Source organism: Pseudonocardia xinjiangensis (assembly GCF_050948425.1).
Classification (GTDB): Bacteria; Actinomycetota; Actinomycetes; order Mycobacteriales; family Pseudonocardiaceae; genus Pseudonocardia; species Pseudonocardia xinjiangensis.
The window spans coordinates 2572501-2683653 of sequence record NZ_CP192009.1; the positions used below are offsets into that span (position 1 = coordinate 2572501).

General features: G+C 71.7%; 105 protein-coding genes, 2 rRNA genes, 3 pseudogenes and 1 riboswitch (2 of these 111 cut by a window edge). Of the genes and pseudogenes, 59 read left to right on the top strand and 51 right to left on the bottom strand.

Features of this window, described 5'->3' with window-relative positions; all coding sequences use genetic code 11:
• Positions 1-2619 (top strand): 23S ribosomal RNA (locus ACQPZA_RS12230); it begins 496 nt to the left of the window's first position.
• 107 nt (positions 2620-2726) lie between these two features.
• Positions 2727-2843 (top strand): 5S ribosomal RNA (gene rrf, locus ACQPZA_RS12235).
• A gap of 68 nt (positions 2844-2911) precedes the next feature.
• Here rrf and ACQPZA_RS12240 read toward each other — a convergent pair.
• A complete protein-coding gene (locus tag ACQPZA_RS12240; protein ID WP_433280598.1) occupies positions 2912-3223 on the bottom strand; it encodes a DUF3040 domain-containing protein in 312 nt (103 codons plus the stop codon).
• A 77-nt stretch (positions 3224-3300) separates the two neighbouring features.
• Between ACQPZA_RS12240 and ACQPZA_RS12245 the strand changes: the two genes are divergently transcribed.
• On the top strand, positions 3301-4077 hold the full coding sequence (locus tag ACQPZA_RS12245) for an esterase/lipase family protein (protein WP_433280600.1): 777 nt from the start codon (positions 3301-3303) through the stop codon (positions 4075-4077).
• A 33-nt stretch (positions 4078-4110) separates the two neighbouring features.
• Here ACQPZA_RS12245 and ACQPZA_RS12250 read toward each other — a convergent pair whose 3' ends face one another.
• Positions 4111-5028 carry a substrate-binding domain-containing protein gene (locus tag ACQPZA_RS12250; protein ID WP_169396254.1) on the bottom strand — a complete coding sequence of 306 codons (918 nt, stop codon included), beginning with the start codon at positions 5026-5028 and terminating at the stop codon, positions 4111-4113.
• A 38-nt stretch (positions 5029-5066) separates the two neighbouring features.
• Between ACQPZA_RS12250 and ACQPZA_RS12255 the strand changes: the two genes are divergently transcribed.
• The 8 genes and pseudogenes from ACQPZA_RS12255 (at position 5067) to ACQPZA_RS12290 (ending at position 11921) form a co-directional block, all read left to right on the top strand.
• Positions 5067-5894 carry a substrate-binding domain-containing protein gene (locus ACQPZA_RS12255; protein WP_433280603.1) on the top strand — a complete coding sequence of 276 codons (828 nt, stop codon included), beginning with the start codon at positions 5067-5069 and terminating at the stop codon, positions 5892-5894.
• The gene (locus ACQPZA_RS12260; RefSeq protein WP_433280605.1) at positions 5894-6598 is read left to right on the top strand and encodes an ABC transporter permease; all 705 of its coding nucleotides are present in this window, start codon (positions 5894-5896) and stop codon (positions 6596-6598) included. The genes ACQPZA_RS12255 and ACQPZA_RS12260 overlap by 1 nt, the downstream gene beginning before the upstream one ends.
• A gap of 29 nt (positions 6599-6627) precedes the next feature.
• Positions 6628-7068: pseudogene (locus ACQPZA_RS12265) on the top strand (ATP-binding cassette domain-containing protein); the annotation flags it as partial.
• Between the two features lie 240 nt (positions 7069-7308).
• A complete protein-coding gene (locus ACQPZA_RS12270; RefSeq protein ID WP_433282776.1) occupies positions 7309-7632 on the top strand; it encodes a TOBE domain-containing protein in 324 nt (107 codons plus the stop codon).
• A 136-nt stretch (positions 7633-7768) separates the two neighbouring features.
• Positions 7769-7972 carry a hypothetical protein gene (locus ACQPZA_RS12275; protein WP_169396251.1) on the top strand — a complete coding sequence of 68 codons (204 nt, stop codon included), beginning with the start codon at positions 7769-7771 and terminating at the stop codon, positions 7970-7972.
• Positions 7973-8068: 96 nt separating this feature from the next.
• On the top strand, positions 8069-8836 hold the full coding sequence (locus tag ACQPZA_RS12280; RefSeq protein ID WP_433280608.1) for an SDR family NAD(P)-dependent oxidoreductase: 768 nt from the start codon (positions 8069-8071) through the stop codon (positions 8834-8836).
• Positions 8837-8851: 15 nt separating this feature from the next.
• Positions 8852-9901, top strand: coding sequence for a zinc-dependent alcohol dehydrogenase (locus tag ACQPZA_RS12285; protein WP_433280610.1), 1050 nt, complete (start codon positions 8852-8854; stop codon positions 9899-9901).
• 130 nt (positions 9902-10031) lie between these two features.
• The gene (locus ACQPZA_RS12290) at positions 10032-11921 is read left to right on the top strand and encodes a CocE/NonD family hydrolase (RefSeq protein ID WP_433280613.1); all 1890 of its coding nucleotides are present in this window, start codon (positions 10032-10034) and stop codon (positions 11919-11921) included.
• On the opposite strand, the gene ACQPZA_RS12295 is transcribed toward ACQPZA_RS12290, so the two are convergent.
• Together ACQPZA_RS12295 and ACQPZA_RS12300 are read right to left on the bottom strand one after the other, a co-directional pair.
• Positions 11880-13160 (bottom strand): RNA polymerase sigma factor, encoded by a 1281-nt coding sequence (locus ACQPZA_RS12295; RefSeq protein WP_433280615.1) that lies wholly within the window; start codon positions 13158-13160, stop codon positions 11880-11882. The two genes, ACQPZA_RS12290 and ACQPZA_RS12295, sit on opposite strands and share 42 nt — an antisense overlap.
• A complete protein-coding gene (locus ACQPZA_RS12300) occupies positions 13161-13529 on the bottom strand; it encodes a YciI family protein (RefSeq protein ID WP_433280618.1) in 369 nt (122 codons plus the stop codon). It lies immediately after the preceding gene.
• A gap of 161 nt (positions 13530-13690) precedes the next feature.
• On the opposite strand from ACQPZA_RS12300, the gene ACQPZA_RS12305 reads away from it, so the two are divergent.
• Together ACQPZA_RS12305 and ACQPZA_RS12310 are read left to right on the top strand one after the other, a co-directional pair.
• A complete protein-coding gene (locus ACQPZA_RS12305) occupies positions 13691-14266 on the top strand; it encodes a maleylpyruvate isomerase family mycothiol-dependent enzyme (protein WP_433282778.1) in 576 nt (191 codons plus the stop codon).
• A gap of 59 nt (positions 14267-14325) precedes the next feature.
• Entirely contained in the window at positions 14326-15936 is a 1611-nt protein-coding gene (locus ACQPZA_RS12310) for a phytoene desaturase family protein (RefSeq protein WP_433280620.1), read from the top strand.
• 13 nt (positions 15937-15949) lie between these two features.
• On the opposite strand, the gene ACQPZA_RS12315 is transcribed toward ACQPZA_RS12310, so the two are convergent.
• The gene (locus ACQPZA_RS12315; protein WP_433280622.1) at positions 15950-17608 is read right to left on the bottom strand and encodes a hypothetical protein; all 1659 of its coding nucleotides are present in this window, start codon (positions 17606-17608) and stop codon (positions 15950-15952) included.
• A gap of 484 nt (positions 17609-18092) precedes the next feature.
• On the opposite strand from ACQPZA_RS12315, the gene ACQPZA_RS12320 reads away from it, so the two are divergent.
• Complete coding sequence (locus tag ACQPZA_RS12320; protein ID WP_433280624.1) at positions 18093-18899, top strand: SDR family NAD(P)-dependent oxidoreductase; 807 nt, start codon at positions 18093-18095, stop codon at positions 18897-18899.
• A 41-nt stretch (positions 18900-18940) separates the two neighbouring features.
• On the opposite strand, the gene ACQPZA_RS12325 is transcribed toward ACQPZA_RS12320, so the two are convergent.
• Positions 18941-19924 carry a hypothetical protein gene (locus ACQPZA_RS12325; protein ID WP_433280626.1) on the bottom strand — a complete coding sequence of 328 codons (984 nt, stop codon included), beginning with the start codon at positions 19922-19924 and terminating at the stop codon, positions 18941-18943.
• 919 nt (positions 19925-20843) lie between these two features.
• Between ACQPZA_RS12325 and ACQPZA_RS12330 the strand changes: the two genes are divergently transcribed.
• From ACQPZA_RS12330 to ACQPZA_RS12340, 3 genes are all read left to right on the top strand, one after another.
• Positions 20844-21470: a TetR/AcrR family transcriptional regulator gene (locus tag ACQPZA_RS12330; protein WP_433280628.1), complete on the top strand. Its 627-nt coding sequence runs from the start codon at positions 20844-20846 to the stop codon at positions 21468-21470.
• 184 nt (positions 21471-21654) lie between these two features.
• The gene (locus ACQPZA_RS12335) at positions 21655-21978 is read left to right on the top strand and encodes an MmoB/DmpM family protein (protein ID WP_433280630.1); all 324 of its coding nucleotides are present in this window, start codon (positions 21655-21657) and stop codon (positions 21976-21978) included.
• Positions 21979-22165: 187 nt separating this feature from the next.
• Entirely contained in the window at positions 22166-23158 is a 993-nt protein-coding gene (locus ACQPZA_RS12340; RefSeq protein WP_433280632.1) for an NAD-dependent epimerase/dehydratase family protein, read from the top strand.
• Here the strand turns inward: ACQPZA_RS12340 and ACQPZA_RS12345 are convergent.
• Positions 23088-23519, bottom strand: coding sequence for a PPOX class F420-dependent oxidoreductase (locus ACQPZA_RS12345; protein WP_433280634.1), 432 nt, complete (start codon positions 23517-23519; stop codon positions 23088-23090). The genes ACQPZA_RS12340 and ACQPZA_RS12345 overlap by 71 nt on opposite strands.
• 231 nt (positions 23520-23750) lie before the next feature.
• A riboswitch (SAM riboswitch) is annotated at positions 23751-23844 on the top strand.
• Positions 23845-24158: 314 nt separating this feature from the next.
• Here ACQPZA_RS12345 and ACQPZA_RS12350 point away from each other — a divergent pair.
• The 3 genes from ACQPZA_RS12350 (at position 24159) to ACQPZA_RS12360 (ending at position 26447) form a co-directional block, all read left to right on the top strand.
• Entirely contained in the window at positions 24159-25448 is a 1290-nt protein-coding gene (locus tag ACQPZA_RS12350; protein ID WP_433280635.1) for an FAD-dependent oxidoreductase, read from the top strand.
• The gene (locus ACQPZA_RS12355) at positions 25445-25978 is read left to right on the top strand and encodes a flavin reductase family protein (protein WP_433280637.1); all 534 of its coding nucleotides are present in this window, start codon (positions 25445-25447) and stop codon (positions 25976-25978) included. The genes ACQPZA_RS12350 and ACQPZA_RS12355 overlap by 4 nt, the downstream gene beginning before the upstream one ends.
• A 109-nt stretch (positions 25979-26087) precedes the next feature.
• Positions 26088-26447, top strand: a complete 360-nt coding sequence (locus tag ACQPZA_RS12360; RefSeq protein ID WP_169396273.1) for a DoxX family protein — start codon at positions 26088-26090, stop codon at positions 26445-26447.
• Positions 26448-26456: 9 nt separating this feature from the next.
• Here the strand turns inward: ACQPZA_RS12360 and ACQPZA_RS12365 are convergent, their stop codons facing one another.
• Positions 26457-27755 carry a M20 family metallo-hydrolase gene (locus tag ACQPZA_RS12365; RefSeq protein WP_433280638.1) on the bottom strand — a complete coding sequence of 433 codons (1299 nt, stop codon included), beginning with the start codon at positions 27753-27755 and terminating at the stop codon, positions 26457-26459.
• 84 nt (positions 27756-27839) lie between these two features.
• Here ACQPZA_RS12365 and ACQPZA_RS12370 point away from each other — a divergent pair, with 84 nt between their 5' ends.
• Positions 27840-28721, top strand: a complete 882-nt coding sequence (locus ACQPZA_RS12370; RefSeq protein ID WP_433280640.1) for an NAD(P)-dependent oxidoreductase — start codon at positions 27840-27842, stop codon at positions 28719-28721.
• Positions 28722-28731: 10 nt separating this feature from the next.
• Here ACQPZA_RS12370 and ACQPZA_RS12375 read toward each other — a convergent pair whose 3' ends face one another.
• Entirely contained in the window at positions 28732-29049 is a 318-nt protein-coding gene (locus ACQPZA_RS12375) for a PspC domain-containing protein (protein WP_433280642.1), read from the bottom strand.
• Positions 29050-29146: 97 nt separating this feature from the next.
• On the bottom strand, positions 29147-30178 hold the full coding sequence (locus ACQPZA_RS12380; RefSeq protein WP_433280644.1) for an acetylxylan esterase: 1032 nt from the start codon (positions 30176-30178) through the stop codon (positions 29147-29149).
• A gap of 219 nt (positions 30179-30397) precedes the next feature.
• Here ACQPZA_RS12380 and ACQPZA_RS12385 point away from each other — a divergent pair, with 219 nt between their 5' ends.
• On the top strand, positions 30398-32461 hold the full coding sequence (locus ACQPZA_RS12385) for an alpha-glucuronidase (protein WP_433280646.1): 2064 nt from the start codon (positions 30398-30400) through the stop codon (positions 32459-32461).
• A 17-nt stretch (positions 32462-32478) separates the two neighbouring features.
• On the opposite strand, the gene ACQPZA_RS12390 is transcribed toward ACQPZA_RS12385, so the two are convergent.
• A complete protein-coding gene (locus tag ACQPZA_RS12390) occupies positions 32479-34278 on the bottom strand; it encodes a penicillin-binding transpeptidase domain-containing protein (protein WP_433280649.1) in 1800 nt (599 codons plus the stop codon).
• A gap of 93 nt (positions 34279-34371) precedes the next feature.
• On the opposite strand from ACQPZA_RS12390, the gene ACQPZA_RS12395 reads away from it, so the two are divergent.
• The gene (locus ACQPZA_RS12395) at positions 34372-35265 is read left to right on the top strand and encodes a LysR family transcriptional regulator (RefSeq protein ID WP_433280651.1); all 894 of its coding nucleotides are present in this window, start codon (positions 34372-34374) and stop codon (positions 35263-35265) included.
• The gene (locus ACQPZA_RS12400; protein ID WP_433280653.1) at positions 35262-36158 is read left to right on the top strand and encodes a serine hydrolase; all 897 of its coding nucleotides are present in this window, start codon (positions 35262-35264) and stop codon (positions 36156-36158) included. Before ACQPZA_RS12395 ends, ACQPZA_RS12400 begins: the two co-directional genes overlap by 4 nt.
• 125 nt (positions 36159-36283) lie before the next feature.
• On the opposite strand, the gene ACQPZA_RS12405 is transcribed toward ACQPZA_RS12400, so the two are convergent.
• The 8 genes from ACQPZA_RS12405 to ACQPZA_RS12440 form a co-directional block, all read right to left on the bottom strand.
• Positions 36284-37684 (bottom strand): S41 family peptidase, encoded by a 1401-nt coding sequence (locus ACQPZA_RS12405; RefSeq protein WP_433280655.1) that lies wholly within the window; start codon positions 37682-37684, stop codon positions 36284-36286.
• A gap of 187 nt (positions 37685-37871) precedes the next feature.
• A complete protein-coding gene (locus ACQPZA_RS12410; protein ID WP_433280657.1) occupies positions 37872-38747 on the bottom strand; it encodes a hypothetical protein in 876 nt (291 codons plus the stop codon).
• On the bottom strand, positions 38744-40837 hold the full coding sequence (locus tag ACQPZA_RS12415; RefSeq protein WP_433280659.1) for an alpha-galactosidase: 2094 nt from the start codon (positions 40835-40837) through the stop codon (positions 38744-38746). Before ACQPZA_RS12415 ends, ACQPZA_RS12410 begins: the two co-directional genes overlap by 4 nt.
• Positions 40834-41691: a carbohydrate ABC transporter permease gene (locus tag ACQPZA_RS12420; protein ID WP_169396285.1), complete on the bottom strand. Its 858-nt coding sequence runs from the start codon at positions 41689-41691 to the stop codon at positions 40834-40836. The genes ACQPZA_RS12415 and ACQPZA_RS12420 overlap by 4 nt, the downstream gene beginning before the upstream one ends.
• Position 41692: 1 nt before the next feature.
• Entirely contained in the window at positions 41693-42637 is a 945-nt protein-coding gene (locus ACQPZA_RS12425) for a carbohydrate ABC transporter permease (protein WP_433280661.1), read from the bottom strand.
• A complete protein-coding gene (locus ACQPZA_RS12430; protein ID WP_169396286.1) occupies positions 42634-43917 on the bottom strand; it encodes an ABC transporter substrate-binding protein in 1284 nt (427 codons plus the stop codon). The genes ACQPZA_RS12425 and ACQPZA_RS12430 overlap by 4 nt, the downstream gene beginning before the upstream one ends.
• A 37-nt stretch (positions 43918-43954) precedes the next feature.
• Complete coding sequence (locus ACQPZA_RS12435) at positions 43955-45271, bottom strand: cellulase-like family protein (RefSeq protein WP_433280662.1); 1317 nt, start codon at positions 45269-45271, stop codon at positions 43955-43957.
• Complete coding sequence (locus ACQPZA_RS12440; RefSeq protein ID WP_433280664.1) at positions 45271-48675, bottom strand: DUF5107 domain-containing protein; 3405 nt, start codon at positions 48673-48675, stop codon at positions 45271-45273. Before ACQPZA_RS12440 ends, ACQPZA_RS12435 begins: the two co-directional genes overlap by 1 nt.
• 91 nt (positions 48676-48766) lie before the next feature.
• Between ACQPZA_RS12440 and ACQPZA_RS12445 the strand changes: the two genes are divergently transcribed.
• Together ACQPZA_RS12445 and ACQPZA_RS12450 are read left to right on the top strand one after the other, a co-directional pair.
• Positions 48767-49639 (top strand): helix-turn-helix domain-containing protein, encoded by an 873-nt coding sequence (locus ACQPZA_RS12445; protein ID WP_433280666.1) that lies wholly within the window; start codon positions 48767-48769, stop codon positions 49637-49639.
• 60 nt (positions 49640-49699) lie between these two features.
• Positions 49700-49978 (top strand): YggT family protein, encoded by a 279-nt coding sequence (locus ACQPZA_RS12450; RefSeq protein ID WP_169400544.1) that lies wholly within the window; start codon positions 49700-49702, stop codon positions 49976-49978.
• 47 nt (positions 49979-50025) lie between these two features.
• Here the strand turns inward: ACQPZA_RS12450 and ACQPZA_RS12455 are convergent.
• The 4 genes and pseudogenes from ACQPZA_RS12455 to ACQPZA_RS12470 all read right to left on the bottom strand — a co-directional run.
• Positions 50026-50504: pseudogene (locus ACQPZA_RS12455) on the bottom strand (transposase); the annotation flags it as partial.
• Positions 50492-50650: a hypothetical protein gene (locus ACQPZA_RS12460; protein WP_433280668.1), complete on the bottom strand. Its 159-nt coding sequence runs from the start codon at positions 50648-50650 to the stop codon at positions 50492-50494. The gene ACQPZA_RS12460 and the pseudogene ACQPZA_RS12455, both read right to left, overlap by 13 nt.
• A 105-nt stretch (positions 50651-50755) precedes the next feature.
• The gene (locus tag ACQPZA_RS12465; protein WP_433280670.1) at positions 50756-51646 is read right to left on the bottom strand and encodes an NmrA/HSCARG family protein; all 891 of its coding nucleotides are present in this window, start codon (positions 51644-51646) and stop codon (positions 50756-50758) included.
• Positions 51647-51765: 119 nt separating this feature from the next.
• Positions 51766-52191 carry a MarR family winged helix-turn-helix transcriptional regulator gene (locus tag ACQPZA_RS12470; RefSeq protein WP_433280672.1) on the bottom strand — a complete coding sequence of 142 codons (426 nt, stop codon included), beginning with the start codon at positions 52189-52191 and terminating at the stop codon, positions 51766-51768.
• A 512-nt stretch (positions 52192-52703) separates the two neighbouring features.
• Here ACQPZA_RS12470 and ACQPZA_RS12475 point away from each other — a divergent pair.
• Positions 52704-54062, top strand: a complete 1359-nt coding sequence (locus ACQPZA_RS12475) for an MFS transporter (RefSeq protein WP_433280674.1) — start codon at positions 52704-52706, stop codon at positions 54060-54062.
• Between the two features lie 20 nt (positions 54063-54082).
• On the opposite strand, the gene ACQPZA_RS12480 is transcribed toward ACQPZA_RS12475, so the two are convergent.
• The gene (locus tag ACQPZA_RS12480; RefSeq protein ID WP_433280676.1) at positions 54083-56086 is read right to left on the bottom strand and encodes an amino acid transporter; all 2004 of its coding nucleotides are present in this window, start codon (positions 56084-56086) and stop codon (positions 54083-54085) included.
• 182 nt (positions 56087-56268) lie between these two features.
• Positions 56269-56679: a hypothetical protein gene (locus tag ACQPZA_RS12485; protein WP_433280678.1), complete on the bottom strand. Its 411-nt coding sequence runs from the start codon at positions 56677-56679 to the stop codon at positions 56269-56271.
• A gap of 729 nt (positions 56680-57408) precedes the next feature.
• On the opposite strand from ACQPZA_RS12485, the gene ACQPZA_RS12490 reads away from it, so the two are divergent.
• A complete protein-coding gene (locus tag ACQPZA_RS12490) occupies positions 57409-57765 on the top strand; it encodes a hypothetical protein (RefSeq protein WP_433280680.1) in 357 nt (118 codons plus the stop codon).
• Positions 57766-57840: 75 nt separating this feature from the next.
• Here ACQPZA_RS12490 and ACQPZA_RS12495 read toward each other — a convergent pair whose 3' ends face one another.
• Entirely contained in the window at positions 57841-58425 is a 585-nt protein-coding gene (locus tag ACQPZA_RS12495; protein WP_433280682.1) for an Lrp/AsnC family transcriptional regulator, read from the bottom strand.
• A 160-nt stretch (positions 58426-58585) separates the two neighbouring features.
• Here ACQPZA_RS12495 and ACQPZA_RS12500 point away from each other — a divergent pair, with 160 nt between their 5' ends.
• From ACQPZA_RS12500 to ACQPZA_RS12530, 7 genes are all read left to right on the top strand, one after another.
• Positions 58586-60187: an ABC transporter substrate-binding protein gene (locus ACQPZA_RS12500; RefSeq protein ID WP_433280684.1), complete on the top strand. Its 1602-nt coding sequence runs from the start codon at positions 58586-58588 to the stop codon at positions 60185-60187.
• Positions 60168-61253: an ABC transporter permease gene (locus ACQPZA_RS12505; RefSeq protein ID WP_433280686.1), complete on the top strand. Its 1086-nt coding sequence runs from the start codon at positions 60168-60170 to the stop codon at positions 61251-61253. Before ACQPZA_RS12500 ends, ACQPZA_RS12505 begins: the two co-directional genes overlap by 20 nt.
• Positions 61250-62152 (top strand): ABC transporter permease, encoded by a 903-nt coding sequence (locus tag ACQPZA_RS12510; protein WP_433280688.1) that lies wholly within the window; start codon positions 61250-61252, stop codon positions 62150-62152. The genes ACQPZA_RS12505 and ACQPZA_RS12510 overlap by 4 nt, the downstream gene beginning before the upstream one ends.
• Positions 62149-62964 carry an ABC transporter ATP-binding protein gene (locus tag ACQPZA_RS12515; RefSeq protein WP_433280691.1) on the top strand — a complete coding sequence of 272 codons (816 nt, stop codon included), beginning with the start codon at positions 62149-62151 and terminating at the stop codon, positions 62962-62964. The genes ACQPZA_RS12510 and ACQPZA_RS12515 overlap by 4 nt, the downstream gene beginning before the upstream one ends.
• Positions 62961-63785 carry an ABC transporter ATP-binding protein gene (locus tag ACQPZA_RS12520; protein WP_433280693.1) on the top strand — a complete coding sequence of 275 codons (825 nt, stop codon included), beginning with the start codon at positions 62961-62963 and terminating at the stop codon, positions 63783-63785. The genes ACQPZA_RS12515 and ACQPZA_RS12520 overlap by 4 nt, the downstream gene beginning before the upstream one ends.
• A 111-nt stretch (positions 63786-63896) precedes the next feature.
• The gene (locus ACQPZA_RS12525; RefSeq protein WP_433280695.1) at positions 63897-64391 is read left to right on the top strand and encodes a MarR family winged helix-turn-helix transcriptional regulator; all 495 of its coding nucleotides are present in this window, start codon (positions 63897-63899) and stop codon (positions 64389-64391) included.
• Between the two features lie 213 nt (positions 64392-64604).
• Positions 64605-65828 carry an FAD-dependent oxidoreductase gene (locus tag ACQPZA_RS12530; RefSeq protein WP_433280697.1) on the top strand — a complete coding sequence of 408 codons (1224 nt, stop codon included), beginning with the start codon at positions 64605-64607 and terminating at the stop codon, positions 65826-65828.
• A gap of 133 nt (positions 65829-65961) precedes the next feature.
• Here ACQPZA_RS12530 and ACQPZA_RS12535 read toward each other — a convergent pair whose 3' ends face one another.
• Genes ACQPZA_RS12535 through ACQPZA_RS12550 form a run of 4 tightly spaced genes read right to left on the bottom strand, consistent with a single transcriptional unit; the run spans position 65962 to position 69924 of the window.
• On the bottom strand, positions 65962-66762 hold the full coding sequence (locus tag ACQPZA_RS12535; protein ID WP_433280699.1) for an ABC transporter permease: 801 nt from the start codon (positions 66760-66762) through the stop codon (positions 65962-65964).
• A 24-nt stretch (positions 66763-66786) separates the two neighbouring features.
• Complete coding sequence (locus ACQPZA_RS12540) at positions 66787-67617, bottom strand: ABC transporter permease (RefSeq protein ID WP_433280701.1); 831 nt, start codon at positions 67615-67617, stop codon at positions 66787-66789.
• A gap of 43 nt (positions 67618-67660) precedes the next feature.
• Positions 67661-68755 (bottom strand): polyamine ABC transporter substrate-binding protein, encoded by a 1095-nt coding sequence (locus ACQPZA_RS12545; protein ID WP_433280703.1) that lies wholly within the window; start codon positions 68753-68755, stop codon positions 67661-67663.
• A complete protein-coding gene (locus ACQPZA_RS12550; RefSeq protein WP_433280705.1) occupies positions 68752-69924 on the bottom strand; it encodes an ABC transporter ATP-binding protein in 1173 nt (390 codons plus the stop codon). Before ACQPZA_RS12550 ends, ACQPZA_RS12545 begins: the two co-directional genes overlap by 4 nt.
• A 260-nt stretch (positions 69925-70184) precedes the next feature.
• Between ACQPZA_RS12550 and ACQPZA_RS12555 the strand changes: the two genes are divergently transcribed.
• The 5 genes and pseudogenes from ACQPZA_RS12555 to ACQPZA_RS12575 all read left to right on the top strand — a co-directional run bounded on the left by ACQPZA_RS12555 (position 70185) and on the right by ACQPZA_RS12575 (position 74999).
• The gene (locus ACQPZA_RS12555; protein ID WP_433282781.1) at positions 70185-71642 is read left to right on the top strand and encodes a carboxylesterase/lipase family protein; all 1458 of its coding nucleotides are present in this window, start codon (positions 70185-70187) and stop codon (positions 71640-71642) included.
• A gap of 109 nt (positions 71643-71751) precedes the next feature.
• Positions 71752-72966, top strand: a complete 1215-nt coding sequence (locus ACQPZA_RS12560; RefSeq protein ID WP_433280707.1) for an acyl-CoA dehydrogenase family protein — start codon at positions 71752-71754, stop codon at positions 72964-72966.
• Positions 72967-73068: 102 nt separating this feature from the next.
• On the top strand, positions 73069-74064 hold the full coding sequence (locus ACQPZA_RS12565; RefSeq protein WP_433280709.1) for a helix-turn-helix domain-containing protein: 996 nt from the start codon (positions 73069-73071) through the stop codon (positions 74062-74064).
• Between the two features lie 160 nt (positions 74065-74224).
• Positions 74225-74521 (top strand): annotated as a pseudogene (locus ACQPZA_RS12570) (purine-nucleoside phosphorylase); the annotation flags it as partial.
• 145 nt (positions 74522-74666) lie between these two features.
• A complete protein-coding gene (locus tag ACQPZA_RS12575; protein WP_433280711.1) occupies positions 74667-74999 on the top strand; it encodes a hypothetical protein in 333 nt (110 codons plus the stop codon).
• Here ACQPZA_RS12575 and ACQPZA_RS12580 read toward each other — a convergent pair.
• Positions 74988-75869, bottom strand: coding sequence for a polysaccharide deacetylase family protein (locus tag ACQPZA_RS12580; RefSeq protein ID WP_433280713.1), 882 nt, complete (start codon positions 75867-75869; stop codon positions 74988-74990). The two genes, ACQPZA_RS12575 and ACQPZA_RS12580, sit on opposite strands and share 12 nt — an antisense overlap.
• Before the next feature lie 54 nt (positions 75870-75923).
• Between ACQPZA_RS12580 and ACQPZA_RS12585 the strand changes: the two genes are divergently transcribed.
• Both ACQPZA_RS12585 and ACQPZA_RS12590 read left to right on the top strand, forming a co-directional pair.
• Positions 75924-76304, top strand: a complete 381-nt coding sequence (locus ACQPZA_RS12585; RefSeq protein WP_433282782.1) for a MerR family transcriptional regulator — start codon at positions 75924-75926, stop codon at positions 76302-76304.
• A 140-nt stretch (positions 76305-76444) separates the two neighbouring features.
• Complete coding sequence (locus ACQPZA_RS12590; RefSeq protein ID WP_433280715.1) at positions 76445-77836, top strand: peroxidase family protein; 1392 nt, start codon at positions 76445-76447, stop codon at positions 77834-77836.
• Between the two features lie 44 nt (positions 77837-77880).
• On the opposite strand, the gene ACQPZA_RS12595 is transcribed toward ACQPZA_RS12590, so the two are convergent.
• The 8 genes from ACQPZA_RS12595 to ACQPZA_RS12630 all read right to left on the bottom strand — a co-directional run bounded on the left by ACQPZA_RS12595 (position 77881) and on the right by ACQPZA_RS12630 (position 84796).
• Entirely contained in the window at positions 77881-78354 is a 474-nt protein-coding gene (locus ACQPZA_RS12595) for a Fur family transcriptional regulator (protein WP_433280717.1), read from the bottom strand.
• Positions 78351-79226, bottom strand: a complete 876-nt coding sequence (locus ACQPZA_RS12600) for a metal ABC transporter permease (RefSeq protein ID WP_433282784.1) — start codon at positions 79224-79226, stop codon at positions 78351-78353. The genes ACQPZA_RS12595 and ACQPZA_RS12600 overlap by 4 nt, the downstream gene beginning before the upstream one ends.
• 5 nt (positions 79227-79231) lie before the next feature.
• A complete protein-coding gene (locus ACQPZA_RS12605) occupies positions 79232-80104 on the bottom strand; it encodes a metal ABC transporter permease (RefSeq protein WP_433280720.1) in 873 nt (290 codons plus the stop codon).
• Positions 80101-80979 (bottom strand): metal ABC transporter ATP-binding protein, encoded by an 879-nt coding sequence (locus tag ACQPZA_RS12610; protein ID WP_433280722.1) that lies wholly within the window; start codon positions 80977-80979, stop codon positions 80101-80103. The genes ACQPZA_RS12605 and ACQPZA_RS12610 overlap by 4 nt, the downstream gene beginning before the upstream one ends.
• Complete coding sequence (locus ACQPZA_RS12615) at positions 80976-81923, bottom strand: metal ABC transporter solute-binding protein, Zn/Mn family (protein WP_433280725.1); 948 nt, start codon at positions 81921-81923, stop codon at positions 80976-80978. The genes ACQPZA_RS12610 and ACQPZA_RS12615 overlap by 4 nt, the downstream gene beginning before the upstream one ends.
• A gap of 278 nt (positions 81924-82201) precedes the next feature.
• Positions 82202-82861 carry a TetR/AcrR family transcriptional regulator gene (locus tag ACQPZA_RS12620; RefSeq protein WP_433280726.1) on the bottom strand — a complete coding sequence of 220 codons (660 nt, stop codon included), beginning with the start codon at positions 82859-82861 and terminating at the stop codon, positions 82202-82204.
• A 100-nt stretch (positions 82862-82961) separates the two neighbouring features.
• Complete coding sequence (locus ACQPZA_RS12625) at positions 82962-84602, bottom strand: AMP-binding protein (protein WP_433280728.1); 1641 nt, start codon at positions 84600-84602, stop codon at positions 82962-82964.
• 14 nt (positions 84603-84616) lie between these two features.
• A complete protein-coding gene (locus ACQPZA_RS12630; protein WP_433280730.1) occupies positions 84617-84796 on the bottom strand; it encodes a hypothetical protein in 180 nt (59 codons plus the stop codon).
• Positions 84797-84890: 94 nt separating this feature from the next.
• Between ACQPZA_RS12630 and ACQPZA_RS12635 the strand changes: the two genes are divergently transcribed.
• The 5 genes from ACQPZA_RS12635 to ACQPZA_RS12655 all read left to right on the top strand — a co-directional run bounded on the left by ACQPZA_RS12635 (position 84891) and on the right by ACQPZA_RS12655 (position 88713).
• Entirely contained in the window at positions 84891-85832 is a 942-nt protein-coding gene (locus ACQPZA_RS12635; RefSeq protein WP_433280732.1) for an NADP-dependent oxidoreductase, read from the top strand.
• 62 nt (positions 85833-85894) lie between these two features.
• Positions 85895-86323, top strand: coding sequence for a cupin domain-containing protein (locus ACQPZA_RS12640; protein WP_433280734.1), 429 nt, complete (start codon positions 85895-85897; stop codon positions 86321-86323).
• Positions 86324-86411: 88 nt separating this feature from the next.
• Positions 86412-87005, top strand: a complete 594-nt coding sequence (locus ACQPZA_RS12645; protein WP_433280736.1) for an HD domain-containing protein — start codon at positions 86412-86414, stop codon at positions 87003-87005.
• A 203-nt stretch (positions 87006-87208) separates the two neighbouring features.
• A complete protein-coding gene (locus ACQPZA_RS12650; RefSeq protein ID WP_433280737.1) occupies positions 87209-88300 on the top strand; it encodes a class I SAM-dependent methyltransferase in 1092 nt (363 codons plus the stop codon).
• On the top strand, positions 88300-88713 hold the full coding sequence (locus tag ACQPZA_RS12655) for a VOC family protein (protein WP_169396911.1): 414 nt from the start codon (positions 88300-88302) through the stop codon (positions 88711-88713). The genes ACQPZA_RS12650 and ACQPZA_RS12655 overlap by 1 nt, the downstream gene beginning before the upstream one ends.
• Positions 88714-88744: 31 nt before the next feature.
• Here ACQPZA_RS12655 and ACQPZA_RS12660 read toward each other — a convergent pair whose 3' ends face one another.
• The gene (locus ACQPZA_RS12660; RefSeq protein WP_169396910.1) at positions 88745-89554 is read right to left on the bottom strand and encodes a class I SAM-dependent methyltransferase; all 810 of its coding nucleotides are present in this window, start codon (positions 89552-89554) and stop codon (positions 88745-88747) included.
• Between the two features lie 61 nt (positions 89555-89615).
• Complete coding sequence (locus ACQPZA_RS12665; RefSeq protein WP_433280740.1) at positions 89616-90275, bottom strand: DUF2165 domain-containing protein; 660 nt, start codon at positions 90273-90275, stop codon at positions 89616-89618.
• 8 nt (positions 90276-90283) lie between these two features.
• On the opposite strand from ACQPZA_RS12665, the gene ACQPZA_RS12670 reads away from it, so the two are divergent.
• Positions 90284-91489 carry an LLM class flavin-dependent oxidoreductase gene (locus ACQPZA_RS12670; protein WP_433280742.1) on the top strand — a complete coding sequence of 402 codons (1206 nt, stop codon included), beginning with the start codon at positions 90284-90286 and terminating at the stop codon, positions 91487-91489.
• A 48-nt stretch (positions 91490-91537) separates the two neighbouring features.
• The gene (locus ACQPZA_RS12675) at positions 91538-91852 is read left to right on the top strand and encodes an NAD(P)-binding protein (RefSeq protein ID WP_433280744.1); all 315 of its coding nucleotides are present in this window, start codon (positions 91538-91540) and stop codon (positions 91850-91852) included.
• Here ACQPZA_RS12675 and ACQPZA_RS12680 read toward each other — a convergent pair.
• Positions 91840-93252, bottom strand: coding sequence for an RNA polymerase sigma factor (locus ACQPZA_RS12680; RefSeq protein WP_169396908.1), 1413 nt, complete (start codon positions 93250-93252; stop codon positions 91840-91842). The genes ACQPZA_RS12675 and ACQPZA_RS12680 overlap by 13 nt on opposite strands.
• Positions 93253-93500: 248 nt before the next feature.
• On the opposite strand from ACQPZA_RS12680, the gene ACQPZA_RS12685 reads away from it, so the two are divergent.
• On the top strand, positions 93501-94397 hold the full coding sequence (locus ACQPZA_RS12685; RefSeq protein ID WP_433280746.1) for an inositol monophosphatase family protein: 897 nt from the start codon (positions 93501-93503) through the stop codon (positions 94395-94397).
• Positions 94398-94407: 10 nt separating this feature from the next.
• Here ACQPZA_RS12685 and cei read toward each other — a convergent pair whose 3' ends face one another.
• Together cei and ACQPZA_RS12695 are read right to left on the bottom strand one after the other, a co-directional pair.
• The gene (cei, locus tag ACQPZA_RS12690; RefSeq protein WP_211174420.1) at positions 94408-95073 is read right to left on the bottom strand and encodes an envelope integrity protein Cei; all 666 of its coding nucleotides are present in this window, start codon (positions 95071-95073) and stop codon (positions 94408-94410) included.
• Positions 95074-95087: 14 nt separating this feature from the next.
• Positions 95088-96206, bottom strand: a complete 1119-nt coding sequence (locus ACQPZA_RS12695; RefSeq protein ID WP_433280748.1) for a phosphotransferase family protein — start codon at positions 96204-96206, stop codon at positions 95088-95090.
• 235 nt (positions 96207-96441) lie between these two features.
• Here ACQPZA_RS12695 and ACQPZA_RS12700 point away from each other — a divergent pair, with 235 nt between their 5' ends.
• Complete coding sequence (locus tag ACQPZA_RS12700) at positions 96442-96744, top strand: DUF4193 domain-containing protein (protein ID WP_169396904.1); 303 nt, start codon at positions 96442-96444, stop codon at positions 96742-96744.
• 193 nt (positions 96745-96937) lie between these two features.
• Here the strand turns inward: ACQPZA_RS12700 and ACQPZA_RS12705 are convergent, their stop codons facing one another.
• Positions 96938-97417: a DUF3093 domain-containing protein gene (locus ACQPZA_RS12705; RefSeq protein ID WP_433280751.1), complete on the bottom strand. Its 480-nt coding sequence runs from the start codon at positions 97415-97417 to the stop codon at positions 96938-96940.
• An 86-nt stretch (positions 97418-97503) separates the two neighbouring features.
• On the opposite strand from ACQPZA_RS12705, the gene dut reads away from it, so the two are divergent.
• Together dut and ACQPZA_RS12715 are read left to right on the top strand one after the other, a co-directional pair.
• Positions 97504-97980: a dUTP diphosphatase gene (gene dut, locus ACQPZA_RS12710; protein ID WP_433282786.1), complete on the top strand. Its 477-nt coding sequence runs from the start codon at positions 97504-97506 to the stop codon at positions 97978-97980.
• Positions 97980-99977 (top strand): DUF3710 domain-containing protein, encoded by a 1998-nt coding sequence (locus tag ACQPZA_RS12715; protein WP_433280753.1) that lies wholly within the window; start codon positions 97980-97982, stop codon positions 99975-99977. Before dut ends, ACQPZA_RS12715 begins: the two co-directional genes overlap by 1 nt.
• 17 nt (positions 99978-99994) lie before the next feature.
• On the opposite strand, the gene ACQPZA_RS12720 is transcribed toward ACQPZA_RS12715, so the two are convergent.
• Positions 99995-100723 (bottom strand): alpha/beta hydrolase, encoded by a 729-nt coding sequence (locus ACQPZA_RS12720; RefSeq protein WP_433282789.1) that lies wholly within the window; start codon positions 100721-100723, stop codon positions 99995-99997.
• A 157-nt stretch (positions 100724-100880) separates the two neighbouring features.
• On the opposite strand from ACQPZA_RS12720, the gene ACQPZA_RS12725 reads away from it, so the two are divergent.
• Positions 100881-101264 carry an OB-fold nucleic acid binding domain-containing protein gene (locus ACQPZA_RS12725; RefSeq protein WP_433280755.1) on the top strand — a complete coding sequence of 128 codons (384 nt, stop codon included), beginning with the start codon at positions 100881-100883 and terminating at the stop codon, positions 101262-101264.
• Between the two features lie 24 nt (positions 101265-101288).
• Positions 101289-101945: a DUF3159 domain-containing protein gene (locus tag ACQPZA_RS12730; RefSeq protein ID WP_312859492.1), complete on the top strand. Its 657-nt coding sequence runs from the start codon at positions 101289-101291 to the stop codon at positions 101943-101945.
• 22 nt (positions 101946-101967) lie between these two features.
• On the opposite strand, the gene ACQPZA_RS12735 is transcribed toward ACQPZA_RS12730, so the two are convergent.
• Positions 101968-102624: a potassium channel family protein gene (locus tag ACQPZA_RS12735; RefSeq protein WP_169399543.1), complete on the bottom strand. Its 657-nt coding sequence runs from the start codon at positions 102622-102624 to the stop codon at positions 101968-101970.
• Positions 102625-102629: 5 nt separating this feature from the next.
• Positions 102630-103292: a potassium channel family protein gene (locus tag ACQPZA_RS12740; RefSeq protein WP_433280758.1), complete on the bottom strand. Its 663-nt coding sequence runs from the start codon at positions 103290-103292 to the stop codon at positions 102630-102632.
• 70 nt (positions 103293-103362) lie between these two features.
• Between ACQPZA_RS12740 and ACQPZA_RS12745 the strand changes: the two genes are divergently transcribed.
• From ACQPZA_RS12745 to ACQPZA_RS12755, 3 genes are all read left to right on the top strand, one after another.
• A complete protein-coding gene (locus tag ACQPZA_RS12745) occupies positions 103363-105435 on the top strand; it encodes an APC family permease (RefSeq protein WP_433280760.1) in 2073 nt (690 codons plus the stop codon).
• Positions 105428-106615, top strand: coding sequence for a class I SAM-dependent RNA methyltransferase (locus tag ACQPZA_RS12750; protein ID WP_433280762.1), 1188 nt, complete (start codon positions 105428-105430; stop codon positions 106613-106615). The genes ACQPZA_RS12745 and ACQPZA_RS12750 overlap by 8 nt, the downstream gene beginning before the upstream one ends.
• Positions 106616-106723: 108 nt before the next feature.
• Positions 106724-107572: an FAS1-like dehydratase domain-containing protein gene (locus ACQPZA_RS12755; RefSeq protein ID WP_169399546.1), complete on the top strand. Its 849-nt coding sequence runs from the start codon at positions 106724-106726 to the stop codon at positions 107570-107572.
• 96 nt (positions 107573-107668) lie between these two features.
• Here the strand turns inward: ACQPZA_RS12755 and ACQPZA_RS12760 are convergent, their stop codons facing one another.
• Entirely contained in the window at positions 107669-108481 is an 813-nt protein-coding gene (locus tag ACQPZA_RS12760) for an alpha/beta fold hydrolase (RefSeq protein ID WP_433280765.1), read from the bottom strand.
• 139 nt (positions 108482-108620) lie between these two features.
• On the opposite strand from ACQPZA_RS12760, the gene ACQPZA_RS12765 reads away from it, so the two are divergent.
• The gene (locus ACQPZA_RS12765) at positions 108621-108995 is read left to right on the top strand and encodes a glyoxalase superfamily protein (protein WP_433280767.1); all 375 of its coding nucleotides are present in this window, start codon (positions 108621-108623) and stop codon (positions 108993-108995) included.
• 10 nt (positions 108996-109005) lie between these two features.
• Here ACQPZA_RS12765 and ACQPZA_RS12770 read toward each other — a convergent pair whose 3' ends face one another.
• Both ACQPZA_RS12770 and ACQPZA_RS12775 read right to left on the bottom strand, forming a co-directional pair.
• The gene (locus tag ACQPZA_RS12770) at positions 109006-110961 is read right to left on the bottom strand and encodes a primary-amine oxidase (RefSeq protein WP_433280769.1); all 1956 of its coding nucleotides are present in this window, start codon (positions 110959-110961) and stop codon (positions 109006-109008) included.
• Positions 110958-111153, bottom strand: the 3' portion of a protein-coding gene (locus ACQPZA_RS12775) for an APC family permease (protein WP_433280771.1). Its footprint extends 1364 nt past the window's final position; 196 of the gene's 1560 nt are visible here — the last part of the coding sequence; its start codon lies beyond the right edge, outside the window; its stop codon occupies positions 110958-110960. Before ACQPZA_RS12775 ends, ACQPZA_RS12770 begins: the two co-directional genes overlap by 4 nt.

A 111153-nucleotide genomic window follows, 5' to 3' on the forward strand; every position in this document is an offset into this window, starting at 1 on the left:
ACCACCCGGTAAGCCTAAATACTCCCTGATGACCGATAGCGGACTAGTACCGTGAGGGAAAGATGAAAAGTACCCCGGGAGGGGAGTGAAATAGTACCTGAAACCGTGTGCCTACAAGCCGTCAGAGCTCTTCGTGGGTGATGGCGTGCCTTTTGAAGAATGAGCCTGCGAGTTATGCTTCGTGGCGAGGTTAACCCGTGTGGGGTAGCCGTAGCGAAAGCGAGTCCGAATAGGGCGTTTGAGTCGCGGGGTATAGACCCGAAGCGGAGTGATCTACCCATGGCCAGGGTGAAGCGACGGTAAGACGTCGTGGAGGCCCGAACCCACCAGGGTTGAAAACCTGGGGGATGAGCTGTGGGTAGGGGTGAAAGGCCAATCAAACTCCGTGATAGCTGGTTCTCCCCGAAATGCATTTAGGTGCAGCGTCGTGTGGTGGATGCCGGAGGTAGAGCACTGGATGGGCTAGGGGGACCAAAATCTTACTGAACTCAACCAAACTCCGAATGCCGGTATTTCTAGCGCGGCAGTGAGACTGCGGGGGATAAGCTTCGTAGTCGAGAGGGAAACAGCCCAGATCACCGGCTAAGGCCCCTAAGCGTGCGCTAAGTGGGAAAGGATGTGGGATCGCCCAGACAACCAGGAGGTTGGCTTAGAAGCAGCCACCCTTTAAAGAGTGCGTAATAGCTCACTGGTCAAGTGGTCCTGCGCCGACAATGTAGCGGGGCTCAAGCGCACCGCCGAAGCCGTGGCAATGCCACATGAGATCCGCCTTGTTCTTCGGGATGGGGTGTAGTCGTGGTGTTGGGTAGGGGAGCGTCGTGCATCCGGTGAAGCGGCCGAGTGATCGAGTCGTGGAGGGTGTGCGAGTGAGAATGCAGGCATGAGTAGCGAATGCAGAGTGAGAACCTCTGCCGCCGAATGACCAAGGGTTCCTGGGCCAGGTTAATCCGCCCAGGGTGAGCCGGGACCTAAGGCGAGGCCGACAGGCGTAGTCGATGGACAACGGGTTGATATTCCCGTGCCCGTGACAGTGCGTCCGTGCTGAGGCCGGTGATGCTAACCATCCGAACCCGCTTACTGGCCTTCGGGTTGGTTTGTTGGGGGAGCGTGGGGCCCGATCCGGTAGTAGGCAAGCGATGGGGTGACGCAGGAGGGTAGTCCCGCCAGTGAATGGTAGTACTGGTGTAAGCCTGTAGCCCGACATCTAGGCAAATCCGGATGTCATTAAGGGTGAGAGGTGACGCGTAGCCGATTGAGGCGAAGTAGGATGATCCCATGCTGCCGAGAAAAGCCTCTAGCGAGTGCTGTTGTGGCCCGTACCCTAAACCGACACAGGTGGTCAGGTAGAGAATACCAAGGCGATCGAGTGAACTGTGGTTAAGGAACTCGGCAAAATACCTCCGTAACTTCGGGAGAAGGAGGGCCGTCTGGTTTGAAGCCCTTCGCGGGCTAGGGCTGGGCGGCCGCAGAGACCAGGCCCAAGCGACTGTTTACTAAAAACACAGGTCCGTGCGAAGTCGCAAGACGATGTATACGGACTGACGCCTGCCCGGTGCTGGAACGTTAAGAGGACCTGTTAGTCCCTTTGGGGGCGAAGCGGAGAATTTAAGCGCCAGTAAACGGCGGTGGTAACTATAACCATCCTAAGGTAGCGAAATTCCTTGTCGGGTAAGTTCCGACCTGCACGAATGGCGTAACGACTTGGGCGCTGTCTCGACCACAGACTCGGCGAAATTGCACTACGAGTAAAGATGCTCGTTACGCGCGGCAGGACGGAAAGACCCCGGGACCTTTACTATAGCTTGGTATTGGTGCTCGGTTCGGCTTGTGTAGGATAGGTGGGAGACTGTGAAGCGGCCACGCCAGTGGTTGTGGAGTCGTTGTTGAAATACCACTCTGGTCGAATTGGGTGTCTCAACCTCGGGCCATGATCTGGTTCAGGGACAGTGCCTGGTGGGTAGTTTAACTGGGGCGGTTGCCTCCCAAAATGTAACGGAGGCGCCCAAAGGTTCCCTCAGCCTGGTTGGCAATCAGGTGTTGAGTGTAAGTGCACAAGGGAGCTTGACTGCGAGACTGACAGGTCGAGCAGGGACGAAAGTCGGGACTAGTGATCCGGCACCACCTGGTGGAAGGGGTGTCGCTCAACGGATAAAAGGTACCCCGGGGATAACAGGCTGATCTTGCCCAAGAGTCCATATCGACGGCATGGTTTGGCACCTCGATGTCGGCTCGTCGCATCCTGGGGCTGGAGTAGGTCCCAAGGGTTGGGCTGTTCGCCCATTAAAGCGGTACGCGAGCTGGGTTTAGAACGTCGTGAGACAGTTCGGTCCCTATCCGCCGCGCGCGCAGGAGACTTGAGGAAGGCTGTCCCTAGTACGAGAGGACCGGGACGGACGAACCTCTGGTGTGCCAGTTGTCCCGCCAGGGGCACGGCTGGTTGGCTATGTTCGGAAGGGATAACCGCTGAAGGCATCTAAGCGGGAAGCTCGTTCCAAGATGAGGTCTCCCACCACCTTGCGTGGTTAAGGCCCCCAGCAGACCACTGGGTTGATAGGCCAGAGATGGAAGCCCTGTGAGGGGTGGAGTTGACTGGTACTAATAGGCCGAGGGCTTGTTCATGACGAGTTGTTTGCATCCACTGTGCGACCCTGAACACACAAACACATTGTGTGGTCGGGGTGCGTGATTGTCGCATCCACTATGGTTGGCCATAATTTGATAGTGTTGTCGGTGGTTTTGGCGGAGGGGAAACGCCCGGTCCCATCCCGAACCCGGAAGCTAAGCCCTCCAGCGCCGATGGTACTGCACTCGTTAGGGTGTGGGAGAGTAGGTCGCCGCCGACATCAAACTGTTTGTGGGCCCCCGCCGTCTGGCGGGGGCCCACTTTTTTGTGCATTTGTGATCCGGCTGTTCATCGGGGCCGGCGGGTGCGGCGCCGCACAGCCCTCACCCCGAGCACGACGATCAGGGTCAACGCCACGGCCGCCAGACCGACCATCCCGGCGACGAGGACGGCCAGCACGACGAGGGCGGCGCCCCCCATCACGACCCGTCGCATCTCCGGCCGACGTGGCTGTTCGCCCGAGGTGTCGGGGCCGGTCGCGCCGTCCCTCAAGGCTTGGGCCAACCGTGGGTCGTCGTCGCTGAGCCGGCGGGCGAGCTCATCGAGCCGCATCCGCTCCATCGCGGTCAGAGGGCGGCCATGAGGCGAATCTGGGAGCATGCCCGGGAGTACCCCCGGAACGGCCGGACTCACGTGTGGGCGCAGTCGGATCAGGGGACGGCGGAAGGGTGAGTGCGATGACCGTCGAGACGTTTCCGGCCCGGCCGTGGCAGCGGCTCGGCCGCACGGCCCGTCTGCTCGGTCGGTCGCTGGGTCCGGCCATGGGCCTCTCCACGCCCGCGCTGCTGCGCCACCCGGTGTGGACCACCTGCACCGCGGACGGCAATGGCACCGGGGTGCTCGTCATCCCGGGATTCGGCGGCGTGGACGCGAGCATGGCGGTGATGCGCCACTGGTTCCGGCGCCGCGGTTACGTACCCGTCCGGGCGGGCCTGGGGATGAACCTCGGCTGCACGGACGTGCTGGTGGCCCGGCTGGAGCGGCGCGCAGAGGAGCTCGCCGGGAGAACCGGCGGACCGGTGGTGCTGGTCGGGCACAGCCGCGGCGGGATGCTCGGCAGGCTCGTGGCGGTGCGGCGGCCGGACATCGTGTCCGGGCTCGCGATGTTCGGCAGCCCGGTGCTCGACCCCCTCGACGCGCGCGGCCTGGCGAGGCAGATCCTGCGGGTGCTGCTGCGGCTGTCCGCGTTCGGGGTGCGTGGCCTGCTCGACCAGGACTGCCTCACCGGCAGCTGCCGCGACGCCACCGCAGGCGGACTCGCCGCACCGCTGCAGGTGCCGGCAGTGGCCATCTACTCGCGGGAGGACGGCGTGGTGGGCTGGCGCTCGTGTCAGGACCCGGAGGCCGAGTGGGTGGAGGTGAGCAGCAGCCACACCGGGATGGGCACCGATCCCGCGCTCTACACCGCGCTCGCCACCCGGCTGCCCCGCTGGGCGGCCGCCCAGCGGCGGTGACCAAGGGCCGGCGTTGATCAGGGGCGGCGGTGGTCAGGGACCGAGCTCGTGCACCGTCCCCGAGTCGGTGGCGTCGTACCCGCCCAGCTCGGTGATCATCGTGCGGACGGCCGTGTCGTGGAGAGCCGCCAGGAGCGGCGCGGCGGCGTCCAGCGCGGCCCCGCCGAGGACGACGTCGTAGTCCTCCGCCACGAGCGGTACGAAATCCAGGTCCAGGTCGCGGGCCACCGAACGGACGCCGAGCCCGGCGTCCACCACGCCGGACGCGACGAAGAGCGCCGTCTCGAGGTGCGACCCGGTTTCCGGACCCGCCACGGCGTCGGGGTTCAGGTCAGCGGAGAGCAGCAGCCGGTCGAACAGCACGCGGGTGCCCGAGCCGTGCCGGCGCTTGGCCACCCGCAGTCCCGCGAGGTCGGCGGCCGTCCGCAGCCCGTGCGGGTTGCCGGGCGGGACGAGGAGGCCCTGTTCCCGGCGCCAGAGGTGAATCAGGTGCGGCCGCCACCCGCGTAGCAGCCCGCGTGCGTACGGGGCGTTGTAGACGCCGGAATGGTGCAGCAGGTGCACCGCGGCGCCGTCGGCCCGGCCCTGGCGAACGGCGCGCAGGCCCCCGAAGCTGCCCTCGGCGCCGACGGGCTGGACCGCCCGCCCGAGACTGCGGGTGACGGCGTCGAGTGCGGGGTCGTCGCTGCCGGCCAGCCGGAAGACCAGCTCGGCGTGGAGGAACCGGCGGGCGGCCACCAGGCCGTCGGGCGCGACCCGGGCCCGCCTGCGGTCCGAGGTGACGATCACCCCGGCGTCGGCCAGTGCGCGCTGCGCCCGGCTCACGGTGGACGCCGTGGTGCTGAACCGAGACGCCAGCTCGCGTATCCCCGGCAGCTCGCTACCCGCGGGGAGCTCCCCGGCGCGGATCCGCCCGGCCAGCTCGCTGCAGATCTCGCGGTATCGGGTCACGAGGATTCACCCTATTCTTCCGGACTGTGCTACCCCAGTTGCGATCAGTTCTGGCCGTACTCGCGTTGCTCCTGCTGGCGGCGTGCGGTGGTCCTGCGGCGGCGCCCTCGGCGGAACGATCGCTGATCCTGGCCACCACCACCAGCACCCAGGACTCCGGCCTCCTCGACGATCTTCTCCCGGCGTTCACGGCCGACACCGGGTGGCAGGTGAAGACGGTCGCGGTCGGCAGCGGCCAGGCGATCGAGCTGGGTCGCCGCGGCGAGGCCGACGTGCTGCTGGTGCACTCGCCTGCTGCCGAGCAGCAGTTCGTCGCCGAGGGAACGGCCGGGCGGCGGCTGCTCGTCATGCACAACGACTTCGTGCTGCTCGGCCCGGCGGCCGACCCGGCGGGCATCAAGGGCGCGACCGCCGCCGACGCCATGAAGCGGATCGCGGAGGCGGGTGCCGTGTTCGTCTCGCGCGGTGACGACTCCGGCACGGCCGCGCGGGAGAAGGCGCTCTGGACGCAGGCCGGGGTGACCCCGGGAGGTGCCTGGTACCAGGAGACCGGCCAGGGCATGGGCGCGACGTTGCGGGTGGCCGCGGAGAAGTCCGGTTACACGCTGTCGGACCGGGCCACGTACCTCAGCCAGCCCGACGGGTTGACGCTGCTCAGCGAGGGCGACCCCGGGTTGTTGAACGTCTACCACGTGATCGAGATGACCACGAAGGCCGGCGACCGGGTCCAGCCCGAGGCCGCGGCCGCGTTCGCCGACTGGATCACCGGTCCGGCTGCGCAGCAGCGCATCGGGGAGTTCGGCCGTGCGCAGTACGGTCAGCAGCTGTTCGTGCCCGACGCGGGCAAGCCCGAACCGGTGCCCTGATGGACGTACTGGTCGACGGGTTCGTACAGGCCGTCCGGCTGCTGCTGGGAGGGGACCCCGCCACCTGGGCGATCACTGCCCTGACCCTGCGGATCTCACTGACCGCCACGCTGCTCGCCGCCCTCGTCGGGGTGCCCGTCGGCGCCGCGGTGGCGCTGACGGCGTTCCGGGGCCGGAGGGTGGTGCTGGCCGCGGCCAACACGGGGATGGGGATGCCGCCCGTCGTCGTCGGACTGTTCGTCACGGTGCTGCTGTGGCGCAGCGGGCCGCTCGGGGCGTTCGGGTTGCTCTACACGCCCACGGCCATGATCATCGCGCAGGCGGCGATCGCCACGCCGATCGTCGTGGCCCTCGTGGCGACGGCGGTGCAGCAGGTGGACCCCGACTTCATGGTGCAGATGCAGGGGCTCGGCGCCGGTCGGCTCCGGGCGTTGGCGGCGCTGCTCGCCGAGGCGCGGCTGCCGCTGCTGGCGGCCGCGATGGCCGCGTTCGGCGCGGTGGTCAGCGAGGTCGGGGCGGCGCAGATGGTGGGTGGCAACCTGGCCGGGCAGACCCGGGTCCTGACCACCGCGGCGGTGCTCGCCACCAGCCGCGGTGAGTTCGCGCTGGCCATCGCGTTCGGGCTGATCCTGCTGGTGATCGCGTTCGCGGTGAACCTGGTGCTCACGCTGGCGGGACAGCACCGCTCGGTTCCTGCCCGATGACGTCCCGGATCGGGTGCCAGGACCTGCGGGTGACGGTTCGCGGTCGCGAACTGCTGCACGTCGACCGGCTCGACGTCGCCCCCGGGGCGGCGCTCGCCGTGCTGGGGCCGAACGGCGCCGGGAAGTCGACGCTGTTGCGGGCGCTCGCCCGGTTGGGCCGCTACCACGTCACCGGCGAGGTGCTGCTCGACGGACGCCCCGCAGACCCCCGGGAGCTGCGCCATGCCGTGGCGGCGGTGCTGCAGCGCCCGATCCTGCGCCGCGGCACGGTGCGGGCCAACGCCGCGGCCGGCCTGCGGCTGCGCGGTGTCGGCCGGGCCGAGTCCGCCCGGCGGTCCGCGCCGTGGCTCGATGCGCTCGGCGTCGGTCACCTGGGCGACCGTGACGCCCGCACGCTGTCCGGCGGAGAGGCCCAGCGCGTGGCGCTGGCCCGCGCGCTGGCCGTCTCACCACGGGTGCTGCTGCTCGACGAGCCCTTCGCCGGGCTGGACGCCACCACCCGCACCGACCTGCTCGCCGACCTGCGGGCCGTGCTCGACGGCCTCGACACCGCCACCGTGCTCGTCACCCACGACCGGCACGAGGCACGGGCGCTGGCCGCCGAGACCGCGCTGCTCGTGGCGGGGCGGATCCGTCAGCTCGGGCCCACCGCGCACGTGCTCGACCACCCTGCCGACGCCGCGTGCGCCCGGCTCGTCGGGTACAGCAACGTGCTCCCGCCCGCGGTCACGGGCCGGCCGGGGCTGCTGGCCGCCCGACCGGAGACGTGCCGGGTGTCGACGGCCCCGCACCTCGTCAGCGGTCTCGCCGTCCGTGGCACGGTGCGCCGGATCGTGCCGCTCGGCGGTGGCACCCGGGTGGACGTCGACACGCCGGCAGGCACGTTGGCCTGTCTCGGGCCGGGCGGGGACGGGCTCGAGCCGGGTCGGGCCGTCGTGGTGACGGTGGCCGAGACGGACGTCCGGGCGCTCGAAACCGACGACCTGGCGCCCGCGACGCGCGGGGATCCGGCCGGTGTGGGCCGCTCAGGGTAAGGTCGGTATGTCAGGTCGGGCGTGTGCCGCACGTGCGCGCCCCGTTGCAGATCGCCGCCTGACGCACGGTCCCGCCGGCCGCACCCGTTCTCGTTCCGGGCCACGCCGGCGTGACGACTGAGGGAGTCACGGACACATGAGCTGGACCGGAAACCCTTCCCACGCCGACGAGAACGGCCGCTTCGCCGCCGCCCAGGCCGCCCAGGCCGTAGTGCACGACCTTGCCAACCGCCGCGCCGCACGGGTGGTCGCCGGCCGGTCCGTCGACGCCGTCGACTGCGCCGAGATGCTGGCCATGCTCGGTCTCGACGCCACCGGGGAGCGCGCCGCCGCGCAGTAGCAGTACCACTGATGTCCGACCGAGCGGTCCTGTCCGCGAGCCGACTCCGCAGACAGGACCGCCTGGTTCCCCTCCGTGCATGGCAGGCTCCGCCCCGTGCATGTACTGGACAGCTTTCGCCTCACCGGGAGAACGGCACTGGTCACAGGCGGCAACCGCGGGCTGGGTAAGGCGTTCACGCACGCCCTCGCTCAGGCGGGCGCCCGGGTGGCCTTCGTCGCCCGCGACGAGGAGCGCAACGCGACCGCGGTGGAGGACCTCGCGGACGAGGACGTCGAAGTCCTTGCGATCACCGGGGACATCACGGTGGCCGCCGACGTCGAGCGCGCGGTGCGGACCACCGTCGAGACGCTGGGCGGCCTCGACATTTTGGTCAACAACGCGGGCGCGTGCTTCCACAATGCGTCGTGGGACGTCTCCGACGATGAATGGGACGCGGTTTTCGATCTGAACGTCCGGGCGCTGTGGAAATGCAGCCGCGCGGCGGGACGACACATGGCGGACCATGGTGGCGGCGCGATCGTCAACGTCGGGTCGATGTCCGGGCTGGTCGTCAACCGCCCGCAGTGGCAGCCCGCGTACAACGCCTCCAAGGCGGCGGTCCACCAGCTCACGAAGTCGCTCGCGGCGGAGTGGGCCCCGTACGGCATCCGCGTCAACGCGGTGGCGCCCGGCTACGTCAAGACCGAGATGTCCCCGGTCGACCGGCCGGAGCTGCGGCGGTACTGGATCGAGGACGCTCCCCAGCAGCGCTGTGCCGGGCCGGAGGAGATCGCGCCCAGCGTGGTGTTCCTGGCGAGTGACGCCGCGTCCTTCATGACCGGATCGGTGCTCGTGGTGGATGGCGGGTACACCGCCTTCTGAGCCACTGGAGGAGCGATGGGCACCATGCGCCAGGTCGTCGTGCACTCGACAGAGGACATCCGGCTGGAGGAGGTGCCGCGACCGGGCCCACCGGGTCCGGGTGAGGTACGGGTGGCCTCGGCCCTGGTCGGGATCTGTGGCAGCGACACGCACGCCGCCGCCGGTCACCATCCCTTCATCGATCGCCCCTACCGCCCGGGGCACGAGGTGGTCGGCGTGGTCGAGGAGGTCGGTGCCGGCGTGTCCGACCTGGCCGCGGGCGACCGTGTCGTGCTCGAGCCGAGCCTCGTGTGCGGGAAGTGCCGCCGGTGCCGCGAGGGCCGCTACAACATCTGCGAGAAGCTGGCGGTGGTGGGGTGCCAGACCGCGGGCGGCATGGCGGACGCGTTCACGGTGCCGCGCGACCGGCTGCACCGGGTGCCGGAGGGCATGTCCGACGAGCTCGCCGCGCTGGTCGAGCCACTCGCCACGCCGGTGCACGCCGTGCGGCTCGCGGGCGTGGGACCGGGCAGCCGGGTGGCCGTGCTCGGTGCCGGGCCGATCGGGCTGCTGGTGCTCGTCGCCGCGCGCCGTGCCGGGGCCGAGGTCGTGCTGGTCACCGACGTCATGGGGGAGAAGCTGGACCGGGCCCGGCGCCTCGGTGCCGACGAGGTGCTCCTCGCGAACGCCCCCGACCTCGTCGAACGCGCCGCCGTCGTGCTGGACGGGGCGGATGTCGTCTTCGACTGCGTGGCCAGGGAGAGCTCCATGGCCCAGGCGGTGGAACTGGTGGCGAAGGGGGGCACGGTCGTGGTGGTCGGCGTGGCGGCAGGCCCCACCGTGGTGCCCCTGCACGTCGTGCAGGACCGGGAGATCAGGGTGCTCGGGAGCCTGATGTACGTGCGGGAGGACGTCGAGCAGGCCATCGAGGTGCTGGCGTCCGGTGCCGTGACGGCGGGTGAGCTCGTCACCGCGATCTTCCCCGTCGAGCAGGCAGCGGAGGCCTTCGGGGCGGCATCGGATCCGCAGCAGGTGAAGGTGCTGGTGTCCCTCGAGAGGGGTTCGCCAGTGGCGACGACGACATAATTGCCGGCAGAGGCGCCGAAACCAACACCGGCCGGTCGAAGAGGATTGTGCCTTCCAGTGCAGTTCGGTTTCGTGATGTCGATGACGCTTGGCGACGTCATCTGCGTGACGGACTCCGTTCTCGGATTCGGTGGCGGTCGTCGTTTCCGGTAACCGCTCGGCACGGGCATGCCGTCGGATAAGCGTTACCGATTCGCCGGCACGCGGTGCCAGGATTGCGGCCATGGTCCTCGCCCCGAACCGTCGGCTGCAGTCTTTGTACGTCCCGGTCGGCGATGGCGTACGACTTGCTGTCGACGTCTGGCTACCGGTCGAGCGGGTCGCCGCCGGCGAGGCAGTCGGTGCAGTTGTCCGGACCACCCGCTACCACCGCGCGGAGGAGCCAACCCGCGTCGGTCCCGAGTTCGATGCCAACTGGGCGGAGGGCGAGCTGTGGAACGCCGCTGGGTTCGCGTTTGTCGTGGCCGACGTCCGCGGCACAGGCGCGTCGTTCGGGGTACGGACCAGCGAGCTCGGTGAACGCGAGATCGCCGACTTCGGGGAGTTGATCGACTGGGTGGCGGCTCGGCCGTGGTCGAACGGCCGGGTCGGTGTCTACGGCACGTCCTACGAAGGCCAGGCCGCCGAGCTGGTCGCACGGCTCCGCAACCCGCACCTGGTTGCTGTCGCAGCATTGTTCAGCCCGAACGACCCGTACCGCCAACTCTTCTATCCGGGCGGAGCCGCCACTGCGGGCCGGTTCGCCCGGTGGATGTGCGAGAGCCAGCTCAAGGACGGCGTGATCGGGGCTCGCGAGCGACTGGGCGAGATGCAGGGGCTGCCCGCGGAGTCGATCGAACTTCCGACGCCGGTCAAACCGGTCGACGGTCCGGACGGCCGGACTCTGTTGGCCGAGGCGGTCGCGGAGCATCAGTCGAACACCGACGTGCACGAGCTGATGGACCAGGTGCCGTTCCATGACGACCGGGTGGAAGGGCTCGACTGGGCGATCACCACACCGGCTGCCGCTTACGAGGCGATCGCCTCGACCGGCGTCCCCCTGTTGGTGCGGGTCGGCTGGGTCGACGGCGCCTTCGTCACCGGTGCTCTGACACGGTTCGCCACCCTGCCCAACCATCAGACGGTCGAGATCGGGCCTTGGGGACACGGCGGTCGCACGTACGCCGACACTCTGCTGCCCGTCGATCCGCTCGACGAAAGCGATCTCACCAGCCCCGAGGGCCAGGATCGCCGCCTGGTGGGGTTCTTCGCGCGATACCTCAGAGCGGACTCGGCGCCGCCGGTGGGACGCGGCACGCTGACGTACAGCACGCTCGGCACGGATCAGTGGCGAACCGTGGACGCCTGGCCGCCCGAGAATCTTGACGTACGCCGGCTGTATCCAGGTACGGCCGGTGAACTGGCGGACGATCCGGGGTCCGAGTCGACCGTGCGGTACGCCATCGATCCCGGCTCGTCGACCGGTCCCACCAATCGATGGCTTGCCGGCGAGATCGGCCAGGGTGCGGCCTACCCGGATCGACGGGGCGCCGACGAGACGCTGCTGACTTTCACCTCCGCACCGCTCTCGGCCGACTTCCACCTTCTCGGCTTCCCAGTGGTGAGGCTCCACCTGGCGACGAGTGGGATCGACGGCGTGGTCTACGTCTACCTGGAGGACGTCGGTCCTGATGGTTCAGTGACCTACCTGACCGAGGGCTGCCTGCGGTTCCTCCAGCGTGCGACGGCCGGGCCGGCCGAGCCCACGGGGCTCGGCGTGCCCCGCAGCTTCGCCCGCGCCGACCGTCTCCCGGTCAAACCTGGAGAGAACCTCGACCTGGTCGTCGAGCTTCTGCCGGTGTCCGCATTGCTCCGTTCCGGTCACCGGATCCGGATCGCGATTGCCGGTAACGACGCCTCTTGTTTCTCCTACTACGGCTCGCCGGGCGAGACCTTCACCCTCACGCTGGGCGAATCCACGTACCTGGACCTTCCCGTCCTACGCCGGCGGGCCGGCGTCGTCCGCGAGCTCGCGGGGTGATCTTTCCCCCAAGCGTGCGCAGGCGTCGTCCAGGAAGCGGCGTTCGGCCTGGTTGCCGGCCAGTTCCCGCGCCCGCCGGTAGGCGACGACGGCCTCGGCGACCCGGTCCTGGCGCCGTAGCAGGTCGCCACGCGCCGCGTGGAAGAGCCGGTAGCGTTCCAGGCCCCGGATCCCGTCGAGCAGCTCCAGGCCGCGCTGCGGGCCCTCGACCATCGCGACGGCCACCGCCCGGTTGAGCGCCACCACCGGCGACGGGTGCCGTGCGCTCAGCTCGTCGTAGAGCGCGACGATCTGGGGCCAGTCGGTCTCGGCCGCCGTCGGGGACGCGGCGTGCACCGCGGCGATGGCCGCCTGCAGCTGGTACGGCCCGGGACGGCCACGGCGCAGCGCCGTCTCGACCAGCGCGAGACCCTCGTCGATCTCGGCGCGGTCCCACCGGCTGCGGTCCTGGTCGTCGAGCAGTACGAGCTCGCCGTCGGGGCCGGTCCGCGACTCCCGCCGCGAGTCCTGCAGCAGCATCAGCGCCACGAGCCCGAGTGCCTCCGGTTCGTCGGGCATCAGTGCGGCCAGCATCTTGCCCAGCCGGATCGCCTCGGCCGCGAGCCCCGGCCGGAGCAGGTCGTCGCCCGTGGAGGCGAGGTAGCCCTCGGTGAAGACGAGGTAGATGACGGCGAGCGCGGCGGCCAGCCGGTCGGGGAGCGCCGCATCGTCCGGCACGGCGAAGCGGATCCCGGCGTCGCGGATCTTGCGCTTGGCCCGCACCAGGCGCTGGGCCATCGTCGCCTCGCCGACGAGGAACGCCCGCGCGATCTGGGCCGCGGTCAGACCCGCGACGGCCTGCAGGGTGAGCGCCACCCGCGCCTCCGGCCCCAGCGCCGGGTGGCAGCAGGTGAACAGCAGGCTCAGCCGGTCGTCGCCCACGCGAGCGAGGCCGTCCGGCAGCTCGTCCACGGCGCTCACCTCGTCCCCGGCCGCCCGCGCGACCTGCTCGTACTTGACGGCACCCACGTCGGCGCGGCGCACGCGGTCCAGCGCGGCCCGGCGCGCCACGGTCACCAGCCACGCCACGGGATCGCGCGGCGCGCCGTCAACGGGCCACCGGCGGAGCGCGGTGAGCGCGGCGTCGGACAGCGCGTCCTCGGCGAGCTCGAAGTCGCCGAGCCCCCGGATCAGCGCGGCGAGCACGCGCGCCCGTTCGGTGCGGAAGACCCGGTCGAGAACGGCCTCGGCCTCTGACACCTACCCGGACACCTGCGGGGTCACGGGCTGCAGCTCCAGGATGGGCCGCACCTCGACCGAGCCCTCCGCCGCCATCGGGCAGCGGGCGGCGTAGCGGAGGGCCTCGTCGAGATCGGCGCAGTCGAGGATGAAGTACCCGCCCAGGTGCTCGGCCGTCTCGGCGAAGGGGCCGTCGGTCAGCAACGTCTCGCCGTCGCGCACCCGCACGGTCGTCGCACTCTCCGTGGTGTGCAGAGGGTCGGCCGCCAGCAGCACGCCGTCCTCCGCGCACCGGCGCGTGAAGGCGCGAACGGCCGCGATCTTGTCGGCATGGGCCTCGGTGCCCCAGTCGGGGCGTTCACAGCCGTAGATCAACAACATGTAGCGCATCGCAACCTCCCGTGAGCGTCGCGGTCCACCGGACGGTAGCCCCAACCCGAGGACGATCGGCGTCCCGGGAAATCGACACGCCACCCGTGTCGATTCCGGTCTCTCCCGTTCGTCCTCGGAGCTGTCGGTTCCCCCCACCCCGAGGAGCAACGGTGAACATCATGGACCGCTACACGCGCGCCCAGGACGGCTTCGACCGGATCGTGGCCGCGCTGGCGCCCGAGCGCTGGGACGATCCGTCGGCCTGCGTCGACTGGAGTGCCCGTGACGTGCTCGGCCACGTCGTCTGGGGTCAGGAGCTCGTCCGGCACCAGGCCACCGGGCAGCAGTTCGCGTCCCGGGCCGGGGCGCCCGGTGCGCCGAACCCGGGGCAGCTGATCGGCGCCGACCCGCTCGGCACCTGGCGTGCGGCGCGGGCCGCCGCCGACGCCGTGCTGACACCGACCGCGCTCGCCCGCGTCGTCTCGACGCGGGCGTTCGGCGAGCTGCCCATCGAGGGCTTCCTGGTGGCGCTGACCACCGACTTCCTGGCCCACACCTGGGACATCGGCCACCCCGCCGGGCTCGAGGTCCGGCTGGACCCCGACCTGGTGCCCGGGTGCTTCGCCTGGTCGCGGCAGTTCGACATGCGGCTGCCCGGCGGGATCGGTCCCGAGCTCACCCCGGCACCCGATGCGGACGAGCAGACGCGGTTCCTCGCCTACCTCGGCCGGGACACGTCGGCCCTCGTCGCCTGAGGGGGCGCACCGGCTCCCCTGAGGTGCCGCCGGGAGCGCGGCGACCGATAGTGGGGTGCATGCCCACCCTCGTCGCCGACGCCGTCGTGATCGGCGGCGGCCATCACGGGCTGGTCGCCGCAGCCGTGCTGGCCGATGCCGGCTGGGACGTGTGCGTGCTGGAGTCCGCCGACGTGGTCGGCGGGGCCATCCGCTCCGCCGAGCTGCACCCGGGCTTCACCGCCGACCTCTTCAGCGCGTTCTACCCGCTCTCGGCGGCGTCGCCGGTGCTGCGGGCGCTGGAGCTGGAGCGGCACGGGCTGCGGTGGGCCCACGCCCCGACCGTGCTGGCCCACCCGCCGCGCCCCGACGGTGCGCCCGCCGCGGTTCTGCACCGGGACCGGGCGCGGACGGCGGCGGGTCTGGCCGAGCACCACCCCGGGGACGGGGAGGCGTGGCTGCGCCTGTGCAGCCAGTGGGACGCGGTCGGTGAGGCGGTCCTGCGGACCCTGTTCACCGCCTTCCCGCCCGTGCGCGGCCCGGTGCAGCTGCTGCGTCGGATCGGTACGGCGGAGGCGCTGCGGCTGGCCCGGTTCCTGGCGTTGCCTGCCGGGCGCATGGGGGAGGAGCTCTTTGCGTCCGAGGCGGCCCGGCTGCTGCTCGCGGGCAACGCCGTGCACGGCGACACACCGCCGGACGCCACGGTGAGCGGCGTGTTCGGCTGGCTGCTCGCGATGCTGGGTCAGCAGTACGGGTTCCCGGTACCCGTCGGCGGTTCGGGTGAGCTGGCCGCGGCGCTCGGCCGCCGGGCCGCGGCGGCCGGTGCCGACGTGCGCACCGGCGAGCACGTCGAGCGCATCGAGGTGCGGGGCGGGCGAGTGGCGGCCGTGCACACCGCGACCGGGCTGACCGTGCGCGTGCGCCGGGCGGTGATCGCCGACGTGGCCGCCCCCGCCCTGTACCGCGACCTGCTGGCCCCCGAGGTGCTGCCGCGGCGGCTGCACACCGACCTCGAGCGGTTCGTCTGGGACACCCCGGTCGTGAAGGTCAACTGGGCGCTCGCCGGGCCGATCCCGTGGCGGTCGCCCGGCGTCGCCGGAGCCGGGACCGTCCACGTCGGAGCGGACGGCCGCGGCCTGGCCCGGTGGTCGGCCGATATCGAGACGGGCACGCTCCCGCGTTCGCCGTTCCTGCTGCTGGGGCAGATGACGACCGCCGACCCGTCCCGCTCGCCGGCGGGCACCGAGAGCGCGTGGGCCTACACCCACCTCCCGCGGGGCGTCACCGACGACGGCTCGGCCGACGACCTCGCCGGCCGGGTGGATGCGGTGCTGGAGGAGTTCGCGCCGGGGTTCGGCGACCGCGTGCTCGGCCGGACCGTGCAGGGGCCGCGCGACCTGCAGGCCGCCGACCCGAACCTCGTGGCCGGGGCGGTCAACGGCGGCACCGCGCAGCTGTTCCAACAGCTGGTGTTCCGTCCGGTGCCGGGACTGGGCCGGTCCGAGACGGTGATCGGTGGTCTCTACCTGGGCAGCGCGTCGGCCCACCCCGGCGGCGGGGTGCACGGCGTCTGCGGCTGGCTGGCGGCCAGGGCCGCACTCGGCGAGCACGGGGCGTTCGGAGGGCTGAGGCGGCGCGTGACCTCCGCGGCGCTGGAGTTGCTCTACCGGGACCCTCCGGGGCGGGCGTAGCGCACAGGCCGTCTCAGCCCCGGCCCAGTACCTCGCCCAGCACAGAACCGACGGAGCCGCGGGAGTCCGAGCCATCGGAATCACGCGACCCGGAATCACGCGACCCGGAGCCGCCGGCGCGGTCGTCGGAGTCGGAGTCCCGGTCGTCGGCGTCTCCGTCGGAGTCGGTGTCCCCGGAGTCGTCGGAGTCGTCGGAGTCGGAGTCTCTGAGTAGGCCGAGTCCCGGGCCGAGGTCGAGGCCGGAGTCGCGGGAGTCGGAGTCGCGGGAGTCGGAGTCGGAGTCGCGGGAGTCGGCGGCGGAGCGTCCGGACTCCTCTGCGGAACCCTGCGAGCGCCCGGCACCGGTCAGCGAGCCGAGCGTCCCGGCCACACCGTCCACGGTCTCCTCGACGACATCGGCCGCCTCGCCCACGACCCCAGTCCCGACCTGGTCGACCGTGCTCACGACGGCCGCCGCGGCGTCCTCCACCGTCCCGACGGGATCGCTCGTGTCGACCGTCACCCGGGGGACGGTCAGCTCGGGCAGCCTCGCGTCCGGCAGGGCGACCGTGGCCCTGCCGAGCTGCACGTCGGGCGTGACCAATGTCGTCTCCGACACCGCGACCTCGGGCACGGCGACGCGCGCGCCCCCGCGGGAGAGCGTGGCACCCCCCTCCGAGAGTGTGACGTCGGGCAGTGCGACCTCGGCAGGGGCGAGCCGCAGCGGCCCCGCCTGCACCTCGGAGACCGTGACGTCGGGGGTGGCCAGCGCGGTGCCGGAGACCGCGATCCCGGCTTCCCCGTTCCCGCCGGCGATCACGAGGTCCGGGGTCCTGACCTGCGCCGGTGACACCTCGACCCGCGGCGTGCGGACCGCGTCGCCGGGCGCGCCCGGCAGGGGGGCACCCGGGACGTCGATCCCGGGTATCCCGACACCGGGCGTACCGAGGCCGGGGCCGGGCACCACCACGCCGGGCCCTCCGCCCGGTGCGCCCTCGGTGCCGCCGCCGACCGGCAGGGTGACGGGCCCGATGCCGATACCCGGGAGGACACCCGCCCCGGCGGGTTCGACCGGCGTCCCCGGACCGGGCCCGGGGGTGGTCGAGCCGGGCCCGGCGGCGTCGGGCCCCGCGGCCAAGGCCGGTAAACCCGCCGCCGGTGGGGCCAGGCTCACCTCGAACGGGTCGGCAGCGGTCGCGCCGCCGGTGCCCCGGCTGCCGAAGACCCCGGAGCCGGCAGCGGGGGACGCGAGGGCCGGGCCGGTGGGCGACCGGAACAGCTCCGCCACGGAGAACGCGAGGTTGCGCGGCGCGTCGCCCCGGTTCGCCTGAGCACCGCCCCCCGCTGGGCCGTCGAGGCCGGGGGCGTCGCCTCCGATGCCCAGTTGCATTCCCTCGCCCGGACTGCGGACCACGTTCTCCACCACGGCGGTCGCGAACATCGCGCCTGCGGCGAAGAGGGCACCGGCGGCGGCGGTCGCCTTGCGGACGTTGCGCCGCGGCGGCAGGGGCGGTTCCTCCGGTGGCCGGGCGTGGCCGCGCGGCCGGAGCGGACGGTCCACCGCGTGCGGGGCCCGCCCTTCGCGGCGCAGGAGGCTCCCCACCGAGATCGCGCCGGGCGCCCCGTAGTCCACCCCAGGGGGAGGTCCGTGCCACTCGCCGCAACGGATGATCAGTTCGTCGACGGAGACCATGTTCGAGGATCCGAGATGGTGTCCTGTCGGACGGGCGGGCGGTTCCACGTAGCGGGCCTCTCCAGGTCGGTCGAGCTGGGGCTTTCATTCGTTCTGGGGTGGGGTTCGCTTTCCTACCCGCGTTCGTCACGTCCCTGCTAGGTGTCGTTCGTCCGCTCGTCGCGTCTCACCTGAACAGCGGAGATGCCCGCTCGTCGCTCCTTTTCGACCGTTCACCGTCGAGGTTGCAGCGTGAGTCCGCCGAGCGTCCGTGCTGAGCAGGCCGGACGGAGTAGAGCGCGGTGCCGGTGCGCCGGATCGGCGCGTGAGGAGCCCCCGCACGCGATGGCCCAGCGTGACGTCCGGTCAGGGCCATCCGTGCGACCTCGAGCGGCGCTGCGCACGTCAGCACGGTGGGGCTCGGCGCCAGAGGACGCGCCGTAGGGCGCCCCGGAAGTGCCCATGTGAGTGATCGGCGGTGATCGCCCTGTCGTATGGTGCGGCCATGCCGACAGCGCTCGTCACCGGTGCGAGTCGTGGACTCGGCGCCGCTTTCGCCCAGCGGCTCGCCCGCGACGGCTTCGATCTCGTCCTCGTCGCGCGTGACAACGTCGGGCTGCAGCGGGTGGCGGGAGAGGCAGCGCGCCTCGGCATCAAGGTCGAGGTGCTCGCGGCCGACCTCGCGGACGCCGCCGAGCGGGCCGCCGTGGAACGCAGGATCGCCGACCGCGCCCGCCCCGTCGATCTCCTGGTCAACAACGCGAGCTACGAGTGCGGCGTCGACTTCCGGATGGCTGATCCGGAACCCCTGCAGACGGAGATCGACGTCAACGTCACCGCGGTGATGATCCTGACCCATGCCGCGCTGCCGGGAATGATCGAGCGCGGCCGCGGCTCGGTGATCAACGTCGCCAGCTTCGCCGGCTACCTGTCGGCCTCGGGCTCGGCCCACTCCGCCACCAAGGCCTGGATGATCGCCTTCACCGACACGGTCGAGGCGTCGCTGGCCGGCACCGGCGTCCGCATGATCGCGCTCGTGCCGGGGCGGCTGCGCACGGGCAAGCACCGTGAGCTGGAGCCGACCGGCACGTCGATCATGTGGCTGGAGCCCGACGCCGTGGTGGATGCCTGCATCGCCGATCTCGCTCGTGGGCGCACGGTCTGCACGCCGGGGCTGCTCTACAACGCGGTGGTCCGGACGCTCGAGACTCCCCGGCGCACCCTGCGCACGCTGGCGCGCCTCACCGGTCATCGCCGCGGACAGATGCGCCAGCCGGTGCCGGGGCCCCGACCGGAGATCACGAGCAGCTGAGGTACCGCCGGCTCGGCGTCTCCCGCCGAGCGCCGTGGCCGTCAGTGTCGGCCGAGCAGTCGGCCCACGGCGGATCCGACCGACCGGGCGGCGTCGCGTGCGCTCTTCTTGTTCTCGTTCCGCTCGCTCGCGCTGCGCTGCGCGGTCGCGTCCGTCTCCGGTGTCCGCTCGGCTACGTCGACGTCCGGCAGGACCGACCGGATCTCGCTGAGCCGCATGTCGGGTGCGGCGGCGGTGGTCCCGACGACGCCACCCCCGGAGATCCGCACGTCGGGGAGCCCGACCCGGGTGGGGGAGAGCCGCACCGCACCGCCGGTCAGGTCCGCCAGGCCGGAGGCCTCGACCTTCGGCGCGACCACCGCGCCGTCGGAGACCGCGACGTCGAGTCCGCCGTCCCGGTTGCGGGCGACGCTGAGACGCGGCGGGGTCACCCGTCCCTCGGACACGGCGACACCCGGCGTCCGGACGGTGCCGCCGCCCGGAAGGTTCAGAACGTGCCGGGGCACCTCGATGGCGGGCACCTGGAACTCGGGCGTGGCGACGGTCAGGACGGACGACCCGGCCGGTGGCTCCGCGGCCGGGGAGGTGGCGATGTCCAGAAGGCCTGGTACGGCGGCGGTGGCCCCGGCGGGCAGTGGCGACCTGTCGAGCGGCGTCTTGTCGAGTTCCGGTACCGCGACGAGGCCGGCTCCCCTGTCGTTCGGTGCGCCGAACGCGTCGCGGCCGATCTGCGTCCCGGATGCCGGCGGCCCGTACTCGATCGCGGCCGTCGTGGCCGGGGTGAAGAGCTGCGCCACCGCGGTGAGGGTGATCTGCTGGCCCGGGCGGCCCGGTTGGGGGCTCCGCGTCCGGTCCAGAGTGCCGCTGCCGGTGCTCGGGCCGGGGTCCGAGGCGAAGTCGACCGCTCCGCGGGGGGTCCGGACGGTGTCCACCACCGTGCCGCTGAAGACCGCGCCCGCGGCGAACAGGGCACCCGCGGCGGCGGCCGCCTTCCGGGCACTGCGTCGTGGCGGGCCGGGAGACACGACTGCGGGGCGGGAGTGCCCGCGGGGGGTGAGCGGACGGTCGGCGGCGTGGGGCCCGCGCCCCTCTCTCCGTAACAGGGCTGCGACCGAGATCATCGTGCTGGGCCCGTAGTCCACGATCGGCCGAGGCGGGTGCGCCGGGTCGAAGCAGCGGACAACCAGCTCGGCGACCGAGACCGTGTTCGGCGACGCATGTCGATGTCCGGACGGCCGGGGACGCAGTTCCACGGAGTCAGGGCCTTTCGCAGGGGTGGATGTTCATGGGGGCGGGATCGTCTTCCTACCCGCGTTCGTCGGGCCCCGGCTAGGGGTTGGCAGGTCGTTCCTCGCGTCTCACCTGAATAGCTGAGGTGACCGCTCATCGTCGAAATGCCACCGTTCAACGGGAAAATCGGCCGATCTGTACGCCATTCGGCGGCTGCACCGGGCCAAACGGCGTAGCGCTCGACGCGTGAGCGATGACTACACGTAGTGATGAGGGCGATGCGGTCCGGATGGGGGATGACCCTGTGTCACTCCTGGTTAGGTCCGTCCGTGCATCCCTGATCGGGGGATGAAGTGGGGCGGCAGGACCCTGCCGGCCGCCTTCCCGCTCACCGACGGAGAGCGCCACGTGCCCGGTGAACCCACTGAACGATACGAAACGTATCGATTAGGGAACCGTGCTCGCCCGGCGTGATGGACGGGGTGATCGCCGTGAGATCCGCATTTCGGCCCAGCGGGGGGCGAAGACGCAGGTCTCGGAATGATCACTGTGGCAGGGAGGCCACGCGGCGCGCGTCGCCGGACCCGCCACGATCGCGGGCGCGCCACGCGCCGGTCCGGGTCGCCGCGGACCTGCGCTCGAGCGGCGGGCGCACCCCGGTGGCTCGACCCTCGATCGAGGGAGGGTCGGTTATAGTCCGCGAAAGCAGATCCGGTGCGCCGCGAGGAGGGCACGATCACGACCGGCAGCGAGCGGGAAGGGCGTGCTGGTCGCCGACGGAGCCAGGAGTCGCACCACGCGATCCTCGCCGCCACACGTGAGCTCCTCGAGGAGGTCGGCTACTTCCGGCTGACGGTGGAGGGCGTGGCGGCCAGGGCCGGCGTGGGCAAGACCACCGTCTACCGGTGGTGGCCGTCGAAGAGTGCGCTCGTCCTCGAGGCCGTCGATGCCGGTGCGGCGGTGCAGCCGCAGCCCACCGGCGACATCCGCGCCGATGCCCGCGCCGCCATGGAGGCGATGCGCCTGGACCTGCGGGCCCCGCTGGCCACCACGCTCCTCGCGCTCGCCGGTGATCTCCTGCAGGACTCCGCGGGCACCGCCGGTCCGGTGGACCTGTTCCAGGCCGGCCGGGAGGCCTTCGAGAAGATGATCGAGGGCGCCGCCGAGCGCGGTGAACTGCCCGCCGACATCGACGCCGGGCTCCTCCAGGACATCTACGCCGGCACGCTTCTCTACCGCGTGCTGTGCCGCCGGTCGACCGAGCACGTCGTCGACCGGCTGCTCGGTCTCCTCCTCGACGGCGAGCTTCCCCGGCGCGTCCCGGAGACCGGATCCGTCTGAACTCGCGCCGGGTCATTTCCTGGCGGGTGGACGACGTTGCACGTGCCGATTCTTCCGCCTATCGTCACGGTTCCGGGCCGAAAATGGGCTCGGCACCCCAGCCCCCGGTGAATTGCCAGATCAGTGATCTCTGGAAGTGGGGGCGATTCCTGTGCCGGTACCTGCCACACGTCCAGGGCTCGTCATGGCGCCCGATCTGGTCGACCTCGTCCTGCGCGCCGCCGGCGGCCTGGTCGACCATGTGCTCTGCGCGATCCGCGACGACAACGCCGACGTCGAGCTGCAGGTCGTCGACCATGGCGATCATGTGCAGATCTCGGCGCCCGGGATGCTGCGGGTGAACGCAGCCACCCTCACATGGCACGCCGGGCGTCCCTTCGGGACCGCGGAACTGCGGTCGATGATCGTGTTCTGCCGGGGCACGCTCGACCTCGGCGATGACCGTATGACGGTGATTTCGGAGAGTCGCCGAACGATGTCGCGCGAACGGTTTTCGCTCCGTTCCTGAGATTGTGGTGTCCTGATGCCGGAGTGCGGTTGCGGAAAGTGAATTTCCCGTCCGCTGCTCGGGTGGCCGAAGCCTGAACGGCTGATTGTCGAGCGCGTCTGCGCCGACACGCCGGCATCCCCGACACGGCACCGGCGTCCGGTGGCTTCTGCCGACCACGCCGCGGCCGGGGGCTTCTGGAGGCCGGATGATGAAGATCGTGGTGACCGGTGGGGCGGGCTTCGTCGGAGCGAACCTCTGCCGCCTGCTGACCAGGCAGGCCGACGTGGAGGTCGTCGTGGTCGACGATCTCAGCTCCGGGCGGCTCGAGCACCTTCACGGGGTGCCCGTCGACGTCCGGGTGGCGTCGATCCTCCACAGGGACGCGTTGCGCCGGGCGTGCGACGGGGCGTCGTCGATCGTCCATCTCGCGGCCGCGGTGCCCGACGCGGACGGTGCCGTGAGGCACTGCCACGACGTCAACGTGACGGGCACGCTCGCGGTCCTCGACGTCGCCAGCGACGTCGACGCCCAGGTGGTTCTCGCGTCCTCCAGCTCGGTGTACGGGTACAACCCCACCCGGCCCAGGTCGGAGGACCTGCTCTGCCTCCCCGCCACTCCGTTCGCGGCCGGGAAGCTGGCGGCGGAGTCGTACGCGTTCGCCTACCGGTCCTGGTACGGGTTGCGGTGCACGGCGTTCCGCTTCTCCACGACCTACGGCCCATGGCAGTACCCGGATCGAGCGCGGCCTGCCGTCGTACCGGCGCTCGTCGCCGCCGCGCTGCGGGGGGACCCGCTGGTCGTCCACGGCGACGGCGAGCAGAGGCGGGAGCTCACCTTCGTCGAGTCCGCCGTGGAGGTCCTCGCGCGCAGTGCGCTGCAGCGCTCCTCGGACGGAGCGGTGAACCTGGCGGTGGGCGCCCCCACCACGATCAACGAGCTCATCACGGTGCTGTCCGATCTGCTCGGCCGGCGCCTCGCCGTCGAGCACCGCGCGGCCCGCGCCGGGGAGGTCCGCCACTGCGAGTCGTCGGCAGCCCGGGTGCAGCGGTTGTTCCCCGGCGTCCGGAGGCTGCCGATCGAGGAGGGACTCGTGCGCACGATCGTCTGGATGGAGAGCCAGGCGGGGGTCAGCGGAGCTTCGCGCCGTACACCTTCTCGACCGTCATCGCCATCAGCACCCTGCGGTCGGAGACCATGACCGACCGGTACTCGTCCCAGTTCGGGTGCTCGCCCGCGGCGTTGCGGTAGTAGTCCACCAGCGCCTGGACCTCGGCGCCGTCCGGGTCGGTGCCCGGACCGGTGAGGGTGACCGTGCCCTCGGCGGTGGCCCACGCCCAGCCGTCCGGGCTGGTGACCTCCAGCGCCGCCCGTGGGTCCCGGCGCAGGTTCGCGGTCTTGGCGCGCCCGTCGGTCATCGACACGTAGAGCACGCCGGCGTCCCGGTCGTAGAACGGTGTGACGGGGGAGAGCTGGGGGCGGCCGTCCGACTTGATCGTCGCGAGGACCCCGAGGCGGGCATCGGCGAGCAGCGTGTGCGGGTCGAATTGTCCGGTGGTCATGCTCGGCAAACCCGCCACCGGACGCGGGCTATTCCTGAACACGGGCAGCGTTGCACGTGATCAGCTGATCGCGGCGAGGTGGGCAGGGAGCGCGGCCACGTCGGCATCGTGACCGGCGTCCCGATCGGACGCAAGACAAGAGGACGTCGATCAACAACGGGGCCGCCTGCGGGGATTTCCGGCGCGTCACATCCTTGACACATCCATCGGGTGGTCGCCTACATTCATGGTCGTCCATCCAGAGCGGCCGAGAGACCTGGCTCGTCGAAGCCGCAGCAACCCGGTGCCTCGCGGTGCCGGGTGCTAACGCCAGGATCGATGGGAGACATCGTGCGTCGATCGCACGCACGGACCGCGGCCCTTCGCCTGTCGAAGTGGTTGCCGTCCATCTGGTCCAAGCGTCGGCACGTGGATCTGTGCCGCACGCAGGCCGCTCTGTGTCGCTGATCCGTCCCGGCCTCTCGGCCACCCCGTTCCCCGTGCGCTGACGCGCGTGGGTGGGCTCTGACGCACGCCTCCGTCGGGCCGCTACCTCCGGCGGTGCCCGCCGCCGGACGAGCCCTGTTTCGTCCACAGTGGACCTCTCCATGGACCCCCGTTGCGGGGATCCCTGCTGTCCAGTGTCGTGAGAGGACAGTCATGCCAGCGATCCCGTACGTCCCCGCGCCCCGCCGCACCCCGAGGTCCGCACGCACCGGAGTCGTCGACGTCGTGGTCGTCGGTGGCGGGGTGGTGGGTGCGGCGGCGGCCTGGCAGCTCGCCGGTCGCGGTCACGAGGTGCTGCTGCTCGAGCAGGCCGGGACCGGACGGGCGCGAGGCGTCACGTACGGATCGGCGGAGATCTACCGGCAGACCTACGCGGCGGAGCCGCACGTACGGCTCGCTGCGGCGGCCCTGCCACTGTGGCGCGAGGTGGAGGCACAGACCGGCGCAGCCCTGCTGCAGATCACCGGGGGCGTCGACCACGGCGACCCGTGGCGGACCAGGACGATCGCCGAGTCGCTCGCCGCGCGGGGTGTCGCCCACGAGTGGCTCGATGCCGGCGAGGCGTCGCGCCGGTGGCCGGGGATGGTGTTCAGCGGACCCGTACTGCACCAGCCGGACCGGGCCGGTCGCGTCCATGCCGGGCACGCCGTCGCCGCTCTGACCGCCGCCGCCGTCGCGCACGGGGCGGTGATCCAGCGTTCCACGCCCGCGACCGCGATCGCGGTGCGCGGGGACGATCTCGTCGAGGTCGGCACCCCGCGAGGCCCCGTCCGCGCCCGCCGCGCCGTGGTGGCGGTCGGGGCTGGCACCGCGGACCTGCTCGCCGGGCTCGTCACGCTGCCGCCGCTGCGCGTGACGCAGGAGCAGGTGGCGAACTTCCCGCTGCTGGGCGGCGCGGGCTCGGTCTCCGCCCGCCCGGCCCCGTGGCCGACGTTCATCCACCACACGGGGCCGGAGGACGGCTGGCCCAGCAGCGTCCGCGGCACGTCGACGGGCGAGGGATCGGTGAAGCTGGGGTTCCACGACGTGGGTCCGGAGCAGGGGCAGCCGCGCAGGCTGCAGGAGTACGTGGCCGCCTTCCTGCCGGGGCTCGACCATCGGCTACCCCAGCCGATCGGCTGTATCCGCACCTCGACGCCGGACGGGAGCTTCCTGCTGGACGCGGCCGGACCCCTCGTCGTCGGCGCGGGGTTCTCGAACCACGGGTTCACGTTCGCTCCGGCGCTGGGCCGGGTGCTCGCCGACCTCGCCACCGGGGTGCCCGACCGCGAACCGATGGCGGCTCTGCGATGGGAGGTACACGCAGGTCCTCGATCGCTGGAGCCTCGCCGCGGAGGCGGTGCCGACCTCCGAGATCAACCCTCCGGGCCTGCCGCGCAGCCCGGCCGGCTGACCCGACCCGGCACATCCGCACGTCCCGATCCGAACAGGGAGAGCGCATGAGCATCACCAGCAGGGCCGAGACGACGGAACCGGTGGTCGACGGGGCCGTCATGCGGGAGGTGCTCGGGCACTTCGCCTCCGGCGTGGTGGTCGTGACCGCCGCCGGGCCGTCGGGCCCGATCGGGTTCACCTGCCAGTCGTTCACGTCACTGTCGCTGGATCCGCCGCTGGTGAGCTTCGCACCGTCGCGCACGTCGTCGACGTGGCCCCGGATCCGGGACGCGGACACGTTCTGCGTGAACATCCTGGCGGCGGACCAGGAGCACCACAGCGCCGGGTTCGCCCGGTCCGGTGTGGACAAGTTCGACGGCGTGCGGTGGCGGGCCGGACGGTGCGGCGCGCCGATCCTGGAGGGGGTCTGCGCGTGGGTGCGCTGCGCGTTGCACGCCGAGCACGACGGCGGGGACCACACCATCGTCGTGGGCCGCGTGCTCGAGCTCGCCGCCGACCACGCCCGGGGTCCGCTGCTGTTCCATCGCGGCGACTACGGGCTCGTTCTGCCCCGGCCCCGTGAGGAGACGCGCCCGTAGATCACGGTCTGATGACGTATCATCAAAATTGCTTCAACATTCATGCTCTCCCGTCTAGGTTCTCGGGTGCCGAGCCCGGCGTCGCCGGGCTGTTCACTCGGGAGTCTTGATGAACGTCGTCGCCTGGATCCTGCAGATCGTGCTCGCCGTCGCCTTCCTGGGCTCGGGCGTGATGAAGGTCGTGCGGCCGAAGCCGGCACTGGTGTCGGCCGGCATGGGCTACGCCGAGGACTTCTCCGACGGCGCGATCAAGGCCATCGGGGCGCTCGAGATCGTCGGGGCGGTCGGCCTGATCCTGCCCTGGGTCCTGGACGTCGCGCCGGTCCTCACGCCGATCGCGGCGGTCGGGCTCGCGCTCGTGATGGCGGGCGCCGTGGTCGTCCACATCCGCCGCAAGGAGCAGTTCGTCCCGGCGCTGGTGCTGGGCGTGCTGTCCCTCGTGCTCGCCGTCCTGCGCTTCGCCTCCTGATCCCGGCGCTCACGTTGGGGCGAGCGCACCGTCGAGCATGCGGGCGAGGGTCTCGGTGAGGATGTCCACACCGGTGCAGAGGTCCTCGTCGCGGGTGAACTCCGCCTCGGCGTGGGAGATGCCCTCGACGCTCGGGATGAACAGCATGACGGTGGGGACGACGTCCTTCATGTTGGTGGAGTCGTGGCCCGCGCGGGTGCGCACGATCATCGACGAGACGCCGAGGTCCTCGGTGACCGTGCGCGCAAGTTCGACCCCCGCCGGCTGGTAGAGGTGGCCCTTCCAGGTGTGGGCGACCCGGCGCTCGATCTCGACGTCGGCCTTCACCTCGATCTCGGCGAACTGGCGCCGCAGCAGGGCGTCCGCCTCCGCGAGCAGGTCGTCCGACGGCGAGCGCAGGTCGAGGTGCATGTGCACCTCGCGGGCGACGACCACGGGGGAGTTGGGCACCACGGTCAGCTGCCCGCACGAGGTGTGCAGGTCCTCGCCGAACCGGTCGGCGAGCTCCCGGACCGCGACCACGGCGAGCGCCGCGCCGTACAGCGCGTCCCGGCGGTCGGCCATGGCGGTGGCGCCGGTGTGGGCCTGCGACCCGATCACCGCGATCTCGTACTTGTTCGCGGCCCACGTCGCGTCGACGAGCCCGAGCGTGGTGCCCGTCTTGTCGAGCTCGCGGCCCTGCTCGATGTGGATCTCCGCGTAGGAGCACACCTGCCGGTCGGTGCCGAAGACGTCCGCCTCGCCCAGGCCGTCGATCGCCCGGAGCGCGTCGCGGACCGTCACGCCCGCGGCGTCGGGGGTGTCGAGTGCGGTCGCCAGTGGCATGGCCCCGGTGAACACCGCGCTGCCCATCATCGAGGGCTTGAAGCGGCTGCCCTCCTCGTTGAACCAGTTCACGACGCCGATGTTGAACCGGGGCGTCTCGCCCGAGTCGCGGTAGTGGACCCGCAGGCGGTCGGCGGCATGTGCCGCGGCCAGCACACCGTAGGCACCGTCGAAGCGGCCGCCCCGCGGCTGGCTGTCGAGGTGCGAGCCCGCGAGCACGTAGGGCGCGCCGGGTACGAACTCGTGGAGGCCGAACATGTTGCCGACCCGGTCGTGCACGACGGTGAACCCGCGCTCGGTCAGCCACGCCGCGAGCCAGGCGCGGCTGCGGCCGTCCTCCGGGGTGGCGGCCTGGCGCTCGACGCCGCCTGCCGCGGTGGCGCCGATGGCCGACAGGTCGACGAAGTCGGCGAGCAGCCGGGCGTCGGCGCCCGGCCGGCGGGGCACGCGGGGGACGCCGGGTGCAGCATCGGTGGTGGTCATGAACGCTCCTCGGTCCGCACGTCGAAGGCCTCCTCCAGGCAACACCATCCAACCCGCTCCGGCATGGCCGATCCTGGACCTGTGATGGGATTTCTGGGTACGGGCCGGATGGGCCTGCCGATGGTTGCCAACCTCGTTCGAGCCGGCCACGAGGTCGTGGCCCACGATCTTCGGCCGGAGCTGGAGGCGACGGTCGTGGCGTGCGGGGCACGGTGGGCGGGCACGGCGGCCGAGGCGGCCGCGGTAGCCGACGTCCTGATCACGATGCTGCCCGGTCCTCCCGAGGTGGTGGAGGCGATGACGGGTGCCGGCGGCGCGCTGCCGGCGCTGCCGGCCGGTGCGACCTGGATCGACATGACCAGCAACGCGGCTGCCTCGGCCGAGCCGATCCGGGTGCAGGCCCTCGCCCGTGGCATCGATGTCCTCGAGGCGCCGGTCGGCGGCGGTGTCCCCGCCGCCGAGGACGGGTCGCTGAAGCTGTTCGTGGGGGGAGAGGCCGAGGTCCTCGAACGGCACCGCTCGGTGCTCGAGGCCGTCGGTGATCCGCAGCGCATCGTCCACGTCGGCGGCCCCGGCGCCGGGTACACGGCGAAGCTGCTGGTCAACCTGTTGTGGTTCGGCCAGGCGGTGGCCACCGCGGAGGCCCTCCTGATCGGCCAGCGCGCCGGGATCGACCTGGGCGTACTGCGCAGCGCGGTGGCCGACAGCGCCGCGGCCACCGACTTCGTCCGGCGCGATCTCGATGCCCTGTTCGCCGGTGACTACCTGACGTCCTTCGGCCTGGACCGGTGTTGCGAGGAGCTCGCGAACGTGACGGCCCAGGCCCGGGAGTACGGGTTGCCGGTCGAGCTGTCGGAGCTCGTCACCCGGATCCATCAGCGCGCGCTCGCCCGTTTCGGACCGGTCGACGGGGAGTTGCTGGCCGTGGCCCTGCTGGAGCACGAGGCCGGGACCGAGCTGCGGTGACGCCGGACGGTCAGGGGGTGTCCGTCTCGGGGGCGAGCATCCACACTGCTGCGTAGATGACCAGGCCCGAACCCGCACCGAGCACCGTCAGGGCGACCAGCCCGATGCGCAGCAGGGTGGCGTCCATGTTCAGGCTCTCGGCCAGCCCCCCGCAGACCCCGCCGATCATGCGGTCGGTGCGGCTGCGGCGCAGACGGAAGCTCGGCCTGGCCGTGGGCGGCACGGTGTCCGACGGCGGCGGAACAGCCTGCTCGGAGAACGGCGATGCGGGCGGCTCGACGCCGGCGGCGGAGGGGACTCGGGTCGTGGTGTCGGTCGTCTGTTCCATGTCCACGACTCTGCCGGGAGGCGGGCCGCGCCACCTCCGGGTGAGCCCTGGGACCGACCCCGGCCGGACCCTGACCGGCATGCCGGGGTGATCACGGTCAGGCGCGCGAACCCAGCGCCGCCAGCGGCGACGGCATGACCTGGCGCATCCACTCGAGCTGGCGCCTGCCGTGCACGGCGTCGCCCCCTTCGTGCCCGTTGAAGGGGTACACCTCGATCGCCGTGTCCGGACGCCGCGCGGCCCTGCTCCCGTAGTGGTTGTAGGCGGCGAAGACGGTGGAGGGCGGGCACACCGCGTCCCTCAGCGCGACGGAGAACTGGGCGGGAGCCGTGGCCCGCCGGGCGAAGTTGACGCCGTCCACATAGGAGAGTGTCTGCAGTGCGGTGTCGACCGCGTCGCGGTGGACGGACAGGTACTCCATCACCTCTCGCCACGGCCCCTGTTCGGTGAGCTCGAGGGCGCGCTCCGCGTGGCAGAGGAAGGGCACGTTCGCCTGGACCGCCGACAGGTCCGGCACGAGGCCGCCGACGGCGATGGCCAGGCCGCCGCCCTGGCTGGTGCCGAGCACCGCCACGCGGCCTGCGTCGACGCCGGGCAGTTCGCGCACCGCGTCGACGGCCCGTACCGCGTCGGTGATGAGACGGCGGTAGTAGTAGGCGGCAGGGTCTCCGATCCCGCGGGTGAGGAACCCCGGCGCGGCGGGCGCGGAACCGACCGGATCCGGGGTGTCGCCTCCCGAGCCGTACTGGCTGCCCTGGCCGCGGCTGTCCATCACCAGGTGCGCGTAGCCCGCCCCCACCCACGCCAGTCGCTCGTGGGGGAGCCCCCGTCCCCGTCCGTAGCCGACGTACTCGACGACGGCGGGGAGCGGCTGGTCGCCGTTCCCGCCGTGGCCCGCCGCCGGCCGGGAGAACCACGCCTCGATCGGCTGGCCGTCGAACCCCGCGAAGGTGACGTCCCAGGTGTCGACGAGCACGAGCCCGGTGTCGACCCGGTCGACGGCGAGAACGGCGGGAGCGTGCCGGGCCTGCTCCAGGGTCGAGGCCCACCACACGTCGAAGTCGGCGGGTTCCCTGACGTCGGGCAGGTAGTGCTCGAGCTGGGCCAACGGGAGGTCGAACTGTGCCATGCGCGTCCTCGTCCTCGGAGTCGCGGTCAGCAGCCAGTAGAGCACACACGCTTGCAGAAGAGTACGGACAGTGACTTCGTGCAGCTCACAGGCACAATGTCGCGGCCACCTTCGTGGCGGACGAGCATCGACTCTGCGGTGATTGTGCAAACGATGCAGGTTGCAGAGGATCATCACCGCCGCGAGGCTCGCCGGAGCCGCGCACAGGACAGGAGAGCCATGAGCGCTGGGCGCGATGCGAGGCCGCTCACCCCCACGATCGACCCGTGCTGGCTCGGACCTGCCGTCACGGCCGTGCTGCGCGGGCGGCACGCGAGCCTGCTGGGGTCCGGACCGGTCACGGACACCCTGCGCCAGGAACTGGAGGCGGCGGTCGGCCCCGCCGGCACGGTCGGCGGCGACCTGACGGGGGAACCGGTGCTCGTACTGGCCCGCCGCGATCTGCTGGCCGACGCCACCACTCTCACCGGTCCCGTGCGACGCGCCGTCGACGCGGCGGCCGGGCTGGGCGGGGAGGGCTTCGCCCTCGTCGGCGACGGCCGCTCCGCCGCGATCGTGGCCACCGGGGAGCGCGGCCTGCTGTACGGCTACTTCCACCTGCTGAGGAGCGCCGCGACCGCGGCCTCGGCCGACACGCTGCCCACGCTGGACGTGGTCCGGGAACCGGGCCTGCCCGTCCGGATGATCAACCAGTGGGACAACGCGAGCGCCGGGGACCACCTGGGCAGCGTCGAACGCGGCTACGCAGGCGACTCGATCTTCTTCCGTGACGGGCGGATGGTGGCCGACCGCCGCCGCATCGCCGACTACGCCCGCCTGCTCGCGTCCGTTGGCATCAACGCGGTGTCGATCAACAACGTCAACGTGCATCCCGCTGCGGTGCGCCTGCTGACCGACGGCCTCCCCGACGTGGCCGACGTCGCCCGCATCTTCCGGGGCTTCGGGATCTCCACCTACCTCAGCGTCAACTTCGCCTCGCCGCTCGTCCTCGGGGACCTGCCGACCGCCGACCCGTGCGACGCCTCGGTGGTGGCGTGGTGGGCGGGTGTGGCCGAGCGCATCCACCGCGAGATCCCCGACTTCGGCGGGTTCGTGGTGAAGGCCAACTCCGAGGGGCAGCCGGGCCCCTTCGACTACGGCCGCGACCACGTCGACGGGGCCAACCTGCTCGCGGGTGCACTGGCGCCCTTCGGCGGCAGGGTGTTCTGGCGCTGCTTCGTCTACGACCACCGCCAGGACTGGCGCGACCGCAGCACCGACCGCGCCCGCGCCGCCCACGACCACTTCGCGGCGCTGGACGGCCGCTTCGCCGACAACGTGGTGCTGCAGGTGAAGTGCGGCCCGATGGACTTCCAGGTGCGCGAGCCCGTCTCCCCGCTGGCCCTGGCCATGACGCGGACCAACACGGTGGTGGAGTTCCAGATCACCCAGGAGTACACCGGCCAGCAGGTCGACCTGTGCTGCCTGCTGCCGCAGTGGCAGGAGTTCCTCGCCTTCGACGTCAGCGGTGAGGGGGGCGACACCCTCGCCTGCGCACTGGCGCGCCGGAGCGCGTCGTCGGGTGTCTGTGCCGTGTCCAACATCGGCGACGACGCGAACTGGACGGGCCACAAGCTCGCCCAGGCGAACCTCTACGGGTTCGGCCGGCTGGCGTGGGACCCGGCACTGTCGCCGCGCGAGATCCTCGACGAGTGGGTCGCGCTCACCTTCCCCGACGCGGCCGACCTGCACGAGACCCTGGTCGAGCTCCAGCTGGGCTCCTGGAGCACCTACGAGATGTACACGGCTCCGCTCGGCGTCGGATGGATGGTCACGCCGCACACGCACTACGGGCCGGCCGTCGACGGCTACGAGTACTCGAAGTGGGGCACCTACCACTTCGCCGACCGCGACGGCCTCGGCGTGGATCGGAGCGTGGCCACCGGCACCGGCTTCGCGGGGCAGTACCCGACGGCGTGGGCGGAGCGCTACGAGCACCTCGAGACCTGCCCCGACGAGCTGCTCCTGTTCTTCCACCACGTGCCGTACCCGCACCGGTTGCACACCGGTGAGACCGTCATCCAGCACATCTACGACACGCACGTCGAGGGTGCCCGGCGCGTGGTGGCGATGCGCGACCTGTGGCGCTCGCTGGAGGGCCGCCTGGACGACGTCTCCTGGACGAACGTCATGGAACGCCTGGAGCGGCAGGTGGGGTCCGCCTGGGAGTGGCGCGACCAGGTCAACACCTACTTCTTCCGCAAGTCCGGCATCCCCGACCGGCACGGCCGCGTCATCCACTGAGCCGGCGGCGGCTCCCGTCAGCGGGCGGCGGTGGCGGTGAGGTAGGCCTTGGCCACCCCGACGGCGGGGCCCGAGCTGCCCGCGCCGGCGGCGAGCACGGCGAAGGCGAGGTCGCCGCGCGTGCCGATGAACCAGCCGTGGGAGTGGACGCCGTCGCCGTACTGGGCGGTGCCGGTCTTGCCTCTCGTGTCGGGCAGGCCGGCGAGCTGGGTGGCGGACCCGGCGGTCACGGTCTCGCGCATCATGGCGGCGAGCTGGGTGCGCAGGTTCTCGGGGAGCGCCTCCGGAGCGGTCGCGGTGGTTCCCGGCCGACCCTGGATCAGGGTGGGGTGGGGAGTGCGGCCCGCGGCGGCGGTGGCCGCGACCAGCGCCATCCCGAAGGGGCTGGCCACGACCCGGCCCTGGCCGATCGACTCCTCGACCTGGTCGGCGGGGGAGACGGGCTCCGGGACGCGGCCGGTCACCGTGGTCATGCCGGGTACGTCCCAGTCGGGTCCGAGGCCGAACAGCGCGGCCGTGGTGCTGAACGCGCTGGGATCGAGGCCGACGCCGAGGCGGGCGAACGTGGTGTTGCAGGAGTGCGCGAAGGCGGTGTGGAGCGGGACGGAGCCGAGGTCGAACTGGTCGTCGTTGGGGATCTGGCGCCCCTGCACGTTCTCGGTCCCGGGGCACGGCAGCACGGTGTCGGGCGTGGCCAGGCCGGCCCGCAGGGCGGCGGTGGCGGTGATGACCTTGAACGTGGAGCCCGGTGGGTAGAGCCCGGTGAGCGCGATCGGGCCCTCGGCGTCGGCGGCCTCGTTCTGGGCCACCGCGAGCAGCTCTCCGGTGGACGGCCGGATCGCCACGAGCGCCGCCGCGCCGTCGAGGCCGTTCACGGCGTTCTGCGCCGCGGACTGAGCGTCCAGATCCAGGGTCAACCGCACATCGGGAGCCGGTCGAGGGTCCTCCCCGGCGAGGCGGGCGCGCAGGGTGCCGTCGGGGGTGACGGTGCCGACCTGCCAGCCGCTTCCGGCGTCGTCCGGCTGCTCCTGCGTCAGCTGGGACAGCGCGGGGGAGCGCACGCCCCGCTCGGTGAGACGCCGCTGCTGGGACGAGAACACGATGCCCGGAATGGCCCGCAACGACTGCTCGACCCGCGCCGCGTCGTCCTCGCGGAGAGTGATCAACGTGGTCGGGCCGGCCGTCCCGGACGCGAGGACCGCGCGCAGCGACGAGCGGGTGACGCCGGGGTCCACGCGGGCGAGTACCGGTGCCACGGCGTCCAGGGTGGCGTCGAGGTCCTGGGTGCGAGCCGGATCGAGCCGGACCAGCGTCACCGGCTGGGTCCTGACGAGCGGGCGGCCGTCCCGGTCGACGACACGAGCGGCTGCCGTGCGCAGCGTCCGGAGCTCCAGGTGCTCTCCCGCGCGGAGCTCGTCGTGCAGGACCGACGGGGCCCACCGGACGTGCCGCTCGCCGCCGTCTGCTTCGAGCGCCCCGTGCGCGAGATAGGACCACGTGCGTCCGGCGCCGAGATCCCAGGACACCTGGTAGGAGAACCGCTCGTCGGCGACCTCCCGCACGTCGGCGGTGAGCCGCGGGTGCCCCAGACCGTCGAGGACGCCGGTGATCGTCTGCGTTGCTGCCGCCGGGTCGTCGGTCGCGGCTGCTGCCGCCGCCACATCTGCGCGTTCGAGCGCGGTGACGAACTGCTCCACCGCCGACTCCGCTGCCGAGGGGCCGGTCAGGAGGGAACACGACGTGGTGAGCGCCAGGATGGTGGCCGAGAGTGCCGCCGCCACGGTCGTCGTCCGGCGGCGTTGCGTCGTTCTGAGCACGCGCAGAGGCAAGCGGAGCAGCGACGATAGTGCAAATAGGATTACTGCGGGGTCACGATATTGATCTGATATCGCGGCCGGTAGGTTCGCGGAGTGGATCTGCTCCGGCACCTGGAATTCTTCGTGGCGATCGCGGAGGAGGAGCACTTCGGCCGGGCTGCGGGCAGGCTCGGGATCGCCCAGCCGCCGCTGTCGCAGGGCCTGCAGCGGCTCGAGCGCAGCCTCGGTGTGGTGTTGGTGGAACGGAGTCCGCGCGGCGTGCGGCTGAACGCGGCGGGCCGGGATCTGCTGCCCCGCGCCCGCGCGCTCCTGCAGGACGCCGAGGACCTGCGGCGGGTCGCGGCCACCCACGGCGCCGCCGCCGCGTCCCTGCGGGTGGGGACGGTTCCCCAGCTCACCGCACGGGCGGCGACCGCGGTGGCCACCGCGTGCCAGTCCGAGGCCGGCGGCCTCGTGGAGATGACCACGGCGTCGACCACGGAACTGGTCGACGCCGTGACCGCCGGGCAGCTCGACCTGGCCGTCGTGATCCATCCCGCGCTGCTGGGGGCGCTGCGCAGTGGACCCGTCGTCCGCTTCGAGACCGCGCTGCTGGTGCCGGCCGCGCATCCCGCAGCGCGCAGCGGTGAGCCGGTGGCGATCCGGTCGCTGCGTGGCCTCCGGATGGCGATCCCGCCGCGCTCCCACGGGACGGCAGCACACGACCTCCTGCTGGACACGCTCGACCAGCGTGGGCTCGTGGCCCCCGCGCTCTCCGCGCCCGACGACCGCGCCGCGCTGGTCCTCGTCGCCACCGGCCGCGCGTTCGCCCTGACCGCGGACCCCGACCTCACTGCACCGGGCGTGCAGCGGCGGGTCGTCGCCGGCGACCCGCTGCCGCTGCGGCTGCGCGTGGTGTGGCGCAAGGAGGCCGCTGACACGGCGGTACCGGATGCCGTGCTGTCGGCGTTGCGCGACGAGGCCGGCGACGGGGCGGTCGCCTCGTGAACGAGCGGGAGCACGAGATCCGGCAGGCCTTCGCCGACGCCGGTGTGCGGGGCTGGCTGCACGCCACAGCGCTCGGTGGGTCACGCACCCGGGAGATCGGGCTGGGGCCGGACGAGCCGGTGGTGATGGCCTCGGTCTACAAGCTCCCCCTGCTCGTCGCGTTCTGCCGGGAGGTCGACGCGGGCACCGTCGACCCCCGGGAGGGCGTCACGATCGTCCCGGCCGAGCGCACGGCGGGCTCGACCGGCCTGTCGGTGCTGCGGGACCCGGTGACCATGTCCTGGCGTGACGTGGTCTGCCTGATGATCGCGGTGTCGGACAACGCCGCAGCCGACGTCGTGCTGGAGCGGATCGGGCTCGACCGGCTCCACGAGACGATGGCCCACCTCGGCCTCACCCGCACGCAGGTGCGCGGGGGCATGGCGGAGGTGCACCGCACGCTCGTGGCCGACACCGCCACCGCCGACACCGCGGCCGCGTTCCAGGCGTTGGCCAGCCACGACGTCGCCCCGGAGATCCGGGCCTACGACCCGGGCTACGGCAGCGTCACCACCCCGCGGGAGATGACCGGCCTGCTCGCCGCGATCTGGTCCGACCGGGCGGCCTCGCCGGAGCAGTGCCGGTTCGCCCGCGAGGTGCTGCACTCCCAGATCTGGCCGCACCGCCTGCGATCCGGGTTCCCGCACGACGGCGTGCGGGTGGCCGGCAAGACCGGCAGCCTCGGGGCCCTGCGCAACGAGGTCGGCGTCGTGCACTTCGAGGGGGAGCACCCCGTGGCGGTCGCGGTGTTCACCCACGCCGCCCGCGCCGACGCCGCCCTGCCCCGTGCCGACGCCGCGATCGGGCAGGCTGCGCGGCTCGCGGTCACCGACCTGCGCTCCGGCCGCCTGTGACCCGTGGAACGGAAGCTCGCGGCGTTCGAGACTCACACTTGCGCCCTCTCGGGGGCGCAAGGGCGGATCTCCCAGCGATCACCGAGCGGGCGCAGGCCCGCGAGGGCAGGCCGATGGGTGCCGGACTACTGCTCCCCGGGCTGGGGCCAGGGCGTGTCCAGCGCCGGGTCGCGGTGTTGTGCGAGGTCGTCCGGGGTGAACACCGGTGTGGGGATGGTGGGCGGGACGCCCACGCCCTCGTAGTTCCGACCGTCGGAGGCGAGGTAGTCCTCGTTGCCCAGGGTGAACGTCCAGCCGTTGGGCAGCTTCCGTTCCATGTCGTCGGCGAACACGCCCTGGGTTGCCGTCCCGACGCGGCTGGGGGCCGGTGTGCGGCCCTGCAGCGCCTCCGTGAAGGTCTCGCCCGCGCTGACGGTCAGGTCGCTGGTGAGCAGCCGCACCGGTCCGGTGTAGCGGGGACCGGCCCCCGGGGTCACGGTCACCACCCGGAGCCGCCCGTGTGCGGTCGGGTCGTCGGGACTGTTGCGCGCCTGCTTGGAGTAGGCGGTGTAGGGCGTGTCGGTCAGCCGCCCGGCGACCTGCAGCCCCAGCTGGTCGTCGCCGCCGCTGTTCCAGCGGACGTCGATGACCAGTCCCTTCCAGGCCTGGACCCGGGCCTGGGTGAACACCGAGTCCAGCGCCGAGGCCAGCACGGCGCTGTTCTCCGGGAAGAGGTCGTCGTCGGTGCCGTAGCCCTCGAACCCGGTGATGCGCAGGTATCCGCGGCCGCCGGGCAGGTCGGCGTAGGCGATCTTGCCGTCGGCGAAGGTCTGGATGTCGGTGACGCCGAGGTCCTGGCGGAGATGAGCGTCCACCGCCCTGGTGGCGTCCCGGCGGGACACGTCGTCGCCGTCGCGGGTGCCCGGCCGTTTCCCTGAGAACGAGCTGTCGCCGGGCCCGTCGATGGAGGCGTGCGCGTCCCCGAGCGGCGTGATCATGTCGACGAGGATGTTGTACAGCTCGTCGGGGGTGGTGGCCGCATTCACCATCGGCCGGTACTTCGCTCGAATCGCGTTCCAGTCGACGTTCTTGCGCTGCGTGGAGTTGTAGTTCTCCGCGAACGTCGCCCAGAAGATGTCGAAGTCGGTGAGCGGGTTGTCAGGCGTTTCCCGGGTACAGGCCGCGGGCAGCGCGGACATCGGAACGAGGTCGATGTCCGCCGCGGTGCCCAGCAGGCGCAAGGCGCCCTGGCCGTTCGCCGTCCGGTGCAGTGTCTCCACGGCCACCTGGTCGTCGTTGCCGTACTGCACGGTGCCGTCCGGGCCGGCCGTGCCGAGCTGGGTCAGGGTCTGATCAGGCAGGCAGCTGACCGATGTGGTGTCGAACGTCTCCGCGTGACCGTCCCTGACCGCGATGATCCAGCTGTAGCCGTCGGTTCGCCACACCCCGTCCACCGGGGTGGTCCGGCTGCCGGTGGCCGGTGCGGCGCAGGCCGACAGCACGACGGCCAGCACGACGAGAACTGTCGCGCGGAGCGACGGAGGCATGGACGTCCTTCTGAAACGGCAGTCGGCGCGTGGGCAGGAAACGCAATGTTTGCCGGTGGACCCACGGACCGCTGCTGAACGTGAGCGGACGAACAGCGAGGGAATAGAACCGCGCACCAGGAATCGTCTGCGTACTCGTGATCCGTATGTGTTCACAAACCGTCAGCTCATGGGCTTGGCGTCGATCTCAGGTACGCCGCCACGCGGTGATCGTGAGCTCCCAGCGCAGCCGCCCGTCCGGCCCGGTGGCCGCAGGCCGCCCGGGGCCAGAGCCGTCGAGGGTGGCGGTCGTTCCGACCATCGGCTCGACGCCGACCGACCGGTACGGGCGCGCCTCGGGCCAGCCGCAGAGGTTGCGCCACAGCAGCAGCGAGCAGGTGGCGGCCGGGTCGCCCGCCGTGACGCGCCAGCGCAGGACGAGGGCGTCCGGACCGTCCACCACCGCGGCGGAACTGCAGCCGGGCAGTACCGCCGCGACGGCCGTGCCGTCGTCGGGGCCGAGCCGGTCCAGGGGCGTCCCGCCCGGACCGGCCGGCCACGGCAGCACGGCCACGGCACCGTCGACGGGGTGGTCGAGCACGTGGGCGGTGCGGATCCCGGGCACGTGCAGCCGCGCCGCGGGGGAGAGGTCGAGCAGGGCGTGCACCGCGTGGACGAACGGGGTGCCGGGCGGCCCCGTCACCGCGTAGTCGACGGTGAGCGACGCGTCGGCACGCATCCTGCGGGCCAGGCCCAGTGCGCCCGCTCGGACCCGGTGCCCGCCCTCGGCGGCGGTCCAGGACCGGGACCAGGCGGCTCCGTGGTCGGGCTCGCCGCGCACGGTGGGGAAGCACTCCTCGACGCCGCCCACATCGACGAACGCCGCCCCTGGTCCGGCCGCGACCCGCGCGGCGGCCACCTCGGGGTCGGGGTTGCTCCACAGCCACTCGCGCTCGGGGCCGCGGTCACCTGCGGCCGACCGGAGCGAGGTCCAGCGCCCGCCGAGGCCGGGGTCGGTCTCGACCGTGAGCGTCCAGGGTTCCCACGCCGGATCGTCCGCAGGCCAGATCCCGGTGGCCGTCACGCCGGCCGGTCCAGGACGATCACGTCGCAGTCCGGCGCCAGCGCGAACGGCACGGGCACCCCGGCGCCGGCGAGGTCGTGGCCGGCCAGCACCCCGCACTCGACCGCACCTCCGCCTGCCCGCACCCGGTAGCGGGCGTCGCCGCCGAGGCCGGCGAGGGGAACCCGCACGGGCGCGCCACCACGGCCCGCGCCCGGCCGGGACCAGGCGAGCACCACGACACGGGAGGTGTCCGTCGCGGTGTACTGCACGGCGTGGACGGGGTCGGACGGGCGCCCGTGGCGGGTGGCCGAGCCGGTGTGTACGACCGGGCGGATGTCGCGGTGGAGGGCCACGAGCTCACGCGCCCTGGCCCGCGTCGGCTCGTCCCAGGCCCCCAGGTCGGCGCCGATGCCGAGCACCCCGGCCATCGCGACGACGAACCGGAACTCGAGGCTCGCGGGCGCCGTGTCGAGGCGGTCGGGCTCGTCGGTGACCCACGAGCTCATCACGTGCGGCGGGTACGCCGACAGGAACCCGTGCTGGACCGCCAGGCGGTCCCGAGGACCGGTCTCGTCGCTCGGCCAGACCACGTCGGACAGGGCGAGCACCGCGTTGTCGACCCGTCCGCCGCCCCCGGCGCAGGCCTCCACCGTCACGTGGGGGAACTCCTCGCGCAGCAGCGTCATCAGCCGGTGGTAGGCGCGGGTGTGCTGCACCGACCATTCGCGCCCCCGCGGGTCACCGGGCCTGCCGCCGTCGCTCACGGACCGGTTCATGTCCCACTTCAGGTAGCTGACCGGATGCTCGGTGAGCAGCCTGCGCAGTGTCGTGGCGGCCCACTCCTCGACCTCGGGCCGGCCCAGGTCGAGGACGTACTGGTTGCGCATGGTCGTGAGCGGCCGGTCGCCCGCGCGGTAGACCCAGCCAGGGTGGGCGCGGAACAGGTCGCTGTCGGGGTTGACGGCCTCCGGCTCGACCCAGAGCCCGAACCGCATCCCGCGGTCCAGCACGCCCTTCGCGAGCGGCCCGAGCCCGTCGGGGAACTTCGCCGGGTCGGGGTACCAGTCGCCGAGCCCAGCGTGGTCGCTGGTGCGCCCGGTGAACCAGCCGTCGTCGACGACGAAGACCTCGACGCCGAGGTCAGCAGCCACGTCGGCCAGGGCCAGCTGGTGCGCGACCCGGACGTCGAACCCGGTGGCGTACCACGAGTTGTAGACGATCGGCCGGTGCTCGGGGCCGGTGCTGCGGGCGAGCCGGTCGCGCTGGTAGCCGTGCCAGGCGCGCGCGAGCCCGTCGAGGCCGTCCGGGCTCCACGCGCCGAGCAGGTGCGGGGTCTCGAACTCCTCTCCGGGTGCGAGCGTGACCACGGTGGTCTCGTCGTCGGCGCCACCGCTGACCCGGACGACGTCGCGGAACGGGACGGCGTCGACGACCATGCGCCACGACCCGCTCCACGCCAGCGCGACGCCGTACGCCTCGTTGCCGCCGGACTCGCGGGCGCGCAGCGCGACGACGGGGGAGTAGAGGTGCGAGGTGATGCCCTGCCGGCTGCCGAGGCTGAGCTGTCCGGCGGGCAGGTCCACATCGGCCGGGGTGAACTCCCGCGACCACGTGCCGACCAGCTGCGTCACCCGCGCTCCCGGGCCGACGGGCACGTTCCAGGCGGCACCGAACGCCCTGGTCAGGTGCAGGTCGCCCGTCGTGCGCGTGGAGCGCACCCGCGCCCACCGCTCGACCACGTCGTGCGTGCGCGAGGTGCTGACGTGCACCTCCACCTCGACGCCCGCGTCCGCGTCGCGCAGCAGGGCCGTCAGCGCGGCGTCCGGCCCGTCGTCGGTCACGGCCGCCGAACCGGGCACCAGCCGCAGCAGCGCCCCGTCCACGCCGCCGGGCCCCTGCACGAGCAGTTCGGCGAACTGGGCGTGCCGGGTGCCTGCCGCGGCGAACTCGAGCGGCACCTTGTCGGCCGGCGCCTCGAACGGGGTGCGGGCCGGGGGAGCGAGCTCACGCCGCTGCCCGGTGGCGCCCCAGTGGCGCAGGACGAGACCGGCGTCCGTCTCGGCCACGACGTACTCCGACCGGGCCGTCGGGAGCGTCCATTCCGTCATTTGTTCGACCCCACCAGAAGACCCGAGACGAACTGCTTCTGGAAGACGAAGAACACGATCGCCGTGGGCACGGCGGCGACGAGCGAGCCGGCCGCGATGACGTTCCACGAGTTGGAGAAGCCGCCCTGCAGGTTGAGCAGGGCCGCGGTGACGGGGAACTGCGCCTCGGTCCGGAGCACCGTCATGGCCCAGATCAGGTCGTTGAAGATCCACGTGGTGGCGAGCGCGGTGAGTGCGGCGAGCGCGGGGCGGCAGAGCGGCAGCACGATGCTCCAGAACGTGCGGGCCGGCCCCGAGCCGTCGAGCAGCGCCGCCTCGAAGATCTCGCCCGGCAGCGACCGCATGAAACCGTGCAGCACGAACGTGTAGAAGCCCAGCCCGAAGCCGACCTGCACGATCACCAGCGCGGTCAACGTGTCGTAGATGCCCAGATCCTGGGTGATCCGCGAGACCGGGATGAGCAGGATCTGCGGGGGCAGCAGGTTCCCCGCCAGCATGACGAGCAGGATCGTGCGGCGCAGCGGGACATGGAAGCGGCTGAGTGCGTAGGCCGCGGCCGACGCGAGCGCGAGCGAGGCGACCACGGTGAACACGGTGACGATCGCGCTGTTGACGAGCGCGCGCCCCACCCGGCCGTCGGCGAGGGCACCGGCGAAGCCGTCGAGCGACAGGCTCGCCGGCAGCGCGCCGAGGCCGCGCGCTGCGATGTCGTCGAAGTTCCGCAGCGCCACGAGGACGACGAAAAGTATCGGCGCGAGCCACAGGATCGTGAACGGGACCATGACGACGTGGAACCACGGCGACCGGGAGGCGTGGTTCCGGCGGGCCGGGGACGTGGAGGTCGCGGTGACCATGTCAGCTCTCCTCCGCACGAGCCTGGCGGGCGAGGTAGGTGATGATGAACGCGATCGCGAGCAGGAAGATCACCACCGCGATCGCGGAGCCGTAACCGAGGTTCACCACCGTGAACGCCTGCTGGAACATGTACGTCGACAGCAGCTGGGTGGTGTTGTACGGACCGCCGCGGGTCATCGCCCAGATGATGTCGAACGTGCGCAGCGAGTCGATCACGGTGACCGCGAAGACCACCGTGTTCACGCCTCGCAGCTGCGGCATCACGATCCGCCAGAACCGTTGCCAGGCGTTCGCGCCGTCGACGGCCGCGGCCTCCTCGAGCGTCGGGTCGGTGCCCTTCAGCCCCGCGAGGTACAGCACCATGATGTAGCCGACCTGCCGCCAGACGGCGGCGATCAGCACGGCGTAGAGCGCGGTGTCGGGGTCGGCGAGCCACTGCCGCTGCAGCCAGTCCAGGCCGAGCGCACCGAGGCCGGCGTCGATCGGCCCGTCCGGCTGGTACATCACGCGCCAGAACAGGCCCGTCACGGCGAGGGAGATGACCATCGGCAGGTAGATCGCGCTGCGGTAGAACCCCACCCCGCGCCCGGGACGGTTGAGCGCGACGGCGAGCGCCAGCCCACCCACGACGGACAGGCCGCCGAACCCGACCACCCAGATCACGTTGTTGCGCAGCGCCGTGTGGAAGATCGGGTCGGCGGCGAGGCGCTGGTAGTTCTCCAGGCCGACAGGCTTCGCCGCGCCGACGCCCTTCCAGCTGGTGAAGGACAGCGAGAAGCTGTTCATCGCGGGCCAGAACACCCAGAACAGCTCGACGGCCAACGGCACCAGCAGGAACATCCACACGAGCAGCGGAACCCGCCGCAGCGGTCCACCGCGGCGCCGGTCCCGGGTGCCGCGCGTCGAGGGCGCGGCACCCGCCGGTGCCCGCTGCATCGTGGTCATGACGAGAAGACCTGCTGGGCGGCCTGCTGCCACTGCCGTTGGGTGCCGCGGATGTCCGAGGGGTTCGCGATGAACTGCGTGAGCGCGGCGTCCGCCGTGGTCTGCAGGGCGTCGCTGGAGTCGCGGTTGAAGAACTGCGTGATCTCGGCGGTCTCGTTGAGGAGCGTGATGCCTTTCTGCACGAGCGGGCTGAACGTCGAGGTGTCGACGTCCGGCGAGGTCGGCAGGTTCGACGACCCGGACTTCTCGATGAAGGACTGCTGCGCGGGCGCCGACGCGAGGTAGGACAGCAACTGCTTGGCCCCCTCGGGGTTCTGGCTGCCCGCCGCGGCGAAGAACCCGTCGGTGGGGGCCTCCTCGGCGCTCGGCACCGAGGGGTCGATCGTCGGCACGGAGAAGAAGTCGAGGTCGTCACGCTGGTCCGCAGGGAAGTACTCCGTGCAGAACGCCCCGACCAGGTACATCGCGGCCTCGTTGTTGACCATGGGCGTGACCGCCTGCTGGGCGTCCCATGAGGTCTGGTTGGGGTGGAAGTAGGGGACGAGCCGCGCGTACTGCTCCAGGACCGCGGTCACCTGCGGGTCCTCGAAGGAGTGCTTACCGGCGAGGAGCTCCCGGTGGTAGCCGGCGCCGTTGATCCGCAGGTTCAGGTAGTCGAACCAGCCCGCCGACATCCAGGCCGTCGACCCGATGCCGTTGGTGAGCGGGTGGATGCCGCGGGCCTTGAGCGTGTCGCAGAGCGCGATGAACTCGTCCCAGGTCTTCGGTGGCTGCACGCCCCACTGCTGGAACGCCGACTTCTTGTAGAAGATCGACCACCAGTAGTAGTTCTGTGGCACGAAGATGGCCTTGCCGTCCGCGCCGGTCGACAGCGCCCGCAGGGCGTCGGAGAAGTTCGCGCACGCGCCGCCGGGGGCCCACAGGTCCGACACGTCGAGCAGCAGCCCCTCATCGGCATAGGAGTTCGCGACCGATCCCGCGTACCAGCCGAGCACGTCGGGTGGTGTCGCGCTGGTCAGGTACGTCGAGAGCTGCGCCCGGAACTGCTCGGTGGCCACCGAGTTCAACGTGACCGGCGGCCCGTCGAAGGCCGCCACGACGCTTTCCAGCGCCGCCTTCGGCCCGGCGTCCTGGATCCACGACTGCAGGGTCAGGGCGGTCGTCCCGCCACCTGCCCCGCCATCGGCGCCGGTGCCGACGCAGCTCGCGAGCAGCGGCACGGTGGTCAGGCTCGCCGCGCCGAGCAGGAACGAGCGGCGGGAGAACGGTGGAGTACTCACGGAAACCTCCAGCGCGCCGTCGTTGGCGCGGTCGGGATCAGGCGGATCGCGGGGCGGGCTCCCGCGCGGGGAACACGGGGGACGTGCGCGGCGCGGACGCCGCGGAGAACAGGGCGTTGCACTCCTGCTGGAGCGCGACGTCGGACCACATGGGGTGCTGCGGCGCCGCGTTGGAGCACACGACCGTGCCCCAGGCGCCGATCCGCCGGGCGTGCGTCACGGCCTGGCGACAGATCTCGGCCCCGACCGGGCCCTCCTCGAACGTGCCGTGCAGCGGGGTGTAGCCGACCCAGCCCTCGCCGAGGACGACCGGGACGTCGTGGGCGGCCGCCCAGTCGGCGGCCACGTCGAACCAGAACCGCAGCTTCTCGGCCATGGCGATGCGGTGCTCGCCGTAGTGGTCGTAGAGCCAGCGGTCGAAAGCCACCGGGTCGGCCCAGTCGTGGACGTACGCCTCGGCGGCCGAGACGATCGTGGCGTCGAGGCGCCAGCGGTGCTCGGCGGGCACCGTCCACCCGGCGGCGGGGGGCGCCCCGGGCCGCAGGATGTGGGCGGCTCTCTCCTGCGGGAACTGCGCCACCGGCCGGCGCAGGCCGAACTCGTCGATGAGCGCGTCGAGCACGCCGTAGATGTAGGGGTGGACGGCGAGCACGTCGACGTTCTCCGGGATGCCACGCATGCTCTCGTGCGGCACGCGCGCGTAGTTGACGGTGCAGCGGCGGCCGGGGTGGCGGCGGTGGAACTCCTCGACCGCCTCCTGCAGGAGTGGCCGCAGCGCCACGACGGGGTCGGCGTCGGTGGGAAGCCCGTCGGCGAGGTGGCCGACCTGCACCTCGTTGTGGATCTCGGTGAACGCCACGCGGTCGTCGAGGCCCTCGGCGACGAGCAGGTCCAGCAGGTCGGCGTGTGCGGCCGCGAGCCGGCCCGGCCGCTCGGCGGGCGGCACCGCGCTCAGGGCGTCCCACCAGGCCGGATCGGCCGCGAACGCCGAACTCTGCTGGTACTCCCACGACGAGACGATCACGAAGCAGCCGTGCCTGCGCGCGGCGCGGAACAGAGCGAGCAGGTGCTCGCGGGCGTCGATCGTCGTCGGTTCCTTCACGTCGTACCAGCGCATCCGCTGGGCGAAGTCGCCCCCCAGCGGGCCGAGGGCCAGCGCCGCCGTGTCGAGCCCGGAGCCGAACAGCAGGAACGGCATCGCGCAGATCCGCACCGTGTTGTAGCCCCGCTCGACGGCCTGCGCGAACGCGGCGTCGAGGTCGGCGAACGGCTCCCCGGGGCCGGTGCGCACGTACCAGGAGAAGTCCCACAGCGTGATGGTGAGGCGCTCGGGGAGCGGATCGTCGGGCGGCATCAGGCCTCCTCGAGGACGGTCGACGGAGTGATCGACGCGAGCAGTTCGAGCGCGTCGACATGGTGTGGATCGTCCGCCAGCAGCTCCGCCAGCCGGTCCCTGGCGTCGCTCTCGTCGCCGTCGAGGACGGCGAGCTGGGCCCGGAGGAACGCGACCCGCCTGCGCTGCACCACGTCCGGATCCTCGGTGAACAGCAGCATCGACGGCAGCGACGTGGCGAAGTAGTCGACGGTGGCGGGAGTCGCCGCGAGCGCGGCGCAGAACCCGCGCAGGGCGTCGGTGAGGTGCCCGGCCTCGTCGTCGCGGCCGAGCCTGCGCAGTGCGAGCACGGACGCCGCGGTCGCCTCGGAGTAGGGCTGGGTGCTCATCACCAGGAAGTCGCCCTGCTGGCCGGCGGCCGACTCCCACGCGGTCACCGCGCCGTTCCCGTCACCCGCCGCTGCCAGCGCGTCGCCACGCAGCAGCTGCAGCTGGGCCGTGCTCGCGAGCGGGTGGCGGGCCTCGCCGAGCGAGCGCGGCGGGTCGAGCGCCGCGTCGAGCAGCGCAACGGCCACCCGCCCGGCATCGACGCCGCCTGCGGCGAGCTCGCGCTGCGCCTGTAGGCGGGCGAGCCGGTCCCACGCCCGCAGCACCTCACCCTCGCCGCCCTCCCACGGCTGGAAGGTGCGGGCGAGCAGCAGCGCCCGGGCCTCGTCGAGGCGGCTCGCGGTGAGCAGCAGGTGCGCCAGCGCGACGGTCGCGTCGTCGCGGGACTCGACGAGCTCCCGGGCCGCGAGCAGCCGCTCCAGCCGCCGTTGCGGGGGCACACCGCGCCGCGCGTCGAGCTGGTCGCTCTCGAACAGCAGCCGCGCGTCCGGGCCCGCGACGGCGAGGGCGCGGTCGTAGGCCTCCCGCGCACTCTCGGCGTCCCCGAGGTGGTTGTGGGCGGCGAGCCCGAGGTTGCGCCAGACCACGGGATCGGTCGGGTCGAGCTCGCCGCTCGCCCGCCACGCCGCCACCGCGTCGCCGCGCCGGTCGTGCGCGTAGAGCCAGTGCCCGAGCAGCGCGCGGGCCCTGGCGTCCTCCGGGTCGGCGGCCACGGCGCGCTCCAGCACGAGCGCGTCGTCGAGCCGTGCGGGGAAGCACCAGGTGGCGTCGCCGGTGCGCGCCCGCTGCCGTGCCTGCCGTGCGTCATCGGCCCGTCCGAGCCGCTGCAGCAGGTCGGCGCGGTGGTAGTCCAGCAGCGGCCCCGTTGCCGTCTGCCCGATCGCGCGGGCGGGCTCCCGCTCGGCGGCGAGATCGAGCATCCGCAGCGCCGCGTCGAGCTCGCCGACCCCGGCGTGCTCGACCGCCACGTCCAGGCACGTCTGTGCGTCGGCGGTGACCGGGAGCCCGAGCACGTCGCGGGTCCACCAGTCGAGCGGGTCGAGGGCGAGCGTGGCGCCGGCGATGTCGTCGGCCCGCTCGTGGCGTCCCGCCCGGCGCAGCACGATCACACTCAGCGCGCGGGCCTGCAGGTGCTCCGGCTCGACGCGCAGCACGTCCTCCAGCCGGGACAGCGCAGCGTCGTCGCGCCCGGCGGCGGCGTCCAGGCGCGCCATCCGGTACCCGGCAGCGGCCCGCCACGGCCGGGTCCATGAGCTGGTGGCGAAGGCGGCGTACGCGTCGTCGGGCCGGCCCTGCCGTTCGAGCACCAGGCCGAGCGCGTAGTGCGCCGTGGTGTCCTGCGGGTTCCCGTTGAGCGTGGTCAGCCGTGCGACGGCGGCCCGCAGCAGCGACTCCGCCCCGGCCAGGTCGCCGCGCCGGTACGCCCTGGCGGCGAGCCCGACGCTGCTCGCGACGTGCCCGGGGTCGCGGCGCAGCGCCTCGCGCCAGTACGCCTCCGGCGACCGGGTCGCGTGCCGGTACTGCTCGAGGTGGGCGCCGATCACGGCGAGCTCCTCGACGGTCGCGACGTCCGCCGGCGCGGCGGGTTCCCGGGCGGGGACGACGTCCTCTGAGCCGTCGGGGACGCGGGAGTCCCAGGCCACGAGCTCGGCACCGCCGTGCAGCACGCGCAGCCGCAGCCGGGCCGCCGCCTGCGCAGCGGTCAGGGGGAGCCTCCGCAGCCACGGCCGTCCGGGTGCGACGTCGGCGGCCTCCTCGGCCACCACCCGGCCGTCGCCGTCCTCCAACCGCAGGACGCAGCCGGCGCGCTCGGACGTGGTCGCCAGGCCGATGTGCGCGCCGTCCGGCTCGACGTCCACGCGCACGGCCGCCTCGACGGTGGCGGCGTGCGCGGGGCCGATCTCCTGGATCGGGTACCAGAACTGCGAGAACACCTTCGTCTCGCCGGGGGCGATGAACGCGAAGTCGGGCTGGTTGTCGGTGAAGACGCCCGCCATCAGCTCCACGTAGGCGCCGCCGTCGTCGCTCAGGTTGCGGTCCCAGGCGTGCCCGAAGCGCGCGTCGCCCCACGTCCACTGCTTCTTGCCGACGGAGAGGACGCGGTCGGCCACGTGCACGAAGCCCGCGCGGGCGCCGTGGTCGTAGCCGCCGAAGAAGCCCTCCCGGCTGCCCACGCACATGTAGGAGGTGGGCACGGGGATGTTGCGGTACCAGTCCAGACGGTCGCCACGGACCTCGCTGCCGTCCGCGGCGAGCCCGATCCGGTCGTGTCGGCGCGGGTAGTCGATGCCGTAGTACGGCCGGTCGGCGGCGGGGAACGCCGTCGTGGCGCGCCGGGCGTGGTCGGCGACCACGCGGACGTCGCGCGGGAAGAACGACTGGTAGTCGGGGCCGACGCGAGCGGCCACGTTCGCCCACCACAGGAACGTCTGGGTCTGCTCGCTGCGGTTGTACAGGCGCACCCGCAGCTCCAGCGTCGCGCGGTCGGGCCGCAGCCGGATGCCGTGCATGCCCTTCATCCGCGTGAACGGATCGTGGTCGGAGCACCAGACGGTGACCGCGCCGTCGGGCTCGTGCTCGACCTCGACGTCGGTGGGCAGGAACGTCGCCGGGCGATGGTGCTGCGGCCAGTTGAACTCCACACCACCCGCGATCCACGGGCCGGCGAGTCCGACGAGCGCCGGCTTGATCACGGGGTTGCGGTAGAAGAAGTCGTAGCCGGAGCTGCGGTCGTGCCCCACGTGGATCCGGCCGCCCAGCTCGGGCAGCACCAGCACCCGCAGCCACCGGTTCTCCAGGTGCACCGCCGCCCACTCCACGGGGGCCTTCGCGGGACTGATCCGGTCGTGGAAGGGCAGCGGGTAGACCCGGCCCGACGAGCCCTGGTAGACGCGGTGATCCAGGTAGGCCGGGTAGCGGTCGGGCGGCTCCGGGAGGTAGCTGTCGATCGTCAGCGGGTCCCGCCAGACGGCCACCCCGGCGCCGGCCTGCGCGGCAGGGCGGGGTGGGAGCTGCAGTCGTGACTCGCCGTCGAGCATGCCGAGACGCTACGAGCGACGGCGGCGCGTCTGCATAGCCGAATCGACCGACTTACCTGGACGATCCGACGACCAGGGGTACGGTGCCGCCGTGCTGCTGCCCGACGGGTTCCCCGGCCAACGGCTGCGCGTGCTCCCTCGCCCGCTCGTCTCGTCCGCGTTGCGGCAGCCGCCGACGGCGAGCCTCCTCGTCACCGACGCCGGATACTTCCCGCGCGCGGCGAACCACGGCCGACGCCGACCGGAGGGCGCCGACGAGGCCGTCGTGATCATCTGCACCGACGGCATCGGGCGGTGCCAGGTGGCGGACCGGACCACCGTCGTCGCGCCGGGCCACGCCCTCGTCCTGCCCCCGCGGCTGGCTCACACCTACTGGGCTGATCCCGGCAACCCATGGACGATCTGGTGGTTGCACGCCGCCGGCTCACAGGTGCCCGAGCTGCTCTCGGTGGTCACCGAGGGAGGGCGGGAGGGCCTCATCGAGCTGCACGACACCTACCGCGCAGTGTCCACCATCGACGACGCGATCGGGTTCCTCGAACGGGATGAGACCCTGCCCAGCCTGATCTCCGCCTCGGGCATGGGATGGGCGCTCCTGGCGCAGCTGGCGGCCGACGCCGTCGGCGGCGGCCGGCAGCGCACCGAGCCGATCCGGCAGGCCCAGGAGCACCTGCGCCGCAACTTCGCGAAGCCGGTGAGCGTGCCGGACCTGGCCCGCACGGCAGGGTTGTCGCCCTCGCACTTCTCCGCGCTCTTCCGCGCCGCGACGGGCGGTGGCGTCGTCGAGTACACCAAACGCCTGCGGATGGCGCGGGCGCGCGAACTGCTCATCACCTCGTCGCGCACCATCGCCGACATCGCGACGGCCGTCGGCTACACCGACGCGTTCTACTTCTCGCGCCAGTTCCGCACGGTCCACCGATGCAGTCCCAGCGACTACCGCAGCGGGAACCGGGGAGCGTGAGGCTCCCTCTCAGGCATCGCTCAGCCTCGGCGAGGATGCTGGGGCACGGAGGGGATGTCCATGAGTGCCATTGGAGCTGTGCTCGGATTCGTCCTACTGCTGTTCCTGATCGTCCTGGTCGTGCGTGCCGTGCTGGACTGGACGGGCGTGCTGGGCGCGGGAGACTCCGGCGGGGTCGCCAAGGCCCGGCGGCTGTCGCACACGCTGACCGAGCCGGTGCTCGCGCCGGTGCGTCGGGTGCTGAAGCCGGTGCGGGTCGGATCGGTGCAGATCGACCTCGCCTTCACGGTCGTGTTTCTCGTGGTGCTCGTGCTGCGGTCGATCGTGCTCTCCTTCTAGTACTCCAGCCGTAGATCGTCACGGCCAATCGAGGGCTGCTGGCGGTTCCCGGTGCCGCGGTGACGACGCACCAACAGCCACCAGCACTGGGTGTCGCCGCCATCGCCCGCGGACTCCACGGGTGGGAGCAGCGCAACCAGGGCCCAGTCGGAGTAGCGCTGGCCCTTCGCCCCGGCTCCGGCGGAGAGCCGCTGCCACGCTCGTTTCGGTAGGCGAGCGGTCAAGGTGTCGGCGCGGATGAGTCCGAACGTGGTCGGGACGCGGCGGTCGCACTCGATGGCCAGGACGTAGCCGACCCGGCGGATCTCCAGTTCGCCCCGCAAGGCGGGGTCGGCGCCGTAGACCTCGTCCCCGGCGACCCACCGCGCCGCACCTCCGCGTCCAAGGCGTGGCAGATCATGCCCGTGGCCAGCGCGGGCTTGGTCAGGAGTTCGATGTCGGCGGGCACTCCCGCGTCGGCCCAGCGCTGGTCGTCGTCGGCCCAGGACCGCGGCAGGTAGAGCTCGCGGTCGATCATCGCGTGCCCCCGCTGCGGGGCAGCTCAGCGAGCAGCCCGAGCAGGAACCGGCCGGCCCGCCGGTGGGTCTCGATCCGGGGGAACCTGGCGGCTGTCCGGCCGAGCAGCCTGTCGGTCTCTGCTCGCCAGCGGTCGGACTCTGCGCTGTGACCCATGGCCACCGCTTGATCCGATGTCGACACAACGGACGAGGATCAGGCGGTGGCCGTGCCAGGTCCGGGACCGCCACGCCGGCAAGATCACGGCCTACGGCTGGAGTATCAGGAACGGACCCGGTCCGCGGGCGCGGTCCAGCCGGTGGAGCGGATCCACTCGGCCAGGTCCCGGGTGGTCGGCTCGATCGCCTTCACTGCTGCGAGGTCCGACGGGTATTCGGACGCCTTGGCGAACTGGCGGAACATCGCCTTGTCGAGGTCGTTGCCGAGGACGCTCAGTGGCAGGGCCTCGTAGCGTGACGGTAGCCCGGCGCGCGCGCCGAACGCGGCGGCGATCTGGGGGCCCGTCGGCTCGTCGCCGATGACCTCGATGGCTCCGCCGGGCACGTCCGCGGTGTCGAGCAGGATCGCGGCGGCGACCTGGCCGATGTCCTTGATCGAGATCATCTTCAGGGCGATGTCGTTCGGCAGTGGCAGCCTCAGCACGATCGTTCCGTCCTCCAGGCTCGGCGCCATCACGGTCGTGAAGTTCTCCATGAAGGCGGTCGGGCGAACCATCGTGGCCCTCAGGCCGGAAAGCTTCAGGTATTCCTCGATCCGGTGCTTCGAGTCGTGGTGCGGCACGCCCGTTTCGCGATCCGCCCCGAAGACCGAGTTGAACACGACGTGTGGCACGCGCGCCGCGGTCGCCGCATCGACGAGGGCGGTGCCCACTCGGACCTCCTTCTCGATCTCCTCGAGGCTGTTCGCCTCCGGGGTCATGAAGTAGAACGCATCGACCGCCTCCAGCGCGGCGACCGTTGACGCCGGGTCGTCGATCCGGACGGTCGACAGCTCGACGCCCCGGGCGCCCAGCGCCCGCGCCCGATCGGACTCGGGTGTGCGGACGAGGGCCCGCACCCGCGCTCCTCGGGCCAGGAGCGCATCGACGACCGCCCCGCCCTGCTGTCCCGTCGCACCGAAGACCGCGATCGCACCGTTTCCCCGCGTGACCATGGCGTCACCTCTCGCTAGGACATGGCATGAACCCTGACTAGTTCATAGCATGAACAATACTAGTTCATGCTATGAACTAACGCCAGCCATGAGGGTGCCTAGGAGGACTGCGCGGCATGTCAGGACGAGGTGGACGCCGAGACGCCCGACGCGTCCACGATGGCGGTGGCGAGGCGTTCGAGGTCGCGCTGGTCGTCCGCGTCGAGGTTCTGCGCGACGTCGGGCAGGCGCTTGGTGGTCTCGGCGAACACCGCCTCGGCGAGCACCTTCCCCGTGGGCGTCACGCTGAGCATGATGACCCGCCGGTCCTGCTCTGAACTCACTCGGCTGACCAGGTGGCGCCGCTCGATGCGATCGACGAGTTGGCTCAGCGCGTTCTTGGTCATACCGAGCGAGGCGGCGAGGTACGCCATCTGCCGCGGCTCGTCCTTGACCGCGCACAGCAGCGTGGCCTGTAAGGAAGTCAGGTCGTACTCGGCGCAGATCTGCGCGTACCTCCGCTGGATCAGGACCGAGAGCCAGAAGAGCTTGTCGCCGTAGTCCACGCCCGCCGCCCCTCGCCTGGTGCCGAACGCTTAGTCTACCGACGCCGACCGGCTTGCCCGACCGTCCAACTGACAGTGAAATCCGCCTTGCCTTGCCTGGCCTTGCCTTGTCTGGCCTGGAGCGCCGCGACCCCTCCGCGAAGTCCTCGGCGCCTGGCAAATCCTGGCCGGACTCGACGAGCACCAGGGCTGGAGTACGAGGCACGAGCCCGTACGACCATGAGCAGCGGTCCGGCTCCACTCCGCGCGGGAGTGGAGCCGTTGACCGGCGTGTGTCAGTTCTGTTGCCGCCGCATTCCGGCCGAACAGGCGAATCGGAATCAATGACGGTGTGAGCCAGGACATTCTGTCTCGGCGTGCATTTTCCGTAGGCTGGATACCGTATTCGCGGGAGGGTTGGGGCGCGTCCGAATCGGCCGCGAATGGTCCTTTGCTGCCTGCACAACCGTTCCCGGTGCCTGGTTATTTGTTCGGGTTCGGCGTCAGAGCGCAGACAACGGAAGGAGTCCGCCATGGCCGACATGTCCGAGGCTCGTCCACCGGGGGCAGCCACCACGCCACCGGCGCGTGCCTCGCGGCAAGCACGCCGGGCCGCTGCCGCGAGCCTCATCGGTACGACGATCGAGTTCTATGACTTCTTCATCTACGGACTGGCGGCCAGCCTGGTTTTCGGCAGCCAGTTCTTCCCGTCCTTCTCACCGGTCGCCGGGACATTGGCGGCACTGAGCACCTTCCTCGTGGGTTTCGTGGCCCGACCGATCGGTGCGGTCGTGTTCGGCCACTTCGGTGACCGGGTCGCCCGCAAGCGCCTGCTCGTGATCTCCCTGCTCACCGCCGGTGGTTCGACGTTCGTGACCGGACTGCTGCCGACCTACGCCGCGATCGGCGCAGCGGCACCGATACTGCTCGTGCTCTGCCGGCTGGTGCAGGGTCTCGGCCTCGGCGGCGAGTGGGGTGGCGCCGTGCTCATGGCCGTCGAGCACGCGCCGTCCCGCCGCCGCATCGTCTTCGGTGCACTCCCGCAGATGGGAAACCCGGCCGGGCTGGTCCTGGCCACCGTGGTCACGCTGGTGTGCACCACGTTCCTGCCCGTGCGCGAGTTCCAGTCGTGGGGCTGGAGAATCCCGTTCCTGCTGAGCGTCACGTTGATCGTCGCCGGCGTGATCGTTCGTAGCCGGCTGCGCGAGAGCCCCGCGTTCGACCGGGTGCGGGAATCCCGACAGCTGGTGCGGTTCCCGCTCGGTGAGCTCGTCCGCAAGTACCCGAGGGCGCTGGTCGCGGGCACCCTGGCGGTGACCGCCTCCCCGGCGGTCGGCCTGCTGGTCTCGGTCTATCTCCTCCCGTACGGGCAGCGGGTCCTGCACATCTCCACTGTCACGATGCTTCTCCTCACCGGGGTCTACGGCGTCGTCTTCTTCTTCGCCATCTGGATCTCCGCCGGTGTCTCCGAACGTTTCGGCGTCCGCCGCGTCAGCGTCGTCGGACTGGTGTCCGTGGCGATATGGGCGGTGCCGTTCTTCCTGCTCCTCGACAGCCGGTCGCTCCCGGCCGCGGTCATCGCGTACGCGGGCGTCGGTGTCACCGTCGGCGCGGTGAACGGCCCGCAGGCCACCCTGCTGGCGGACCTGTTCCCGGTACGCGTGCGCTACAGCGGCGCGTCCCTCACCTTCCAGCTCTCCTCGGTGCTGGGTGGCGCGATCACCCCGGTCGTCTCGACGGCGCTGCTGGCCGCCACCGGCAGCGGCCTGTCCATCGCGGTGTGGGTCGTCGCCATCGCCGTGATCAGCCTGGTCTCGGTGGCCTGTCTGCACCTCGGGAGCGGCGTCGACCCGATCGAGGAACAGGGCACCGAACTGGCGCAGGTCGCGTAACCCCGATCCGTTCGCCGAGGTCAGCCGCCGACGTGCACGACGGGACGGCGGCCGAGGTCCTTCTCCGCCTGCCGGATGATCTCGCGGGTGACCGGGGCGGTCTCGCCCCGGCCGAGCAGGACGTAGCGCAGCAGGTGGGTGAGCGGGTTCCCCTCCGACCACTGGAAGTGCAGGTGGGGCCGGAAGCCGGTCTCGTCGCGGATGCGGAGCATGATCGCGGCGAGCGCGTTGGGGACCGCGGGGCTCTGGGTGCGCAGTACCCGGTACCCGTCGACCTCCACACCGCGCACGTGGAGCACCTGGGAGAAGTCCGACGGGTCGGTGACGTCGACCTCCAGGAACACGATCGGAGAGGCCTCCGGGATCGGGTTGAGGTCACGCTGCTCGCGTTCCTTGTCCCGGTACTCCGCCAGGTCACCGGCCTGTCGCTTGTTCGCGATCACGTGCAGCGCGCCGTGGTCGATGCAGCTGGTGATGTAGGCGGCGGCGGGCTCGTCGAAGTCGATGTCGTCGGCGCGCAGCTCGGTGGCCCGGGACAGCCTCGACACCAGCGAGATGATCACCATGCCGGCGATGAAGGCCAGCGAGATGACGATGCCGTCGGGCTTCTCGACGATGTTGTCGACCAGCGCGTAGAGGAAGACGAGGGTCACCACGGCGAACCCGAGCACGGCCCGGGGCCGGCGGCGCCGCCATACGGACACGGTGACCGCGAACGCGGCGGAGACCAGCATGACGAGAATCCCCGTGGCGTACGCACCCGCCTGCGCGTCGACACTCGCCCCGAAGATGATCGTCAGGCCGACCGATACCGCCGTGTAGACGAGCACCACCGGCCGGACCGCGCGTGCCCATTCGGGCGCCATCCCGTAGCCCGGCAGGTACCGCGGCACGATGTTGATCAGGCCGGCCATCGCCGACGCTCCGGCGAACCACAGGATGAGGATCGAGCTGAGGTCGTACACCGTGCCGAAGGCGTTCCCGAGCAGCTGGTGTGCGAGGTAGGCCAGTGCGCGCCCGTTCGCCTGGCCGCCCGGCTCGAACTCCGCCGGTGGGACGAGCACGGTCGTGATGAAGCTGGTCGCGATCAGGTAGCCGCTCATGACGAGCGCGGCGACGGTGAGGAGCCTGCGCGTGTTGGCGATCCGGTGGTGCAGCCGCTCCTGCGGGGTGGCGCCGTCGGCGTGCACCAGCGGCATCATGCTCACGCCCGTCTCGAAGCCGGACAGGCCGAGCACCAGCAGCGGGAACGCCAGGAACGCCGTGCCGAGCGCGTTGCCGAACCCACCCGTGCTCAGCAGGGCGTCCACCCAGTTGCCCAGCACCACCGGGTGCCCGATCGCCTCGACCAGTCCTGCGACCACCACCACGGCGTTGAGCAGCAGGAACACCACGACCAGCGGTACCGCCACCCCGACGGCCTCGCTGAACCCGATCAGGAACACCCCGCCCAGAACGAGCAGGAGAACCACGGTGATGAGTACCTGGTGGCCGGTGAGCCAGTCGGGGGCGAACGGGTTCTCCACGAAGTGGGCGGTCGCGTCCGCCGACGACAGCGTGATCGTGATGATCCACGACGTGGCGACGAACCCGAGCAACGTCAGTACGAAGAACTTGCCCCGCCAGAACGGCAGCAGCCGCTCCAGCATCGCCACCGACCCCTGCCCGTTGGGGCTCTCCGCCGCGACCCGCCGGTACATCGGCAGCATCCCGAACAGGGTCAGCACGACGATCAGCAGCGTCGCCAGCGGGGAGACCGCCCCGGCGGCCAGCGCGGCGATGCCCGGCAGGTAGCTCAGCGTGGAGAAGTAGTCGACCCCGGTCAGGCACATGACCTTCCACCACGGGTGCTCGTCGTGGTGGGTCTCCTTGGCCGCCGGACCGGGGACGGACTCCACCCGGTGGTGCAGCAGCCAGCGCGCGAGCCCGTTCGGCGGGCGCCGGTCGGATGCGTCGGGGCGGGGAGGCCCTGCCTGCTCGCGGATCGCGTTCACCGCGAACCTCCTGCCCAGCTCATCGCGCATCCTCTCCTCGTCCGGACCCCGGGACCATCCGCGGTGCGGCCCGCCTGCACTCGGCACGGATCTTGCCGGTGGCCGGTTCAGCGGACATTCGTGCTCGTTCGACCCGTAGGTACGTTTCGACCCGGCGCGGAGGAGGTGCGCAGCGCAGTTGTTCACGGGCTGGGCTGGAGATCAGACGTCGGTTAGAGGGTGTAACCACCGGCTCTGCGCGAGCGAAGGCTCACCGTGCATCGACGTCGCGCCCTCCTGATCATCCCCGCGCTCCTGACCGCCCTGGTGGCCTGCAGCACGTCCACAACCGCACCGTCGGCCGCCGTGTCGAGCGCCACGGCGTTGACGAGCAGCCCGGCGCCGACGAGCAGCCCGGCGCCGACGAGCAGCGCAGCGCCGACGACCACGCCGGCGCCGACCACGATCGCCCCGGCACCGGTGGCCGTCGCCGCTGTCCAGGCGCCCGTCGTACGCCCTCCGGTTCCCACTCCCGCGCCCACGAAGGCCACGCCCAGGCCCCCGGTCACGGTGGCAGCTCCCGCCCCGAAGCCCTCCCCGAAGCCCGCGCCCAAGCCGGTGCCCGCGCCGCCCCCTGCGTCCAAGTCGAAGTGCCACCCCAGCTATCAGCCGTGTGTCCCTGACGGCCCCGACCTGAACTGCCCGGACATCAAGTTCAAGGTGAAGGTTGTCGGGCCGGATGAGTACCGGCTGGACGCCAACAAGGACGGGTGGGGCTGCGAGAGCTACGGCTGACGCAATGCAGCTGCCGATCCCGCAGCGCCCCGTGACGACGTCCACGCGCAGGTCGCCGCAACAAGGCGGAGAGTCAGAACACGGGCGTGACTGCTGCACCGGACCCGCCAGGCTGACGGCTTGTGCTCCTGGCTCACGGCGCTCCCTTGTGCGGGTCCGGCAGTCGGGGCGGTGGCTTGCGGGGTCAGGTGGCCAGGGCGGGGTCGGGGACGCCCGCGCGGCGGCTCGTGCCCGTGAACCGGGCGACTCGCGGGTGGTTCAGTGTCCTCGCAGAGCGGGCGTGTTCGTCGCAGATGCTGTGGGTTCTGCGAGGAGCACGGTGGTTCTGCGAGGACGTGGTCGGGCGGGCGCTGGCTTGTGGGGGTTAGGAGAGCTGGGCGGGGTCGGGCGTCTGCTGCGGCTACTCACGCCCGTGAACCGGGCGACTCGCGCACCGGAACCGGGCGACTCGCGGGCGGGGCGGGTGGGCGCTCCGGGATGGCAGGACCTGACGCGGTCGGTCCCCGAGGCGTAGCCGTGGGACGACGGGGCGACCGACGATCGGATCCCGCTCCCGCCGGTGGGGCATGATCGACGACATGGCCAGCGCCCGATCCGCCTCCGACCTCGATCTCGACGGGCGGCGGTTCGCCATGGTGTCGTCCACGGCGAGCGAGGTCGATCCGGCCTCGCCCACGGTCTTCGACTACCACGAGCGCGACGGCATGGTCTGGGGCGAGTACGAAGGCGACACGGTTCGTATCGGTCGCTTCGTCGGCACGCGCGAGGAGCGGCGGATCTCGATCCGGTTCACCCACGTCGTCGACGCCACCGGTGAGGTGGTGGGCGGTGCGGCGGAAAGTCGCATCGAGCCGCACGCCGACGGCCTGCGGCTGGTGGAGGACTTCCGCACGGCCGACGGGGACCAGGTCAGTGTCTGCGTGGAAGTCCGGTAGGCCAGGGGGTGGCGTCGACATCGACGTCAGCGTGGTCGCGCCCGCGCCCTCACCACTCCCACGTCCATCTCGCCGCTAGTCGAGCCCGGCGTGGTCGTCGCTCGCGCGGATGAACCGCGTCATGCCGACCTGCTGGGTCGGGGGCGGCGCCGTCGGCACGTCGTGTGGCAGCAGGTAGGGCCGCCGGACCACCTCGTCCATCACGAGCACCGACTCCACCGCGCGGATCTCGGGCAGGGTCGCCAGGACGTCGGTGACGAAGTGGTGCACCTCGGCCACGTCCCGGGCGCGGACGAGCAGCATCGCGTCGTGCTGGCCCGTGGTGACGGCGCAGTACTCGACCTGCCTCATCTCCGTCACGCGGCGGCGGAACGAGGACCACGTCTGCGGGCTCACCGTGACGAAGACGAGGGTGCAGATCCCGAAGCCGACCTTGCGCGGGTCGACCTGGGCGCTGAAGCCGGTGATCACGCCGGAGGCGAGCAGGTTCTCCACGCGCGTGTAGACCGTGGCGCGGGAGACCCCCACCTGATCGGCGAGGGCCGACATGGAGATCCGGCCGTCGCTGCGCAGCCCGGCGAGGATCCTCTGGTCGACGTCATCGGGTGGGCCGGCGGTTCGTCCAGTCGACGGGCTCGCGGCATCCTTGCCTCTGGACATTCGTGCCCTCTCTGGCCGCAACAGGTGTCGTTCATCCGCCGTGATCGATTGTTACTGGACGAGCTGAGAAGCAGTGCCGCATGATACGGCCGAATCGTCTAGTTGACGCTGTCTGCGGGCGCAATCCGTCGAGCCGCGACACGCGCGCGTGGGGGTACTCATGACCGGTCCGATGTCCAACCGCGGCCGCGGCCGCTCGGTGGCGCTGGCTGCCGCCGCACTGGTGGCCGTGGCCGTGGCCGCCTGCGGGTCCGGCTCGTCGGGTGGCGGCGGGGGAGCGGGCGGCGACACGCTCGTCATCGACTCGAGTTTCGACCTCAAGACGGTCGACCCGGGCCGCGAGTACGAGCTGACCGGGCAGATGCTCACCAAAGGCATGTACGAGACGCTGCTGACCTTCGCGGGCAACGACCTGACCAAGCCGGTCGGCGAACTGGCGACGGGCTACGAGCTCTCGCCGGACGCGACGACGCTGACGCTGCCGCTGGCGCAGGGGCGCGTCTTCTCCGACGGCACCCCGGTCACCGCCGACGATGTGGTGTTCTCCCTGCAGCGCCTCATCGGCCTCAAGGGCAACCCGTCGTTCCTGCTCGACGGCGTCACCGTGGCCAAGAAGGACGCCACCACGGTGGTGCTCACCAGCGCGAAGCCGAACCCGGCCCTGCCGTTCATCCTGCCCAACCCGGCGCTGTCGATCGTCAACTCGAAGGTCGTGACGGCCCACGGCGGCACCACCGACGACAAGGACGCCGCCGAGGGGTACCTCAACGGCGCGTCCGCGGGATCCGGCCCGTACGTCCTGAAGTCGCTCGACGTGGCCAGCCAGGCCGTGCTGACCCGCAACACGGCGTACAACGGCCCCGACAAGCCCGGCTACGGCACCGTCGTGATCCGCAACGTCAAGGCGGCCACCCAGGTGCTCAACGTCCAGAAGGGCGACTCCCAGGTCGCGCTCGACCTCTCGGGTGACCAGGTGACCAGCCTCGACACGAGCAAGGTCACCGTCGCCAGCGGCGCGTCCGCGTACACGATCTTCCTGCTGCTCAACCAGAGCCCCGAGGTCTCGCCCGCCACCAGCAACCCCCAGTACGTCTCGGCGGTGAAGAAGGCCATCGACTACCCCGGGCTGCTGGGCGTGGCCGGGACGGGCTCGGTGCAGCCGGCGGGCATCATCCCGTCGATGATCGCGGGGACGCTGCCCGCCGCCGACGCCCTCAAGCCGGACGTGGCGGGGGCCAAGGCCGACCTCGCCGCCAGCGGGATGGCCGACCAGAAGCCCAAGCTCGCCTACCCCAGTGACCTCACCCTCAACGGCTTGAGCTTCCAGACGCTCGCCGAGAAGCTGCAGTCGCAGCTCGCCGCCGCCGGCATCACCGTCGACCTGGCGCCCGCCCCCGTGGCCACCGAGCTGGACAACTACCGCAACGGCAAGGAGCAGATGGGGCTCTGGTACTGGGGACCGGACTTCCCGGACCCGTCCAACTACCTCGCCTTCGCGCCCGGCGGCCTGATCGGGAAGCGCGCGAACTGGCCCGCCACCGCGGCGCCGGACATCGACACTGTGGCCACCACCGCGGGGGCGACCGTCGACACCGCCCAGCGTGACGCCGCCTACCAGCAGTTCCAGCGGAGCCTCAACGCCTCCGGCCCGTTCATCCCGCTCGTGCAGCCGCCCTCCAACATCGTCACGGCGACGTCGGTGACGGGGGCTGCGTACAACCCGATCTGGACGGTTGATGTCGGTGCCATCGGAGCCGAGTAGCGCGGCCGAGGGCGCGGTCGCCGACAGGGACACGCACCGGCCAGGGCACCCGCTGGCCCGGTACGTGCTGCGCCGCATCGGGGTGTCGGCACTGCTCGTCCTCGGCGTCACGCTGGTGACGTTCGTGCTGACGAACCTCGTGCCGGGCGACACCGTCGCGGCCAACCTCGGGCAGCAGGCGGCGGAGGACCCGACGATCGTGGCGGCCTACCGCGCCCACTACGGGCTCGACAAGCCGTTGCCGGAGCAGTACCTGACCTACCTGGGGAACCTGCTGCGCGGCGACCTCGGGGAGTCGCAGCAGACCCACCGGTCGGTCGTGGCGGACCTGTCGGCCGCGGTGCCTGCCACGCTGGAGATCGCGATCGGCGCCATCGTGCTGTCGATCCTGGTCGGCGTCGGCCTCGGGGTGGTGGCCGCGGTGCGGCGCGGGCATCTCACCGACAGCGCACTGCGGCTGGTGTCGCTGGTGGGCATCTCCGTGCCGACGTTCTGGCTGGCCATGGTGGCGTTCTACGTCTTCTCCTACCAGCTCGACATCGCCCCCGGGTCGGGACGGCTCTCCCCGGCCACCACCGCACCACCGGACGTGACCGGCCTGTACACGGTGGACTCGCTGCTCGCCGGGCAGTGGGTCACGTTCGGCGACGCCGTGGCGCACCTGATGCTGCCCACGCTGGTGCTGACGCTCTACACGGTCGGGCTGCTCACCCGCTTCACCCGCTCCGCCGTGCTGGAGGTGCTCGACCAGGACTACGTGCGCTCGGCGCGGGCGAAGGGCCTGCCGGGCCGTACCGTGCTCGTGCGCTACGTGCTGCGCGCCGCGCTGGTGCCGATCCTGACGGTGGTCGGCCTGGCGTTCGGCGCCCTCCTGTCGGGCACGGTGCTGGTGGAACAGATCTTCTCCTGGCCGGGGATGGGCTCCTACGCCTACCAGGCGGCGTCGCACCTCGACCTGCCGGGCGTGATGGGCGTGGGGCTGGTCGTCGGCGTGATCTACGTCGTGATCAACCTGGTCGTCGACCTGCTCTACGGCGCCATCGACCCCCGGGTGCGTGTCACATGAGCGCCGTGGTCAGTGCGGATCCGCTGCGGTCGAGCGGCCTGCGGGCGCGGTTCCGCAAGCGGATCCCGCAGGCCTGGCGCACCCCGCTGGGCGTCACCGGCGCCGCGGTGGCGGCGCTGTGGATCCTCGTCGCCGTACTCGGACCCGTCCTGTGGCCCTACGGCCCGCTGGCCCAGGACTTCCCCCGCCTGGAGGCGCCCAGCGGCGCGCACTGGTTCGGCACCGACGAACTGGGCCGCGACGTGTTCACCCGCGTGCTGGCAGGCGCGCAGGTGACGGTGCCGCTCGCGCTGCTGCTCGTCGGGCTGTCGGTGGTGGTCGGTGGCGTGCTCGGGCTGGCGGCGGGGTTCTTCGGGCGCTGGGTCGACGAGACCGTGATGCGGCTGACCGACCTGGTGATGGCGTTCCCCATCGTCATCCTCGCCATGGTGGTGGCCGCGGCGCTCGGGGCGAGCCTGGTCAACGCGGTGCTGGCCGCGCTGGTCGTGTCCTGGCCCGCGTACGCCCGCGTGACGCGGGGACTCGTGGTGGGCGTCCGTACCGCCGACTACGTGCTGGCCGACCGGCTGCTCGGCTTCTCCGCCCTGCGGTCGCTGCGCACCGACATCGTCCCGATGGTGGTGGGGCCGGTGCTGATCCTCGCGACCCTGGACATCGGCACCGCGACGCTGCTGCTCTCGGGCCTGTCGTTCCTCGGGCTCGGGGCGAAGCCCCCCACGGCGGAGTGGGGCTCGATGGTGTCCACCGCGGTCCAGAACTTCGACTCGTGGTGGCTCGGCGTGTTCCCCGGCCTGGCCATCCTGACCGTCGTGATGGCGTTCAACTTCCTCGGCGACGCGCTGCGCGACGCCCTGGACCCGCGCACCGCGGGCGTCCTCGGGAAGGCCGAGACCCGATGACCGTGCTGGACATCGCCGGTCTCACCCTTTCCATCGGCGGGACCGAGATCCTGCGCGGCGTGGACCTGCGCCTGGAGGCGGGCCGGGTCCAGGGGCTGGCGGGGGAGTCCGGCTCGGGCAAGACGATGACGGGGCTCGCGGTGATGGGGCTGCTGCCGCCCGGGTCGCAGGTCGGGGGGCGCATCACCTACGGCGACCAGGAGCTACTCGGGCTGTCCCCGGGCCGGCGCAACGCCCTGCGCGGCACCGAGATCGCCATGGTGTTCCAGGACCCGTCCACGAGCCTGCACCCGATGCTCAGCGTCGGCGCGCAGACCACCGACCACCTGCGCCACCACCTCGGGTTGCGCCGGGGCGCCGCGCGCGAGCGGGCCGTCGAGCTGCTCTCCCGGGTGCGCATCCCCGATCCGGCGGCTGCGCTGCGCCGTTACCCGCACCAGTTCTCCGGCGGGCAGCGCCAGCGGATCGCGATCGCCATCGCTCTGGCCTGCTCGCCCACGGTCCTCATCGCCGACGAGCCCACCACCGCGCTCGACGTCACGGTGCAGGCCGGGGTGCTGCACCTGCTGCGTGACCTGGCGTCGGAGATGGGCCTGGCGGTGCTGCTCGTGACGCACGACCTGGGCGTCATGAGCGCGGTGGCCGACCGGGTGGCGGTGATGCGGCACGGCGAGGTCGTGGAGGACGGCGAGCGCCACCAGGTGTTCACCGCCCCCGCGCACCCCTACACCGCGTCGCTACTGGCGAGCCTGCCCGGCGCCACCGGCGGTGTGCAGAGCCTCGACGACGTGCGCGCGCTGGAGGGGACGTGAGCAGGCTGCTCGACGTGACGGGGCTGCACGTGACCTACCGGGGGCGCCCACCGGTGCGGGCCGTCGACGGTGTCGACCTCGCGGTGGAGGCCGGGCAGGTCGTGGGCCTGGTGGGGGAGTCGGGGTGCGGCAAGTCCACCATCGCCCGCGCCGTCTGCGGACTGGTGAAGCCGGCGGCGGGCACCGTGACCGTCGACGGCACCCCCGTCACACCCCTCGGGCTGCGCCGCCGCCCGGCCGCGCTCACCCGCGTCCAGATGGTGTTCCAGGACCCGTACGCCTCGCTGCACCCCCGGCGGGCGATCGGCGTGCAGATCGGCGACGGGGTGCGCGCAGCCGTCACCCGGGGCGCGGCGCCCTCCGAGCCCGCGGAGTGGCTGCGGCGGGTCGGGCTGGACCCCGACGCGGCCCGCCGCCACCCCCACGAGTTCTCCGGCGGCCAGCGCCAGCGCATCGCGATCGCGCGGGCCCTGGCGGCGCGGCCGGACCTGCTCATCGGCGACGAGCCGATCTCGGCGCTGGACGCATCGACGCAGGCCGTGGTCGCGGCGCTGATGCGCGACCTCGCGGTGGACAGCGGGGCCGGGCTGCTGTTCATCTCCCACGACCTGTCGGTGGTGCGGCTGATCGCCGACCGGCTCGTCGTCATGTACGGGGGGCGGGTCGTCGAGTCGGGTCCGGCCCAGGAGATCTGGCGCGACCCGCAGCACCCCTACACCCAGGCGCTGCTCGCGGCGGTTCCGGTGGCCGACGGCTCGGGGCGGATGCCCGCCCCGCCCGTCGACGACGCCCGGTACCCGCAGGACGCGGTCCTGCGCTGACGCGGACCGGCGACCGGCGTTCCCGCACGGATCGCTTGTACGATCGGCGACATCCGATCGGCTCGGCCGATCCGAGAGCGATCCGAGCGATCCGCGAGAAGTGAGGCTGTGATGGCGACCCCGGCGGTCCCGACGCAGGCCGTCGAGTTCGAGATCACGAACATGGTCGGCCACCTGCTTCGCGCCTGCCAGCAGGCGCACGTCGCGATCTGGTCCGACGTCTTCCCCGCCGGTCTCACGAGCCCGCAGTTCGCCGTGCTCAACGCACTGGCTCAGGAGGGCGAGCTCAACCAGACCACGCTCAGGTCACGCGCTCGTCTCGACCGCTCCACCGCGGCCGACGTGATCCGCCGCCTGGCCGCCCGGCGGCTGATCACCCACATCAAGGATCCCGCCGACGCCCGACGCCGCGTCGTGCGACTGACCCAGGCCGGCCGCGCCGTCTACGCCGAGGCCGTCGACCGGGCCTTGACGGTCAACGAGACGGTGCTCGGGGGGCTCGACGAGACGCAGCGCACGCAGCTGGTCTCACTCCTGCAGGCGCTGCTCGACCAGCACAGCGACCTGCTCGGCTACGAGGTCGACAGGGCGCCCGTCACGGGTTGACGTGCTCCGTCGGGCAGGTGCACATTCATCCGCATACTGACAAACTTCTCTGCGTCTCGGCCGCCGGCAAGGAGCTGTGGCCTGAGGTACGTTTGACGTGCTCATTGGCGATAGGAGGGACGGAACGCCCAGGCGTCCTTGACCGCGGTCCCGGACCGTACGTAGCTTCGTCAGTATGCGGACGAAATTGGCGTGCACCCCGGGCGATCTCCGATGACCCGTACCGAGCGGAGTGAGTTCCTGGTGATCGGGGGCGGGATCGGCGGTCTTGCCACCGCGCTCGCCCTGGCCCGGGAGGGTCGTCGGGTTCGCGTGCTGGAACGCGAACCGCAGTTCGGCGAGATCGGCGCGGGGCTGCAGCTGGCGCCGAACTCCTCCCGGGTGCTGGATCGCCTCGGCGTCCTGTCCGACGTCACGCGCGATGCGTTCTTCCCCCGCCGTCTCGTCCTGCGCGACGCCATGACCAGCGATCCGATCACGGCGATGGAGACGGCCGAGCCGTTCCTCGAGCGGTTCGGCTACCGCTACTTCGTGACGCACCGGGCCGACCTCCACCGTGCGATACAGGTGGCCTGTGAGGACAGCGGGCTCGTCGAGCTGTTGGCGTCCAAGCACGTGCTGCGCGTCGATCCGGGCGGAGCACTGGTCGCCTGCGCCGACGGCAGTGCGTACGAGACCGAGGCACTGATCGCCGCGGACGGGCTCCACTCCCGGACCCGCACGATGCTCATCGAGGACGGTGAGCCGGAGGACTCCGGCTATGCCGCCTACCGCGGCACCGTGCCGATCGAGGCCCTGGCCGAGCACGGCGGGCTGCGTGAGCCCGACGGCATGGTGATCTGGGTCGGGCCGGGCCTGCACCTGGTGCAGTACCCGGTGCGCCGCGGCGAGCTGGTCAACCAGGTCGCCACGTTCGACACGCGTCGCTATCCCGCCGGCACCGACGACATCGGACGCCAGCTCGACCGGGTCTTCGAACGCACCTGCCCGGAGGTCGCCCACGGTGTGGCGCTCATGGACCACACCCGGCGATGGCCGTTGCTGGACAGGGCGCCGATGAGGGGGTGGAGCCGGGGCAACATCACGCTGGTCGGGGACGCCGCGCACCCGATGCTGCAGTACCTCGCCCAGGGCGCAGGCCAGGCGATCGAGGACTCGGTGGCGCTCGCCGACAGCGTGACAGCGCACCCCGGCGACATCGAGGCCGCCTTCGCGGCCTACGAGTCCCACCGCTACCCGCGCACGGCGAGGGTCCAGACCACGGCCCGCACATGGGGCGAGATCCTCCACATCGACGGGGTCGGCGCCGTCATGCGGAACGCGCTCCTGTCGCAGCGGGCCGACGACGACTTCGAGATCGTCGACTGGCTCTACGGGACGGGCAGGTCGTGGCGGAGCGGATCGACCCTCGGGAGTCGTTCTCGGGGCACGAGCTGACGACGCCGTGGGATGCGTTGCACCGCGCCTACTTCAACGGCTACGCGCTGTGGACCTACCTCACCACGCCGTTCCTCCTCGCGAAGCCCGGAACAGCTGATGGTGTCGATCGAGCTCAGCGACGTCCACTTCGTCAGGTGACTGTCGTGGCGCGGTGGAGGAGACCGGCGATGCCGAGCACGACGATCGTGAGCGCGAGCACGGCGGTGGTCGCCGCGTAGACCGCGGGTGCGGTGCCGTAGTTGAGGCTGCTGTAGAGGTAGACCGGCAGGGTGCTCACGGACGGTGTGGTCAGGAAGGCCGAGATGACCACGTCGTCGAAGGAGAAGGTGAAGGCCAGCACGGTGCCGGTCAGCACCGCTGGCAGGAGTGCGGGGACGACGATGTCGCCCAGGATCCGCAGCTCGGACGCGCCCAGGTCGCGCCCGGCGTCCTCGAGCCGGCGATCAAGGGTGAGCACCCGCGCCCGGACGATGAGCGCGACGACCACCATCGTCATCGGGGTGTGCGCGGCCGCGAGCGTCAGGAAGCCGAGCGGGACGCCGAGCCGGCCGGCGAACTGCAGGAGCGAGACGGCGAGCACGACCTCCGGCATGATCACCAGCAGGTAGCCGAGGCCGGCCAGCGCCCGGCGCACCCGCGCCGACGGGTGGCGCACCATCGCGTAGCCCCACGCCGAGCCGAGCAGGCCGGAGACGGCCGCGACCACGAGGGCGACCTGCAGGCCGGTGAGTGCCGCCGAGCGGAGTGAGTCGTCCTGCCATGCGGCGGCGTAGGCCCCCAGCGACCAGCCGGTGAGACGGGCGGTCTGCCTGCCGTCGATGCCCTGGTTGAACGAGTAGAGCACGGAGACGAGCAGCGGCAGGTACAGCACGGCGAGCCCCAGAGCGCAGACCACGCCCAGCGCCGTGCGGGTGGACCGCAATCGCGTCATCGCGGTCTCGTCATCGTCGTCTCGTCACCGCGGCGCCTCGTCGAACCCCCGGGTCAGGCGCAACAGCAGGGCCACCAGCACGCCCACCGCGACCAGGATGAGCACCGCGATCGCGGAACCCAGCGCGTAGTTCTGGGACTGGACGTACTGCGTCTGCAGGAGCTGTCCGAGCAGGAGACCGCGGCCCCCGCCGAGAAGCTGCGGCACCACGAGTTCGCCGAGCATCGGTACGGCCGTGAGGAGCGCGGCGGTGGCCACCCCCGGTCGCGCGAGGGGCAGCACCACCGAGGTGAACCGGCGCCATGCCCCCGCTCCGAGGTCGGCCGCCGCGTCCGTCGTCGACCGGGGGATGCGGGAGAAGACCACGTACTGCGGGAGGACGGCGATCGGGAGATAGCCGTAGACGATCCCGATGACCACCGCGGCCCGGGTGCCGATCAGGTCCAGCGGCGCGTGCAGCAGCCCGAGCGCGTGCAGAACGCTGTCGACGGGCCCGCCGCTTGCCAGGATGACCTGCCAGGACAGCACCCTGATGAGGAAGCTGGAGAAGTACGGCAGCAGGATCGCGGCCAGCAGCGCACCGGCGAACCGGGCGGCGTGCCGCGCGATGAAGTAGGCGATCGGCATGGCGAGCAGCACGCTGAGCGCGCCGCAGCCGACAGCGAGCACGACGGTCTGCACGAAGGTCTGCGCGTACAGCCCGCCCAGCGCGGTGCGGTAGTTGTCGAGGGTGAACCCGAAGGTCACGTCGCCGAAGCCGGGGTGGGCGAAGGACAGCGCGACGGTCAGCAGCAGCGGTGCGACGAAGACGGCCGTGAGCCACAGCCCGGGCGCGGCGGCCAGGAGATGGGGCACGAGCGCGGCTGCGTCACTCCGCGGCGTCGCGCGGCGAGCCTGGTCAGGACAGTGCATGGAGCTCGGTCTGGATCTCCTGGTAGACCGGGATGGTGTCCGGGTTCACCACGAAGGTGGTGAGCTTCGACAGGTCCACCCCGGCGCCACCGAAGATGAGATCGACGTTGTCGATGCCCGGCGGCAGCTTGCCGCGCAGGCCCGCGAGCGCGGTGGGGTAGCCGAGGAACCGGGTGTCGGTGATCTGTGCCTTCTCGGTCAGCTCGTAGTTGAGGAAGGAGTAGACGGCGTCGAGGTGCGGGGCGTTCTTCGGTATCGCGTAGCTGTCCACCCACAGCTGGCTGGTGGGGCCGGGCACCGACCAGCGCAGCGCGGGGTTCTGCTCGATGGCGCGCCGCGCCCCGGCCTGGTCGTGGATGGCCAGGACGATCGAGCCGTTGACGATCGGGTCCACGTTGGAGCTGGTGAACTGCGGTTTCGTCCTGGTGACCCAGTCCTTCATCCGGTCACCGGCCGCGCGGATCACCGACTGGTCGGTGGTGTTCCAGTCCTTGCCGTCGGCCCAGAGCGCGACGCCGACGTTCTCCCACCCCGACGCGGACAGCCGGATCTTGCCCTGGACGCCGGGCCGTTCGCCCGCGTCCAGGAAGTTCTGCCACGTGGTGATGTCCCCGCCCACGGCCCGGGGGTCGTAGATGACGCCCTGCAGCCCCCAGTCCTTCGGGACCGAGTACTGGTTGTGCGGGTCGTAGGCGCGGTCGAGCAGGGACGGGTCGAGTGTGGACAGGTTGAGCCTGCTGTGGTCGATCTTCTGGACCAGGTCGCGCGAGGCGTACTCGGTGATCCATCCCGATGTCGGGACGACGAGGTCGAACCCGGTTCCCGCCGCGCTGTTGAGCTTGGCCGAGAGCGTGTCGTTGGAGTCGTAGGTGGTGATCTTCGGCGTGATGCCGCTCGCCGTGGTGAAGGCGGTGAGGTTGTCCTGGGCGAAGTAGTCGGCCCAGCTGTAGATGTCGAGCTGGGACGCCGCCGCCGAGCCGCCGCCCGCGCCACCGCAGGCGGCGAGGAACGCGGTGGCCGACAGGGCGCCGGCGGCGCCGAGGAGGTTCCGGCGGCTCAGCCGCAGGTCGTGCAGGGTCATGGAGGGCTACCGTTCGTCAGAGCGGTGGACAAGGGATAGACGTGGGCCGACGCGGCGGGCCAGTGCGCCACGACGTCGGCGCCGACGTCGGGAACCGTGGGGCCGCCCCATCGCGGGCAGCTGCTGACAAAGGTCGTACCGCCGGGCGTCGACGCGGAGATCCGCAGCTCGGGGCCCACATCGACGACTTCGGTGACCCGCACGGGCACGGCGTTGTCCATCACGGACGGCGGGCGCGGTTCGATCGCCACCCGCTCCTGGCGCACCGCGACCACGACGGGCTCGCCGACTGCGGGAGCTCCGTGCGCCGTCTCGGCATGCAGGAGCCCCACGTCCGTGGCGATGCTCCACCGCCGACCACGGGCCGTGTCGACGCGGCCGGTCACGAAGTTGTGCTCCCCGATGAAGCGCGCCGCCCAGAGCGTGGCCGGCGCGTCGTAGATCTCGGCGGGCGTGCCCTGCTGCTCCACCCGGCCCTCGTGCACGACCACGACGCGGTCGGCGAGCCCGAAGGCCTCGTCCTGGTCATGGGTCACGTACACGAAGCTCGTGCCCAGCTCGCGGTGGATCCGGCGCAGCTCGATCTGCAGGTCCCCGCGCAGCCGGCGGTCCAGAGCACCCAGCGGCTCGTCGAGGAGGAGCACGGCCGGCTCGTTCGCCAGCGCCCGTGCGATGGCGACGCGTTGCTGCTGCCCCCCCGACAGCTGCGCGGGCCGCCGTTGCTGCACACCCTCGAGCTGCACGAGCCGCAGGAGGTCGTCGACCAGCGCGGCCCTGTCCTTGGCTCGAACCCCGCGCAGCTTCGGGCCGTATCCGATGTTCTCGGCGACGGAGAGATGCGGAAACAGCGCGTAGTTCTGGAACACCGTGTTCACCTCACGCCGTTGCGCGGGCAACGACGTGACGTCCCGGCCGGCGATCCAGACGCTGCCCGAGTCCGGCTGCTCGAACCCGCCCAGCACGCGCATCGCCGTCGTCTTGCCGCTTCCGCTCGGTCCGACGATCGCGACGAACTCACCCGGCGCGACCGTCAGGTCGAATTCGACGAGTGCCTCGACCCCGGGATAGCTCTTCGACACACCGCGCAGCTCGGCCGAACCGCCCACCCGGGTACGCACGCCCGGGCCGGCTCGGCCGGGCGCGCCACGAGTACGGCGAGAAAGCAGCATGGCTCGATACTATTGCCGACCGAGGCGTCCGTCGAACGGCAACAACATCATTCGGCCGATATCTCCGCCGCATCGGAAGTCATTCCTCCGGATCGGGACATCGGCGCCCGACCGGACATCTGTCGCCTCTGGTGGCGCTGTCGGGCTGCCTCTGAGCTGCTCGAATGCCTCGTCGGCGACGGGTACCGATGGGCCGGTATATCGGGAGCCGAGTATTTCGTGGCGTTGAGAAAACCCGGTCCAACGGTGAGACTGCAATGATGGATCACGTAGGGCCGACAACATCGGGGCAGGTTCGTGGGCGAGTGCTGAACGGGGTGTGCCGCTTTCTGGGGATTCCGTATGCGGCGGCTCCGGTGGGGCCGAACCGGTTCGCTCCGCCGGCCCGTCCACCCACCTGGGACGGGGTCCGCGACGCGCTGGAGCACGGACCCACGGCACCCGCTGCCCGCGACCCGGAGCCGCTGGAGCGGCTGCTCTCCCCGGCCGTGGTCATCCCGGGCGAGGAGTACCTGAACGTCAACATCTGGGCTCCCGAGGACGCCGGCAGCGTCCCGGTGATGGTCTGGATCCACGGCGGCGGCTACACCAACGGGTCCAACTCGCTGCCGACCTTCGACGGCACCGCGTTCGCGCGCGACGGCGTGGTGCTGGTGGGCATGAACTACCGGCTCGGTGCCGAGGGCTTCCTGCTGCTTCCGGGCGGCACACCGAACCTCGGCCTGCTCGACCAGGTGGCGGCGCTGCGCTGGGTGCAGGAGAACATCGCGGCGTTCGGGGGCGACCCCGGCAGCGTCACCGTGTTCGGCGAGTCGGCAGGCGGCATGAGCATCGCGGCGCTGCTGGCGATGCCCGCCGCCGAGGGGCTGTTCCGGCGGGCCGTCGTGCAGAGCGGCGGTGGCCACCTCGTCCTGTCGGCGGCCACGGCCGCCCGCTTCGCGGACCACGTGGCCGACGAGGCCGGCGTGCCTCTCGAGGACGTGCACCGGGTGTCGCCGCAACGTCTGGTGGAGGCGCAGCAGGCACTCGCCGCGCGGATCCAGGCGGTCCCCGCCGCTGCCGGGTGGGGTGGCGCCGCGGTCAACGCGCTGGTCTACGAGCCGGTGGTGGACGGCCACGTACTGCCCGACCTGCCGATCCGCCGCATCGCCGCGGGATCCGCCGCCGGGATCGACCTGCTCGTGGGGTCCACGAGGGACGAGTACCGGCTGTTCCTCGTGCCGTTCGGCGCCATGGACCGCGTCACCGAGGCGGCGCTGCAGGCCCTCGCCGCTGAGTACGGGTTGCCGGAGGACGGGCTCGACGAGTACCGGGCGCTGTGGCCGGAGGCGTCCCCCGGCGTGCTGCTCACCGACGTCGTGACGGACTGGTTGTTCCGCATCCCCACGATCCGGATGGCCGAGGCGCACCCGGGCGCGCACGTGTACGAGTTCGACTGGGCGTCGCCGGTGCTCGACGGTGCGCTCGGGGCCTGCCACGCGCTCGAGCTGGGGTTCGTGTTCGACACGTTGCACTGCACCACCGGTCTCACGGGCCACGAACCGCCGCAGGAGCTCGCCGACGCGATGCACCGGGCGTGGGTCGCGTTCGCCACCACCGGGGATCCGGGCTGGGAGCCCTACAGGCAGGAGCGCAACGTCCGGAGCTTCGGCACGACGGTCGAGACCGTCCGCGATCCCCGCGGCAGCACCCGGGCCGTCTGGGACGCGATCCGCTGAGCCGGTAGCTCTGGCACTCATCGTCAGCTGGGCGGCACTCCTTGTGTGGTGGGCGCGGGTGCGGGCGCGGCAGCCTCGAGGGACCCGGATGCCCAGGAATCGAGGAGCAATGGCAGTGGTGCTCGACCGGCCGAGTGTCGGTGAGGCGGACCGCAAGCAGCGTGCGGACCTGGTCGGGCGGGCCGCGGAGCTGGTCCCGCTGTTGCAGCGCAACGCGCAACGGACCGAGGACGGGCGGCGCGTGGTCGAGGAGAACATCGCGGCGATCGAGGCCGCCGGGTTGTTCCGGCTCACCCAGCCGAAGCGGTTCGGCGGGTTCCAGGCCGACTTCCGCACGAAGATCGAGGTGATCCGGGAGCTGGCCCGGGGCTGCGGGTCGACGGGATGGACGACGAGCCTGCTCACGGGTGGGTCGTGGTTCGTCGGCATGTGGAACGAGCAGGTGCAGAACGACGTGTGGGGCGAGCACCCCGGCGCCCGGATCGCCGGGGTGCTCGCCCCGACCGGCAGCGCGACGGCGGGGCCCGGCGGCTTCACCGTCTCCGGACGGTGGTCGTACTGCACCGGCTGCCTGCACGCCCAGTGGCTCTTCCTCGGTGTCCCGGTCGTGGACGCCGGTGGCACGGTCGTCGACCAGGGGCTGGTGCTCGTGCCTGCCACCGACGTGGCCGTCGAGGAGACCTGGTTCGTCGCCGGGATGCGGGGCACCGGCTCCAACACGGTGGTCGCGGACGAGGTCGTCGTGCCGCGGCACCGGTTCGTCTCGCTGCGCACCCTGCAGGCGGGCGGGAACGACAGCCCGTACCCCGACGAGGAGCTCTACCGGGTCCCGTTCGCGGCCGCCGCGATGACCGACCTGGCAGGTCCGCAGCTCGGGCTCGCGCAGGCGGCGCTGGACTTCGTGGTGGAGCAGGCCGGTCGCCGCGGAATCGCCTACACCGACTACGCGACCCAGGCCGACTCACCGGCCGTCCAGCTCGCGGTGGCGACGGCGGCAACCTTGATCGACACCGCTGAGCTGCTCGTGTTCCGGGCGGTCGCCGAGATCGACGAGGCCGGGCGGCTCGGCTCGGTGCCGGACCACCGCACCCGTGCCCGCTGCCGGATGGACGTCGCCCAGGCGATCGTGAACGCGCGCGAGGCGATCCGGGAGCTGGTCTCCGTGCACGGCTCGGGCGGGTTCGCCGAATCCAGCCCGCTGCAGCGCATCTGGCGCGACAGCGAGGTGGCCAGCAGGCACGCCGTGGCCAACCCGGCGATCGGCGCTCAGGTCTACGGCCGTGCCCTGCTCGGCCTGGGAGAGGGGATCACGCCCCTCGTGTGACGGGTCCGCAGATGCGTCCGGCGGCTGAGGGGACCGCCGGTGCCGCGGCTCGGTGCACAACGCCATGCGGACCGGACCGCAGGGGCGGCGCATGATGGACGGGTGACCGCGCCGGAGGGCGACCCCACGTCCGGAGGGGCTCCCGGGGCGTGGTCCACCCGCGGGATCCGCCCATCGGGAGCGTTCGCCGCGTACCGGGACGTCATCAGCGCCACCTTCGTCCCGCTCGCGGCCACACCGCTGCGCGACCACCCGTTCCGCGCCAGTATCGACCACACCGGTGGCCGCGACCTGCAGCTCTCGACGGTGCGGGCCGACGCCCACCGGATCCGGCGCACGTCCGGGCTGATCGACGACGCGGACGAGGCCTACCTGATGGCCACCGTCCAGGTGGCCGGGCGGAGCAGGGTGCAGCAGGACGGCCGGGAGGTCGAGCTCGTCCCGGGGTCGCTGGTCTTCTGCGACAGCACGCGCCCCTTCGACTTCACCTTCGACGATGAGTTCGAGCAGGTGGTCGTCCAGATGCCCAGGACGTTGCTCCAGGCGCGCAGCGGACTGAGCGACCGGGCCACCCGGCAGGCGACGGCCGTGCGGCTGGACCCGCAGGGCGCGGTGTCGGTGATCGCCGGGTTCCTGTCGTCCCTGGCTGCGGTCTCGCGACAGGACCCCGCCGGTGCGGCCGTCCTCGGCGACCACGCACTGGGGCTGGTCGGCGCGGCGCTCGGGACCGCGGCCGGAACCGGCCCGTCCGAGCCGGACGCCCGCGAGCTGGACCGGGCGCGGGTGCGGGACCACCTGCGGACGAACTTCGTCGACCCGCGGCTCGACGCGGATGTCGTTGCCCGCGCCTGCCACATGTCGCGCCGCTCGCTGTTCCGCCTGTTCGCCGACTCCCCGCTCTCGCTCGCCGACGAGCTGCGGCGGATCCGCGTGGACCACGCCGCCCGGCTGGTGCGGACCCGGCCGTCACTGTCCGTGGCCGACCTCGCCGCCGCCTCGGGGTTCGCCGGCGAGACCCAGCTCTATCGGGCGTTCCGCGCCGTGCTCGGTACGACTCTCACCGCCTACCGGGCCGGCACTGCACGCCAGGGGCGATGAGCAGGCAGATGCGAAAGGGTCGGGGTGGCTGAAACAGCTGTACGCACGGGGCCGGAATGCGGCATCCACGCAACGTCGCGACTCTTGTGGCACTCGTGGTGGCGCTCGGACTGACGCTGACCGCGGCCAGTGGCTCGTGGTGCCTGTCCTGGTGATCACCATGTTCGACGCCGAGACCGCTCCGTGGCTGCAGCACGAGTCCCTGCCCGTCACGATGCAGGTGCCCTACGTTTCGGAGCCATTGCACTGCAGTGCAGACGGGCTGTGCGTGGCCACGATCGGGGAAGGAAAGTCCAACGCGGTGGCGAGCATGACGTCCTTGCTCGACGACCCCGGTCTGGACTTCCACAGTGCCTACTTCCTGACGGCGGGCATCGCCGGCACATCGCCCAGCACCGGAACGCTCGGCTTCGCGGCGTGGGCGCGCTGGGTGGTGGACTGGATCTCGGCCATCATCTGGAACCGGGAAGCGCGCCCGGCGTTCCCCACGGTTACCTGCCCTACGCCGACCAGCACACGAACGTCTTCCACCTGGGGTGCAGGACCGGGGCCACTACCCGGGACAGGCCGCCCGGAAGCCGTTCACGACCGTGTGCGACACCGTGACCGGCGACGACTTCTGGGCAGGCGCCGAGTTGTCGAAGAGCGCCCAGTACGTCGTCGACGTGTGGACGGACAACAAGGGGAAGTACTGTACGTCGCAGATGGAGGACAGCGGTACGGCAACTGTTCTCGCACATCACGGCTATCTCGATCGATACCTGGACCTGCGCACGGCGAGCGATTTCGACCAGCCCTATCCCGGGCAGGACATCCGGGACCTGTTGTCGCAGTTCCCGGGCGCGGATCCGGCCGTCCAGAACGCCTATCTCGTGGGCTCGACCGTCGCCCACCACTTGCTCGGCCCCACCACGGACCGCGGATCATCCCGTTGACGCCGGGCCCCCTTCGGGGTGCGTCGCGAGATAGTGCTCGGCGATGTCATCGCTCGTGCACACCCACACCTCGGGCGAGGAGCAGATCGTCCGCAGCACGCGCGCCAGGTACTTCGCGCGGTGGGGCTGCCCGACGACGAAGGTGTGCAGGGGGAGAGCCATGACGCGGCCCGCGGTGGCCGAGTCCTCGAGCAGCTGCTCGAACTGATCGAGCACGATCCGCTCGTAGTCGGCCCCGGTCAGGCCGGGACCGGTCATGAACATCATGTAGTCGTTGACGTCGAGCGAGTACGGCACCGACAGCATGCCGGGGACGTTCAGCCGGAACGGCTGGTCGTCACAGCACCAGTCGAGGGTGTAGCTGAACCCGGCGGCGGCGAGCAGGCGCGGTGTCGCGTGCGTCTCGGTGAGACCCGGCCCCAGCCAGCCCTTCGGGCGGCTCGGGAGCGAGGCGTCGAGGACCGCGAGCATCTCGTCGAGGTGCTGGTGCTCCTGCTCGGGGGTCATGCCGGACAGGAAGCGCGAGTTGGTCTGGCCGTGCGCCACCCACGTCCACCCGCGCTCCACGCCCGCCTCGATGATCTCCGGGAACGAGGTGCACACGTCGGAGTTGACGATCCCGGTGGCGCGGATGCCGACCTCGTCGAACAGGTCCATCAGCCGCCAGACACCGACGCGGTTGCCGTAGTCGCGCCATCCGTGTGCCAGCGGATCGGGTACGGGCCCCGAGCCGGCCTGGATCGGCAGGCCGGGCCGGAAACGCTCGATGTTGACGCCGGCGTAGAACGCGAGTCGCTTGCCGTCGGGGAACTGCAGAGGCGGCCGCGAGACGATGGGGGAGTACGGATACAGCTCCGGTGTGGTCGTCATGCCGTCACGGTATGACCTGACATCGGTGTCAGGTTCAAGATCGCGGGGGTGTGGATGCGGATCGGTGAGCTGGCCGAGCGCACCGGAGTGAGCGAGCGCTCGCTGCGCTACTACGAGCAGCGGGGGCTGCTGACGGCCGGACGCACCCCGGGCGGTCACCGCGAGTACCCCGACAGCGCCGTCGACCGGGTCATCCGCATCCAGGAACTGCTCGCTGCCGGACTGACCAGCACGAAGATCGCGCAGGTGCTGCCCTGCATGCGGGACGCCGATGGCGGTCCGGCCGAGACCGCCACCCCGTTGCTCGTCGAGATCTTGACGACGGAGCGGGACCGTATCGACCGTATGGTCGGCGATCTGGTCCGCTCCCGCGACGTGCTGAGCGACGTGATCGAGACGGCATCGGACCCGGGCCTGCGTCCCGGGACCGACTGAGGTCCTGTGGGGGCCGGGTCACCCGATGTCACGGATCCGGTCCCTGCCCTGTCCTTCAGGTAGCGGGCGGCGTCCCTGCCTGCTTCGACTGAAGGGACCACCGAGACGTGTTCGACCAGCGGCAGCACCATCGAGGACGCGTGGGAGCGGGGGATGGGCAGGTCAGCGGCGCTGCGCCACACGGCAGCCACGTGGCCGCGCGCGACCATTGCCTCAGTCCGGCACGCGCGGTGGACCGGCCCACCGGGGCGGCCCGCTACGGACGGATGTTCCCGGGCCTGGATTCGTTGGGTACCGACCCGCAGCTCCTCATGCGCGCGGGCACCGACGGCGGGATCTGCGACGCCGCCGCGGTCCTGGACCCGCTGAGCGACGGCGGCGACGATGCCACGGAGGCGGCAGGGTGGCCGTTCTTCGGCCAGCTGATCGCGCACGACATCACCGCCGACCGCTCACCCATCGCCGGGGACGTCGCCCCCGATGCGTTGCGCAACGCCCGCGCCCCGGTGCTGAACCTGGAGATGCTCTACTCCGACGGCCCGATCGGCTCGCCGTACCTGTTCGACCTCGGTGACCCGGCGAGGTTCCTGCTCGGTCCGGACGGCGGTGACGTGCCGCGCAACCAGCAGGGCGTGGCCCTGATCGGCGAGCCTCGCAACGACGTGCACGTGTTCTCGCTGTCCCTGCACGTCGCCCTGCTGCACGCGCACAACCGCATCGTCGACCTCCTGCGCGCGGCCGGGGTGCCCGAGGCGGAGGTCTTCGACCGGGCGCGGACCACCCTCACCTGGCACTACCAGTGGATCGTGGTCCACGACTTCCTGCCCCGACTCGTCGGGGCGAGCCTCGTCGAGCAGGTGCTCGCCGAGGGCAGCCGGTGGTTCGCGCCGCCGCCCCTGCAGGCGTTCATCCCGTTGGAGTTCGCCGACGCGGCCTATCGCTACGGCCATGGGCAGATCCGGCACTCCTATCGGCTGGTCGAGGGGGGTTCGGCGGTGCCGCTGTTCCCTGACCTGGTCGGGTTCGGCCCACTGCCTGCCGACCGGCGGCTGGATCTCGGGCAGGTCTTCGACCTGCCGGGGCGCCCGGCCGCGCAGCGGGCCAAGCGCCTCGACGGCCGGCTCGCGGCGAGTCTCATCGGGTTGCCCGAGCAGGTCACCGGTGTGGTCGACACCGCCGCCTACCGTTCGCTGGCGGTGCGGGACCTGCTGCGCGGGGAGACCACGCAGCTGCCCAGCGGTGAGGCGGTCGCGCGGCTCATGGGCGTGGCGCCCCTGACCGGGGAGGAGGCGGGGCAGAGCTGGCCGCACGGCACCCCGTTGTGGTTCTACATCCTCAAGGAGGCCGAGCACCGTGGCGGCGGTGACCGGCTCGGCCCGGTCGGTGGCCGGATCGTGGCGGAGGTGCTGATCGGGTTGTTGCGTGCCGACCCGGCCGGCTATCTGAGTGTGCAACCGGACTGGGAACCGACCCTGCCCGCCACCGGGCCGAACTTCGGACTGGCCGACCTGCTCACCCTCGGCGCTCGCTGAGGGTGCTTGCGGTCGGTCTCGACGTGTCAACCGTCGGGGCGCCGCTAGCCCTCCCCGCGGTGCATCCAGCAGGACGAGCAGGTGCCGAGGACCTCGACGGTGTGGGTGAGGTCGGTGAAGTCGTGCCGGGACCCGATCGTCGCGGTCCATGCCTCGAACGGCTCGGAGTGGATCGGGACGCTGTAACCGCAGCTCCGGCAGCGCAGGTAGTGGTGGTGACCGGGGTCGGGGCGGTAGCGGAAGAGCACGGTCCCGTCCTCGGCACGGGTCCTGTCGATGTCGCCGATGTCCGCATAGATCCGCAGGGCCCGGTAGACCGTGGCCAGCCCCATCCGGTGCCCCTCGGCGGTGAGCCGGGCGTGGAGGGCCTGGGCCGTCACGAACGCGGAGCTCTCGGCGAGTGCGGCGAGGATGGCCCGCCGCGCCACCGTGGCGACCGGGACCGACGGCGTTCGGCGGGTGGGTCGGGCAGGGCCGTGGCCCGGTGTCGACGGCCGGCCCTGCGCGGCGTCGGTCATCGCGGGGGCGCCGGCACCGGGCCGCTCGTACGGCGGGGGACGGCATCGGGGCGCGCCCGCCCGGTGGCCCGCCGACGGGCGATCACCACGGCGATGACGTACTCGGCGGCAGCGGAGGCCATGATCGTGAAGCTGGGCGGGAAGGTGGGCGCGGCGTAGGCCAGCACGATCCCGGCCCACGTCGCGGCCAGGGCCAGCGCCGCCGACAGCGCGAGGCCGTACCACGGCCGATTGGTGAGCCGCCCCGCGGCGGCCGCGGGCGCGGCGAGCAACCCGAACACGAGGAGCGCGCCCACGATCTGGCTCGTCTCCGCCGCGGCAGCGCCGACGACCGCCAGGAAGAGCGCCCCGACCAGGCGCACGGGCACCCCGCTCGCGGCGGCAACGGCGGGGTCGATGCTGGCGAACAGCAGCGGTCGGGCGATCACGAGGAGCACGACGACCAGCCCGGCGGCGATGCCCGCTGCCGTGGCCGCGGCCGCGGAGCTGATCCCGAAGATCGATCCGAACAGGACGGTGACGTTGGCGTTGCTGTTGCTGTTGGCGGCGTTCGTGGTGAACAGGGCGAGGAAGAACACCCCGACGCCGAGGACCCACGCCAGCGTCGTCCCGATGATCACGTCGTCGGCGTTGACCCGGCCCCCCAGCAGCCCGAGGACGATCCCGAACCCGACCGCGGCCACGAACAGGCCGAAGCGCAGGTCGAGGCCGACGGCGAGCGCCGCGAGCGCGCCGGTGTAGGCGACGTGGGAGAGCGCGTCGCCCGCGAACACCTGGCCACGCATGACGACGAAGTAGCCGGCGCAACCGGCGAGAAGGGCGATGGAGGTGCCGGCGATCAGGGCGGTCTGGATGAACGGATGCGACAGCATGGCGATCACGACGTCTGCCGGCCCGGGCGCTCGAGCCGGGCACGGTGGGCGATGGCCAGCAGGTACACCGCGAACGCCAGTGTGGTCACCCAGAAACCGATCGGGTACGGCGAGAAGAACGCGATCGTCTCCCCGGCCCAGGTCACCAGGAGGGCGAGCCCGACCGAGAGGACGACCGCGGCAGCCGGCCTGGCGGAGAGCCGGGCCGCCGCCGCGGCCGGGGCCACCAGCAGCGCGAAGACGAGCAGGCTGCCGGTGACCTGGCTGCAGCCGGCCGTGACGATGCCGAGCAGCACCAGGAACGCGACGTCCAGCAGGCGCACGGGGATCCCGCGGGCACGCGCGACATCGGGGTCGATCGTGGCGAACAGGAGGGGGCGGCCGAGCGCGACGAGCACGACCAGGCACCCGACGCCCGCGACGAGCAGGATGAGCACCTGCGCGTCGGAGACGCCGGTGATGGTGCCGAACAGCAGGTTGTTCAGCCCGGACAGGAAACCCTTGTAGAGGCTGACGAACAGGAACCCCGACGCCAGCGCGAGGGCCTGCACCGTGCCGATGCCGGCGGACTCCTCGCCGGAGCCGCCCAGCCCGGAGCCCGCCCGCCGGGCCCCCGGGAGCAGGGCGATGACCAGCGCTCCGGCGATGCAGAACCCGAAGTAGCCGACCGCCACCCCGATCCCCAGCCACGTGGCACCCGCGGCGCCCGGGAACCCGATCGTGGCCAGCGTGTGCCCGGCGAAGCTCTGCCCGCGCAGCACCATGACGTAGCCGATCGCACCGGCGACGACGGCGACGATCGTGCCGGCGCGCAGGGCGTTGAGCATGAAGTGGTAGCTGAGCATCTGCTGGACGTCGGCGACCAGGTTCCAGGTCATGGCACCGACCTGCTGGGCTCGGGCGGGTGGTCGGGCCGGCCGACCACCACCAGCCGGCCCTCGCGGTCGCGCAGCACGTCGATCGGCGTGCCGTAGAGCATGGTCAGGGTGTCGGCCGTGATGACGTCCTCCGGCCGACCCATCACCACGCCGCTGCGCGCGAGGTAGATGACGTGGTCGAGGTAGCGCAGGATCGGGTTGACGTCGTGGGCGACCATGAGCACCGCCACCCCCTCGCTGCGGCAGACCGACTGGATCAGCGCGCTGACCGACGCCTGGGTCGTGACGTCGAGGGAGTCGAGCGGCTCGTCGAGCAGCAGCAGCTCGGGCCGGCGGACGAGGGCCTGGGCGATGAGGAGCCGTTGCTGCTCGCCGCCCGAGCACTGGCCGATCGGGCGCCCGGCGTAGGCACCGGCGCCGACGAGCTCGATCACCTCGTCGACGCGCTGCCGCGTCGCGCGGGCGCGCCGTCCCGACAGCGGGCGGGGCAGCGGGACTCCCCAGCGGTCGCCGTCCCAGCCCAGCCGGACGATGTCGGTGCCCCGGATCCGTACACCGGCGTCGAACGCCCGGCGCTGGGGCAGGTAGCCGATCGCGGCGTTGCGGCGTCCGGGCCGGGAGCCCAGCACGGTGACCTCTCCCGAGCTGACCGGAACCAGTCCGAGCAGCGTCTTGATCAGCGTGGACTTACCCGCCCCGTTCGGGCCGAGGACCGCCACGAACTCACCTGCTCGGACCTGCAGGTTCACCTCCGACCAGAGGGTGCGCCCGCCCACGGCGGAACCAGCCCGGCGCAGCGACACCACGTCCGGCGCCGCGGTGACCGCTCTCAGGACCGGGGCCGCGGCGACCTTGCCCGACGGCGGCCGGATCATGTGCGGGCGCTCTGGGCCAGTGCGGTCTGCAGGGACCGGAGCTGCGCCGACTGCCAGTCCTCGAAGCTCGCGTTCGCCGGCGTGAGGGTCTCGGTCACCTGGACGACCGGGATGCCGGCCTTCCTGGCCTCGTCGACCTGCGCGGCGACGTCGGGCGTGGAGTTCTGGGTGTTGTAGACGTACACGTTGATCTGCTTGCGGGTGATCTGGTCGTCGATGGTCGACTTGTCGGCGGCTGACGGGTCGGTGCCGTCGTTGATGTCGTCGAGGAACGCCGCCGGAGTGATCAGGTCGAGGCCCAGCCCCTCCGCGAGCGGGGTCACGATGCTCTCGCTGGCGCCGATCCGGGTGCCGGAGTACGTCGTCCGGATGTCGTTGATCAGCTGGTGGTACGTCGCCAGGCCGCTGGTCTCGAACGTCTGCCGCTGCGTGTCGTAGTAGGCGCTGTCGGCGGGGTCGAGCCGCTTCAGGTCCGCGGTGATGGCGTCGGCGACCTTCTCCACGTCGGGAGGGGAGTACCAGCGGTGGGGGTTGCCGCCGTCGGGGATGCCGACGACCTGCCCGACGTCGAGGTCGACCCGGTCGGGGTCCGGGTTCGCCGCCACGGACTGCTGAGCCCACGGGTCGTACCCGATGCCGTTCTCCACGAACAGCTTCGAGCCGGCGATGACCCGGCTGTCGGCCGGCGTCGGCTCGTAGTCGTGCGGATCGGTGTTCGGGTTGCTGATCAGCGACGTCTCCTTCACGTGGCTGCCGCCGAGCTGCTGCAGGATCGAGCCCCACGTGTTGATGCTCGCGGCCACCGGGATCACCTGGCCGCCACCGCCCGCGGACGTCGTCGCCCCTGCCGGGTCGGAGGCCGTGAGGGAGGAGGCGCACCCCGCGAGGCCAGCAGCGAGAGCGGCCGCAGCGAGGGGGACGACCAGGGAACGACGTGACGACATGCAGGCTCCAGCCGATCGGGACTCGGATTGACGGCCCGGCTCCCCTGTGGGCCGGGCGACATCGGCCACCCAACGCGAGCTGAAAATGATTGTCAATTGCAACAGTGGCGGCGTTTGCGGCATAGGGCGACAGGCCGGGATGTTCCGGGCGCCCCTGAACGCCGGGCCGGAGCGCGTGGGGACGGTGCCGCCGACGTCCTGGCCTCAGTGGTTCCGGCTGCTGGGCCGACCGTCGGCGAGGCTCCGTGCCGAATGTGCCCCGGTCGGCGTTGCCGGCGTCAGCGTGCGCGCCGCGTGCCGGCCGTCTTCGCGATGCCGGGCCACAGCACGTCGACGACCGCCTCCGGGATCTCCTCCGTGCTCTCCCCGCGGTAGAAGGCGGCGTGGTAGCTGCCGAAGCACAGGGTGGCGATGGTGTGGATGTCGATGTCGTCGCGCACGGCGCCGCGTTCCTGAAGCTGCGAGAGCACGTTCTCGACGAGGGCGACGCGCGGTTCGACCGCGTGCTTGCGGACGATCTCGAGCAGTTCCGGGGTGCGGATCGCCTCGCCGGCGAAGTTGCCCATCAGCACCATGGCGTCCGGGTTGAAGTACGCGGGGTTCAGCCGACGGACGGTCTCGACGAGGGCTTCCCGTGGCTCCAGCCGGGTCAGGTCGGCCGTGAACAGGGCGTGTTCCTTGCGGAAGCCGTAGTCCAGCGCGTCGACGACCAGGTCGAACTTGGTGCTCCACCGCCGGTAGAGCGTGGGGCGGCTGACCTTCGCGTCGGCCGCGATGTCGCCGATGGTCATGCGCGAGTAGCCGTCGCGGACGAGGCGGTCGCGGGTGGCCAGGATGATCGCCTCGTCGAGTGCTGCGTCGCGCGGCCGGCCTCCGGGACGCGGACCGTCGGCGTCGGTGTCGATGTGCTCGTTCGACGCTGCGCGTGCTCGGACCATGAACCCACCTCGTTGCCGGTGACGACCGCCCGGATCCTACCCGATTCGTTACAAGGAGTGGTCGTTACGGTACGAGTTGCAGCTATGCCGCGTAACGTATCTAGGCCGTATCCACCAGCCAGCGCCGCAACAGCTCCTTGCGCACCTTGCCGTTGCCGTTGCGCGGCAACGCGTCGACGTACTCCACCCGGCTCGGCAGGTACCACTCGGTCATGCCCTGGTCGGCGAGGTAGGTGCGCAGCTCGTCCAGGGTGACCGGCGGCTCGGTGGCCGGGACGACCACGGCGCACGCCAGCTCCCCACCGTGGCTCTCCGGGTAGCCGACGAGGGCGACGTCCTCGACGCCGGGGTTCTTGAGCAGCTCGGACTCCACGTCGCCGACCGGGATCATGAACACCCCGCCGATCCGGTCACCGGCGCGGCCCATCAGCCGGATCCCGCCGCGCCCGTCCGGCACGGCGAGGTCGCCGGTGTCGTACCAGCCGTCGTCGTGCTCGGCGGTGACGGTCAGCTCCCCGGAGTCCCGGCCCACCGTGGCCAGGCACACGCCGCTGCCGCGGACGAACAGCCTGCCGGGCCGGTCCTTCGTGATCTCGGTGACAGACCGCAGGTCCAGCTCCATCCCCATGACGGGGCGGCCGTCGCTGTGTGCGGCCCAGTCCGGCGGGTCATCGCTGCGAGTCACTGTGCCGGTGCCGATCTCGGTCATCCCCCACCCGCTCAGCAGGCGCGCCCCCAGCACACCCGACACCTGCGGTACGAGCTGCTTCGGGATGGTCGTGCCGACGCAGCGCACCGTCCGGAGAGCGGGCAGGCAGGCGGGGTTGCCGCCGGTGGCCGCGATCAGGTCGTGGACGAAGCTCGGCCCGGCCACGAGATCGGTGGTGCCGCTGCCGGCCAGCACCCGCAAGCCCAGCCCGCCCGACCAGTCGTCGAGCAGGACCATGGACGCGCCGGCCAGCAGGACGGCCAGTGCGTTGTCCTGCCCCACGATGTGCATCAGCGCATGAGGGGTGAAACGCACACTGTCGCGCCCGAAGTCGTGCACGTCGCCGACGCTGACCGCCGACGCGTACATCGTGTTCTGGGTGTGCAGCGCACCTTTCGGCTCACCCGAGGTGCCGGATGTGAAGAGAACCAGGGCGACGCAGTCCGGGTCCTCCCACGCGTCGTCGAGCGCCACGGGGTGACAGCCCTCCCACGGCGTCTCCTCGAAGAACGACCGGAAGTCGATCTCTCCGTCAGCCGGCTCGCCGATCACCACCCGGTGCCGCAGCTGCGGTAGCCGGTGCGCGATCTCACCCAACGCGGCGGCGTGGCCGAACCCGGCCCACTCGTCCACCGTGACGCAGACGCTCGCGCCGAGCAGGCGCAGCATCCGCTCCAGCTCGCGTGGGCGGATCGTGGTCATGATCGGCGCCGCCACCGCCTCCAGCCGCGTGGCGGCCAGCAGTAACGCCTGCGCCTGCCACCAGTTCGGCAGCTGGCACGCCACCACGTCCCCCGGCCGCACGCCGAGCTCGTACAGCGCACCCGCGAACCGCTCGACATGACCGGCGTACTCGGCATAGCTGAGCCGGACCGACCCCCCATCGGCCCGGTAAGCCATGATCGCCGGCGCGCCCGGAGTCGCGTCCCGCCAGCGGCACAAGTCGGATATCGGGCCCGAGTCCCGCCAGAACCCGGCGCCGCGGAATCTTCGCGCCGCAAGGTCGGGCGGTCGAATCGAATCGATACGCAAGTCCGGAGCTCCTCTCAGATCGCTACGAGCCGGTCGGCGGCGACGGCGAAGCCCTCGCGCAGCGGCACCTCCGGCGGCGCCGGGAGGCGGGGGTAGGCGCAGTGGCACGGCGGCTGCGACCAGTGCGGTGACCACGGCCACCGTCCGACGTCGTCGTCACCAGTTCTGCTGCCGAGCCGGTCGCCGGCGGGCACGCCGACGGCGAGTGCCCACGTCGGCGACCTTTACAGAGACGAAGTGTAACGTATCCTGGTGTCGGCAACCGGCGACATCAGGAGGGCTGAGCCCATGGACAGCATGATGGCGCTGCGGGCGCACACGCGGGGTGGTCCCGAGGTCCTGGCGTACGAATCTGCGCCACGGCCGACCGTGGGGGAGGGCGAGGTGCTGGTCGCGGTCCACGCGGCGGGGATCACGTTCGACGAGCTGGCCTGGCCCGAGACGTGGGTCTCCGAGGGTGTGGAGCGGACTCCGGTCATCCCGTCCCACGAGTTCTCCGGGGTCGTGGCCGAGGTCGGCGACGGTGTCGCGGGGTTGTCGGTCGGTGACGAGGTGTACGGGTTGGTTCCGTTCGACCGGGATGGCGCCGCGGCGGAGTACGTCAGCGTGCCGGCTACGAGTGTGGGCGCCCGGCCGCGCACGGTGTCGCACGTCGTCGCGGCTGCTGCCGTGCTCCCGGCGCTGACCGCATGGCAGGCCCTCGTCGACCAGGCGGCACTACAACCGGGCCGGCGGGTGCTGGTGCACGGAGGCGCGGGCGGTGTCGGCGCCTTCGTCATCCAGCTGGCGGTCGCGCTGGGGGCGAGTGTCGCGTGCACGGTGCATGCCGCCGACGTGGAGTACGTCCTCGCCCTGGGCGCCGAGCATGTGATCAACACCGACGAGGAGTCGCTCGATGCGGAGACGGGTGTCTTCGACGTCGTGATCGACGCCGTCGGCCGGGAGACGCCGGAAGCCCTGTTCGCGGCGCTTCGCCGCGGCGGGCGCCTGATCACCCTTCAGGAGCCTCCCTCGCAGGAGTTGGCCGACGAGTACGGCGTCACGGCCCTGTTCTTCATCGTGACCGCGGAGCGGGACGGCCTGGCACGGGTGGCCGACATGATCGACGCCGGCGCGCTGAAGGTCGGCGTCGCAGCGACGTTCCCGCTGGCCGACGGCCGGGCCGCCTACGAGAGCGGCGCCTTCCGGAGGTCCCGCCCGGGCAAGACCGTTCTGGTCGTCCGGGACTGACCGGGAAGCGAGTTCGTGATCTCGACGACGGCTCGCCGACGACAACTGACAGAGGAGATCAGATGTCCATTCCTACCGCCATGAGCCAGGAAGATCTGCTGGAAGTCGTGCCGCCGTTCATCGCGCCGGGTTCCGCCGCGATGGTCCGACTCCTCGAGCTGCCGCCGGGGGATCCTGGCCTCGCTCCACACCGGCATTCCGGCCCCGTTTTCGGCTACATGCTCGAGGGGGAGATGCTGTTCGAGCTCGAAGGCCAGGCGCCCTATCCGATCAAGGCCGGAGAGGCCTTCTGGGAACCGGGCGGCGATGTCATCCACTACACGGTCGCAAACCTGCTCGCGGACCGGACGAGCCGCTTCGTCGTGGTCATGCTGTGTGCACCCGGGGTCGAGATGATCACGATGGTGTCCGACGAGGAGCTCGCGACCAAGGCGCAGCAACGGATTCCTGCACCGCCGCCGTACTCGTCGAATCCTCGCCATTCCGCGTGATCGACCGCCCGCTCGCTGCGCGCCACCGCGATCGGCCGGCGCGTGCGGAGGTGGCGGTGGCTTCCGACGACCACATGAAAGGCTGACCATGTTTCCTGAGACTCCCGCCGCCGCGGCCGCGCTGTCCGTGGCCGCCCGTTTCCACTCACCCGCGTTGCTCAACCATTCCGTCCGCTCCTACCTCTGGGCGAGGATGTACGGCACGGCACACGGGATCGCCGTCGACGACGAGCTGCTCTACGTCTCGGCGCTGCTGCACGACATCGGGCTGACAGAGGCGTTCGACAACAACATGCTTCCCTTCGAGATCGCAGGAGGGAACCTGGCCTGGACGTTCGGTGTGGCGGCAGGCTGGCCCGCGGAGCGGGCCTCCCGCGCCGCGGAGATCATCGTGACGCACATGCGCGACGACGTGTCCGCCACCGCCGACCCCGAGTCCCACCTGCTGCAGGTCGCCACCAGCTGGGAGGTCGTCGGACGCCGCCCGGAGGAGTTCCCGCCGGACGCGAGGGCGGAGGTGCTTGCCCGCTATCCCTGGCTGGGTTTCGGCACGGAGATACTGGCGAGCTTCGAGGACCAGGCGGGGCGCAAGCCGGACAGCGCCTGCGCGGTATCGGTCGGCAAGAGGGACATGGCCGGGCGAGTCGCCGCCAACCCCCTCGACGGCCACCGTCCCGCTTGAGGCTGCGACCGACTCGTCCGGGACCGAGGCGGTGCGCGCGAATGTCGCAACCGGCGGGTGTGGCACTCATCGATCTGTCGTGTCCGGGTCGCCCGCAGTCAGGCTGATCCGGAAGTTTGACAATGATCCTTGGCTCGGCAATCTTAGCTGTGTCAATGAAATGCCAGGCACGGTCGAATCGACAGCACGAGGAGGAGCGCGTGGTGGGTTTTGACTATTCGATGAACAATAGCGAAGCTACGTTCGACAACAGCGTGATGACGGAGTTCCTGGAGCGCGTCGTCACAGACGGTGGTGCTGCGGTCGCGGGGCTCACCACGGCGCTCGGTGACCGGCTCGGCCTGTACGTGGCCATGGCCGGTGCCGGGCCTCTGACATCGGGGCAACTGGCGGAGCGCACCGGCCTGAACGAACGCTACGTGCGGGAATGGCTCGCCGCCCAGGTGGCCGGAGAGTACGTGCGGTACGACGCCGAGGGCGACGCCTACCTGCTGCCGGACGAGCACGCCGCCGTACTGGCCGACCCGGACTCACCCACCTACGCCGTCGGGACCTTCCGGATTCTCGGAGCCTTCTACGACAAGGAGGATGCCCTGGCCGAGGCCTTCCGCACCGGCGAGGGTGTGGGTTGGCAGGACTACAGCCGGGGGTTGTTCGAGGGAACCGCCACATTGTTTCGCCCGGGCTATGTCGCGGCATTGGTGTCGGAATGGCTCCCGGCGCTGGACGGCGTCGTCGAGAAACTGGAGCGCGGGGCGTCGGTCGCGGACGTCGGGTGCGGTTTCGGCCATTCCACCCTGCTCATGGCCCGGGCGTTTCCGCAGTCCCGCTTCCGCGGGTACGACTTCCACGGCCCGTCCATCGAGACGGCGCGCCGGTTGGCCTCCGAGCAGGGACTGGACGACCGGGTGAGCTTCGACGTCGCCACAGCTCAGGACTTCCCGGGTGAGAAGTACGACCTGATCACGTTCTTCGACTGCCTGCACGATCTCGGCGATCCCGGCGGAGCGTTGCGCCGGGCCGAGCAGACACTGGCCGAGGACGGCACCTGCATGGTCGTCGAACCGAACATGTCGGGAGAGGTTCTCGAGAACATCAACCCACTCGGGCGGGCCTTCACGGCGTCGTCGGTCATCGTGTGCCTTCCGGCGGCGCTGGCGCAGAAGGGCCCGCACGCGCTGGGGAACCACCCGGGCGAGGAGACGGAGCGCGCTATCGCCGAGGAGGCCGGGCTCCGCGACTGGAGGCTCGCCGTGGAGGGGCCGACGAACCGCGTCTACGCCCTCAAGCGCTGATGCCGGGCGGAGGCGATGGGGGCCGGGACCGTCGAGCAGCGCCGATCGCCACGTACAGCCTCACCGCGCTCGACTGCCCGGACCCGCTCGCGCTCGCCGGGTTCTACAGCCGGATCACCGGATGGCCGATCGCGCCGCAGAAGTACGCCGACTGGGCTCAGCTGGACGCGGGAGGCGCCGGCGCCACGCTCGCGTTCCAGAGGATCGTGGAGGGCGAGTACCGCCCGCCGGAGTGGCCCGGCCAGGATCACCCGCAGCGCGCGCATGTCGACTTCGACGTCCCCGACCTCGACGCCGCAGAGCGCGCCGTGCTGGAGATCGGCGCCCGGAAGCACGACGTGCAGCCGATGCCGGACTCGTTCCGCGTGTTCCTGGACCCGGTCGGCCATCCGTTCTGCCTGATCAGGGCCTGACGACGCGGCATGGTCGGCCGGTCGGGCGCGGTCAAGGCCGGCAGAGCACCTCGCCGTTCACGATGGCGAACCAGCCGTCGGGGTGGGCGGCCCACTCGCGCCATGCCGCGGAGATGCCGGCGAGCTCGTCGGCATCGGCGTGCCCTCCGTCGAGGGCCTGCTGGGTGATCGCCGTGCTGAGGATGCGGTCCGCCCACAGCCCGCCCCACCAGTCCCGCTGCTCGGGTGTGGCGTAGCACCAGACGGACGCGCTCGGCGTGACGGAGGACGCTCCGGCGGCATGTGCCCAGGACAGGAGGTGGCGGGCGGCGTCGGGCTCGGCGCCGTTGCCGGTGGCGATGGCGCGGTAGATCTCCAGCCAGCGGTCGAGTCTGGGGTCGGCGGGATACCAGGTCATTGCCGCGTAGTCGGCGTCGCGCGCCGCGACCACCCCATCAGGACGGCAGACGCGCAGCATCTCCCGCAGCGCTGCGACGGGGTCGCCCAGATGCTGGAGCACCTGGTGGGCGTGCACGACGTCGAACGAGTCGGCGGCGGCGTCGAGGGCGTAGACGTCGCCGACGGCGAAGGTGACGTTGCCGGTGCCGGCCTTCGCGGCCAGCGCGCGGGCGCCGTCCAGCGGACCGGCCGAGCTGTCGATCCCGAGCACGGGGGCGGGGGCGACCCGCTCGGCGATGTCGACGGTGATGGTGCCGGGGCCGCAGCCGACGTCGAGGACGTCGGTGCCGGGGCGCAGGTATGCGGCCAGGTAGGCGGCGGAGTTGTCGACGGTGCGGACGAGGTGCGAGCGCAGGACGCTCTCGGCATGCCCGTGGGTATAGGTCTCTCGGTCGGCGTGCATGACCTCGATGCTCGTCCCCGCTGTCCACATGGTGCAACGAGGATCCTGAATAGTGGGAAACTCAGGTGGCTTCGCCGGCCTCCCACTGCCGGGCCGGTAGATGCACCAGCATCAGCGCGAACGCGGCGAGGATCGTGTTCTGCAGGGCCGGCTGCAGGCCGTTCCACTGCGTGGACTGCCACATCGCGAACCACTCGCCGCCGATCACGATGAAACCGCCCGCGAACAGTGCGATGAGCATCAGGAGGCCGACCGTGGTGGATCGGCGCACCCGGTCGAAGCCGCTCGTGCCGCGGAACGCCGGCAGCCACTGCGCGACGGCGCCGACCAGGACGACCGTGGTGAGCCCTTCCCAGGCGATCACGCCGATGTAGACCGCTTCCTGCAGCGCCGGGTTCGTGATCGCCCGGTAGGCCAGGGCCGGGTCATGGAACGTGGTGTCCATGGCGAGAACGTGCCGGACGAACTCGAGGTTCGTGCCGAAATCAGTGACATTGCCGAAGAAGACGAGCAACGTGTACAGGGCCAGTACGAACGTCATCAGGGCGGCAGCCGCGGGGAGGGTGCCGAGCGCCCCCCACCGAAAGCGACGAGCAGAACGAGACGAAACGCCACTCAACAGAATGCCCCCTGATTGCATGGAAGTCGGCGAGTCCTTGTCGGGTTCAGCCCGCCCCTGCCTGGTTCGGGTGAACAGTGCGGGTGTCGCCACCCGCGCCATCGATCCGAATGGACCGTATCGACGCTCCATCTGTCATGGAGATATTGTGGGGGCGGGTGGGGTTTCGTCAAGTCTGCGCACAGCCTCAGGAAATGCGCGGCGGGTCTCGAGCGGCAGGAATCGGTCAGCCGGCGGAGCAACTCGGGAAGGGTCCGATGAGGTTCGCACTGTTCTCACTGATAAAGAATTCCCCGGAAGCGGTCTCAGGCGCAGAACGGACCGCTCACCGACGGTTTCGGCAGGTGATCGACGAGGCCGTATTCGCTGAGCAACTCGGCTTCGATGCGTACGGCGTGGGGGAACGACACAGCGAGCCGTATCTCTCGACCGCACCGCCGGTGGTGCTCGCCGCAGTCGCCGAGCACACCCGCCGGATGAGGTTGCTCAGCACGGTCACCGTGATCAGCCTGCTCGACCCGGTACGGGTGGCTGAGGACTACGCCACACTCGACCAGCTCAGCGGTGGCCGTCTGGAGCTCATGATCGGCAAGGGCAACGACGCGCGGGACTACCCGATGTTCGGCTTGGACGCCGACCGCAGATGGGAATACCAGGAGGAGAAGTTCGTGCTGCTGCGTCGGTTGCTGCACGAATCCGACGTGACCTGGTCGGGGAAGTTCCGGCCGCCGCTGCACGGGGTGACCGTCCTTCCCCGGCCCTTCCGCCCGTCGACCCCGATCTGGCACGGCAGCAGCTCGAGCCCGGAGTCCACCGAGCTGGCCGCTCGCTTCGGCGACCCGTTGTTCACCGCCAACCTCTTCCACCCGAAGAAGCGCTATGCCGACCTGGTCGACCACTACCGCGAGCGCTGGGTGGCGTACGGGCGGGATCCGGCCGACGCGCTGGTGGGTTCCGGGGCGGATGGCCTTTTCGTGGCGCCGACGTCGCAGGCTGCCGTCGACGGGTACCGACCCTACTTCGACGCGAGGGCTCGGTCCGCACTCCACCAGCGGCACGGATCGCCATACCGCACGGTCGAGGAGATCATCGACGGCGGCTCGGCGCTGGTAGGAAGCCCGCAACAGGTGATCGACAAGATCGCCGATTATCATGCCTCATTCCGACACGAGGTGCTGGCGCTGTCCGTCGACGCGTTGAACGCCACCGATTCGCGCGCCGTGCTCGAGTTGTTCGCCGCCGAGGTGATGCCTGTGGTGCGGCGTGAGCTGCCCTCGACCGTGTGGGACGACAAGCTCGGTTCGCCGTGCACGTAAGGCCTGAGACTGCCGCCGTCCAGGGAACGGGCGGGAGCGAGGGGGAGAATGTCTTCCGAGCGTTCTGAGCATGACTACGTGGTGGTAGGCGCGGGCTCGGCGGGAAGTGTGATCATCCGCAGGCTGCTCGACCACGGGCATACCGTGCATGTTCTCGAATCCGGTCCGGACGCCGGCTGTGAGCTGGGGGATTCCCCGGGGAAGTGGCCGGAGCTCTTCGGCGGACGCCTCGACTGGGCGGTGACGACCGTCCCACAGAAGCATGGTGCTGACACCGCAGCGTTGTGCGCGACACGAGAAACGCCCCCTGAGCCGGCGCGAGCCGGCTCAGGGGGCGTCCGCAGACTTTCTCAGTCGAGGTAGTCCCGCAGCACCTGCGACCGCGACGGGTGCCGCAGCTTCGACATCGTCTTCGACTCGATCTGCCGGATCCGCTCGCGCGTGACCCCGTAGACCTGCCCGATCTCGTCGAGCGTGCGGGGCTGGCCGTCGGTGAGGCCGAACCGCAGCCGCACGACACCCGCCTCGCGCTCCGACAGCGTGGCGAGCACGGACTGGAGCTGGTCCTGCAGCAGCGTGAAGCTCACCGCGTCGACCGCGACGACCGCCTCGGAGTCCTCGATGAAGTCACCGAGCTGGCTGTCGCCCTCGTCACCGATGGTCTGGTCGAGGGAAATGGGCTCCCGGGCGTACTGCTGGATCTCCAGCACCTTCTCCGGGGTGATGTCCATTTCCTTCGCGAGCTCCTCCGGGGTGGGCTCACGGCCCAGGTCCTGGAGCAGCTCGCGCTGGATGCGACCGAGCTTGTTGATGACCTCCACCATGTGCACCGGGATACGAATGGTGCGGGCCTGGTCGGCCATGGCCCTGGTGATGGCCTGGCGGATCCACCACGTGGCATAGGTGGAGAACTTGTAGCCCTTGGTGTAGTCGAACTTCTCGACCGCGCGGATCAGACCGAGGTTGCCTTCCTGGATGAGGTCCAGGAAGGCCATGCCGCGGCCGGTGTAGCGCTTTGCCAGGGACACCACGAGCCGGAGGTTGGCCTCCAGCAGGTGGTTCTTCGCACGCTCGCCATCACGGACGATCCAGCGTAGATCACGGCGGAGCTGGGGGGAGACCTTCTCGCCGGCGTCGATCGACCGGCGCATCCGCTCGGCGGCGTAGAGGCCGGCCTCGATGCGCTTGGCGAGCTCGACCTCCTCCTCCGCGTTGAGCAGCGCGACCTTGCCGATCTGCTTCAGGTAGGCGCGGACCGAGTCGGCGGAGGCGGTGAGCTCGGCGTCCTTGCGGGCCTGCCGCAGTGCCTCCGACTCCTCCTCGTCCCACACGAAGTCGCCGGACTTCTGAGGCGTGGAGGAGCGCTCCCGCTGGGCCGGGCTGCGACGGTTGGCGCCGGTGTTGGCGACCTCGTCATCGTCCTCGTCGTCGTCGTCCTCGTCGACGGCGACCTCCGTGCCCTCGGGCACGTCGGTGACGAGATCGGCGTCGAGCTCGACGTCCACCTCCTCGAGGTCGGTCGGCTCGCCATCGAGCTCGACGTCGGCGCCGTCGAGTTCGGTGGGCTCGCCATCGCCCGCAGGGGCGCCCGCTTTACGGGTCGAACCCCCGTTCTTCTTCGCCGGCGCACCCGTACGGGACCGCGGCGACTTCGTCGCGGTCTTGGCGGACGCGCCCGTCCGTGAACGGGCACGTGCGGGTGCGGGACTCGTCGTCGATTCGACGGTCGAGTCGATGCGGGTTGCGGAGTCTGCGGCTGCCACTAGGCCCTCTCGCTACGGTGCGCTCTGCGGTGCGCCGGGACGCGTATGAGATCCGGCTGCAGGTCGAGATGTTGTCGGATACCGCGCTGGATCGCCGTCCTGGAGCTCTCTGGAGGCCATCCCGCATCGGGGTACCGCGTCATTGTAACTGCGTGTGCTCCAGACGTCCGCGCCTCGCCACGGGAAGCGTGGACGATGTGTGTTCGGCCGGGTACACGGACGTCACTCTGTGGGGGTCATATGGTCGGATGACGTCCGTGGACGAGGCCCGTTCGACCGTACCGACCGAAACCGGCACAGCATCCGCCGACGACCCGGAAGGGTTGCGGCGCATCGCGGAGCGCCTCGTCAGGGAGGCGGCCGAGCACCTTCGGGGGCTCCCCCGTCCGTGGGACGACGACGTCGCAGGCGGATCGCCGGAGAGCGTCTCGACGAAGAGCACACCCACCGATGTGGTCACCGCGTCCGACCAGGCGCTGGAGAACCTGATCCGGGAGCGGCTCGGGCAGCTGCGGCCCGGTGACGCCGTCGTGGGGGAGGAGTACGGGGGCACCGCGGGCGGCTCGCGCACGCTGTGGGTCGTCGACCCGATCGACGGCACCGTCAACTTCCTCTACGGGCTGCCCTGGTACGCGGTGTCGGTGGCGGCCGTGCGCGACGGGGTGTCCGTGGCGGGCGCCGTGATCGAGCCGGCGTCGGGGCGGCTGTGGAGCGCGTCCGCCGGCGGCGGGGCCACCTGTGACGGCAGGCCCCTGCGGGTCTCCGCCGAGTCCGACGTGTCGTTGTCGTTGCTCGCCACGGGCTTCTCCTACCGCGCGGAGCGCAGGGTGCGGCAGGTGGCGATGGTCAGCGGCCTGCTGCCCCTCGTGCGCGACGTCCGGCGCACCGGCTCGGCGGCACTGGACCTCTGCGCGGTGGCGGCGGGCTGGGCGGACGCCTACCTGGAGCACGGCTGCAGCTGGTGGGACTGGGCCGCCGGCGCGCTCATCGCCACCGAGGCCGGTGCCGTGGTGCGCACCCCCGGCCCCACCGGCAGCACCCCGCCCGACGACGGTCTCGGTGCCGACGCCCTCTTCGCCGCCACACCCGGCATCGCCCCCGAGCTCGCCGCGCTGGCGCGGGAGCACGGGGCGGCGTCCGTGTGATCCCGCGCGCCTAACAGCTCGCGGAGCGGGCTTCCTCGAGCAGTGACGGATCCACCACCGGCGGGGCGGGGGCCGCATCGGCCGCGTTCGGGTCGGCGTTCGCGGAGCCGTCCGTGCCCCCGCTCGGGCCCTTCGACAGCTGGTCGAGCACGTCCTGAGCCGCCCGTGTGGGGTTGAGGTCACCGAAGGCGGTGCCCACCGCCACGTCCACCGTGTTCTCGGTACGCGCGTCGCGCACCAGCTCGGCGCAGGGGATCACCAGCGCCACCGTGCTCGCCGCGGCCTCGCCGGCCGGCCCGAAGCGGACCTGGCCGATGCACTCCAGGTTCTCGTCCGGGTAGAAGGGGTCGTTGTCCGGGGGCGCCGCCTCGCCGAAGCCGAGGTCGCCCAGCTGCGCGGCCACCAGGTTGGCCTGCCCGCGCTGCCCGCCCGCGTTCAGCACCCGCACCTGGACCGACGACGGCGGGATCGGAGGCACCGCGTTGACCACATCGGCCGGCACCGGCTGACCGGGCGGCGGCCCCGCGACCGGCGGCGGGCACAGCGCGGTGCCCGCCGGTCCGGAGGCGTTCACCAGCACCGTCGTCCACGTCGCCACCGCGGCCACGGCGAGCACCGCCACCAGGATCAGCACGGGGGTGCGCCTGCGGCGCTGGTAGGGCCGGGGGCGTCGCATCGTTCCGCTCGCCATCACGCCGCCAGTCCCTCGGCGAGTACGTGATGTCCCAGCGCCACCAACGGGTCCACGCTGCCCTCCAGCCCTTCTGCCATCGACGCCGGCACCACCCCCGCGCGGACCCGCGCCAGGATGCCGGCGAGCACCACCGCCAGCTTGAACGCCCCGAACGCCACGTACCACGGCAGGGGGGCCAGGTCGAGGCCCGAGCCCGCGGCATAGGCCCGCGCGATCTCGGTCCGCCCGAGGAACCCGGGAAGCTGCGTGGGGCTGGGGATGAACCGCGCCGCACGCCAGGCCGGGCCGTCGTCGGCCTCGCGCCAGTAGACGAGGAGCAGCCCGAGGTCGGCGAGCGGGTCGCCGAGCGTCGACAGCTCCCAGTCGAGGACGGCCCGGATGCGGCCCGGGTCGCCGGCGTCGAACAGGCAGTTGTCGATGCGGTAGTCGCCGTGCACGATCGTGTGGCGTTGCGTGGTGGGCAGAGCCCCGGCCAGCGCCTCGGCGAGGCTGGTCAGCTCGGTGACCGTCTTCTCCTCCACCGGGATCCCGCTGTCGCGGGCCTTCTCCCACTGCGTGACCCAGCGCCGCACCTGACGCGCCAGGAATCCCTCCGGCCGCCCGAAGTCACCGAGCCCCACCGCCGCGGGGTCGACCTCGTGCAGCGCGACCAGCACGTCGACCAGTGCCTGGCTCGCCCGCCTGCGCTCGTCCTCAGTGGTGGCCCAGCCCGGTGGCAGCTCGCCGAGGGGGACGACACCGTCCACGAGCTCCATCACGTAGCAGGGGGCGTCCACCGGCGGCCCGCCCGCCGACGACGCCAGCACGCGTGGGACGGGTACGGGGGTATCCGCCAGCGCGGAGATCACCCGCTGCTCCCGTCCCATGTCGTGGGCGGTGGCGGCGACCTCGCCGACCGGCGGGCGGCGCAGCACGACGGCCCCGGCCGGGCTGTCCACCCGATAGGTCAGATTCGACCGGCCACCCCCGATCGGGCGGAGCGTGCTGTGGCGCCACGCGGGGTCATCGAGGCGCTCGGCCAACCAGGCGCCGACAACAGCCGCATCTGCCCCGGGGTGCGAATCGGGGACAGCTCGCGAATCGTCGGTGACGTCGCGGTTGGAGGAGAGTGCCACGACGGGCACCCTAACGGCCGCACCAGAGCACGGCGGGGCACCGGGCGCGTGTCGAGGCCCTGAGCTACCCTCTGCGCCCCGGGGGCAGTCCGAGCACTTGACGGCGTTATATCCGATCCAGTCGCGGCCCGGGTTGAGCTGAGACGCGCGTCACTCCAATGCGGGGCACAAAGCCCTGTGCTGCCGCGTTGACCAGCCGCACGATGACGACAGGTGTGTTAAGAGGGTGGGAACGATGGCGACCGACTATGACGCGCCGCGGCGCAACGAGACAGACGACCTGGCTGAGGACTCGCTCGACGAGCTGAAGGCCCGGCGGAACGAGGCACAGTCGTCCGTCGTCGATGTTGACGAGTCGGACACGGCAGAGAGCTTCGAGCTGCCCGGTGCCGACCTGTCCGGCGAGGAGCTGACGGTCAAGGTGCTGCCGAAGCAGGCTGACGAGTTCACCTGTGCCAGCTGTTTCCTGGTTCACCACCGGAGCCGGCTGGCCGAGAGCAACGGCTCGCAGTACATCTGCCGTGACTGCGCCGCCTGACGCACGTGCACTGTCGTCGGGCGGCGCGGTGACCGCCGCCTGACGTGCGAGGCGCCGGCGATGCTGTCCGGCGCCCCGTGGTGGCGCTCCGGAGAGGACGTCACCCGATCGACACGGCCCCGAACCGGTTCTCCGGTCCGGGGCAGAGTCGTATTCGGGGTCGTGTTCGCGACTGCCCTCCGGCCCGTCCTCGTCACCTCTGCAGGGCCGCCACCAGTGCTTCCGGGTTGCGCACGCTGAAGACCCAGTAGGGCGTGGGGTCGTCCGTGTCGGTGATCTCGACGCGCACGACGGGCGCCACCCAGGCGCGGAGCATCAGGAACGCGGTCGGATCCAGCTCCGGACCCAGCGCCTGCTGCTTGTTCTCCTTCGGAACGACCTCCACGCGACCGACGTGGCGCAGCGGGATCCGGGCCTGACCGACAGCCAGCTCCGTCGCCGTCACCTGGATGCGCATGCGGCCGAGCCAGAACAGGATGATCACCAGCAGCGGGACGAAGACCGCGTAGCCGATCCACTCCCGGACGCCGGGGTAACCCATATGGATCTCTGCGCCCAGCAGCACCCCCACGCCGATGGCCGGCAGATACCACCACAGGGGCACGGACAACCGCTCGTCGAACCGGGGACTGCCGGACGTCGCAGGCGCGCCCGCCGACGGATGCTCGCTCACGGGAGCCGAGGGTAGCGTCGCCCGTCGTGCCCGGCCCTGTCGACGCTCCTCACCATGAGCCGCTCATCGCATCGCCGGCAGCCGAGCTGCCCCGATCCCCGGTCGAGGTGCTCCTCACCCGGCTCGACCCGGAGCTGCCCGTTCCCTCCTATGCCCGTACGGGTGACGCCGGGGTCGATCTGCGCTGCACGGCCGATGTCGTCCTCCCGCCCGGCGAGCGGGCGGTGGTCGGCACCGGCGTCGCGATCGCGCTGCCCGTGGGCTACGCGGGGTTCGTCCATCCCCGCTCCGGCCTGGCCGCGCGCACAGGGCTCTCGATCGTCAACGCACCGGGCACTGTCGACTCCGGATACCGGGGCGAGATCCTGGTGTGCGTGATCAACCACGATCCCCGCGAGGAGCTGCGGCTGCGCCGCGGCGACCGGATCGCGCAGCTCGTCGTGCAGAAGGTCGAGCAGGTGCGGTTCGTCGAGGTCGCGGCCCTGCCGGCGTCCGAGCGCGGGGCCGGCGGCCACGGTTCCACGGGGGGACACGAGCGACTGGGTTCCGGAGAGGCGCTGTAGTGGCCCGGAGGAACCGCGCGGCCGTCGCCACCAAGGCGGACCCCGACGAGCTACGCACGGGTGGTGCGCTCGCGCTCGAGCCCCGGGACGACGACGTGCCGGCCACCGGTCCGTACGACGGGGACGACCTCGACCCGGAGATCACCGACGCCGCGGGGCTCGTCGACTTCGGCGCGGTGCGGGTGCCGGTGCCGATGCAGGGCACCGTCGCCGTCGAGCCCACCGCCAACGGGCGGATGCAGGCCGTGCACGTCGCGCTCCCCGAGGGCAGGCTCTCGGTCAGCGCGCTGGCGGCCCCCAAGTCGTCCAAGCTGTGGCCGGAGCTGGCGCGCGAGATCGACGCGTCGCTGCGCGAGGGCGGCGCCACGGTCCGGTCGTTCCAGGGGCAGTGGGGCCGCGAGCTGCACGCCACCTCCGGCGCCGCGAAGTCGGTGTTCATCGGGGTGGACGGCTCGCGGTGGATGCTCTACGGCGTGGCCACCGGGCCCGCCACCCACGCCGAGATGCTCGACGCGGAGCTGCGCCGGATGCTGCGCGCCACCGTCGTGGTCCGCGGGCGCGCGCCCTACCCGGTGCGCACCGTCCTGCCGCTGGTGGTCCCGGAGCACCTCGCCGAGGCCATGGCCGCGTCCGAGGCCGCGAAGGCCGCAGCGGCGGCCACGGACGCCGCGCCGTCCGCCGTCCCGACGGACCAGGAAGCCCCACCTCCTCCCGCTGCGCCCGCCCCGCCCGCCGCGGCCGAGCCCCCGGTGGAGGAGTGGGCGGCCGCCGGGCCGCCCGCCGACGAGGCCACGCGCGCCTGGCCGTCCCCCGCTCGGCGCACGCCCGCTCCTCGCCCGCCCGCTCCCCGCCGCAGGCCCAGCGGAGTTCCGGCCGAGGAGGCCGCGCCCGCCGCCTGGGAGCGCAACGCGGCCGCTCCGCCGGAGCAGGAGGCCGGCGCACCGCTGTGGGCCGATCCCGTCCAGCGGATCGCGGACGCCGAGGAGGTCGCCGCTGCTCGACGGCCCGGCTTCGACGAAGCTCCCACCGAGGTCTGGGGCGCGCTGGCGGCCGACCCGGCGGAGCACCGTGTCGCGGACGCCCGGTCCACCGGCTCGTGGCCCACACAGGAGTGGCGGTCCGGCGAGCCCGACCGCGTGCAGGAGTCCGGTGACCGCTGGGCGGCGGCCGAGCCGGCGTCGTCGGCCACCGGGTTCCTGGAGGGTTTCCCCACCCAGCCGTGGGCGTTCGACCCGCGTCTGGAGGATGCGGCGGCCCCCGACGCGTGGTCGCCCGCCCGCGAGGACCTGCCCGAGCCCCCCACCCCCGAGCCCGCCTTCTACGTGGAGGACGTGCCGACCGACCCGTGGCCGCTCGCCGAGCGCTACCGCGTCGAGCCGGCCCCCGCACCGGGGGAGCAGTCGTGGCCCGGCGCGGCGCCCACGAACGGGTACGCCCACCGGGACGACCGCGCTCCCGAGGGAGACGCCGGCACGGTCACGGGCACGGGCGGCCGGCGTCGCCTCGGCGAACCGGTCGCCCCGCATCCCGACCGGAGCGCCCCCGACGAGCCGTACCTCCCCGAGACCGGGGAGTATGCGGTGCCCGACACCGCGGCATCGACCGGGTACTTCGACGCACCGTCCGGGTACGCGGCGTCGTCCGGGTACTTCGACGCGCCGTCCCAGTACGCGCCGCCCGGGTACGCGGCCCCGGTGGACGGTGGCAGGCGCCGTGCCCCGGGTACGGCCGACGACGCCGCGGTGTCCGGCACCGGGAGGCGCCGAGCCGTCGAGCCGGAGGCACTGACCAGCGTGTTCCCCGCGCTCGGTGGTTCCCCGGCCGGGGCCGAGCCGCTTCCGGGGGAGGCCTCCGACGCCCTGGCCCGGCCCGCTCGCGGCAGGCACGCCGCTCCGGACCCGGGGGAAGGGACGCCCGAGACGACGCCGCTGCAGGTCTTCGTCGCGCCCTCCGGCACGGATCGCCCCTCGGGGCGGCACCGCAGGCCCGACGAGTAGGACCCGGACGGCCGTGACTACGGGACGGGCGTCCTGGCCGCAGCCGACCGGGCGCCCGCCCGCGCCGCGCGCAGCCAGCCGAGCACGGCGGCGCGGCCGAGCACAGCCGGGTCCGCGCCGAACACCGCGAGCGGCGCGTTGAGCAGCACCGCCCGGGGGAGCAGCGCGTGCCAGTGCTCCGCCACCGCGAGCGGGTGCACCGGATCGTCGACGAGTGCCGCCAGCCCGACGGGCACGTCGAGCGCCCGGAGTCCGCTCGCGTCCGGGGCGGGCTCGGCCGCCGCCGCGTCGAGCGCGGCGGCCAGCCCGGTGCCGTAGCGCTGCCATGCCCTGGCCAGCTCCGCGGCCAGCCACGGCGGCGAGCTTGCTTCCGCCGCCGCCACGGCCCCCACCACTCCGCTGTCGCGCACGCACGCCGCAGTGGCTCGGGCGACCAGCGCCGCCGGGGCGTCGCCGGGCCGTCCGGTCCACGCCGGTAAGGCCAGGAGCAGCCCGGCAGGCCCAGGTCCGGCTTCGGCCCGGCGCTGCGCGGCCCACGCCGCGGCCACGTGGGCGCCGAGGGAGATGCCGCCAACCAGAACCGGGCCGGGGCGCTCCAGCGCCGCGTCGAGCGCGGCCCGATAGCCGTCGATCACATCGCGGCCGTGACGCGGCGCCACGGCGTGCAGTTCGATGCCGAGCGCACCTAGCGGGCCGGCGAACACCGATCGGACGAACACCTCGTCCGAACCGGATCCGGGCAGCATCACGGCCCGCACCGTTCACCCCCGCCGCACGGCCCCGGACGAGGGGCTCGATACGCTCACATGGCGGCGTGCAGTCACAAGTCGCCGACGTTTCCAACGAGTTACCCTGGTGACGTTAACGGCGCCCGACGGTGGGCGCCACCGAGCTGGGGGAGACATGGCCGGCACCGATGGCGGAGCGTTCCGCCGCATGTTGCGCAGGCTGACGAGCGACGTCGACGTACTCGACGCCGTGGACCTGTCCGAGGACGCGGAGAAGTCCGGAGCGCAGCGCGCATCGGAGTGCGCGTGCGGTCAGGAAGTCACCGTGCTGGGTAGGTTGCGGAGCGTCGAGTTCTGCCCGCAGGATGCCGAGGCCTCTCTCCGGGCCGAGCTGTTCGACGGCAGCGAGGGCATCACCCTCATCTGGCTCGGTCGCCGGCGGATCGCTGGTATCGAGCCAGGACGCACGATGCGGGTACGCGGGCGGCTCGCCGTGCGCGACGGCCGTAAAGTGCTCTACAACCCGTACTACGAGATCTGTCAGGCCCAGACACCGTAGGGCCCCGATCACCCTGGGAGCGCAGTGACCGCAGGTCCACCGCCCGACTCTCCGGACGGCACCGGCAGGCCGCCGCGCGAGTTCCCCACCCTGCTCGAGCAGATGGGGGGCGTGCAGGGCATCGTCGCGTCCACCATCCCGGTCGGCGTGTTCGTGCTCGTCAACGTGCTGTTCGCGCTGCAGGCCGCGCTGATCGCGGCCCTCGCGGCCGGCGTCGCCATCGCGGCGTGGCGCATCGCGCGCAAGCAGGCGCTGCAGCCGGCGGTGTCGGGGCTGTTCGCCGTGGGGGTCGCCGCGTTCCTCGCCTACCGCACCGGGGAGGCGCGCGCCTTCTACCTGCCCGGCCTGCTGTTCAGCGCCGCGCTCGGCCTCGCGTTCCTGGTGTCGGTGCTGGTGCGCTGGCCGCTGGCGGGCGTCGTGTGGCACGGCATCAACGGCGACGGCCAGGGCTGGCGCCAGGACCCCCGGATGCTGCGGGCCTACACGCTGGCGAGCCTGCTCTGGACCCTCGTCTTCGCCGCCCGCGTGGTGGTGCAGGGGCTGCTCTACAACGCCGACGAGGAGACCTGGCTCGGCATCGCGCGGCTGGCGATGGGCTACCCGCTCGTCGGGGTGGCGCTGCTCGGCACCTTCTGGGCAGTGCGCCGCGCCCGCCGCGCCCCGGCGCCCTCCACGCCCTGACCGGGCCTTCGCCGCTCCGCCGCTAGTACCCCAGCGCCGCGCGGATGTCCTCCTCGACCGCGGTGGTGGCCACGAACAGCAGTTCGTCGCCGCCCTCCAGCGCGTCGTCGGGCTGCGGCACGATCACCCGGCCCCCGCGCAGGATCACCACGAGAGCGCAGTCGGCAGGCAGCATCAGTGACCGGACCGGCTGCCCGGCCAGCGGGGTGTCCTGGGTGAGCGTGACCTCCACCAGGTTGGCCTGACCCTGGCGGAACGTGAGCAACCGCACGAGGTCGCCGACGGCGACCGCCTCCTCCACCAGCGCGGCCAGCAGCCGCGGGGTGGACACCGCGACATCGACGCCCCAGTTCTCGCTGAACAGCCACTCGTTGCGCGGGTCGTTCACCCTCGCGACGACGCGGCGCACCGCGAACTCGGTCTTCGCGAGGAGCGAGACGACCAGGTTGACCTTGTCGTCGCCGGTGGCGGCGATGACGACGTCGCAGCTCTCCATGCCCGCGTCCTCGAGGGAGGCGAGCTCGCAGGCGTCGGCGTGCACCCACTCGGCGCGTTCGACGGACTCGGGCTCGATGTTCGCGAGCTCACGCTCGATCAACATCACCTGGTGCTTGTTCTCCACCAGTTCCAGGGCGATGGACCGCCCGACGGCTCCCGCCCCCGCGATCGCGACGCGCATCCTGCTCACCCTTCCTGCGGCGGGGCCGCAGCCGCCGCCGTGACGTCGCTGACGGTGCCCGACACCGCGGCGACGTAGATCGTGTCCTCGGCCTGCACCGCAGTGTCCCCCTTCGGGAGTACACCGGTGCCGAACCGCACGATGAAGGCCACCCGGCAGCCGGCAGCGGCCTCGAGCTCACGCACGGGCCTGCCCACCCAGTCCTCGTGGACGGGCAGCGGCAGGATCGCGACGGTGCCGGTGGGCTCGCGCCAGGCAGAGGCCACGCCGTCGGGCAGCAGCATCCGCATCAGCCGGTCGGTGCTCCACGGGACGGTGGCCACGGTCGGGATGCCCAGCCGCTCGTAGACGGCGGCGCGCTTGGCGTCGTAGATGCGGGCGACGACGTGCTCGATCCCGAACGTCTCCCGGGCCACGCGCGCGGAGATGATGTTGGAGTTGTCCCCGCTCGACACCGCGGCGAATGCGTGGGCCCGCTCCACGCCCGCCTCGATGAGTACCTCACGGTGGTAGCCCTCGCCGACGACCTGCTTACCCCGGAAGTCCGGGCTGAGCCTGCGGAACGCCTGCCGGTCGCGGTCGATCACGGCGACCTCGTGCCCGAGCCGCTCCAGACCGCCCGAAAGCGACGCACCGACCCGACCGCACCCCATGATCACGACGTACACCGAAAGCCTCCCCGGATCGCGGTGGGAACGCTATCGCGTCTCCACCCGGCGCACCGCATAGGCTTTGGTGGTGTCCAAGCTCGGCGTCGCTGTCAAGCGCGTCCTCGTCGGAAGGCCGCAGCGCAGCGACCGTCTTGCCCATACCCTGCTCCCCAAGCGCATCGCGCTGCCCGTGTTCGCGTCCGATGCGATGTCGTCGGTCGCGTACGCGCCCGAGGAGATCTTCCTGACACTCTCGGCCGGGGGCGTTGCGACCTACGCCTTCTCGCCCTGGGTCGGCCTCGCCGTCGTGATCGTCCTGCTGACGGTCGTCACGTCCTATCGGCAGAACGTGCACGCCTACCCGTCCGGCGGTGGCGACTACGAGGTGGCCACGGTCAACCTCGGCCAGAAGGCCGGGCTGACGGTGGCCAGCGCGCTGCTCGTGGACTACACCCTCACGGTGGCGGTGTCGATCTCGTCGGCGGCGGCGAACATCGGGGCACTGGTTCCGTACGTGGCACAGCACAAGGTGCAGTTCGCCGTGGTGGCGATCCTGGTGCTGACGGCGGTCAACCTGCGGGGGGTCCGCGAGTCCGGCGTCGCGTTCGCGATCCCGACCTACGCGTTCATCCTGGGCATCGGCACGATGATCATCTGGGGACTGACGCGGATCCTGCTGCTCGGCCAGGATCTCCAGGCGCCGAGCGCCAACCTGCACCTGGTGTCGGAGGGCGACGCGTTCACCGGCCTCGCGCTCGTGCTGCTGGTGCTGCGGTCGTTCACCCAGGGCGCCGCAGCGCTGACCGGCGTGGAGGCGATCAGCAACGGCGTGCCCGCCTTCCAGAAGCCGAAGTCGCGCAACGCCGCCACCACGCTGCTCCTGCTCGGCAGCATCTCGGTGGTGATGTTCTCCGGGATCATCGCGCTCGCGCTGCTGACCAGGGCACAGGTCGCCGAGTTCCCGGCCACCCAGATCGTCGACGCGCCCCCCGGCTACGTCCAGGAGACGTTGGTGGCCCAGCTCGCCGAGGTGGTGTTCAACAACTTCCGGCCGGGCTTCTACTTCGTCATCATCTTCACGGCCCTGATCCTCGTGCTGGCCGCCAACACCGCCTACAACGGCTTCCCCGTGCTGGGCTCGATCCTGTCCCAGGACCGCTACCTGCCGCGCCAGCTGCACACCCGCGGCGACCGGCTGGCCTACTCCAACGGCATCCTGGTGCTGGCGGGCGTCGCGATCGTCCTGGTCGTGGGGTTCCGGGCCGACGTCACCCGCCTCATCGCGCTCTACACCGTCGGCGTCTTCACGTCGTTCACGCTGAGCCAGACCGGCATGCTGCGGCACTGGAAGCGGCTGCTCGCCACCGAGACCGACCAGGCCGTCCGCCGCCGCATGCGCCGCTCCCAGGCCATCAACGGGTTCGGCGCCGCGATGACGGGCATCGTCCTCGTGATCGTGCTCATCACGAAGTTCACCCGCGGCGCCTGGATCGCGATCGCCGGCATGGTCGTCTTCTTCGTGCTGATGCAGGCCATCCGTCGGCACTACGACCGCGTGTCGGCCGAGCTGGTGGCCGGGGACACCGACGCCGTGCTGCCCTCGCGCAACCACGCGATCGTGCTGGTCTCCACCCTGCACAAGCCGACGCTGCGGGCCGTGGCATACGCCAGGGCCACCCGGCCGGACGTATTGGAGGCGGTCACCGTCAACGTCGACGACAGCGACACCAAACGGCTGATGCGGGACTGGGAGAAGCGCAAGCTGCCGGTGCCGCTCAAGGTGGTCGAGTCGCCCTACCGGGAGATCACCAAGCCGGTGCTCGACTACGTCAAGCGGATCCGGAGCAACAACCCCCGCGACGTGGTCACCGTCTTCATCCCCGAGTACGTGGTGGGGCACTGGTGGGAGCAGATCCTCCACAACCAGAGCGCGCTGCGGCTCAAGGGCAGGCTCCTGTTCCAGCCCGGCGTGATGGTGACGAGCGTCCCGTGGCAGCTGGAGTCGTCCGAGCGGGTCACGCGGCGTCCGGAGACGCCCCCCGGCTCCTCGCGGCGGGGTTACGAGTCGACGCCCCGCGAGGACACCCAGGCGCCGGCTCCCAGCCCCTCGAAACCGGCCGCCCCGGCAGCCCCGGCAGCGCCGGGAACGCGCCGTGGGTGACGCCGTCGTGAGCAGCGTCGCGGCAACCAGGGCGGACTGGACCGACCGCATCCTCGAGCTGGAGGTGGGCCCGGTCGCCCACGGCGGCCACTGCGTCGCGCGTTCGGAAGGCCGCGTGGTGTTCGTCCGGCATGCGCTGCCCGGTGAGCACGTGCTGGCCGTGGTGAACGAGGACGGCGGCGGCTCCTTCTGCCGGGCCGACGCCGTGGAGGTGCTGGCGGCGTCCCCCTGGCGGGTGCCGGCGCCGTGCAGCTGGGCGCGGGCGGGTGGCTGCGGGGGGTGCGACTTCCAGCACGCCGACCCGGCCGCGCAGCGCTCCCTCAAGTCCGACGTCCTCGCCGAGCAGCTGCGCAGGCTCGCCGGGATCGAGCGGCGCGTGCCCGTCGAGGAGCTGCCCGGTGGGGCGCTGGGCTGGCGCCACCGGGTCCGCCTCGCCGTCGACGACGAGGGCCGCGCCGGGCTGCGCGCGCACCGCAGCCACGACGTGCTGCCCATCGCGGACTGCCCGCTCACCCCACCCGGCACGCTGCCGCCGGTGCTCGAGCACGGCTTCGACCCGGACACGGAGGTCGAGGTGGCGGTGGACGCCCACGGCCGCGTTCACGTCGGTGACGACGGGCCGGTCGTCCAGCGCGCCGCCGGGCGCGAGTGGCTGCTGTCGCCCGGCGTGTTCTGGCAGGTCCACCCGGCGCTCCCGGACACCCTCGCCGCCGTGGTGGGGGAGTGGGCCGACGCGCCGCAGGGCGGCACGGCATGGGATCTCTACGGCGGCGTCGGGCTCTTCGCCGCCGTGCTCGCCGGACAGGTCGGGCCCGACGGCGCGGTCACCGTGGTCGAGTCCTCGCGGCAGGCCGTCACTGACGGGAGGGCAGCTCTCGCCGACCTGCCCCAGGTGGGCTGGCGTGTCGGCCGCGTGGAGCGCGTACTGGGCGGTCTCGGGGCCCGCCCGGACGTCGTGGTCGCGGACCCGCCCCGCCGCGGGCTCGGCCGGGAACTGGTGGACGCACTGTGCGGCCATGCTCCCGACCGCGTGGTGCACGTGGCCTGTGACCCGGCCGCGCTGGCCCGGGACGTGGCGCTGTTCGCCGAGCGGGGCTACCGCCTGGCGGAGCTGCGCGCGTTCGACGCGTTCCCGATGACCCACCACTTCGAGTGCGTGGCGCTGCTGGTGCGGGACTGAAACGGCCGAAGTTCAGGAAAGCCACTTTGCCGCCCTCTCCGGGCAGGAAAGTGGCTTTCCTGAACCTGCGGAACCCGGGGAGCGGCGCGCGTCGGCGATGATCGGGGCGTGGAACTCGCCGACCATCTGACCGGATGGGCTCCCGAGCCCGTCGAGACCACGGCGCGCATCGACGCCTGGCCCTCCCACGCTTTCGCCGCCCTGCTGGACGAGCCGAGTCCGGTGCGGGGAGCGGGCGACCCCCTGCCGCCGATGTGGCACGGCTTCCACCTGCTCGACCACCCCGCCCAGGCCGACCTCGGCGACGACGGGCACCCCGCCCACGGCCGGTTCCTGCCGCCGCTGCCGCATCGCCGCCGCATGTTCGCCGGGGGCAGGCTGGAGGTGCGGGACCCGCTGCGTGTCGACGACGTGGTCACCCGGCGGTCGTCGCTGGTGGCGGCCACCCCGAAGAGCGGGCGCAGCGGTGCCATGGTGCTGGTGACGGTGCGCCACGAGTTCCTCCGGGACGGCGAGCCCGCGCTGGTGGAGGAGCAGGACTTCGCCTACCGGAGCCAGCCGCCCGGGACCGACCGGGGGTTGCCGGCGGCAGCACCCGCTGCGGCAGAGGACGAGCCCGGTCGGTGGCACCTGCGGCTGCACCCGGACGAGGCGCTGCTGTTCCGCTTCAGCGCGCTCACCTACAACAGCCACCGCATCCACTACGACCACCCGTACGTCACGGGCGTGGAGGGCTACCCCGGGTTGGTGGTGCACGGGCCGCTGCTGGCGCTGCTGCTGCTGGAGCTGCCCCGGCGGTTCGCGCCGGAGCGGCAGGTCAGCAGCTTCTCCTACCGGCTGCTGCGCCCGGCGTTCGCCGGGACGGACGTGGTCGCCGACGGCGACGGCGAGGGGCCACTGGTGGCCGGGGTGCCGGGGCAGGCGCCGTCGGTGCAGGGCACGGTCCGCTTCGCCTGACCGCCCCGCGGAAGTTCAGGAAAGCCACTTTCCTGCCCTCTCCGGACCTGAAAGTGGCTTTCCTGAACCGGGCGTCCCTGAACCCGACCCCGTCGATCAGCCCCGGCGGAGGAAGGACCGGATGGCGTCGGCGACCGCCGCGGGCTCGCTGACGTGCGCGAAGTGCTCCTGGCCCGGGAACTCCACGAGCGTGGTGTCGGGCACGTGCTCGGCGAGGAACCCGGTGGCGTCGATCTGGTGCTGGGGGCTGGCGCCGCCGAGCAGCAGCAAGGTGCGGTTGCGGATGGCCGTGAACCGGTCCAGGTCGCCGACCAGCGCAGTGGTGACGCGCAGCTCGCGCAGCCAGACCGGGGCGAGGGCGGCCCACTCGGCCCACATCGGGGTCTGGCGCAGATCCGCGACGGCGGCGTCCGGGGCGTGGATGACGCCGGACAGGAAGATCGTCAGCGCCCGGTCGTTGTCCCCGCTGTCGACCGCGGCGGCGATGTCCGCCAGTGCGGTCTCGGGAAGCGGGCCGCCCACCGGCAGTGGGGGTTCGTACAGCACCAGCGCGGAGATGTCGGCGCCCGCAGCGGCGGTGGCCGCCGACACGATCCCGCCGTAGGAGTGCCCGAACAGCGTGGCCCCGGGGCCGGCCACGGCGAGCACGGCCTGGACGTCGGCGACCTCGGTCGCGAGGTCGTGCTTCTCGGCATCACCGCTCAGGGGCCGACCCCGCCGGTCGACGAGGAACAGCGTGTACTCGTCGGCAAGGGCGTGGGCGACGGGCAGGAACTGCTCGCCGGTGGCGAGGGCACCGTGGACCACGACGATGGCCGGACCGGTACCGAGCCGGTGCCAGCCGATGGTGGTGCCGTCGGACGACGTGGTCTGACCGGTCTCGATCGGTGCGGGAGCCTCGGGATCCATGACGTGAAATTAAGTGATCGGTCGGTGCCGAACGTGACCTGCGTCGTGCAGGTCACCCACGAACCGCTCACACCGCTACGGAACGACCGCCGGTAGGCGACGCGTTGACAGGCGCGCGTGACGCTGGTCGGCTCGGCGCGTGGAGATCACGCTCACCCCGGCCGTTCCGATTCTGCGCATGCACGACGTCGCCGCCGCACGGCGCTTCTACCTCGACTACCTGGGGTGTTCCGTGGACTGGCAGTACGGCGAGGGAGACCGCCCTGTCTACCTGCAGGTGTCCCGGGGTGCGCTGGTACTGCACCTGTCGTCGCACCACGGCGACGGCACCCCGGGAGCCGCGGTGCTCGTCGAGACCCGCGGCCTCGACGACCTGCACGCCGAGCTCGGCGGCAAGGGCTACCCGTTCCTGAACCCCGGTATCGAGGACGGCCCCGCAGACGGCCGGACGATGGAGCTGGTCGACCCGTCGTCCAACCGCCTGCGGTTCTTCGAGCGGCCGGTCACGGCCTGACGCGCTCCGGTCAGCCGTGGCAGTGGGCCGTGGTGGGCGGGAGGTCCAGTGCGGGGTTGCCGTCGAAGAACCCGGTGGGCTTGAGCATGAAGCCCACCGTGCTCACCGGCATCACGGGCCAGTCCTCCGGCCGCACGATGTGGTGGGCGCCGAACGTGTACCAGACCACCACGTCCGTGCCCTCGAGCGGACGGTCACCTGCCCCGTACGCCGGCAGCCCCTGGCCGCCGGGGTGCTGGGCGGGGTAGTCGCCCGCGGCGAAGCGTTGCGACCCGTCGTGGGCGGTGACCCACAGCTGGTGCTCCGTGAACCCGGACCGCCGCGCGTAGACCGCGTCGGGGGAGTACATCGGAGGCACGGTCGAGCCCGGCATGAGCGAGTAGGCCGTGGGGGCGCCGAGCGCCGAGGTCCTCTCGGCGCTCTCGATCCGCCAGTACCGCGCCCGCGCCGCGTCGGTGTCGCGCTTCGCCACCGCCTCGCTGGCGAGCACCGTGCGGTGCACCTCCCAGGCGTTGCCGTGCGGGTTGTCCGGGCCCGGCGGGCTCGGCGCCGAGTCGACCTCGACCACGGTGTTGGCCCGCCCGTCCACGCTCATGTCCAGCCGCACGCAGAAGAAGTGCTGGTGGTTGGGCCCGTAGAGGCCCGGGGCGACGAGCGTGCCGTGCTTGGGCGTCTCGCCCGGCGCGATGGCCCCGGTGGAGATGACGCCGCTGAGCTTGATCTCGTACTCGATCAGCCCGTCGTTGTAGAGGTACCAGAAGTACCCGTACTCGTAGTTCCCGACGGTGACGATCGTGGAGATCACCAGTCGCCGCCTGCGCCGCACCTGCACCGCGTTCGTGCGGAAGTCGGTGTGCTTCCAGGCGATGCCCGCGTCCTCCTCGTGCATGCAGACGGCGTTGCCGATCGTGACGGGGGCGCCGTCGTTGTCGTTGACGACCGCGTCGAAGTACCGGATGTGCCCCACGCAGTCGCAGCCCAGCGTCAGTGGGTTCGCCAGCCACCCCACGCCGTACTCGCCCTGGTCGAACACGTTCTTGAACCGGTGCGTCGGCGCCGGGTCGCCGTAGGGCACGTACATCTCCGCGAGCGAGGCCCGGTAGACGATCGGCCGTCCGGCGTAGCCGATCTGGTGCAGCACCAACCCCTCACGTGGGGTGAAGCCGATCCGCAGCCGCCATTTCTGCCACTCCACCGCGTGCCCGTCCACCGTGAAGCTCGGGCCGTCGGGCTGGGTGATCTCGATCGGCTTGACGTCCTCGCGGTAGGCCTCGACCGCCGGCACGTTGTCCGGCTCGAAGATCCACGGCTCCTCGTAGTTGCCCGCCTTCTCCGGGAGCGGGACGACGCCGTGGTCGTTGACCTCGAGCACCTCGCCGGCGTCGAGGTCCACCACCACGACCAGACCCTCGACGGGCCGGGCGTACCCGTGCTCGCCCGGCGCCGAGCGCACCCAGGTCAGGGGACGCGCGATCCGGCGGATGGACGGGTGGTCCTGCGGGCCCGTCCAGCTCGAGGCCCACGGGTCGATCATGGTGAGGGAGAAGTCCTCGACGCCGCGCAGGCGCATGGCCTCCTGCCAGCGCGGGTCGGCCTGCACGATCTTCTCGCAGGACAGGAACTCCTCCGCCATCATCGGCGCCTGCACGCCGTCGACCGCGTGGAAGGACACCACCGCCCGGTCGGTCAGCGAGACGACCGCCTCGTAGGTGCGGCCCTCGCCGCGCTGGTAGAGCACGATGTGCGCCTCCCGCGGCAGCGGCTCGTCGCCGGGCTCCCAGGCGAACACGGCGTCCCTCGGCGGCTCGTGGAGTGTGACGAAGACGAACCGCGCGGCCTCCGTCAGCGCTCTCGACGTTCGCAGCACCTCCGTGGCAGTGGCGATCTCCGGGCCGCTGAGCGGCTCCAGCGGATGACCGGCGACGGCGCCGGGAGTGGTGACGGTGGGATCCTCGACGGCGGTCATGGGGTGGCTCCCTGCGGTGTGCCGGTGGGGTCGCTGATGTCGGCGACCTCGAACTGACCGATTCGGGCGTACCTGGTGGGGTAGCGGTTGCGCAAGACCAGGGCGACGGCCATTCCCGCCACGAACACCGCGAGCACCACCCAGGGCAGCAGCCGGATGTAGGCGGCGTCGCCCGCTCCGGCCAGGTCGTAG

Excerpts from the sequence above, each read along its gene's own strand:
- ACQPZA_RS12660 (WP_169396910.1), bottom strand. The coding sequence starts at position 89,554 with ATGCACGCCGACCGAGAGACCTATACCCACGGGCATGCCGAGAGCGTC.
- ACQPZA_RS12515 (WP_433280691.1), top strand. The coding sequence starts at position 62,149 with ATGACCGTGCTGGACATCGCCGGTCTCACCCTTTCCATCGGCGGGACC.
- ACQPZA_RS12665 (WP_433280740.1), bottom strand. The coding sequence starts at position 90,275 with ATGGCGCGGGTGGCGACACCCGCACTGTTCACCCGAACCAGGCAGGGG.
- ACQPZA_RS12465 (WP_433280670.1), bottom strand. The coding sequence starts at position 51,646 with ATGGTCACGCGGGGAAACGGTGCGATCGCGGTCTTCGGTGCGACGGGA.
- ACQPZA_RS12355 (WP_433280637.1), top strand. The coding sequence starts at position 25,445 with ATGAGCATCACCAGCAGGGCCGAGACGACGGAACCGGTGGTCGACGGG.
- ACQPZA_RS12405 (WP_433280655.1), bottom strand. The coding sequence starts at position 37,684 with ATGCCTCCGTCGCTCCGCGCGACAGTTCTCGTCGTGCTGGCCGTCGTG.
- ACQPZA_RS12510 (WP_433280688.1), top strand. The coding sequence starts at position 61,250 with ATGAGCGCCGTGGTCAGTGCGGATCCGCTGCGGTCGAGCGGCCTGCGG.
- ACQPZA_RS12685 (WP_433280746.1), top strand. The coding sequence starts at position 93,501 with ATGACGTCCGTGGACGAGGCCCGTTCGACCGTACCGACCGAAACCGGC.
- cei (WP_211174420.1), bottom strand. The coding sequence starts at position 95,073 with ATGCGACGCCCCCGGCCCTACCAGCGCCGCAGGCGCACCCCCGTGCTG.
- ACQPZA_RS12525 (WP_433280695.1), top strand. The coding sequence starts at position 63,897 with ATGGCGACCCCGGCGGTCCCGACGCAGGCCGTCGAGTTCGAGATCACG.
- ACQPZA_RS12550 (WP_433280705.1), bottom strand. The coding sequence starts at position 69,924 with ATGCTGCTTTCTCGCCGTACTCGTGGCGCGCCCGGCCGAGCCGGCCCG.
- ACQPZA_RS12345 (WP_433280634.1), bottom strand. The coding sequence starts at position 23,519 with ATGACCACCGGACAATTCGACCCGCACACGCTGCTCGCCGATGCCCGC.
- ACQPZA_RS12245 (WP_433280600.1), top strand. The coding sequence starts at position 3,301 with ATGACCGTCGAGACGTTTCCGGCCCGGCCGTGGCAGCGGCTCGGCCGC.
- ACQPZA_RS12725 (WP_433280755.1), top strand. The coding sequence starts at position 100,881 with ATGGCCGGCACCGATGGCGGAGCGTTCCGCCGCATGTTGCGCAGGCTG.
- ACQPZA_RS12310 (WP_433280620.1), top strand. The coding sequence starts at position 14,326 with ATGCCCACCCTCGTCGCCGACGCCGTCGTGATCGGCGGCGGCCATCAC.
- ACQPZA_RS12275 (WP_169396251.1), top strand. The coding sequence starts at position 7,769 with ATGAGCTGGACCGGAAACCCTTCCCACGCCGACGAGAACGGCCGCTTC.
- ACQPZA_RS12300 (WP_433280618.1), bottom strand. The coding sequence starts at position 13,529 with ATGCGCTACATGTTGTTGATCTACGGCTGTGAACGCCCCGACTGGGGC.
- ACQPZA_RS12770 (WP_433280769.1), bottom strand. The coding sequence starts at position 110,961 with ATGACCGCCGTCGAGGATCCCACCGTCACCACTCCCGGCGCCGTCGCC.
- ACQPZA_RS12535 (WP_433280699.1), bottom strand. The coding sequence starts at position 66,762 with ATGACGCGATTGCGGTCCACCCGCACGGCGCTGGGCGTGGTCTGCGCT.
- ACQPZA_RS12700 (WP_169396904.1), top strand. The coding sequence starts at position 96,442 with ATGGCGACCGACTATGACGCGCCGCGGCGCAACGAGACAGACGACCTG.
- ACQPZA_RS12655 (WP_169396911.1), top strand. The coding sequence starts at position 88,300 with ATGCCGGGCGGAGGCGATGGGGGCCGGGACCGTCGAGCAGCGCCGATC.
- ACQPZA_RS12645 (WP_433280736.1), top strand. The coding sequence starts at position 86,412 with ATGTTTCCTGAGACTCCCGCCGCCGCGGCCGCGCTGTCCGTGGCCGCC.
- ACQPZA_RS12760 (WP_433280765.1), bottom strand. The coding sequence starts at position 108,481 with ATGGATCCCGAGGCTCCCGCACCGATCGAGACCGGTCAGACCACGTCG.
- ACQPZA_RS12370 (WP_433280640.1), top strand. The coding sequence starts at position 27,840 with ATGGGATTTCTGGGTACGGGCCGGATGGGCCTGCCGATGGTTGCCAAC.
- ACQPZA_RS12415 (WP_433280659.1), bottom strand. The coding sequence starts at position 40,837 with ATGACGGAATGGACGCTCCCGACGGCCCGGTCGGAGTACGTCGTGGCC.
- ACQPZA_RS12425 (WP_433280661.1), bottom strand. The coding sequence starts at position 42,637 with ATGACCACGATGCAGCGGGCACCGGCGGGTGCCGCGCCCTCGACGCGC.
- ACQPZA_RS12615 (WP_433280725.1), bottom strand. The coding sequence starts at position 81,923 with ATGTCGTCACGTCGTTCCCTGGTCGTCCCCCTCGCTGCGGCCGCTCTC.
- ACQPZA_RS12435 (WP_433280662.1), bottom strand. The coding sequence starts at position 45,271 with ATGCCGCCCGACGATCCGCTCCCCGAGCGCCTCACCATCACGCTGTGG.
- ACQPZA_RS12340 (WP_433280632.1), top strand. The coding sequence starts at position 22,166 with ATGATGAAGATCGTGGTGACCGGTGGGGCGGGCTTCGTCGGAGCGAAC.
- ACQPZA_RS12490 (WP_433280680.1), top strand. The coding sequence starts at position 57,409 with ATGGCCAGCGCCCGATCCGCCTCCGACCTCGATCTCGACGGGCGGCGG.
- ACQPZA_RS12305 (WP_433282778.1), top strand. The coding sequence starts at position 13,691 with ATGGACCGCTACACGCGCGCCCAGGACGGCTTCGACCGGATCGTGGCC.
- ACQPZA_RS12460 (WP_433280668.1), bottom strand. The coding sequence starts at position 50,650 with ATGGGTCACAGCGCAGAGTCCGACCGCTGGCGAGCAGAGACCGACAGG.
- ACQPZA_RS12440 (WP_433280664.1), bottom strand. The coding sequence starts at position 48,675 with ATGCTCGACGGCGAGTCACGACTGCAGCTCCCACCCCGCCCTGCCGCG.
- ACQPZA_RS12315 (WP_433280622.1), bottom strand. The coding sequence starts at position 17,608 with ATGGTCTCCGTCGACGAACTGATCATCCGTTGCGGCGAGTGGCACGGA.
- ACQPZA_RS12600 (WP_433282784.1), bottom strand. The coding sequence starts at position 79,226 with ATGCTGTCGCATCCGTTCATCCAGACCGCCCTGATCGCCGGCACCTCC.
- ACQPZA_RS12335 (WP_433280630.1), top strand. The coding sequence starts at position 21,655 with ATGGCGCCCGATCTGGTCGACCTCGTCCTGCGCGCCGCCGGCGGCCTG.
- ACQPZA_RS12720 (WP_433282789.1), bottom strand. The coding sequence starts at position 100,723 with ATGCTGCCCGGATCCGGTTCGGACGAGGTGTTCGTCCGATCGGTGTTC.
- ACQPZA_RS12260 (WP_433280605.1), top strand. The coding sequence starts at position 5,894 with ATGGACGTACTGGTCGACGGGTTCGTACAGGCCGTCCGGCTGCTGCTG.
- ACQPZA_RS12610 (WP_433280722.1), bottom strand. The coding sequence starts at position 80,979 with ATGATCCGGCCGCCGTCGGGCAAGGTCGCCGCGGCCCCGGTCCTGAGA.
- ACQPZA_RS12605 (WP_433280720.1), bottom strand. The coding sequence starts at position 80,104 with ATGACCTGGAACCTGGTCGCCGACGTCCAGCAGATGCTCAGCTACCAC.
- ACQPZA_RS12585 (WP_433282782.1), top strand. The coding sequence starts at position 75,924 with ATGCGGATCGGTGAGCTGGCCGAGCGCACCGGAGTGAGCGAGCGCTCG.
- ACQPZA_RS12640 (WP_433280734.1), top strand. The coding sequence starts at position 85,895 with ATGTCCATTCCTACCGCCATGAGCCAGGAAGATCTGCTGGAAGTCGTG.
- ACQPZA_RS12360 (WP_169396273.1), top strand. The coding sequence starts at position 26,088 with ATGAACGTCGTCGCCTGGATCCTGCAGATCGTGCTCGCCGTCGCCTTC.
- ACQPZA_RS12595 (WP_433280717.1), bottom strand. The coding sequence starts at position 78,354 with ATGACCGACGCCGCGCAGGGCCGGCCGTCGACACCGGGCCACGGCCCT.
- ACQPZA_RS12670 (WP_433280742.1), top strand. The coding sequence starts at position 90,284 with ATGGACCGTATCGACGCTCCATCTGTCATGGAGATATTGTGGGGGCGG.
- ACQPZA_RS12320 (WP_433280624.1), top strand. The coding sequence starts at position 18,093 with ATGCCGACAGCGCTCGTCACCGGTGCGAGTCGTGGACTCGGCGCCGCT.
- ACQPZA_RS12480 (WP_433280676.1), bottom strand. The coding sequence starts at position 56,086 with ATGCGCGATGAGCTGGGCAGGAGGTTCGCGGTGAACGCGATCCGCGAG.
- ACQPZA_RS12385 (WP_433280646.1), top strand. The coding sequence starts at position 30,398 with ATGAGCGCTGGGCGCGATGCGAGGCCGCTCACCCCCACGATCGACCCG.
- ACQPZA_RS12620 (WP_433280726.1), bottom strand. The coding sequence starts at position 82,861 with ATGGTCCGAGCACGCGCAGCGTCGAACGAGCACATCGACACCGACGCC.
- ACQPZA_RS12475 (WP_433280674.1), top strand. The coding sequence starts at position 52,704 with ATGGCCGACATGTCCGAGGCTCGTCCACCGGGGGCAGCCACCACGCCA.
- ACQPZA_RS12530 (WP_433280697.1), top strand. The coding sequence starts at position 64,605 with ATGACCCGTACCGAGCGGAGTGAGTTCCTGGTGATCGGGGGCGGGATC.
- ACQPZA_RS12735 (WP_169399543.1), bottom strand. The coding sequence starts at position 102,624 with ATGCGCGTCGCGATCGCGGGGGCGGGAGCCGTCGGGCGGTCCATCGCC.
- ACQPZA_RS12365 (WP_433280638.1), bottom strand. The coding sequence starts at position 27,755 with ATGACCACCACCGATGCTGCACCCGGCGTCCCCCGCGTGCCCCGCCGG.
- ACQPZA_RS12580 (WP_433280713.1), bottom strand. The coding sequence starts at position 75,869 with ATGACGACCACACCGGAGCTGTATCCGTACTCCCCCATCGTCTCGCGG.
- ACQPZA_RS12420 (WP_169396285.1), bottom strand. The coding sequence starts at position 41,691 with ATGGTCACCGCGACCTCCACGTCCCCGGCCCGCCGGAACCACGCCTCC.
- ACQPZA_RS12500 (WP_433280684.1), top strand. The coding sequence starts at position 58,586 with ATGACCGGTCCGATGTCCAACCGCGGCCGCGGCCGCTCGGTGGCGCTG.
- ACQPZA_RS12450 (WP_169400544.1), top strand. The coding sequence starts at position 49,700 with ATGAGTGCCATTGGAGCTGTGCTCGGATTCGTCCTACTGCTGTTCCTG.
- ACQPZA_RS12495 (WP_433280682.1), bottom strand. The coding sequence starts at position 58,425 with ATGTCCAGAGGCAAGGATGCCGCGAGCCCGTCGACTGGACGAACCGCC.
- ACQPZA_RS12545 (WP_433280703.1), bottom strand. The coding sequence starts at position 68,755 with ATGACCCTGCACGACCTGCGGCTGAGCCGCCGGAACCTCCTCGGCGCC.
- ACQPZA_RS12560 (WP_433280707.1), top strand. The coding sequence starts at position 71,752 with ATGGCAGTGGTGCTCGACCGGCCGAGTGTCGGTGAGGCGGACCGCAAG.
- ACQPZA_RS12350 (WP_433280635.1), top strand. The coding sequence starts at position 24,159 with ATGCCAGCGATCCCGTACGTCCCCGCGCCCCGCCGCACCCCGAGGTCC.
- ACQPZA_RS12555 (WP_433282781.1), top strand. The coding sequence starts at position 70,185 with ATGGATCACGTAGGGCCGACAACATCGGGGCAGGTTCGTGGGCGAGTG.
- ACQPZA_RS12240 (WP_433280598.1), bottom strand. The coding sequence starts at position 3,223 with ATGCTCCCAGATTCGCCTCATGGCCGCCCTCTGACCGCGATGGAGCGG.
- ACQPZA_RS12375 (WP_433280642.1), bottom strand. The coding sequence starts at position 29,049 with ATGGAACAGACGACCGACACCACGACCCGAGTCCCCTCCGCCGCCGGC.
- ACQPZA_RS12380 (WP_433280644.1), bottom strand. The coding sequence starts at position 30,178 with ATGGCACAGTTCGACCTCCCGTTGGCCCAGCTCGAGCACTACCTGCCC.
- ACQPZA_RS12285 (WP_433280610.1), top strand. The coding sequence starts at position 8,852 with ATGGGCACCATGCGCCAGGTCGTCGTGCACTCGACAGAGGACATCCGG.
- ACQPZA_RS12635 (WP_433280732.1), top strand. The coding sequence starts at position 84,891 with ATGGACAGCATGATGGCGCTGCGGGCGCACACGCGGGGTGGTCCCGAG.
- ACQPZA_RS12675 (WP_433280744.1), top strand. The coding sequence starts at position 91,538 with ATGTCTTCCGAGCGTTCTGAGCATGACTACGTGGTGGTAGGCGCGGGC.